We start from the raw sequence: 115,343 nt of genomic DNA on the forward strand, positions 1-115,343 counted from the left end.
GGTTTCTGGCATCAAATATTCGAGATGATTTGCTTGTAAAAAGGCTGCCAGTAAATGTTTATACTCTAATGTTTCGCAAATCAGCGGTGAAAACTGGAGCCATTCTTCATTGACTGACGCCAACGCAGAAAACATACTTGATTTCCACCCCTCATCTTTTAAAAAACGAGCTAAATTTGTATGAGTTGGCGTTTTGTCTTTTGTTAAGTGAAATTTCTTCATAACCTTACTATTAATTTTTCAATTCTGTATTTCATAAACAAGTATAGCCTCCATTAAATGAGTTCGTACACGCATCCCCTTTGATGACAGAACAAATAGCCTATATAATCTCTGTTACAAAATTCAAATCAATGGTTAGGCAAATGCTCAACCATAGCTAAGTCAAAGGATTACCAATGTTTCAATCAGCATTAATAATTGCACTAATGACTTTTAGTATCATCACTCAAGCAGCCCTGCCAGCTGATCCAATTCAGCGCTGTTTAGATGTTAGAAGGCTTGTAGACTTTACCTCAAAACAGAAAATGGCAGCTAAAGAGCCGGGCGTGTTGCGCTTTAGATTTCATAAAATTTCAGCATCAGAGCTACCATTAGATACCCCTGCTGGCAGTATGGATGAAGTGATTAAGGCACTAAATAATCAGATTGAAAACTGCAATAAAAATCGTGGTGAGTTTCAAACAGTAACTATTGCTGGTCGTAAGCTCAAGCGTCAAGAGTGGTGCTTAAATACCAACCAAAAAATGCTTGCTCTTGCCAAAGCCGCCCATGGCGATTTTCAAAAATATTTATCAAGCATCAAAAGCGAATTTGATTGGTATAAAAGCGATGGCTGGCCTGAAAATCATGCAGGATTTAAAAAGGGCGAGTTTCAATTTACTGCCTATTACGCACCAGCCGCTGTTGAAGCACGTACCAAGCGTGGCGGCGCATTTTTATATCCTCTCTATAGTAACCCAGGTGTTGTCAATGCAGCTGCGGAAAGTAAACGACTTAATTTGAAAGCACCTTTGTGCGGCATTGATCCGGTGACCAAAATAGCACGCGGATTTTGTCTGAAAAATGCTAATGGTACATACTCTATGGTTCCAGACCGAGCTGAAATTAATCAGGGGGCTTTAAATCCAAAATATATCATTGGCTATGTTAAAGACCCAAATGATCCCGCTTTTTTAATGCTTCAAGGCTCTGGTTCATTAATTCTTGATGGCAAAGAATTTCATATCAATTACGATGGCGCTAACGGTAGACCCCGCACCATGCTTGGTCGAATAGTCCAATGCGCACAAGACCCAACCTGTGGTGGTAACTTAGATACAATGGAACGTTGTGCTAAAGATCCTAAATGTCATAATGAAGCAAAATTACGCTGTAACCTGTCTAAAGAAGTGAAACTAAGCGGCGCATCAGAAAAGCTAATCCGTCAATATCTAGATAACCCTCTTAATCGTAATAAAGCCGCCGACTTACGTAATCGCGATCAAAGCTATGTATTTTTTGCTAAAGAAGATGGTGGTCCTTATGGTTCAGAAAATATTTCGCTAACACCACATGCATCATGCGCAACAGATCACCGGGTAATTCCTGTAGGAATGAGTTTTATCTACAGTTGCAAAAAATCTACTTCGTGGTGTGTGGCCCAAGACGCAGGCGGCGCCATTGTAGGAGCCCACGTTGATGTCTATAAGGGTGAGGGGAATCAAGCGGGTATAGAAGCAAATGGGATAAATCATTCTGGCTCATTATTTGTGGCACTGCCAAAAAGCTCCGGCAACCGCATCTAAATTACTGTCCTAATAAATACGTAGCCTGGCTGCTTGCAGCCGGGATCTAATAGTCGCAAATCCTGGTTGCAAGCAACCAGGCTACGTCTTGTAGCTTAATCACAATCCTCCATAGAATATCAGCCAAACAAAAGAACTATAATTAGAACAGAATAAAAAACAATGCTTAGTTTTTTAATTGAATATGAGCATAGAATGTGTATTGTCAGTATGCCAGTATATAGCAGCATCTTACATTCCCACTCTTGACTTTTTTATGTCCATGGAACACCCAATGCAATATCTTGCACAATCAAAAGAGAGCAATGAAGTTAATCAATACCAATTTTTAAGAAATAATCAATTTTATTGGTTATCAAATTTAGATATGGTAATTGGCAAAGGCATAAAATCCGGTTTTTTTAATCAAGAGGAACTAATTGCGGAATCCCTTAAATTAAATAATGAAGTTAAAAAAAGAAATCTTAAAGATAATTTGTTTACAATTTGGGATTTATTCCATAATAGCTTTGATGATAACGAAGAAGAAGTTATTACTGCCCTTTATAAAGGATTTCAAGATTATATAGACATAATATCTACAACAGACGTTCATGCTATAGTTACCTTATTAAGATCTCTAAAAAAAGAGCAATTAGCCAATGATCTCGTGGACAAGCATATTTCTTTTCTGGAAAAGGAAAATATTGTTTTCGATAATGATTCTTATTCATTTGATAAAATTAGTGATCCCTATTTTGTAGGAGCCTTAAAATTATTAAACGAAAAAATAAAGCCAACACCTACATTACAGAAAACAATTAATCACATAGTAAATGAACGAGGATGGAATCCTATACATGAAAATGTTTTATTAGAAGCTTCTTCTGATGAATATTACCAATTATTTTACAGTTTAAAAGGAGAAGAGCTTCGAAAGTCAATTAAGAGGATGCTAAATCTTTTTAATGATAATTCACCAAACTCAAACCATAAAATTATAAGCTCTAAAATTAAAGAGGCTATAAAAATGATTGGAAAAACATCTAACTTAAATGCTCAAAGAGTATTTTATAAATTTGGTATTTCAATTTAATTTTAATGTACCACTTCTAAATCAATACAAGACACAGAAGTTCAACTTTTACAAATTATTAATCAGTTTATTAAAACCGGTTTTTTTAAACTTAAAATTATCTATATTGAAATATTTGTATAAAAAAGGATAGTGCGAGTTAAACTAGATGGATAAAGATGTAGAATTTCCTTAATGTGGAACTAGTCTATATAATTACTGAAAATGAACTTTATTTTATAAAACATCTTGGCGTTCCCAAAGCTCCGCTCGTAAACATAATCCTCAGTTCAATTTACTCCTAGCATGATGTTTAAATGGACAATAATTTATTGAACCAGTATTCTAAATTAATAAAAACTCACAAAGTTTCAATTTTCAAACACAAATAAAGAGAGGGATTCCTGAAGAAAGAGTAGCTACCTATTCACCCTATCAAGCATTACATGGCTCAACATGGGGATTTCATATTGAAACTGCCGAACATGTTTTGCGCATAATGCTATCAGGACTTTTTGATAGGTATCCAAATCTTAAAATTATCATTGGACACATGGGGGAAATGCTTGCATTTTGGGCTTGGCGACTTGATCATCGGCTAAAAGAAGAAGGTTGGCATGAAAAATTAGAATGTAAAAAAACAATTACAGAGTATCTCAATACTAATATATTCCTAACAACAAGTGGTTTTTTTGATACTCCATCTTTGATGCATGCAATTTCTACAGTGAGCACAGATAGAATCATGTTTTCAGTTGACTACCCTTACGAAGATAACCTAAAAGCAAGCCAATGGTTGGATTCTGTGCCATTGGCTGCTGAAGATAAATTGAAAATAAGCTACTTAAATGCTGCTAACTTACTCAATATCTAAATCCTGCCGTTTTGATAACAGCCTCTTTGTCGCCTTTCCACCTAGAGAACCAGGTCTTAAATTGTGAATTATCAATTAGAAGTTGATGAATCTATTGACGATCCGAATCAAAATGAGGGGATTCACGTTGCGTCCAGTGTGGGTAAAATCACCCATTTTTTCTTTCTTTAACGTAAATTACCTTATCTTCCTGGCTACTCTGATTTTTCATACCAATCCAAGTCATTCAGCAAGGAGAAATAAGTGCTTTCCGTACAATTTTTTAAAAATGAAGAAACTTCAACTTCTTTTGAAATACCCCTCCCCAAATTATTTTGGGAGTATGGTATTGTCCTTGATTGTCAAAGTAATCCTCCCATTGCTTCCGAGTTAATTAAACAGCTAGAGGATAAATTTATCCCCGAAATAAGGGATATCGTATGGCCAAAGAAAGGAGCCCCCTTAATTGAAACTGTCCTTAGACTCGTAAAGAAAGAGTTTAACAATAATCACCCCACTGTATCGTTACAGTTAAATCCACAAGCCAGTTCAATGAGTCACCCTTTTTTAATGTGTATTAGTGATTTTGTAGTCCTTCCTCCCCAAAAACCAGCTTATTCACTTGAAGCCTTTGTCTATAGAGTCACTGTATTATTAATGATGCGATATACAGTAGACCATTGTCAGAAACTAGAGCAGACAAGCCCCTTAATAGAAAAATACCAATTAGAGGGTAAAGGAGTCACAAACCGCTTATTCCCCTTTGCTCTGGTTCAATATGCTTATGAAAAAAATGGGCGCATCGAAGAATTAAAAGCAAGGGTACAAGAAGCTATCACACCTGCAGTAAAGCGTGCGTGGGAAATCATCAGTACAGAAGGAAGTGAATTTATAAAAGAGATACAAGACCATGAGTTTTTTATACAAAACAGCGTAACAACAGCTGAGTTCAACTAATAATAGATGCCCCATATTTTGTTTAAAATTTATGGGGATTGGTCTATTTAGGACTGGGATTCACGTTGCGTATAAAAGCGGACAATTTCTTCAAAAGAAAATTGGGGTCTATTTGGGCAGGCATTGGGTAGTTCAGGGTTGCTCAGATTGATGTGATAGATAATGTAAAAATCCAACTAATAAGACCAGTCTTATGGAGCGGGATTATTAAGCCTCGTTGAGCTCTTTAGGCTAAAGACCAAATGCTGTAGCAGCACTTAAGGCTTGATGGGTATCATACTCAATAAAATCATCATATTCTTCAATGATTGGGTCTGGCTCATCATTACTCAGCTGACTATTTTTACTAAACCGCTCTATAAACTCCCTTAACTGTGCTCTTTTAGTAAGTGGGTCGCCAGTTGGGATACCTTCAAGTTTTGCATAGCTCGAGAATAATGCTTCTAGTTGATCCTCTGCACACAGTTTGCTAAATCCAGGGTTAGCTATTATTTCTTGCAAGACCTTGGTCATAGGGAGGGTAACCGGAGTATGGGTAATGTTGTCTACCAACTTGTTGACATTATTTTTCTGAAAGACTTCTTTGCCCTTTCCAAGGGTTGTTTTCTTTAGATATTCATCAACTTTTAGTAGCGCAGCGTCTAAGTTATCCATATCTAATGATTTAAGAAAGATACTAAGAGAACTGCCGCCACCTACTTTTTTTATTTTGGATAAGCTTTGCTTGTAATCGGCATGAGCTCGCTGAATAAGATACAATTTTTGCTGGGGATCAATCCTCTTATCATGTAACTGAGTTAAAATAGGCTCTAAGTAAGAAGCGAAATCTTCTGAACTTCTATTTTCTTTAGGTCTACTATCTAGATAATTTTCTACAACTTGAGTCAATTTAGTAGTTAATCTTTCTATTTTGCTGTCAGAACCAAATGGAACTTGCAACTCAATGTTAAATAAATCCTGCAGGCTATATTCTTCCTCATTGGTTTTATTAAAAAACTCAACTATGCTGTCTTTAAATGGCTTTTGTGCTGTTTCAATTTTGACGGCTTGTTTCTCTATATTCTTTTTATGAATTTTAAGAAGAATACCTGCTATCACGCTGCCAATGACAATACCAATCGCAATCGTAGGTAAAATTGGGGCAGCCGCTATTGCTAGCGGAAAAGAGCAAGCAATGGTAATTGCCAGTACGGCAGCGGATGCGGCAGCAATTGTAAATGCACCAAACACTTGTATTAGTCGAGCATTATTAGTTTCCTTGAGCATGGGCTGATACATCTCATAAGCAATCATGTGCTGCTTAAAAGCAATAGCTTGAGAAATTGCAACTCGGTAATTTCCTTTATCATCGTCCGGTAAATCCGATAAAGCGCTTTCGATTTTTTTTTCTATTGCCATTTGATACACTCGCGCTGTTGGCAATAGTTTTGCTTTTTCATGAAAGCGAGCATAAGTTTGTTCATAAATCAGTTCAGAGTAGGTTTTTTCTTCACCTAATAAGTCTGATGCGACTTGAGCCCCAAGATCCTCAATGTTTTTACGTGTCGCTTTAACAGTATTCTTAAATAGAAAAGCGTAGTGATCTTTTGCATCACGCTCATCAGGAATTTCAATCTTCTTGCTAAAATCATCGTCTAAAATAGATTTCAACCATTGATAAACAGGATCAGAGATATCTGCATTATTTAAAAAGTCATTAAATTGATTTTCTAGTTTGTTTTTTATTTGATCCAGCTTATTAAGCTCTACATTTTTGGCTACGAATTTCCTTAGTTCTTTGAAGCCAGCAACAGTTGCCATGCAAACACCAGCAAAAGCAATGAAAGGACAAGTTTGACTAACTATGCCCCCGATCGCCCCACCTATGTCACTTATGCTCTTTCCTGCTTCTAAAGTAGTACCTACAAAATTAATAACATTCGCCCCTGTAGATACAATCGCTGCACCATTGGCTAGCACACCGGTGAAAATTGTACTTACTTCTGCAAATGCTGCAGCTTTTTCAGCTGAGCTGTATTTTTGATAGGTTTTCAAATAGGCTTGATGAGAGAAAACATCATCAATGTTATTTACGAAAGAGGATACAAAATTTAGAATAGGTGGCTTATCTCTTGCCCAATAGTGTTGAGTATTGAGCTTTTTACGATCAGCCTCAACCTGGCTAAGAATCTTTCCCCATTTTTTAGGCTCAGCAGTGTTTAATTTATCAACAGCTTGAAATAGCCAGTGTTGTCTTAGGGAAAATTGATCCCATTTTTTTCCTTGTTTTAATAACTCAAGGTTTAATTGCTGCATTTTAGCTAGCTTTTCAACAGAAGTTAAATTTTGAAATTTATCTGAGCTTAACAACTGATACATACTTTTAGCATAGGTACAAACCTTTGCTGAATGATGTTGTTTTTTATCTTGAGAAAGCGAGTTTGTTTTTTGCTGCGCTTCTAAATAGCCAAATGTTTGATCAGAATCCGTAACTTCGTCATCAATAGGATCAACAAACTCTTTATCAAGAATTTCTTTTAAAGTATTTATGGGGCTGTCTTCAGGGACAAAAAGTGAGTCCAGATCAAATGCATCTTCAATTTCCGTGACTAATAAACTGAAGTTATTGTTCAAGTCATCATTTAATAAACCTAGAAAAACTTGCTCGACAACCTCTTCACTTGCACTTATGTTATTTTCTAGTTTAAGAGAGAGCCTTTCCATCTTTCTTCTTGTCATAGCCAAAATGGTCGCGGTAACAGTGATCAACGCGCCGACTATGCCAACAGCAATTGGTAGAAATGGTGCCACTAAGAAACCTGACGCTAATATTGTCACTGCCGTAATGAATACCAAGGATAGAAGTATGCCTTTTAGGCTATTGCCGACAGCTAATTTGTTAATGACAGGTTTCATTACTTTGAGGTTTTCAATTTGCTGTTCAGCAATGACAATTTGTTTCATTTGATTTTTTATTTCATCATTAGAAATTCTAGCAATTCGTGATTCAATTTCGGCTTGATACACATCAGCTAATGATAAGGTGCGTTCTTTTGTGTTCATTCGGGCGATAGATTGCTCGGTTATAAGCTGTTGCAAACTTTTCTTTTTAAGTACTCGTTCAACTTCAGATATTTGTCCTTTTTTTAAAAGTTTATCTCCTCTTTTAATATAGTGAAGAGATTGTATAGACTCTGGATTCCTGTTTATATCACAAAGAGATAGACAGTCATCATACCAAGAGTTTTGATCCTTTAGACTCAGCTCTATGTTATTTAAATTTGTATAAACAGCATGTTTGACAATTGTTAACTCATCTTGTAATGCGAAAATAACATCATCGATTTCTTGGAATTTACGTTCCTGCATTCTCTGCTTTTTGAGATCTTTTAAATACAGCCCGGTTTCAGATACAAGCGCTAATGATGCGGCCATCATAGCTTCATGTCCAATGACATCGCCAAGAAATTTGTTTGCACTTTCATGTTTTATAATAGCGTTTTTTACATCGACAACCGCTATCAGTGCCATTGCTGATTTTAATACAAACTCACTCCCTTGTGATGCTATTTGACCAGCGTGCAGCAACTTATCTTCATCAGATAAATTTCCATACCGCTCTTTTATCATATTTTCTTCAAATACTAATTGTTGAATTGTAGGCATCACTCCTTTTACCTGCTCCGCTTTATCAATAGCTTGTTTACCTTTTCCTACTATTTCTTCTTTTTTTTGAAATGATTTTTTGGAAAACGACATGTCTATTTCCTTTTAACATACATCATTAAATGCTTCTAAGGCGCGTTTGGTATTGACCGCGTCAGTAATATCTTTACTAAAATCCTGATAGACGATATAACCATATTTATCAATAACAATTACTTCTCTGGCTAATAATCCGGCTAATGGTCCATCGATTATGGTTAAACCATATGCGTGGCCAAAATTATGATTCCTAAAATCAGATAACAAACGCACATTTGCAAATTTTTTTTCTTTTTCATAACGAGCTAAAGCAAAAGGTAAATCTTTAGAAATACAAAGAACCTCACCATCTTGTTTATGTGGTTGATTAAAGACTTCACAAGAACCAAAGCAAACCGGTGTGTCTATGCTCGGAAATACATTAAGGAGTAAAGCCTTATCTTTATAATCAGATAACCTTCCCAGGCTTAAGTCGCTGGCTGTAAGGATAAATTGGGGGGCTTTTTCTCCAATTGCATTCACTTCACCACTGGTATGATATGTATGGTCTTTAATAGTGAAGTCGCTCATAGCATCCCTGATTTAATTGGTAATGTTTTGAGTATAGTCCAATTTTTAATATACACTCGAGTTTCACGCGTGTATGGTAAACCCTTGATTGCGCCCTGCTCCACCAAGGCTACGTTGTTTTCAATGCGACGCACCCCCTTAAATAGCCTATGATTTGAGGATAAGACAAATAAAGCAGATCTTTTAACGTGATATAAATTTATGGCTCTAAAACAGTCGGCAATTTTTGCAGTTACTTAATGGTTCTGGGTGTGATTTGCATGATAATTTATTAAAACTGAAATTGAGAAAGTATAGAGCCGTCAATTTTTTAACCAATTTTGATTTTCAATTTTTTAACCAATTTTGATTTTCAAGATGAACGTATTCCTACTGTGCAAGACTGTATTCAAAATAATTAACCTGTTCTATTCGATGTTATTAGTGAAACAAGTTCCGGCGGTCCCCTAATAAATAAAGTCGTTAGGATCTCTCCTTGATTCCCACGCTTTTTATTTATATGAGCCAGAATTTTATCAATAACACTTTTGTCTTTGATACAAGCAATAATTCGAACATTACCCAGACAGTGCTGACAAATTGTAATATCCATATTAAATACTCGTTTTAACCGCTCGGCCCATGACATACGATAGCGTTGATTTGGGTTTATGGTTGTAGCCGATGATTCTTCAACACTTGATTTATCATAACCTGTTACAGCTTTTCGATATTTACTATTGGGTGCAAATACACCATGAAATCGAGTCAGATTCATCCAGGGTCTGGGGACTAATGCAGCAAGCCTGGCTATAAAATCTAAGGGTTCAAAGACAATATGGGTGGTGCCATTTTTATAAGGGTTCTTTAATTCATAAATCACTTTACCTGTTTCTGATAAACGTAATCGTTTTAATGAAACCGCCGGCCTTGTGATATAACGACATAATCGTTCAATCTTCTCTTTCTGGTAGGATTTTGCGCTGACACCTGCGTGAAGTGAAAATCCGCTTTCTTTAGCTAGCACTTTATTTTCTACCATGTCTTCCAATTGCGCTGGAATCGTTTGAAGCGTATAAACTTTTTTTCCTTTATTTTTGCCAACAGCCACACGATATGTAATGGAACTGCCGATTAAATCATTGATAACATCCTCATTATCGTAATCAAAAGTTAAATAGCTTTGCTCTGCATCTCGGCATAGTAAGCCTCGTTTTTCTAGCAATCGCCCTAGCCGTTCACAGATGCGATGCAATACTATTTGCATCTCCTCAAACGTGGGTTTGTTTATAGCATGAAATTCAACCAAGTCTCCATTCTCATCCAACCCATAAGCCCCATCTAAAAAAAGCATATGGAAATGAATGTTTAAATTCAGTGCACTACCAAATCGTTGAATTAAAGTCACCGCACCCGTTTTTCCTGTTTTGATAGTAAGCCCTGCTTTTTTAATCACATAGCTGCCAATAGCGCGATGAATCACTTTTAATACATCAGTTATCATTTCAGGATTATTCGCTAAAAGGAAACGTAAATCGTAAGGTAGACTTAATACCCATTGACGGATGGGTGCATCAGGGAATATTCCATCAACTAATAGTGCGGCGCTTTCTACCATCCTTTTTGTGCCACAGCTTGGACAAAACCCACGGCGCTTACAACTAAAGGCAACCAGCTTCTCATCAAAGCAGTCATCGCAGCGTACTCTTAAAAATCCATGTTTAAGCTGACCACACTTTAAATAATCTTCAAACTCTCTTTTGACATAAGAGGGCAAACCCTTCCCCACATCGGAGAGATACGTCAAAAAATCAGCGTAGTGCTTGGATATGACTTGATATAAAGTGGTATCTTCTGGGCGATGACGTTCATAAATACCAGGCGCTATAGAACGCGCCCTGGCATTAATAGAATGCGAGTGCTGCACGGTTGGACTTTTTCCTAAATTCTCCTAAGCATCAAGTTAACATGACAAATAATCTTTGTGAATCATGTGATTGATTTTTATAGGATAATTCGTTAATCTCCCCGCCTTTTTCTAAAACAGGGTTGTTAAATGACACCAGCAAAAGATTTACCGATGGTGACAGAAAAATCTCAAGAAGAGATTGAGAGAATTACTGAACTGGTAGGTGCTTCAAACCTGCCTGAGGACATAAAACCCTTTGTTATAGGCTGCATTAATCTTGCCTGCTGGATTCCAGGGGCACTGGTCGAGCATAAAATAACGGTATCAAACTTAAAGCGTCTTATTTTTGGTAAGTGTAATAAGAAGACAAAAACATCAAGTCCATCACCAGATGTTGAACCGTCTTGTAATACACCACCAGAAGAAAGCACCAAAAATAATTTGAACGAACACATTGATGAATCCCCAACCCCAAAAGGACATGGCCGCTTACCCCATACTGTCTACACGAATGCCAATCAACATGATGTAGCGCTGGAAAATTTATCATCAGGCTCCCCATGCCCGCTTGAATGTGGTGGAACGTTATATCGAAGGTCGCCTGGTATTATCGTTAATATTAAAGGACAAAACCTTGCATCGGTAGATAAATACTGGCTTGAAAAATTACGCTGTGGTTTATGCAACGAGATTTTTACAGCTGATGTACCATCGCATGTGTGTAAGGAGAAATACCATCCAAGTTTTAAAGCGATGCTCGCACTTCAAAAATACCACATGGCCATGCCATTTCACCGCCAGGAACATTTTCAATCCTTGATTGGTTTTCCTATTCCCGCATCGACTCAATGGCAACTCATGGAAGAACTGGCATCTTCGGCTCTTTTAGTCTTTCCAACCCTGGAACGACTGGCAGCCAATGGTGAGTTGATTCACAATGATGATACAGTCCTTCGCATTGTTGACCTTATCCACCACAACAGACTCAACCCAGAAGAAAAAAGAACCGGCATGTTCACCACCGGCATCCTTGCTCAAAATGGCCCTTACAAAATAGCCTTATTCTACAACAGCAAGCGCCATTCAGGTGAAAACATGGAAAGGCTTCTTGATAAACGAAACAAAAATCTGGGAAGTGTTATCCAGATGTGTGATGCACTGAGTCACAATATCCCTGCAAACCATGAAACTATTGTTTGCAATTGCCTGTCCCATGCCTTTCGTAAATTTGAAGAACTTGAACGCTTCTATCCGGAAATATGCCAAACGATGATGAGCTATTTGGCAGTTCCCTTCAAAGTGGATGAAGCATCAAAGCGATTAGAGCAAGATGACCAACAACGACTTCTCTATCATCAAGAACACAGCCAATCGGCCATGAGTGATGCCAAAGAATATATGGAAGAACTCCTGACATCCAAACAGGTAGAACCCAATGAGGCATTGGGCAAAGCCATCAACTACATGTTAAAGCGCTGGGACAAGTTCACTCAGTTTTTACGCATTCCGGGTGCCCCTATTCACAATAATGATATGGAGCGAGGATTAAAAATACCTATACGTGGACGCAACACCTGGTTATTCTACAAAACCGAATACGGTGCGATGGTCGGTGGTGTGCTGACCAGCATCATTTACACTTGTGAGCTTGCAGGCGCCAACCCATTTGATTATCTGGTGGCATTACAAGTTTACAAAGACCATATTTTTAAAGAACCAAGCCTGTGGCTTCCATGGAATTACCAACATTCAAAACAGTCACTGGAATTTGTGTTAGCAGCCTAAGCGACACTGAGCCAATCTTCCGGCAATCTGGCAAAGCTTGGATTGCCCTGAGCCAGCAATATCATTAACTCACTTGAACGAATCTTCTCTGAACCACTTGTCCCACCTGGCCACCATGCAAGACGACCTTTGCTAAAGCGCTTCTGGCAAAGCCAAAAGCCAGTCGCATCATAAACCAGTAATTTTACAGACGTCCGGGCTCTATTACTAAAAGCAAAAACTGTCCCATTGAAAGGGTTATCGCATAACTTCTGACGGCAGATTGCCTTTAAACCGTCAATTCCTTTTCTAAAATCTACCGGTTCAACTGCCAATAGCAAACGATGTTGCGGGGTTATCTGTAACATCGCTACCTCATAAATTCAGTGACAATGTGGCTTAGATGGACAGGAGACAATGAATGTATTGTAAGTTTATCTCCAGATGAGCGACAGAGCTCAATTGAACAACGATCATTATGGCTATCAAACTCAGAGGACAAATCGGCTGATACCGCAGGACTATGAACTTCTACAAATTGAAATTCATTGCTCACTTCAGAGATGTTTTCTTTTATTTGCACATGGCTGATTTTTAAGGTGCTACATATCTTTGAGAGTGGGTAGGTGCCCAATAGTACTTTTACTTGTCCCATAGATAATCAGGAATTTTACCTTGACTGGTTCTGGTTTTACGCCAGTGTTCGAATGCCTCTTTGACGGATTCAAGCTTATCAACTGCTTTATTCATAAAGATCGCCTCTTGAAAATTATCAAGGCTATAGCTTATCTAACATGGTTGGCCATAAGCACGCAGGCTTGCCGAAAGCTCAGCATAGAATTTACATCACCCATTGGAGCATTTATGACAAAAGCTTCTGTAAAAATGGATATCAAACGGAATATTTTACGATGTCTTTCAAATAGTGAAACCCTATTTGTAAACTTTGATATGCCGCTTCTTGCTTTCTGTAAATTACAGGGGAAAATAACTCACGAGATCATTCACGATGCCTTTAAAGCGTTATTGGTTCAATATCCTGTATTAGACTCCTCATTTTAGGTAAAAAAGATAATTATTATTTTGTGAAAAGAAAAACCTCCAATAACATTCCCATTCAACTTATTGAACACATCAACTCAGCTGAGAAACGTCAAGCGATTATTGAGCACGTACTCAATAGTCCTCTAAATCGAGAAGAGTCCTTATTTAAAGTTGTTTTGTTACTTCCCGACACAGCGCAAAAAATAACGGAACAAAGTCAATTTGAACTGATTATTACATTTCATCATGCGATTGTTGACGTCCATGCCTGTGTGCTACTGCTTAAAAATCTGCTTACCTCATGCAACCTACTTATTCAGGGTAGCACTATCAATAGCCCTAAGAATCCTAAAATGGAGGTAGCACCACCAATAGAAAGTTATATTCCACCAGATATTAGGCGCTTAAATAAACAAGACCTTCTTAACGAATTGCAGCAAACGGAATCTGCTTATAATCCAAGGGTCTTACCCATTCAATCGCCCGATGTGTCTCAATCCACTTTAAAATGTGACGTATTTGTTTTGGAATTATCTAGAGAACAAACCGAATTAATCATTAATAAATGCAAACAAAACGGTGCTACGGTACAAGGAGCATTGTGCGCTGGACATTTACTCACCATTCGAAGAAACCTTGATCACAGCAAGGAACAATTAATGATTGCTTGCCGCTCAGTAATTGATTTAAGAAGTTTAGTAAAGCCGCCCATTGACCCACAAACGGTATCAGCAACCACAACCGGATTTATTGGCTATTATAAAGTAAGCCCTGGGGAGTCATTATGGGATCTTGCCAAAGAGGTCGTCGCGAGCATTCAAGAAAATATCCAAACAAATACGGTGTTTAAAAATCTGCTCATACATAAAGAAACCATTGAGAAAATGGATCGCCCCGTTGCAATTACCGTATCCAATGCAGGCAAAATTGATTTGTCTCAAGCGTATGGAAATCTTAAGCTAATCAATGTCAATTTTAATACATCCATTTTTATGCCCGCACCTCATCTTGTTGTAACAACCATGGAGAATAAGATGAGTTTGAATTATCTTTTTACAAAGCCATGGTTCACTGCAGAACAAATTAAAATATTGGCTGAACAATCTATCGAGCGTATTTTATCGGTGTAGGCTCAGTTCAGATAACGGGGTATGTGCCCCTCACCCCAGCCCCTCACCCACAATTGGGGGAGGGGATCTTTTCAATCAGGTGCCCGTCAGGGCGGATGAGGGATACCTCCTATTTCAACACTACTGCATATAATCAACTGGTTGTGGAAAGCTTATGAAATTCTTGGTTAATTGCTTTTCCTTTTGTTGATTAGGGTTGGCATTCAGACACCAGTTGTCTGACTGAGGATGCTTCTCGCCATTGCTTTTGATGACAATGCATGATTGCTTATTGACGATTTCCGCTTTATTAGTCGGACATTGAGAAGGATCCATATTGTCCGTGCATGGAGCAAACTTGGTATTGACGACAAAGGTATATACATTATCATTGACGTCCGTAAAACGTACCTTGATAGGATATGAAGCGACCGTACCCACTCTAAATCCAGCGATTTGACTATTATCAGGCATAATAACGTCCTGCTTGTTTTGCTCACAACCCAAGTCAGCTGCATCTTGATTGAGTACACATACCCCATACTTCTTAATCAACGGTTTACTCACTTGCTCAACCTGAGCTTGAGGCACACCAATTGCCACTGAGAAACCATCTGCATAATTAAACTGTTGCTGATTCTCAAGGCCATTAGTTCCGCCCACAGTAAAAATCAATCCATCCCCCAATTCGCTCATGAAGCCAACCGCATCATCGACAGAGAATCCATAAGCATCCATAGAAAGATAGTTTTTATCATGAATCAATTGCACATAAGGGTTAAACAATGTCTCAGGAGTATTGTTTCCTTTATAATTATATTGTAAATCATGAATATACATAGATTGTATCTTGGCATGATCCCATCCAGAAATCTTAGTATCAGACAATGGGTTAGCCGCCGCACCACATCCCTCGTTGAAAGGCACCCAACCATAAATGTGCTTGATTGCTTCCCAGTAGTTAAATGCTACAGGATCCACGCCAGGCGTTAAATTACACTTTTTATCTGCATACATTTGCAAATATTGCTGATGATTCTGTTTGAAAAATTGTTGTAACACGCCAAATTTTTCTTTTAAATCTTGTGGACAATCAACCTTTTGGGTGACGTATTTACTTAGATCTTCATCCCAATTCACACAAGAACCCCATAGATTTTGCATACGTTGAACCGAGTCCCCAAAGTGAAGTGATTTTTTTTGCTCTTCCGTACATTCGCCTTTAATACATGGCAATACTGTCAATACCGGTGGAAACCCGTCTTTGGGTTTAACCGGTACATTGTCCTCAGGAGGTAAAGTGCCAGTGCGCTGTGCAAAAATATTGTAACCACCAGGTAATTTCAACTCACTCAAATTATAAACAGGCCAGCCTTGTCCTATATTTTTTAGAAATGAATCAAGCTGCTCTCGAAATTTGGTCAAAGACATTGCTGAGCCACTGAATCCAATATAGGGATTATTTTTAGGTCCAATAGCAACCGGCATATACACATGATCCACATATGAAATGTTATACCCAACATTTTCTGGTTTTAACAATCGCACTGATTTCTTAGGCGGAATAATTGAGTCGCCAAAAGTATACTCTGACAATTGCGCATATATATTTTCTGGAAATTGCACATCACTGGAATAAGTACTCAACTTACATTCAGTGTTTTGTCCCTCGCACGTAACACCAGCAGGCGTTGCCAATGCCTCATCTTGCTTATTGCGCAACCTATCGTTTTTATCAGCCAACACAACACGCCCACCATTCCACCAAGTAATGTAACGATCCTTCGCTAATTCGCTATATAACGGTAGTGTAATGGTTATCGAGGATTTGGGTTCTATTCCTGTACCTTCATTAACGTACAATTTATAAACAAAATTTGTGGGGTAAGGCTCCGTAGTACCAAAGCATCCTTGAATCCACTCATTTACCGAGTTTTTACTGGTTGCTATGATGGGATAAATTGTTGTTTCAGAATTGTTATAAATAGTTATAGTCTTTGGTTTGATCGTGATTTTATTTCCATTGTAATCTTTGCACTCAATGTTCTCAGCAACAGAGACATTTGTTAACAAAAGCAATGTAACGGTTCCTAAAATAGTAATTCGTGTTTTCAGCATAACTCACATTTCCTTTCATCATTGATGCTCGAATATATCACAAGCAGTGTTTTTTATTGATTTACACAAACAAATTTAGCAATTTTTTAACAATGTAATCAGGTTATTAAGGTATGTATTGTTTTTAGCAATACGTGGAAGGACACATTGGAAAATGATGAATCAGTCGATTAATTTCTAAATCCTACACGGAATTTGACAGACTATAAACAGACTTATCCACAGAAAATGTGAATAACTCAAATGGAATTATTGGTGATTTAAAATGAAATGAAGCAAGCCCCGTAAGGACATTTTATAAAGCTGTTGATTGCTGACTCACAACTGGGTTGAAATAAATATCCACAGACCTGTGGTACTTGAAATGAACTTAGACGTAGCTATCTTATACAAATAAAAAATAAAAAAACAGTCTTGACTCAAACTATTTCTTTTTTATTTTTAACATGAGCTAAATTTAGCTCAGTTCATCAGAAACAAAATTTGTCACTTAATAATCATTAGCCCCTGTGAATGATGCGGAGCAGATAGTTAACAAATCTTCAGGTTGTTTCGCGAGATAAGTGGGTTGGTGCTTTAATAAAGCTTGCTCTGAATTGTAACCCCAAGTTACAGCAATTGACTGAATGTTGTTTCTCTTTGCTGCCTCAATATCCCGCGTTTCATCCCCTATATAAAACACTTTGCTTTTATCAATTTTATAGTTCCTGAGCGTTTTTTTTAGTAAATGGCGTTTAGAAAAACAATTCGATTCATCATGGATAAAACTAAAAAAATGATGAATTTGATGTATGTCGAGCCATACAAGAACATTCTCAACTGAATTGGAAGTCAAAATACCTAAGGAGTATCCAGACTTATAAAAGGTCTCTAATATGGAAGGAATATTAGCAACCGGCTGCATATTTACCATTTGCTCGTGTAAGAGATGTCTAATTTGTCGTATTAACGAAGGTATTTTGTAAAAAGGGATTCTTAAAAAATTGATTAGCTCTCTTGATGAGAGATTACGGAGATGTTCGATTTCATGCTCCTTAATCTTTCTGAAGTTGAATTGTTCAGCCAATAAATTGGTTTTTTCAATGACACAGTCATAGCTATCTACTAGCGTACCATCAAAATCAAAAAGTAAATGCATGCGTTAATGTCCTGAGTCCGGGAACTAATGAATTCTAAGCTTAATTTGTATCATAGATCTAATCATACCCCTTAAGCAAACTTAGATATCTCTCTAGAATGACAGCGAACCTAAATCAAGATATTCTAGTGAGCGCGCTGTTTTGACAATCAAAAGCAGATTGGTGTTACAAAAACGAGTTGTTGTTTCACTACAGTTTTATTTAAAAGGAATTAATATGTCGCTTAAATCAATTTTAATTGCAGCTGCTCTCATTGTTTCATCGCAAGCACATGCAGATAATATGTTTCAACTAACTAAAAAGTCAGTGACTGTAAATCAATGCCCGCTGAGGGCAACAGGAAATGTATTCGATCTTGCCTTGTTCAATCCTGGCTATTTTGTTGTATCAAGCGGTAAAAAAGACAGCGAACTCCTGTTTACTCGTTTTGGAAGCCTCTCTTTAGACGCCAATGCGTACCTGCGTACAGACTTGGGTGCCTACCTACTTGGCATGACAAAAAGAGCAGATCCCAAACACTTAAGTAAAATCAAAATTCCCACAAAAAATTTAGCACCTAAAGCAACCAGCAATGTAAAAATCGGGGCCAATCTTCCTGCTACGGCAAGCGAGGGTGATGACTATGTAACCTCATCCACTCTCTTCGACTCTATATCGAATACATATGTATTAACTGTTAAATTAGCACGAATTGGAACTGGCATATGGATAGCTCGAGTCTTTGTTGACAATGTAGCTGTAGATGAAGGTAGATTACAATTCAATGAACGCGGTATCTTAAGTAAGCAAACAGGACTACGTCATGTTCAATGGCCAACTGACTATGGTATTCAAGAGTTCAAAATTAATTTCAAAGAGAGTACTCAATACGCAACCCCATTCTCTGTATTTTTAGTAAAGCAAGATGGTTATGGGGTGGGCGTGCTGCAAACGGTTATGGTCACCCTAGATGGCGAATTTAACTTGCTCTACAGCAATGGAATATCTAGAGTATTAAAGAATCGTACCGCCATCGCTCTATTTACCAATCCAAGCTATTTAGAGAGTCTAGTAAACCATTTATATAGACCTACGGAGAAATCGGGTTCACCAAGACTTCATTGGATAAACAGTGAGCACGCCGTATTAAGTGGCTATCTTGAAGAAGAGCCCTGTCTTGCGCATTAAACTTTTGTTTGCTTCCTGACGATTGCTGTTGCAAAAGGCAGGAAGCATTTTCTGTGAGCAATGCCCCGCTGTAAAATGCTGAAGCATCATGCTCCTTCAGGAATAAAAAAATGGATCCAGTCACACATGCAGTTTTAGGAGCAGCCTGCTCGCAGGCAATTTTATATCAACACGATAAACACAATGCCTGGCTTGTAGGTGGCTTAGCAGCAATGGCACCTGATTTGGATGTATTCATTCAAGAGTCAGGCAATCCAATGCTGTTTTTCCTCTATCACCGTTACTTCACTCATTCCCTGCTTTTTATTCCAGTGGGTGCGTTAATCATTACGTTACTTTTATTACTTTTTAAACGCTTTCGCACCAGTTGGAAATTTACGTTCTTGGCTGCTTTGATTGGATATTCAACTCATGGTCTGTTAGACGCCTGCACTCATTATGGGACTGTTTTATTTTGGCCATTTTCAACAGCCAGGGTAAGTTGGGACATTGTTTCTATTATTGATCCCTTTGTAACCATTCCCTTGTTTTTGGGCGTTGTCGCAACGCTTGTCTTTGATAAAAGGCGCCCCGTTATTATTGCTTTAGTACTAGTAAGTTCATTTATGCTGTTTCATATCGTGCAACATCAACGCGCAATGAGTGCATTTCGTGGCGAACTTGCCAAATTGAGGTTAAATATAAAGAAAGTACGTGTATTTCCTAAATTACTTAGTTCAACACAATGGAGAGGTATTGCTTTAAATACAGATCGGATATATATCATTGATGCTTCAATCCCTCTTTTTAATGCATCAAAGAGTCAACTTATAGCAAGTTATCCTGCATTTTCTTACCCCAAATTACCTGGTTATATAAAAGGCTCCCCCACGTTATTAAGTGATTTTACTATTTTTAATTGGTTTACTGATAACTATCTAATTACAGTTCATAATAACCCACTGCTGCTTGCTGATGGACGTTTTTTGACAGATAACAATGCGACAATCGCATTGTGGAGTATCCAATTTTTAGCGACCCAACCACATGTGAATGAACTTAATTTTTTGCGTATAGACAATTATCAACCCAACTCTTTATGACCCTTTGATTCAGTAGCCTTGGTGAAGCATAGCGTAACTCGGGGTATTGCATGAATGAACTGCTCAATCCCGGGTTACGCTATGCTTCACCCAGGCTACAAATTCAAGTTATAATGAAAAGTGTCCTGGAATATTAGGACTTGGTTATATTTTATTAATACGATAAAACTTATGTTTCATATTGCTCTGTACCAACCCGAAATTCCTCCCAATACGGGGAACATCATTCGCTTATGCGCCAACACTGGGGCAAAATTACACTTAATACACCCTCTTGGATTTTCATTACAGGAAAAAGCATTAAGACGTGCAGGCCTGGATTATCACGAGTGGGCCTCTATTGCCCAATATGAAAATTGGGAAACATTTATTCAACAACACCATCAAAAAACTATTTACGCATGCAGCGCACGGGCTAAAAAGTGTTACTCAGAAGTTCAATATACTGCAGATGACCTGTTTTTATTTGGTCCCGAGTCCCGTGGATTACCTCAGGAAATGTTACAAAAATACATATCACTATCTATTCCTATGCGTGAGAACAATCGAAGCTTAAATCTTTCCAACGCTGTTGCAGTCATTTTATATGAAGCATGGAAACAATTAGGCTTTAATTAAATATCAATAAAGAGTGGATTGTTTTAATGACACCCTAGCAAAAAGTATTTGTAATCCAGAACTCTCTATAAGCCTGAAGAATCTTCACCCAAATCCTGTCATTCCTGCGCAGGTAGAAATCCATCTCCCCATAATTAATGGATGGATAGATGCCCTCCTACACGGGAATGACACATAAATTGAAATCATATCCATTTCCATTGACAAAAAAACTGCAGATCTGTATATTCATAAAATGAATAGTTAGTGGATTTGAATTCAAATGAATCGATTTTTAAGTTTATTTGTCCTGACAGCATGCTTTATACTATCTTCATGCAAAACAAAAGAAAACGAGAACACCCTACATTTCGCCACATCCGCTGAGTATCCACCTTTTGAATATAGCGAGCATGGAAGAATCAAGGGTTTTGATATTGATCTGGCAAAACTCGTTGCTAAAGAACTTGGAAAAAAGGCTGTTTTTGACAACATGCAATTCAGTACGGTTCTTCCAGCAATAAGTTCTGGGCAAGATGATATTGCCATAGCAACAATCACTGTTACCGATGCGAGAAAAGTCAATTTTGATTTCTCTGCCCCCTATTTCTTTGAGGGCATGGCTTCGGTATATCATTCCAATCAACCCATCACAACACCAAGCCAACTTAAGGGAAAAAAAGTAGCAGTACAACTTGGTAGTACGATGGAGATATGGTTACGAGAACATTATCCTCAGGTGGAAATCACCGCATTGGATAATAACAATCAAGCGGTTGAAGCATTACTTGCCGCTCATGTTGATGTCGTTTTAATGGATGGCTCCCAAGGTAAAATCTATAGCAAAAAACATACAGAACTATCTTACTCGGTCATTGCCAAAGCTGATTATGGATATGCATTAGCACTGAAAAAAGGCTCGTCTTTGACAACAAAAATCAATCAAGCATTGCAAAAACTTAAAGCAAATGGAGAAATTCAAAAACTAGAGAATATCTGGTTAAAGGATTCCTTAGGAATAAAATAGAAACCGTAGAAAAAATCCATGTACTGACTTAATCAAGGAGGCTCAACATGTCCCTTACCAATCCCGTTAAAAAAACGCCAATTGAAGAGACTCATTCTCAATCGATTAGCGAAGTGACAACCAACACTTTCGTGATCAATCTACAACAAGCAATTTTTGACCTTGAAGTAGGTACGTATCAAAGCAAATTACCTAACGTTGAGTCCACAGCTGAAATCAAGGCTTCCTCTACCCGAAAAAACAAACACTTTCTTACTGGAACCGAATTAAGCGCAGAAGAGTTGAAACTTGTTTTGGAGAAAGCAAAAGCACTGAAACAAACGCCCTCTTTCTACAGCCAAGCTCTAGCACAGAAAAGCCTGGCGATGATTTTTGAAAAACCTTCTTTCCGAACCCGTTTAAGTTTTGCCATGGCAATTCAAAGCATGGGTGGCATAGCGATTGAAAGTGTAAGCAACACGCGAAAACAGGAAACACCGGCGGATATGGCTAGGGTTCTCAATGGTTATGTGGATTTTATTATGGTGAGAACTCATGCTGATGAAATTTTGCAGGAGATGGCTGCTTGTGCAAAAGTTCCCATAATCAATGGCCTTTCAGCCTTACATCATCCCTGCCAGATTCTCGCTGATTTATTAAGCCTTTGGGAGCAATTTGGTTCATTAGAGGGGCTTACTGTCGCATATATCGGTGATGGAAATAATATTTTGCACAGTTTGATGCTGTTGGCGCCGCAATTAGGAGTAACCATTAATTACTGTTGCCCTGCATCCCATCAACCTAACGCGTCGATTGTCGAACAGGCACAGAGCATTAAAACCAATATGATTCATCATTTTTCCAAACCTGAAAATGCGGTTAAGAATACTCATGCAGTCTACACTGATGTTTGGACTAGTATGGGTTTTGAAGGTCAGGAACACCATGAAGCGTTTCAAGGATTCCAGGTCAATGAATCCTTAATGTCTCATGCGAAACCAGAAGCAGTATTTATGCATTGCATGCCCATGGAGCGAGGAAAAGAAGTATCCGAAACCTTACCTGATTCCCCTGCTTCAATTATCTTCACGCAAAGCGAAAACAGAATGCATATACAAAAAGCATTACTTTTATTTTTAAATTTATAAATAATAAATTTAAATCTCTCTGTTTATCACGCTTAATACACAAGACAAGTAGCCTGGTTGCAAGCAACCAGGCTACTTCGAGTATAAAGTGTGGTATTAGGGTTAATCATAATTGATTCACCACTTCCCTTCGTTTGTAAATCATTCCGACATTTTATATAGTTATAGAGGATCATCATTGATAGGCTTTACGCATTTGCTTATTTGTTTATCAAGTCAAAATTGTGCCTCTGCGCTGAAATGGCAGATATGCTCAAAATAAGTTCACATCAAATTGTCCTTTATTTGAAAATATTTATAACCAAAGCCATAAGTTAATATTCGGAGAGTTTAAATGCCTGGCCCTTATAATAACCAAATCATAGTGAATGTATTTCGCTCCATTGTTCAAGTTGTATCCCTACATCCAGAACTATTAAAAACTCCTGGGGTTTTTCGCATTGCAGGTGCCAAAGAAGAAACGGAAAAGTTACTTGAGCAACTTATTAGCGAGCAATTTAATGTGGATATTCTAAGTCACTATGTGATGGAAGATAATCAAGTACATGGTGAGCACCTCCATATCATTTTAGGAATGATCCCCGCCGTCTTAAAAAACAGTCCAATATTAGATTCTAAAGAGAGCATACTCATCGACTTCTCTAAAAATTTAAAGTTATTACTCAATGCGCAACAGAAAAAAGAAAGCACAAATATGGCCAATCAATTATTTGATGAGTTCATGCAGGCTCTTTTACTTTCAAAACGAGTGGACTATCAACGTGCAGGAGAAATTATTTATCATTACTGCTACTTAATGCATCAGGCCGGCACATTCCATGATACGAATCGTATGACCTACCTTAATCTCGCTATTATTATGGCTCCTCGGTTAACTCAAGATTTAAATCTCTTCCCTGCAACCGATCTTTTAGCACTGAGTGGTTTTTTAAGTAAGTTGACTTCTGTATTAGAACAGTACATCAACGATGTAAGCTGGGATCAAGACTTTAAAGAACGTCATGCCGATAAATTGGAACATTTAGCCAATAGCAATCACGCAATACGTGGACAACTGGAGCATATGAGAGATGCCTCCAGAACCATAGTGCTTACCTCCATGAAAAGCTTGATGATGCAAGCAACAAAGCTCGAAGGACAAATCGATGCTTTAGCAAAACAACTTGATCATTCTAATAAAAGAAGAGTGAAAAAAGCCTTAAATAAAGAACTGAAACAATTAAAAGAAGAACTAAAAGAACTCAACTTAAAAATTTCTGAATTGGCCCATAAAATTCCAACAATGAATCGTGGATATCAAAAAATACAAGAAGAACTTGATCTCATATCTCTTTCAGAGGATGTAGAAAAACCAGTAAAAAATAATCATGCAGCTAAAGATCGTGGTGCAAGTGTAACCCAATTTAGCATTTTTGAGTCTGCCAACAACCCAACTACATCTGCTTTTTTATTTGCAACTCCAGAAACAGCAGAAGAGTTTGCAGTGCACGAAGAGGCTGATGATAACCAGCAGGACAATCCTCATTTAGGGGGGCCTAGATAAACTCATCGTTATCTCTCAAGTGTTCTCGCATCACTTGAGAGAGGCTTTTGTGGTTAAAACTTTTATCACTAATTGGCTATTCTTCCATTCTGACTCGATCAGTTTATATTGTCGCACTGAGACGTTTCTAGATTATTTTTAGATGACAATTTATTCCTTAATAAATTCTTAATAAATTTGATTTACTATACATCTGCCTCTCTTGAGGTGCATGAAGGATATTGAATTATTTATATTTTTTTATCCTTCATCGCTTGCCAAATTGGCATTTTCAATATTATTTAACCAAAAGGAAATCATGTATGCGTAAATTATTGGTGTCATGTTTGTTTGTCCTGTTTACAATATCCTATGCAACTCTTGCCAACAGTTATGGGGTTCATGAAGATCATCCTTATGATTTTGTAGTGACAAAGGATGTTTATAAATTTTCAGAAGTTTATCAGATTAAGTCCCTGCAAAAAGAAACCTATCCTGGCTCAATAAAAAAGAGCGCATTTCGTATCCGTACAAACTATGATTTATCCAATAAAGATGGATGGCAAGCCACAGGTATTACACGAGTCATTTCTTTAGGCTCTTTATATCCTTGGGCCAAAGAGATTGATATTTATGATACTCGTGGTGTGCAAATTGGTTTTATTGATGGAAATTTGGCAACGCTTGAATCTGCAAAATTCACTATTTATGACTATGATGAGTCAGGAAAAGCAACTGAAATTGGCTTTGCCTATGCAAATCCCACCTTTGAGCGATTCGTGATTTTAGCCTCAACCAATAACCCACATCCAATTGCTGAACTCAATCGCAATTCTGGCAATAAAACATGGAGTGTTTCAGTTCACTATCCTGAAAAAATTGATGATCGCATCATTCGTATTTTTGCAGGTTTTGTAATTGATTACGAAGATAAGTTCTTAGCAGGCCCAGATGACTCAGACGATGATGAATTCATTAATCAGGCAGCTCATTAAAACGTAACAGAAGTAGGCTGGGCTGTTAAGCCCAGCATTTAACAATATTCCAAAGTATTTCTTTCTTATTAAAAAACGCTGGGCTTAACAGCCCAGCCTACGATACTACGCGTGCTAATCGAGCCGATAACATCGTGGGACAGCCAATGCTCCCTTTTTATTTCACTGCCTCTTTTTACCGAACTTTTCTCCAACCTCATCCGACTCATCTGTTGTAGGACGTGCGTGTTTTTTAGATTGACTTGATTCAGGTTCCTTTGTCGTGCTTTTACTCTGAAAAAAATCCATCCAACTTGAATAAGTTCCTGGTTTTTGCGGAGATGACATTTTTATACGAACACTTGGTCCCCATAGGGATCCTACATAGCGACTATCAGAGAGCATTGCAAATTCATCTAGGGTAAAAGGGCTATTACCGCCTACCTCTCCATAACTTTCAGCCATCATAGAAAAATGCTCCATAGAACGTTCATAGATTGTTTCATTCGCAATATCCAGCTGTGAATAATGAGTCTTACCTTTCGCTGCTATTTTTTCTTTAGAACGTAAAACCATTTCATAGGCCGCTTTGTAATGGCTATCCAGCAAATAGGTTTGCAGATTGGGCAATCCAAGTTCTTTGCCAAAACACAGCAACAGAGAATTTAAAACAAAAGGAGAACGACAACTAAAACTAAATTGTTTTGAATCTAAGGGGTCATTGGCGGCACGCTCAGAATCTTCTACAGTATCCAATACCATTTCCCAAAGACTCAGATTATTTTTTGTTTTTACTAAAACTAACATTTCTAGCAATTGCACAAAGTTCAGTTTTTTTCCTGACTTAAGACTTAAATCAATCCCCCCTTTTTCTATTGCATGCGCAAATGCTGCAAGTAATAATCGATGCGAATAAGAACCATGCAACAGGACACGATCAATTTGCTTATTTTCATTAAAAAGCTGGCCACTTGAGATGACTCGATCAGCAATCATGCTGCTAACAAAACCAATAAATTTAACCACATAACCATTTTTATTAAGATCACGTGTGTTTTCATGTTTTAATAATAACGTATCCAGCATTCTTGCTTTTTTTAAAGGCTGATAGTCATCTGGTGGAGCGCCAGGAATGAAGTTCCCTCTTCCAGCAATCAAATAGGCAGGATAACCTTCTTGTGATGGAATGGTTTGGCTTTCTTGCATTAATTGCCCTAACTCAGCATCTAACTCTTTGAGGTGAGCTGCCACGTCCAATGGATCATAAGCAAAACGCATTAATTGATTGGCAATGTGTACTATTTCCTCGGCAGACATGTCTTTTAATAAAAACTCCGGGATATTTAAATCTTCTACCTTTGCAGTTGGAGGTGCTGTTGTCGATGCTTGAATCGTGATTTGTTCTGGCTCTATCTTAGAATCTGGCGCTACTGCACATTTATCAAAAAAATCCGCGCTTCTATATTTAGGATCCGGAGTTAATTTTTTTACCATCCTGGTCACAGTGATACCGTTGGAACTGACATCAGACGGATCTTTCTCAAACATCATGACCTCACTTTGTATGAATTAATAATAATATTAAGTATAGGATATGGCCATTTAATGTTCAGAAACTGTCTTAAGAATAGCAACTCAATTGTTTATTTCATATTTTTGATGAAAGAAACTGCTCTTGTTGTCTCAAAAAGCCACCTTTGATTTTGTCGAGCCAAGGCTCGACCTACTTATTGTTGGGGGCCCGTCTTTGATGCAATTTCATCATAGGCATTTTGAGTCGTTTCGTCTCTTTTTCTTTGATCTTTGAAAAATGTTGGCTTAAAATTAGCCGCTCGGGTGGCAATCTGATGTATTTCTTCCATAGCGCTAACAGCCTTTGGGGGATCATCTCTGCCCTCTTTAGCTTTCATATATATTTCATAAATATGATTAGGAACCGCTTTCTTGGCTCCTGATGACATGTCAATTTCTGATGAACTTCCCCACTTCCCCAGTGTCCATTGAGTTCGCTCAATTAAATGAATTATATCGGCAAGTGATTTATGAGCCGCTGAACTCTGAACCTCACCGCGCTTCTCTGCAATATATTGTTTTTTAAATGCCTCAAAGTTCCCTTTATAGTGGAATGATTTTTCAGAAAGCGTCATTGAATAATGAAGCAACTCCTCATCTTTATTCTCAGCTTTCTTCGGAATCTTATTATTAACTTTTGTGTAATCAACTAGTGCTTTTGACTTACTCCCTATTCCAACTTCTGGCATCTGCAGATTTACTTGCCTAGCATATATTGATGAAAAATCCACAAAAGAATCTGCATTTCCTTCATGCTTGTTTCTTATTTGCTGCCTTAGAAAAAGCTTATGCCAATTAACATCATCTTGCTGTTCAATTTTTGCAACTTCTTTTTCGACATTTAATTTATATTTTTTATAAATTTGCTCAATCTGCTGTTCTACTGTCGGTGGGATATGCGTTGGAACACGTATAGTGGGTAGCTGGCTAAGAGAGCTTTGAAATTCATAGAGTTTGTCACTAATAAACTCCTTTGCTACTAAATCTTCTGCAGTGCGAATATTCTGATAGTTTACGTTGTCTAAATCAGAAAGAAGTCCCAGAATATCTTTAACCTCATTAAAGACAGTAACAAGATTAGGTTTCGCAAGAATTTTTTTAAGCCTCGTTATTTGTTGTTGCACCGCTTCGTTTTCACGATTTAATTGCTCAAGATCTTGGACCCATTCTTGAAGTTCTGCGTGTTTCATTTTGAAACCTATTTGTAGCATTTGTTTCTTATATTGTAGATCAAATGCGCAAAAAGGTTTTTTATTGATTAATTTTTTTGCCATGAACCACTTCCCAATCACTGCTTTGATTGATATCACGAGTTGCAAAATGCTCAGCGCTATTCCGGCTGAAAAAAAGTAATCGGTTCTCCTTTTCTAAAGGGATATGCAGCTCTTTTAAAAATAAATGATACGCCCGATTAAAATCATGCAAGTATATTTTTAAAGCATCAAATAAAAAATGAATGGCAGCTCCCTTAGCAAGGGTTATCGTGTTTTGTGTATTTTGCAGCACTTTAATAGTCACAACCGCGTTAAAACTTGCAGTTAATGCCGTTTCAACGTGTTGCCAATAAGTGTTTTTACAAGAGACTCTTTGTTCTGTATGAGAAAAATACGGTTTTAAATCCGCTTCTAAAGTAAATAAAGTCCGTAAAGAGCGGCTCGGTGAATACGATACAGTACGCATACCACCATTTCCATTATCACACAATTGATCTAATTGCTCCGCTTGACACAATAAAATATCCATAAAGAAATTATATTGTTTCGCTAATTGAGCACAATCAATACCATTAAAATCAAAAGCGCTGCGTTCATCTGCTGCAGAAAAGATATCGAGCCAAATATTCATTTGCTGATCAAAAAGAATAACGCTATTGATGGGTAAGCCAATGACTGTTGGCATACTTTCTATATATACAGCTTGTGGCGAACTTGAATCCGCTACAGCTCCAGGAAAGTCCTGAAGAGTTGTCATTTTTTTTAATCGAGTAGATAAAATATCCACGAAATCATGTGCAAACTGATGATTATCTTCACCAAAATTAATGTCTGCAAAGGATGCAATACCTAAGTATTGAGCTAATTCTTTCTTAGTCTTGGCATCTATTAAATCAACCGGGAGTTGTCTTAAAACACAATGCACCATTTCAACAAGTAATGATTCATTCACTCGTTTTTGTAAGAGGCTCGCCTGCTCGGCAATAGCAGGAAACAAGCCCTTGATTTTTTTGTAATTTAGAAAATATCCTTTAGTGTAGCCTTTAGGATTAAACAATCCTTGATACTCCAAAGGATGTAAAAGATTGTCATTATTTTTTTTATAACCGTAATTGCGAAAAGCAGCGCCCCAATCAATACGCGCAAATTGAATAAACAGCATTTCCACTGCGCTGGCAACATCCAAACACACAACATTGCCACTGTGTACACTGTGATCACCAAAAAGCAAAGAATACATCAAGGTAATAGCAAGCCCGTAATAGTGCTGTAATTGAGTCAGGGCTATGTAGGAATCGGGGCCATACAACATCTCTGCCAATGGATCGCGATCAGAACCATCGCTATAACCGGTACCAATAATTTTATAGAGCTCTTTAAATAGAACCATAGGCTGAATAAGCCCATAACTTCCATCTTCAAAGCGAATCAGTTGAGCGCAAATAAAAGATGGATGATATATTTTGTCAATCAACTGACGACGCATAAATTCTTGGAGCAATAAACCAGCAAACAATTCCGTGAATAATTCTTTGAGATCCTTAGGTTTTTTTATGAAATAACTCACTCCAGCGGGATCATGATAAAAACCATCTACTTCACTTTGATTTTTCCCACCGTGCTTGTCTTTAAATTTAATTAATACTTCATCCTTGTAAATTATCATAGCTGACTCAAACACGTCGTCCTTTACACACTATTTTTAACATTGATTAAACGTTTGAGAAAGTTTTATAGCACTATGCTATTAAATTAAAATCGATATACATCAAGGCTAAAGAATATTAACCATGGCATAGGTTAATTTTTATGATGATTTCCAAAATTGATCTAAGATAATAGAAAAAAGAAAACATCACTTAAAATAATATTTACAATTAAAAAGTACTTATATGATTAATAAAGAAAAATGGGATAAGTTAGCCGAATTAATGATGAAACTGCAAATCAATGAGACCGATTTCATCGAAAAATTTATCATAGGCAGTGGCAAAGGCGGTCAGAAATTACATAAAACGGCCTCAACAGTTTATTTGAAGCATATACCTTCAGGCTTGGAAGTAAAATGTCAGGAATCAAGAAGCCGTGAAGACAATCGATATTTTGCAAGAATACGACTTTGTGACAAATTGCATGCACTATTGAGTGATGAGCAAACCAAAGAACAGCAAAAAATTGAACAATTAAAACGACAAAAGAAAAGACGTTCAAGGCGCGCGAAACAAAAAATTCTGGATGCAAAATCCAGACAAGGCGAACTCAAAATGCTAAGAAAAAAACCTGATTCCCATGAATAAAATGATTGCTGTACGTCCTAAAGAATTACCATTTTATCCCATAATGTTCGCCTTCAACGATCTGAGTTGTAGGCCTTTCTTTTTTCTTTAAAATCTCTTGATTCTTAATCAAAAACTTCAGATTCTCATCAATTACTCGATGTTTTTTCTCAAAATCCTCACTTTGCCCCTGATAGCTATCGAGTAGTAATTTGAGTTTAGCGTCATAGAGCTCCTTTAATACGGATAAAACCAGCTCATGAGATCTGCTATCCTCTGATTTTCCTTTAAAAAAGGATAAGCCTCCCTGTGGTGCAAAATCTTTAGGAGTCTTGATATGATTCTTTTTAATTTGTATGTATAAATCATTCAGTTGCGCCATTGCAATTAAAGGATTTTTATCTAGCATTTTCCCCAATTTCTTTTTAAATGTTTTAGGATGCTCTGAAATAGAGTTTGTTGTAGCCCCTTCAAGAAATTCTGCGACAGAGGCAATGCTAGTCTGGGCCCCTCCCTTCATCAACTTGACACACAAATGATAATGATTTTTCGATAAAGCGACGTCTAATACGGTCTTCCCTTTCACATCTTTTGTATTTAAATCCACTTTCTCTTTTAAAAGATAATCACATAACTGAAGAAATTTGGCTTCTTCCTTTTTTGAGTAATGCGATAATTCAGAGAGTGCATGATGAAATGGATTTCTGCCAGCCTGATTTCTTTTGTGAAGTAAGGTACTATCACAAGATAAAATTTCTTGTATCATCGATATATTAGGAGTTCCAATAAAAGCAATGTGTAATGCATTATTGCCATCTGCATCTTCGAAATCTATTTTAGCTCCATGTGCCAATAAGAGACGCATCATGTTGAAATCTTTTAAGGAAACCGCACTATATAAAGGTGGGCGCCCTACTTTATTGGGTATATTAATCAATCCGGGGTCTTTCTTAAGTATCTTACTTGTTAACTCCTCTCTATGCTCTGCCTTCGTATAGTAAACATGATGTAACAACGTACCTCCATGAATATCAAGTATTCTTGTATCGGCTCCTTTTCTTAATAAATAGCCAGCTAATTTTATGTTTCCAGTATTAGTAGCCAACACTAATGCTGTTCCACCTTCTTTAGTTATTGGGATATTAATATCCATTCCCGCATGCAAAAACTGCTTCACTAAACTGGTGCTTCCTATATAAAGTGCAATTTCAAAAACTTCTTTACTTAAAAGTAGTTGTTTATTTTTAGCAAGAATTTTTACCAATGCATCTTTATCCTTCCGATCCATTACTTCCTTTAAAAGAGCTGGACTGATCTCCGCGCCAGAAGCTAATAATTTCTCAAACACATCTAATTTATAATTTTTATACGCTAGAGTTATGGCTGAAGAACCTTTGTTATCTGGTTCATTGATTTGAATTACATCCGTGGATGTTAAAGCACCTATTAACTCCGGGCTGCCATACTCCGCAGCGTAATGGAATGCAGTTTTTCCCTCATTGTCTTTGATGTTCAATATGGTCAGCGCATCGTCTCGGGAGAGTATCGCGGTTAATACTTTCCCCATTATCTGCATATTTCCTGACTCAGCTGCGTGATGCAGCGCCGTTTTGCCATCATAATCTTGAATTGATAAATCCGCTTTTTTAGCAATAAGCTCATCGACCATCACAATATTGCGCATCATCGCGGCTAAATGGATGGGAGTTTTACCTACATAAATTGGCGGTGCACCTTGCTCTATACGTTGATTAATTTGAGATGCATAAGCAGATACCAACTCTTTCACGCCATGCGGCTCACTAAGATAAATTGCGCCTCGATGAAGAGGATAGGCCTCATCTAATGAAGCAAGACACTTCTGTGTCTCCCTATGCATGCTTTCAACATCCAAACGAGAGACATCAAGTTCTCGAATTTCATGGTAAGAAGGACTATCGAGCATACCTATGAACTGTTTGTTATCTTCCATCGTTGCACTATATCCATATAAAGGAACACCTTTTTTATTCTGTTCAATAATCTCTAAGGTATTAAAAATTGCTTCCTTAATCACCACTGCCAGCTCTTCAGTACTATATAAGTCAAAAACATTGGGTTCATAAAAAGTTGCTGGAGGTAACCCTTGCTGCATCAAAAGAATATTTAACAAATTGTTTACAAAGGTTCTACCATTGGCATCCTTAAAAGGATGTAATACTTCATATTGGCGAATATGCTTGGCAATAACTAGAAGTTTGTCATCAAGGGTATTAGCGGCTTTAATTTCTTTGTTATAAGATTGAGTAATTGCTTCTAAATAAACGCCAACATTTGCCCTAACTGCAAGATAGAAATGGTTTGTATTATTATGGCCGTACGCACACATGTCTTCATATATTTTTTTAGCAAGCTCGGGTATTTTCTCAACGGTTAAACCTTTTAAATAGTCTATATCAAATTTTGGACCAAATGAGCCGGCTATCCCAGGCCCGAACGATGCGCCACCTTCGATTAGAAAAAACAGTCGGAGAAATTCTTCTATTCCTTTAATTGAGGCTCGACTCGCTGGAATACCAAATGATACTGGCTCATCGGTTCTGATTTCACCTGGACTTTTCTCTTCTAGCTCCTCTACCTTCCTGCCACATCTTTTATGAATATCCTTTATTAAATCAACATTTAACTCAAACTTCTCGCCAGCTTTATCAACGTATAATGCCATAGAGCATAAACTCTCTAAAGCAGCATTAATCGAGCCTTTTTCTCTTGATTCATAACCATGCCAGCCATTTTCTTTTGACCAAAAACGCCCATCAACAAACAGTCTCCATATTTGCTCTGGCGGGTAGGCTTGCAAAAAAACTAGACCCGGTAAAGTTGGCATAAAATCACTCAAAAAGTGCAATATTATTTATAATAATAGCTCAGTGTGATTGAAATATATTCAAATAATCCTTGCTTTATGGCATAATAGCTGGCTTTATTTGCTCAGTTTCTTTAAGGATTTAGAAGCTAGACGTAGGTTGGGAAACTGCCAAATGCAGTATAAAGACTTTAGCAATACAAAATTTTCTGAAATAAGATGAACTAGTGATAATATCCCGAAGAGGTTTTTTATGATGATTTTCGCCAGCAATCTTGATTTATATTGGGTAATACGATGAGAGATAAAGTTATCACCAACAAAAAAATTATTTTTTCCCATTCGGTTGCAAAAGATCACTCCAAAAAACTACCCGTATTTTTATCAGAAAGATTTTATTCTGTAAATCAAAGTCATAACAGTGCGATTCTAATCGGCTCAAGTCTAGCCCACCAGGATCATGATATAAAGCATGATCGGATACTTGATAGCTCAGGAGCATTCGTTACTACAGATGAGGCTGGTGTTATTCATGGTGCACGCATTGCAGTGACCGACGGTTTGGGTGGAGGAGCCGGTGACCCAAAGGAGGATAAGGAGATATATAGAGTATCGCATGCAAGCTGTGATGCCTTTTTGGATAGCGATGAAGACATAGATACAGCACTAATCTCCATTGGCCACTTGACCTCTACGAGGACCGACGCGCACGCCTCCATGGCAGCTTTTACCTATAAATTTAAACAAGGAAAAAGATATTCGGGCGAATTTGCAAATATTGGCGATGGCTTAATTGTTGTTTTAGACAAGCACCATAAAATCAAACAGACCCTATGTGCACGCCATGTTTATCGAGGATTTGGTACATGGACTCCATCATCGGTACAAATGTATGCAAAAACTTCTAATAAAGACAATGTACTTGTCCGGAAAACACTTGAATTGGCGGAAGGAGACATTGTCGTTTCAATGACAGATGGCATATGGGGAGAATTGGCATCCAATTTAATTTCTGAAACAGAAAAACAACGGGATATAGATATTGATCCCCAATCATTCGAAGCTTTATTTGACAAATTAGGTGATGTCCCATACCCCTCTTCATTTGATATAGCCCAAATCATTGCGAGCCACGCAATGGCCCAAAGCTTGCGACGCCGGCAGACATTAGTAGAATTAATTTTTGAACTAGAACAACAAGACTTTCAAGAAAAATCAATAAAAACCATCAATGAGGCGCTAAATTACCTAGATAAAACAGGTATGCAAAAAACAGCAACTACTTTAAGGGCCATTCTGTTTCAGCAAGCCTTAAATGATGGGATAATTTACTTTGACAATGTGGAGATTCCACTTGATATAGTGATGCGGGATTTAAAAAGTCGCACTGTTGGAGATTGTTCGACAATTAACGTCACGCGAATTCCTTATCATTTAGATGAGCTCATACGGTGCTTTATCGCTTATCCTGAGAGACGCCAGGTCTTATTGCCACAACTCGATATGACGATTCATTCTGAAGCTGACTTAAAAGCGGCTTTTAGGCGCCTTTCTTTTGAGGTAATGCAATCTGAAGTTGATTCCAAGCTTTCTGACGTGCATTTTGAACCAACATTTAAAAAAGAAACGCTTGATAAGATCCATACCCTCTTAATACACTATTTTCGACTATCCCATCTCTTAAACGGAAAAATGGATTATCAGAAATTGTTAGATCATTTAAATAGCTACCTAACTCAAGAAAAATCTCTAGAAAAAAATGATATTACCTTATTACTATCCATGTTAAACGACAAGATTAAACCCAAAAAAGGATTTTTTCATACATTACTTGGGGAAAATCAAAACAAATTATATAAATCATTTTATAAACAACTCGAGTCTCACTTTTTAAGTGACAAAACAGATAATCAATATCAACCCAATTAGGCTTATCAAGGTCAGTTCAAGATAACGAGTTCGTGAACGCTTACGCAGCATAAGCTATACTTGCACATTATACGAATCGATTTTAATAACCTATTTTTTATGCTTCGAAAAATAATTCATATTGATATGGATTGCTTTTATGCCGCCATTGAAATCAGGGACAATCCCTTATTAGATAATAAGCCTGTTGCAGTCGGAGGATCAGCAAATCAACGAGGTGTGTTATGCACCTGTAATTACGTTGCGCGCCAATATGGAGTACATTCCGCCATGCCCACATCGATGGCACAACGCTTATGCCCTGATCTCATCGTGCTACCGGTAAACATGTCTAAATATAAAGCAGTATCACAGTCAATAAATAGCATCTTTCGACGATTCTCTGACCTAGTAGAACCATTATCCCTTGATGAAGCGTTTCTGGATGTCACACATTCTGCGCATTGCCAAGGCAGTGCCACATTTATGGCACAAGCAATTCGAGAAGCAATTTTTAAAGAGCACCAACTTACAGCTTCAGCTGGTGTCGCCCCTAACAAATTTTTAGCAAAAATAGCAAGTGCCTGGAATAAACCTAATGGGATATTTGTCATTACGCCTGAACAAGTAGCGCACTTTATTAAAAAGCTTCCTATAAACAAATTATTTGGGGTCGGTAAAGTCACCGCAGCGAAATTAAATCAATTAAACATATTTACCTGCAATGATTTGCATCAGTATTCATTGGAGTTTTTAATAAAACATTTTGGGAAATTTGGTCAACAATTGCACTATCAAGCCCAAGGAGTTGATAATCGTCCCGTTCAACCTCATCGCCTACGTAAATCATTAAGCGTAGAAAAAACCCTACAATATGATATTCATGATCCACATAAAGCCATTAAAATAATTGATGAACTTTATAAATCATTAATTGTACGAATACAGGAAAATGCGGCTGATTTGTTAATAAAAAATCAGTTTATTAAAATAAAAATGAGTGACTTTAAATTAGTTTCGGCTGAAATCAAAAGTACGCAAGTTAACTTAGAGTGTTACAAGGAATTATTTCAAAAAATTATTCGCAATGAATCTAAACCGATTCGACTCCTGGGGATAGGAGTTCACTTTGCTCTTCCTACGGAAGATAAGAGTTATCATCAACCGTCCTTATTCGGAATTGAAGAATAAAAAGAGTTATAGACTACTCTCACGAAGATACTTGTAACCTGGGAAACAAAATGAAACCCGGGTTTCAGTCCTTCGGATCTTCACCCAGGCTACCCTTAAGTTGATGCTACTGTCTGCTCAGGGAATATGTTTGAATCTTAGTTTCGGTGCATGAGGCATGAATACAGACGCTTCATTTACGCGACATAAGTCAGGTTAAACATCACCCCATTCGTGTAGAAGTGGTTTTGACCTAAGCCCTCTCCCATCGTTTGTTCCTCTGCGCGCCCCAGCTGGTTTTTACCCCAATCAGCAAATTCATAACCCACACCTATTTGCCAATTCTGATTCAATGCTTTTTGTACCCCAGCACCTACAGTGTAGGTAAATGCGGTTTGCGTATGAGATGAGAAGTTAGGATTTTTAATAGCCTCAAAAATCTTAGGCGTATTATCATAAGAATGAGAATCGTTGAAACCCACACCAATGCTACCACTTACCCACGGCATGACGAGCAGTCCCATATCTGCCAATAATTTTCCTTTTAAGGCAACATGAGTATGCTGGATTTTATAGCTGTAAGTGTAGTTATTAAATTCTGGATCGGCATCATCCCAAATGTCACCTGAAAGACGAGCATTGGTAGTTGCAGCAACTGCCACACCTAATTGCCCCAAGAGAGTTGGAGTTAATGAGCGTTGCACACCTAAAAATACCTCAAAATCTGCAAGAGCGTTGCTGGTGCTATTTGCAGCATAAGTTTTCTCAATATCAGGCGTTAAATAAAAAGTCTGGCTATCAGCACCAGTTGGCCATACTGGGCCAATACTTAATGCCGCAAGGTAATTAAAACGTGAAACAGGTTCACCCATGGTGCCCGCTATAACATTGCTACTTAAAACACTCGCTAATAATCCAAATAAATAAAACTGTTTTCTCATCTTAACTCCCTGCATATGAACTATGAATGTAATAATGTTTGAGGCATCTAAACATAGAGTTTTATAAATATCAATAAACTAATATGCCTTTCTTTGTTGACGAATAACTCCAAAACCTGTAGAAAAATGAGCATTAGAGTAAGGAGCCACGTTAATGGCTTTTTTTGCTACTGTGTTTACTACTAAAAAGGATATTAGAGTGAAAATAATTCCATTCCAATTAGCACGTGTTACTTTATTTTTAATGATGGGTCAGGCTTTTGCGGGTAATCCCATTCTTCATTCTTTAGACAGGGCATTTCCAACACAAAGCACTACACTAGGTGGAAGTGTCACTTCGACATATACTTTTACAAATAATCTTCCTTTTGCCTTTAAAAAACCATTTCGCGTGACACCAATACTTTGTCCTGCTGCGAATCAAGAATGTACTGCTCATGAAGCCGAATTTAAATACACCGATCAATGTACTGGTAAAAAATTACAACCTAAAGAAAGTTGCACCTACAGCATTACCCTAACACCTAATAGTGTTGGACGAAAAACTGTTATGGTAGCGTACAGTGGCTATGACAATAATGTAGTGAATGTTCAACCACCACTCACAACTATTGCAACAACAAACCCTGCTGGCCTTTTTGGTACGGCACGCTTCCCTTCAGCACAACCTTTACCAAGCCAAGGATTTGCGAATACAAACTATACAGTGGCATTTACGTTTACAAATTATGATGCATCTACAGTCAGTTTTACGCAGAGCATTACTCAAAATAACAATCCGAACCATCCCAACCTTTTAATTACTAGTAACAGCTGCATTCCATCAGGAACAACCGGAACATTAGCAAGTGGTGCACAATGCACTATTACCGGCATTTTCAACTCACCTACTAATGGCTCCTTTAACTTATCAGCCCAATTAATTGGCAACCTAAGTTCTAACACCCTCACTACATCAACCACCGTACAGTCCGTTTCATTCAATCAACTCATCGGTGTTGATTACAATCCCAATCACTATACCAATAACTATCCCTTTAATTTTCACGATGTTTTTTATACGGGAACACCCAATAATCCCGCTGCAACTAATGTTTATGCAGAATTGCAACAATTACAAAATGCAGGATTTACCACCGTTCGTTCCTATCAAACAGAACCGTATAGTTGGATAGATATTATTAACCAAGCCAACGCATTGGGAATGAAAGTAGTTTATGAAGCAGTGATTCCACAACTTCCAAGTGATACTAATTATCCTGGATGTCCGCTAGGTGCTCAAGATTATATTCCTTGTGCCCAAGCCACATTAAATGCTGTAATTCAAGCAGTCACTCCTGCGGTGTTCAATAAGACAGTCATCCTTGTTTTTGCAGGGCATGAAAATTATTGTAATGCGGGGAATACAATTCCTCCATGTACAGGAGCCTCAAATGTTACTTATTTAACGAGCGCAGTGTCAGCCTTGCAAGCAACACTTACTGCCCAAGGGATGACAACTCCTGTAGGTTCCGCACTCATCAGTGGAAATTTAGTCACCCCGACCCCTGCAATTTCTGCGGATATGCAAACATTAATTAACTCTTATTCGCCTACCGCTCCATTAGCCTTCGACCCTTACCCTTTTCAATGGGGTGTATCTCCAGCAACAGCCGCGGTATGGACTCCTCCATTAAGTTCAACAACCCAACAAACTAATTCACTTGCATGGGATTACATCCAAGTTGTAGGTTCAACAACACCTCCCGCCTTACCAACGGCTAATCCGCAGCCATTTTACACAGCAGGTCGTGTTTTATTAACCGCAGAAACAGGATGGGCAACCGCAGGAACCACTACCGGATATGCATGCAACTCCCCTGGCCCATGTGCTCCATCCGTTGCAAATGCTACCTCCTACTTTCAAACGCTTTATCAACTAGGCACAAGTAATTTTGTACAAACATCTGGATATAATATAGGTGTACTCGCATTTGAAGCTTATGATGAACCCGCAAAACCTGGACCCACTGCAGAACAAAATTATGGCCTTTTTGACTCAGGCTGTACGCAAAAAGGAGCAGGATTGGTTCCCAATAACACAATGGTATCCGCTACTGGATGTCAAGGATTTACCAACGGTACCCTTTTAACCATATTTGGAACTACCCCTCCGACTCAACCCTCATTTATAGTGCAAATTACTTATCCATCGGGGCAGCATCCGAACATTAAAGCGACGATACCTGCTAATTCTGGCACAGCTCCGGATATAAGTTCAGTAACGCCTTGGCCTCAATTCTTAATTTATCAAGGAGCACAAATTACTGTTTCTTCAACTACAAGTACACAATCATGTACTACTACGGCTATCTCAGTAACTGCCATCCCATCTGCAATTACTTTTGGGCCAGTGAGTTGCACAAATCCACCACCCAGTAGCATGGGATGTTTTGGTCTGGGCTGCCAGTTGTCGAATCCTTTTTAGTTAAATAATTAAGGTTTGTCGGGCCAAGGCCCGACCTACGCCATTCATTGATTTAATCCAAACAAAAAGAACGAATAAAAAACGACATGATCAAATATTTGACAAAATAATGCTCTTCAATGTAAAATACCGCCACTTTGATCAATTAACACACACTTGTAGGCGAGATAGCATTATGAAAGCAAAAAAAGAACCAGCGAAGGTAAGATTTTATCAACCACAACCTTTTCCCAAAACGAGCCAGGAAGCTTTTGATATATTAAGCTACAACCAGGATTTATCGGAAATAAAGGATATTTTATTTAATTTTAAACAATTAGTTGATATTAAGAAAAGTGTTCTAACCTCCCACACTCTTCCCGACTCCAAAATACCTAATAATCAAGCATTCATCGACAATTTGGAGACACGCATTAATAGACTGGAAGCAGCTGTGGACAAAGATGAAGCTTATCCTTCTTTTTACGGCGACGTTTGTAAGGTAAAAGAGGATCTTCAAGTAATTTTGGGATATTATCAATCGCAGATAAAACAAGGCCAACCCATTGTGAAAAGCTATATGAGACAAGCTCAAAGTAGCGCTAGTGAACTTACGGCTTTAGCATCTGAACTTGCAAGCGAGCAGCACCCTATTCTAGATAACAAGGATTCAAGGATGCTCACCAAATACACAATTAATTATTGTGCAACGGATATTATGCAAGAAGATGTAGCAACGATCGAATATATTGTTCAAAAACCTTATTTACTTGATCACAGTGATGATCCACAGTTTTCCTACCTCAAGTAATATTTTCAATAAAGAAAGAAGTATCAAAATTTCTTTGGTACTTCTTAAAAAGGAACTCTTTTGCAAAACGAATAAGGAGTAAATCAAACATGTGTAAAAAATGTTTCATCGTTCTTTTTTGTTTGACACTACTTTTTTTTCCCTCGAAATTTGGCCATACAAGTTCATCAATAACACAACAAAAAATTAATCATGCGGTAACTGTTTTTATGCACAATAACCATGTCCCTGGATTAGCATTGGCAGTACTCAAAGACGGCAAGCCCCTACTCATAAAGGGATATGGTTATGCCAATATTGCAACAAAAGATCCAGTAAATACTAGGACTTTGTTTGGAATTGGTTCTGTTTCCAAAGTGCTCACTACTTTTGCCCTGATGACTTTAGTACAAAATGGGAAAGTGAATATCAATCATTCGGTCCTGGATTATGTACCTAAAGCGCCTCAGAAATGGCGACTGGTCACTATTCAACAATTACTGTCACACTCTAGTGGTATTCCTCAGCACCGAGGTCCCCACCTCCCCTGGATTAAAGTGTGGAACGCTCTGGCTAAAAAACCCTTGCAGTTTCAACCCGGTACCGCAATTGCTTATAATAATTTTGGCTTTGCTGTATTAGGACGTGTTATTGAAAATGCCAGCCATCAAACATTACTCAATTACTTAACATATGCTGTTTTTAACCCATTAGGGATGCACGATACAGGTTTACCTGACACCCTCTTTCCTGCAAATTTAGCAACAGGATATCAATCACAAGCAGGAAAAATTACTCCAAATCCGAATCAACGACCATGGCAACAAATGGGCGGCTCAGGCGGGATCGTATCCAACATCGATGATATGGCCAAATGGGATAAAGCGATGTCTGCTGGAGCAATATTAACTCCTGCAGCGTATCGTCAAATGTGGACGCCGGTTTTTTTAAAAAATGGCAAACCAGCAGGCTATAAAAATTGGGCTTGGGCTTTAGGCTGGCAAATTTCATCCATTGGTGGCAAACGCATTGCGTTTAAAAATGGGGCGATAAGAGGCTACAGCAGTTGGATGGAACGCCACCTTGATGACAAAGTAAGTATCATTATTCTCACCAATACCAATCATGTACCATTAAGACGCCTTGCGAAGCGCATTTTCAATCAAGTCATGAATGCACCAGCAAACTAAAGTTTGCTGGTAATTCGTCCCCTAGAGCACTTAAAAATGTATTTTTGAGACATTACTCTCATACTGTCACGCAATAGACGCGTCGTAGTCATTGTTCAAATGAGTAAAGGAATTTGTAGGCTCTCCGGTCACTCGAGATCAACTAAAAAGTTTTGCCTCCGAATCCATAGTAAATATTAGGCGTTTTATTCTCACTTATTTTTTTCAATTCAGTGAGTTGTTGAATTGCCTGTGTTCTTTGTTCACTATAATCAATCATTGTATATAGTAGTTGATTTGCTGCTCCTACCTGCAATAATTGAGCATCACAAAAACTTAAATTCTCTATAATGTCCCCAACAAGCATGATTTTTTTATCGACAAATGCCTTGCTCAATTGCTCCTCTGCGCTTTCTCTGTTGCATTTAATGGCGCAAATAATGGAACAAGGCAACACCTGATAAGCTAATACTTCATAAGCATGAAGTGGCCAACCGGCGCTAAGAGTCATTGAAGATTTAAAAAACTCATTAATATTTCTTGTCTGCACTGTTTGTAGTTCATTGAAATCAACCACAATTTCTTTGTTGTCAGTAGGAGTATCTTGTGCTCGTAACAAACGCACTTGTCCCTCAGAGCCGACATATTCAATGTGCGTAAAATCTGGAAGTGCAATGGCATATATATAGGTATCTTCTTCATTGAGTGGAAAAATAGCCGCGCTTTCAACTTTTGTACTCATGCAAATGCATACAGCAGGATCAGCATCCACAGCTCTATCATCAAGGCCTCGATCATTAATATATCCTCGAGACTTAATTGCCTCTTTCCACCAATCGTTACCAAAAGCTTTAATTTTTGGAAAAAAACCTGTTTTAAAAATCAGCTCAGGTGGCCTGGTGTCCGAACGAAAATAAATTCGTCCTTGTACTTTAGGCAGGGTATTTTCTTTATTAGGCATCAAAGAACTCCAATATTCAGCGAATCCTAGTTGCTTACAATCAGGATTTCCTTAGAATAGATCTCAATAGTTCCTGGTTGCAAGCGTCCAGCCTACCTTTTTTCTTGTGTGCAGTAGATCGGGGAACGATCGAAGAATGGGATTATGCGTTTTGGCTGTAGGCGATTACTTTATCTTTACCTGACAGTTTTGCGGCATAAAGCGCATGGTCAGCCGCCTTGATAATTTCCTCAATAGAAGCACCGTCTTTGAGTGCTTCTGCTACACCAATTGAAATGGTGACATTATTCAATAAAGTACCTTTAAAATATATTGTTATATTTTTTATCTTTTCACGAAGTTCTTCCATTTTCTTCACGGCATTATTTAACGCAGTATTCAACAATACAACAACAAACTCCTCCCCTCCGAAACGAACGGGAATATCGCTTTCACGAAAACTGTCTTTTAATAGTTTTCCTATCGACTTGAGTAACTCATCTCCCGCTAAGTGGCTGTACGTGTCATTAAACTGTTTGAAATTATCGATATCCAACATCGCAACACATAATGTTTTTTTTTCTCGAGCAACTCGATTTAATTCCCGCGACAAAATGTCATTTAAATAACGTCGATTATATAAATCAGTTAAGGGATCATGTAATGACAACTCACTTAATGACACACGCAAATTTATATTAGCAATAGCAAGTTTAACAATATTTCCAAAAGAGTGGGCCATGTCTTGTTGGTGTTGTGTTAACTTCTTGTCTTTTGGCGCTAACAGATGAATCACACCAATCAATTCATTTTGTACCATCAGAGGTAACGCCATATATCCTCCTTGAGGAGGAGTCTGAAAATGGGAACAAGGCACTGATTTAGTGGGATCATCAACTACATTAGTGGTCGCTTCACGAATTGAAAAGCAGTCTATAGGAAGAAATATAGTGGGTAATAACTGTTCCTTTCCCCACTGGGTTACTGTTTCCATTTGATTGATTGCTTTATTATAAATTGATAAACCGCCACTTAAGTCAGGAAATAAATCTTGGGCAATTAAATGGATTCGTGGGTACGCTTCTTCGGTTGTAATACAAATTTGTAGTGAACGATTTAGTTTATTTAATAAACTTTCGCCATGTTCTAATAACTTTAATTCATTTAAAGTTTCCATCGTTTTTTCATTCAACTGCCGCATTTTTTCATCATTCTGGACACGATCACTGATGTCCTTCATTTGTATAATGAAATTAATCGGCTCCCCATACTCATCACGTATTAAACTCGAACTAACCATCCCCCAGATAATACTACCGTCTTTGCGAATGTATCGTTTTTCCATGTGTGAAATTCGCAATTCACCTTGCAGCAGCTTATTCATGGCGTCTCGAGTCATAGACACGTCATCGGGATAAGTAATTTCCAGTATATTTTTGTCATGTAACTCTTCGTCACTGTAACCCAGAATTTCTTGTAGTGTACGATTGGCATGAGTACATCTTCCCTCAGGCGACACAATGGCCATGCCGATTGGTGCATTTTCAATAGTATTGCGAAAGTTTTCTTCACTGCGCCTTAAATTGGACAATAGATTTGAACTGTATATTTCCAGATAAATTGATTTCATTAAAAATTGACTTGCTTGTTTGGTGACATAGAGCATGATAGTTACATAAAACAATGTTGCTATCAGTAAAATAAATGACAGCAAGGGTGTCAAAGACAAAGATAAAAAAATCAAGAGCAACCCAACTGGTATGACAAAAGCAATGTATGCATTATGGATTGTTAGCAATAGAGCTGCAGGGGCTCCAAGAAGACCAATAAGATAAACAAAAATTACCATACGATACAGCGGATCATTTATATAGATAAAGAGTGCTCCTCCTAAGGCCCATAAAACACCTGACAGGAGATTATTCACTATAAAATATTTTTTCCAAAAAGATAGATGAAATAAACCATCCTGTTTTTTTCGACGAGAATAATGAACTAAAAATAAACCTCTTAGCACATGGTTGAAAAGAAACATCCCCACAATCCATATAACGATTAGAAGTTTATTATTCACTTGGTGCCAAATAATTGTGGCAAAAAAAAGCATCGCCAAAAAATCGGCAATAATTAAAATATAAAATTTTTTATATGACTCGGCTATGAGCTTATTTTCTATTTGTTCGCTCTTAATACCTGGAAAGTCCATATGATCCTTAAAAGTTTATCATCTATTAAAATAATAGTATTGATTCATGGAATATCCAAAATTAAGCTTAAAACTACTTTACAGTTTCGTTATAAAACAAACGATTATGCAACAATTGCTATGCCTTAATGCTATCGAACTAAAAAATACCAAAAAAGATTCTGCTAAATATCTATTTATTTTACAAAATAAAATTTTTAGGCTACATAATATTGAAAGGAAATTTAATAATAAGAATACTCATCATGAAAAAATGGACCGGCTTCTTTGTATTTTTGGTGGTACTTATTCTTGTAGCTTTTTATGCCATTGGTTTTACAATTAAAAGTACCTTAAATAAAAATATAAATTCAATACCTAAAACCTCCGCATTTAATGTTCGTCTTCATAAATACCATTGCGGCTGGTTTTCATCTCAAGCAGTCATCTCTGTTAAGATGCATATTCCTTCGCAAACGATTACAGATAAAAATAATGTCACTAAAACAGAACCACCAGTTGATCTGGATATCGACATCCCCATTCTGATCAAGCATGGACCTTTTATAGTAACAAATGATGGCATACGCTTTGGGATGGGGTTAATCACTACTCAACCTGAAACACATTATGAAGCATTTATTAATTACCTAAATAGAACCATATTTAGGTACAGACTCCCCTCTTTAGCCATAGAAGGAAAAATTGGACAAAATGAAGGAGATTTTCAATTAGCGTGGCAAGGCTTAACTTCATTACTTAGTGTTTCTTCTAATCTTGATCATATTGATGGTAACTTCCAACTATTAGGGCTAAATGGAGCCGCCAGTAACCCTGCTAACGCAGGAAGTAATCTCAGTTTTAAAATTGGTGAAATTGCCTATGATTTTAAACTGAAACGATATCAAGACTGGTTATGGTTAGGGCAGTCTCGCTTTGATATACCTACTATAGCAATAAATCTAGCAGGCAATCAGGTATTTGAACTCACTGGATTTAACTTCCTAGCGAGTTCTGATGTGCATAATGAAATATTGGACGTTGACCTTAAACTGTCCCTAGAAAAACTATTCGCTAATAACCAAAACTATGGACCAGGAGTGTTACATTTGAGTTTAAGAAACCTTGATCCGGTCATCATGGCAAAAATCAATCAACAAGAATTCAGCATGATGCAAAATAATAGTGATCCCAATATGATCGTACTTGCATTTGCCAACGAATTACCTCAACTCCTCGCTAAAGGAGCTGTATTGGAACTTTCTGAAATGACCTTGAATTTACCCGATGGAAAAATTGTAGGGAATTTTAAAGTAGCACTACCCAAAAATGATAATAATGATTTATCACAGGTCATGCAAAAGTTACAAGGTGAAGGATCATTTAAAGCACCCATGGTAACAGTAAAAACACTTTTGGCCGCATCGCTTAAAAATGAATCGTCCGATAATACTCAATCTAATCCAGAAAACACATCAGAGCCTTCTGCTAGCCCAACACAAGTTCTAGCAAACCCTAATAATGATAATGATGTGGATAAAAAAGCAGATAAAATATTACAAGACTTAGTCAGTAAAGGCTTTTTAAAGATTGAGGGTAATGATTACGTTTTCACTTTTAAACTTGAAAACCAAAAAATTATGGTGAACGGACAGGTTTTTAATCCTGACATGCTGAAATAATTTGAGTTACTTCGTTCTTATTGAACATAACTCATTTATTCTTTGAGATAGAAAGCCCATATGACCTATTGATATGGGCTAATTTTTTCTATTCGAGACGTGCCCTTGGACGATCCTCAGGACTCAGACGATGATCAAGATGAGGATTTATAATATGAGGGTTCATAATGTGATGCTCTAAAAAGTTGTCAACAATTTCTGTCAATATTGCAACTTTCTCTGAAGCAGGTAGATCTGCTGCCAAAACTCCTTGAGTAATACCCGCAAACACTTGAGCCAGAGGAGACTCTGTAAGTTGCATTCCGGCTCTTCTGCCCCTCGATAACAGGGCATCCTCCTGCAAAGCTCTGCCAATCCCAGTAACTACTGAAGATGCCATCTCTTGTTTCGTCATACTCTGAACAGTTTTTTCTTTTTCAACTCCTCTAGTCACAAGATCCGTCACAACAGGTTCATCACTTTGAGTACCCGATAATGTAGATACCGTCCCAGCAAAAGCTTTCTTTCTTGACCTAGGAGAGAAAAAAGAAAGTAGCGCATTACTCAACTTATCTGTATTAGCTACGACAATTTGTTGTCCGCCTTCATCATTCAATTCGCCCTCAGTCTTTTCTTTCTCGATATGCTCTTCTTCTTGCTCGATATGTTCTTCTTCTTTAACTCGTTTCGTTTTTTCAGCTTCTGCAACTTTCCCTGCCTTAGGAGCATTCTGAGGAGCTTTCGCTCCATTTGTAGCTAAATTCTCATGACTTCTTTTAAAATTCACTTCCAACCAATTGACGAGTAGAGAAGGCTTATCAACATGAATGCTATGTTTATCATGATGACATGGTTCTACAATATTCCGACCTTTCTCAATGTGTGGCACATGTTTTTCAACAACAAAGTATTCTTTTGTTGCAACAAATGGAGGCAGTATACTACCTGGGTAAATAATAAAATTATAACCAAGAGATGCTGCCAACAACATGATAGAAGGACTTTCTTGGGTCAGATAGTTACGAGAACGGTCACGCCAGAGGTTAATACCACCTTCTTCCTGAGCATGACGTCTAGCAAACTCATCGACTGATTTATCAATGGACAACTTAAGGCCTTCTACTGAGGTATAAAGAGGCATTATTTCGGAGGATGTTTTCTCAAAACCGTTTTGAGATACCCATGTATGCCAACGAACAATCTCAAAATTCTTTCCTTTGTCTACAGCTAATTGATTGATAATTGCAATTTTTTCATCCATCGATTTATTGTGGCATGTGTCATTAAATACTTCAGGAGTAAGGCCCAAAGGCGCTAAGAAAGCACTTAGATTTTTTTCAAAATAGGACTCACCCAGCTCTAGGGCTTGCTGCTTAAGAACAGCCTCTGCATCCTCAGGTGTTTTCTTGAGATTATGCCAATAAATTTCATCAGCAATTAAAAACGTTGTTTTACCTTTAACATCAGGACTATCAGAAGTAGTTTGATGCGTAGCTACCGCTTGTTGCACAATAGCTTCTAAATATTCGCCGGCACAATACTCATTTCCTTTTATGCTCAAAAGAACTAAATCTTTTGTAGTCTTTAATGAGGGAAAACGACTTTTACTATTATCTTTTTTATCTTTTGAATCAAAACTAGCGGTAATATACTTACCATTTTTTGGACCTATAACTTTTGGCATCTCTAATCTTTCCTTTAACGCTTATTGCTATTTTCAATACGCTAGCAATTTTCTTTCTTTCACCTGAAATCTATTTAAATCAGGATGATACATAGTTAAAATTAATATTGGCTTTCAAAAATATAGCCATAGTATAATTCATTTTGAAAAAAAAATAACCACTTTTTCCTGCAAATAGTATATAATAATCTCATTAACATTTTATTAAGAACAGATTATTGAGATGAATTTATTAAGCGAGTAAATCCATTAAATTAGGTCTGTGCAGCTTAAGGTAAACAAAAATTTTACTTAATAACCCTTCGTTATTAAGTTCATTGTACACGGTGAAAAATGGATTCTGAAAAAATACAAGAATTACAAAACATTATTAATCAAAAGAATGAAGAAATTGCGCGATTAAATCATGCTCTAGAAGAAGAGCAATTAAAATTTAAAAATGAATTGCAGGCAGCTCATGATTATTATGAAAATATCATTGCCTTAATGCCAGGACATGTTTATTGGTTGGATAAGAATAATGTATTTTTAGGTTGCAACGATTTACAAGCCGCAAGCGCACGTTTGCAGTCACGCAAGGACATTGTTGGGAAAACCAATTACGATATGCCATGGAAAGATCAGGCAGAAGAATTAAATAAGCTTAATACATTAGTCATGGAAACGGGCATACCTCATACTGCGGAAGAATATGCAGTCATGGCAAATGGAATGGGAATTTACTATTCTCAAAAAGTTCCATTACGTAATCAACACAATGAAACTATTGGTGTATTAGGTATTTCACTAGACATTACAGAACACAAAAAAATGGAAGCCGCTTTGCGTCGCGCTAAAGAAAACGCAGAAGTAGCAACCCAGGCTAAAACCGAATTTATCGAAAATATGAGTCATGACATTCATACCCCATTAAGCGGGATTGTCGGAATGTCGAGACTTTTAGAAGAAAAAGCAGAGGATCCTGAAAGAAAACAATATGCACGTTGGATCCATGAAAGCGGTGAGAAATTATTGGACTTACTTAATGGGGTTATGGAAATCGTTACAGCAGATAATCTTCGTGAAAATGATGTCAACGAAGAGTTATTTGAATTACGCAAAAACATCAAAGATATTGCCCATCTCGTCCAACCAACCTTGGAAATGAAAAAGATTCAGCTGAATATCGACATCGATGAAACTGTACCCAATACCGTTATTACTGATGGAACGAAATTGCATCGAGTTTTGTTAAATCTTGTTGGCAATGCAATTCGATTTACTGACGCAGGTACAGTCACCATTAAAGTAGAAACACTCGCTCATGAAAATAGTTACACACAACTGCGATTTAGTGTGATCGATACTGGAATCGGCATACCTCATGAGCTACAACGCAAGATCTTTGATCGGTTCTTTCGTGCAATCCCCTCTTATAAGAGCCAGCATAGTGGTTATGGTGTTGGTCTTCATGTGGCACAAAAATACTTGAGTCTACTGGGTGGAGAAATACACTTAGAAAGTGAAGTTGGAAAAGGCTCTACTTTTTATTTCTGCCTTAGCACGAAAGTGGGATACAACGAGTTCGCTTCGTCACATGATGTGACGCAAACTAATGCACTACAAACAACTGCCGCTGCGTCACCACTCATTCTTCTCGTAGAAGATAATATTATTTCTCTTCATATGATTGAAAATGTTGTAGAACAAGGAGGCTATCAATTTTACTCCGCTATCGATGGCGAGCATGCGATGGAGTTATTGGAAACAAATGATTTTGACCTGATCATTACTGACGTAGGGATATCCAATAGCGCGGATAAGAATCTTGTTCAGTCTATACGCGATCTGGAAAAACAAGCTCAGAAAAACCCCATACCGATTATTGGCTTAACAACCAGCACTTCAGGTGACGCATCAAAACATTTAAGCTTAGGAATGACTAAAGTATTAACCAAACCCATTCATTTAAAAGCACTACAAGAAGTAGTTAATGGACTCAATTTATCCGCCAAAGAAAAATGATGTGAGCAAATGCAATGAAGCGAGACCTGGGATTCAAATACTCTTTTTTCTCGCTTCACCGCACCTACTTTATAGAATAATTTTATGGGGTTTCAAAATAATTCGTATCAAACGGATAACAAACCCAGGTCAAGGTTGACCCATTGTAATTCACTTCAAGTGTTGAAGCATTTAAAGAAGTTAAAGTAGGTTGTTTCTCTATATAACAAACACGTTTTCCCCCTTCTACAGTCACATAGTAATAAGATGTGGTTGCTTTATAATCAGTAGGAAGATAGTAGACCGTGCCTTGTTTTTCCAAAATAACAGGTTGCCCAGTAATCAAAATTTTGTCTGCATAAGACACTGTACTGAGTATCGTCAATGAAAAAAAAGCTAATAGTAGTTTTTTCATAATAATTCACTCCCTGAAATGTGCACGATATGCTTAAGTATAGAACAATAATGCGACTCCTACGTAGCTCCATCTGCAATAGCGTTTCGAAAGAGTCTATTGCATCATTATCACTGCACGAAAGCGTACCTTATTTGTCATCATATCTTCAAAAGCTTTTTCCGTCTGTGCAAGCGGGTACTGCTGAATCATTGGACGAATCCCCGTTAGTGCACAAAACTGCAACGTTTCTTCTACATCGATTGCGCTTCCAGAAGCCCAGCCTTTAATCGAGCGATTAGCAGAAATAAGCTGAGTCGATATCACTTCAATTGGATCATGAGATGCCCCTACAATAACCAACTCTCCTTTATTGGCAAGCGCGTCAATTAAAGGTGAAATCGATTTTCCGCTAGGTGCTGTGGCTAAAATTACCTGGGCACCACCCAATTTTTTTAATTCAAGAGCCACATCTTTGTCAGCAGAATCGATATAAACATGAGCTCCTAACTTTTTAGCGAGCGCTTCTTTATCAGCGCCCTTAGACAAAGCGACGGTTTTAAATCCCATTTTATTTGCAAATTGAATTGCTAAATGGCCCAATCCCCCTACCCCCTGTATTGCAACTAAGTCCCCTGCCCGAGCAACACTATGCCTTAATGCATTAAAAGTAGTAATGCCCGCACACATTAATGGCGCTGCCTCAGCAAAAGAGAGTTCATCCGGGATTGCAGCAAGCGCTTCAACGGGTGCGATCATGTATTGGGCATAGCCACCGTCGTAATCTAAACCAGTAATCTGATGATTTTCGCATAAAATAAAATCCCCATGGCGACATGGAAGACATTGGCCACAACGTGCCCCAGCCCAGCCGACACCAACACGTTGGCCCACTTTCCATTTGCTCACATTAGGCCCAAGCTCATCAATGATGCCTGCGATTTCATGGCCTGGAACTCGTGGGAATTGGAGATTAGGCCATAAATTTTCCTTCACAAATACATCAGAATGACAAACACCGCATGCAGCAACTTTAATACGTACTTGATTTGCTGTGGGCATCACCATATCTCGTTCAACAGCCTCCCAATCTCCTGACTTATTGACCTGTACGACGTTCATCTTCTTCATTGCTCATTTCCTTATGCAAGCCACTACAAATAGAATTATGATTCAAAATCCTTATTCTGAAGTGTAGACAATCCCCACAAAATTTCATGAATCGTTACACCTCTTTCGAAATGCGTAAGAACGATTATAATGGTTGAAAAGCGCTAGAATTTACCTATGGCATATGAAGCATCACTTCATTCGAAAGGAATATTATGAATACCCTGGATTGGTTAACAAAACTTATCGAGTTTGATACAACCTCACGTAATTCCAATTTATCACTCATCGAAGCGCTAGCTAATGCATTGAATGATTACCAAATTAATCCCATTTTAATTCATGATAGCAAAGGCCTTAAAGCAAATTTGCTTGCATCTATTCCTGATCGTAATGGTCGATTCGATGGCGGACTTATTTTATCTGGCCATACAGATGTAGTACCTGTTGATGGACAAATTTGGGATAGCGATCCATTTCGCGCAACAGTTAAAGATGAAAAAGTGTATGGCCGAGGGGCTTGTGATATGAAAGGTTTTATTGCGGTAGTCATGAATCTCATTCCACAATTAAAAAAGCTTCATCTTGAATTCCCTCTGCATTTTGCTTTTTCATATGATGAAGAAATTGGTTGCCTTGGGGCGCCAGGCCTTATTGAGAAAATGACCCAGTTAAATTACAAACCCAAAGCATGTATTGTAGGCGAACCAACTTCAATGCAACCAGTAATCGGACATAAAGGAATACACTGTTATCGCTGTCAAATTCATGGCGTAGCAGCCCACTCATCATTAACCCCACAAGGTTGTAATGCTATAGAGCATGCTGCATCACTCATTACTTATCTTCGCAATATGGCACAGCAATTTAAATCTCAAGGGCATCAGGATGGGGCTTATGACGTACCTTATACAACAATATCTACTAATCTCATCCAGGGTGGAAATGCATATAATACGATCCCTAGTTTGTGTGAGTTTATTTTTGAAATTAGAAACTTAGTCGCCGATAATCCTGAAAAGCTCCAGCAACAAATTGATGATTATATAGGAACACAGCTGCTTCCCACACTACAGAAGGAACAATTGAACACCAAAATAATTTTGGAAAATCTCGCTCAGGTCCCTGGATTAGAGACAGCACCTTCAGAACCAATCGTTCGTGCCGCCCAACTAATTTGTCACAATGAAAAGCAATTAAAAGTTGCTTATGCTACGGAAGCAGGCTTATTTCAACAAGCAAAAATACCCACTATTGTTTGTGGCCCAGGTAGCATTGAACAAGCGCATCGTGCTAATGAGTTTGTAGCTCTTGAACAATTGCATCGTTGTGAACAATTTATTATGGAGTTCTTGAAATCACCATTCCTGACTGGTCCAAAATGAACAAATAGTTGTCTAAAAGTTATTAAATAACTCCATTTTCATTTGAATAGCACGTTCACCTAAGGCTTGCTATTTGCGGTGAAAGCAGGCAAAAATAAATAGAGTGTTATCTCTTTCGTTAATTTAAATAATTCGCGCCAAAATGAGAGAAAAGCATGATCATCTTATACATTCCATTCTGTGAAGAAAATGATCTAATAGCTAAAGCAATTGATTGGAAAAGCGAACTCAGCAATCAAGACATACTCATCATCCAACATGGTAAAAAAATTAATTATCAACCATTGCTACATGAGCCTCTCACAATCTACGTGCTCGCACACGGTATTGATAATTTATTAGAGCGCTTACATCTGGCGGGCAATTGCCCTGTTACACAGCGCACAACACTCCTGAGCATAGATAAAATAGCCGAACGTTTTAACTCTGATTTTCTCTATCTGCATCAAAGGGTTAGAAATATCAAACTTTATTTTTGTAATACTAAGGGAAATCAGAAGTCCATAGCAGAACAATTTCATCGGAATTTAATCTTATTTGATGCCTTTGTTGATTATTATGCAGGGACCCTTTTTGGCCCTTCAAAAGACAAAAGAAAGTACTCCTGTCGTGATGGTCAATGGTCTGTCACCTCCAAAGTACGTCAAACATTATATAAAAAAATAGATGCGGATTCGAATGAACCAATAGGCATCAAACAACTGAGCCTCCTCAATTTCTTTGAAGACGCGAAACAAAAACGCCTTGCGTTCGTGCATGAACGACAAAAAAAAGCACGTCATGAATTACTAATGAGAAAAAGAAAAGAACATCTAGAGCATCAGAAAATACATGGTGACGACATAAATACCGATGGGCATACCAACAATCATCAGGCATAAGCTAAAGAATATAAATCGCTCGCTGAATATGCATTAGACATGTCCTATGTGCATTCATTGTATCGCAAACACAGTACTCCTATTTAAAACCTAATACTTTAATTGCAAAAAAAACCTAACTTTGTTAATAAAAACTTAATAAATCTTTATTACAATGTGTCAATATAAAATCCAGCCATAGGTTCATTATGCCAACCATTCGCTTCAGAGAAACCCCTTTAATCCGTGAAATCTTAACAATTTATAAAGACTTACGAACGAAAGTCATGGACGACGTGCACAGTAGTGTCATTGAAGTTCCTGTAGAAAAACAAGGCTGGGGATACACGTTTGGTCTGACTTATAAAGAAGGGATTATAGAGGGATTAGAATATCCTCAGCCTGGTGGGTTATCAAGCTTGGCCAGGAAAATACAAGAGCAAGGTCATTCAATAGAAACCAAAAGAAACTGTGACTATTTCAACTTTGTATACAATACGTGTTATCAGTATATCGCGGATAATCAAAACCGTTATTTTGGGCGTGCTAATTTAAATGATATGTCACATGGTAAAGTTATAGCCATGGTCTTATTAGCTCACCTTTGTCGTCAAGCCTTGGAAAGGCCTATTGAAGAGCAAGAAAAATACAAAGAAAGAATTCAGCGCTTCACGGTTGAACTACTGAAACATAAAGATATTCAGAGTACAAGCAGCCAAGATGACAAGCTCCTTTCCTGTAAGTCCACTCTTGATCGCATATTTTCCGCTTCGCACCAAGACAACTCCTCTGAGCAAGAAAATAAAATTGATGCTTATTATCAGCATATTGAAGACACAACCCGAAAGTTAAATGAATTGCTTATAGGCGTTGATAACTACATGTTGCCGCTATTTAGCGGGCAAAATCAAATTGATGTGACACATTTGCAGGAGCTGTTTAAAAGAGAACATCAAGCTACTTTTACTACTACAGAACAAAGAGTAACTCATGATCCCTTTATCGGAGAATTATTTGGCCGACCTATAGCTGCCTTACAAACCGATAACTATCTAGAACTTTATCATGGACTCGATTATCAATTACCCAAAGAAGGTAACTTTTTATGGGGGCGGTTTAGCAGTGAGCAGCAAGAAAACTTTATCAAATTGTTAAAGTTGAGAGATAAATTACACGTTTTGCAAAATGAACTTAAAAAACTTCATCAGTTTACAAGTGGCAACAAAATCGGTTACTTCAATGATTTTATTAAATTGTCCGAACCTTACTTGAAAGACATTCATCATGTCAAAAGTGAATTAAATGTTTGCTTAGAAAAATTTGAAGCAGATTGCGGTATAGTTTATCGAGAGCGAAGTAAAGCCCAAAGCCCAGCACGAAGCATATGGGAATCTTTTTATTTGAATAAACTCCCATTAGTTGAAGTACGAAATCATTTTGTTGCTGCATCACGACAAATTAGTGCCGCATTTGCAAGCATTCCATTTGATTGCTTTAACGCACTCAAGGAATTCAGTCAGGAAGCTTATGAGATTTTAAAACGAGGGTGTGCACTATTTGGTGACCAATTTGATGTGATAGGTAGCGATTTTCAATCGGATATATCACGAGCACAAGCAAAAGAGTTGAGCCGACAAGCTGAGCTTATTTTAGTAAAACAAAAAAATATTTTAGCTGAGTATGACGAACTACTTCTACAAGCACGACAATCTTCTGATGAAACCACAGTGAAACTGGTTGAAATTCTGGAACGCCGTCGAGCTATTATTGCGCAAATTATTCAAGCCATTGAATTACAAACCAGTGATATTGCTGAAGAAGAAGGATTTGTCCTTGTTGAGAGCAGTAACTTTGAAACTAAAATACTGGAAGAAGAACATCAAGCTACTGGTTTTCTACATATTATCAGAAACTACTTATCGCGCCCATCAGTGAGTACGCTTGAATTTACTGCTTTAAAAGCAGAGTTAGAAAAACTAGGCATTGAATTAAGCGATGCTCAAAAAGCAAATGTAAGCTTGCAACAAGACAATGGAAAGAAAGATGAATTGCTTTTGCAAAAAGATGCATTGCTTTTACAAAAAGACAATAGAATTCATGAGCTTAATGATGAACTGCAAGGGAGAGACAAGCAATTGGAGCTTGTCGCACGAGTTGTAAACACCTCCATACTCACAGTACATAATTCTCATTTATTATTTGAGCGCATTACAAACAACCAAACTGCACAAGTAAAAGAATTATTAACTGTAGTAAAAAATTTTGAGGACATACTCCGGCAAGGAACAAATTATGAAAAGGCCTATGAAACAAGAGCAAACAAATACGACAACTCATTATTTTTTAGCCATAATGGTAATGGTAAAAAGCACGCACGCATGGTTATGACTGAATGGACGAGTCATCTGCATTCAATGATGAACCAAGCAATCACAGAAATACTAAAAAATAAACAACCTATAGATGCAAAGACACTAGCTGTACTTACAAAATCGCTTTCTGATGCCTTAGTAGTTTCAATGAATGATTTGATAATTAATGAAAATTACAGCAGTTATAAACAACATTCATTTCGAAATTATCTACGCCATTTTCATCAACAGTTAATAGTTGACGGGCAGTTACACGAAACATTAACTGACGAAAAAGGTCCAATAAAAGGCGTTAATGCAATTTTTGCAACAGTGAATAGTTCATTCGATCAAACAGAATTAGAAGAATTCGAGATATCCATACAAGATAAACAGCATAAGTTGTCTCTATGTTAACACTGATTTAATTGATAGGCCGTATAGGGTTCGAACCTATGACCAAGAGATTAAGAGTCTCCTGCTCTACCAACTGAGCTAACGGCCCATTTCTAAACGACGTCACAACATATTGATTACAAATAAGATAGTAGCTGATAAAGATAAATTTTGCTACGTTCAAACCCAATCAGAAAAAACCCTAGACTCGACAGCATTATCAAGCTAGGGTTGTTTTTAACTTGGGGATTCTACAGGATAAAGTTTTATCGTTCCAAATCGCTCTCGATATGCCAGAACCAGAAAACCGATAACGCCCATTGCCAGTGTGACAGGAATCACCCCTACTCCATAAACAAAAGCATTCACTTCACGAATACCGCCATTTGCATTGACGATATAACCAATCACTGAGTGAAAGGCATAACCAAAAATCATGATGATCATGTTGGCAATCGCCGTCGTCAGACCAGCAAGGTGTTCCGGTACAAAAGTAGAAACTTTATAAATTGCCAAGATCTGATAAGCACAACATATGCCGACCAATATAAAGCTTACTGTAATACTGGATACAGTTAACATACCCGCAATAAGCATGGTAAAGACAACACACATGGCTATTCCAGCTGCAATGATTGTTCCCAGATAATATCCAGTTTTTTCAGCAACTAAACTTAAAATCGGGGATCCAAAACACATTCCTATGAAAATCATTGATGGCAAAGAATTTGCGATTGATGCATTCAAACCATATACCTGTTTTAAAAAGCCCGAGCCCCATACATCAGAAAAACCTTCCAGAGGGCCTAACATCAATCCGGCAAAACAACAAAACAAAATGACTTTTCTGTTGGTAAAAACCGTTTTGATATTGGCAAGAACTGATGTGTGATAAGTAGGCTTTTCATCAGGTACAATAAAATAAGTCATGCACGCAAGCATCAGACCAATAGCAATAAATACTTCAATGACTACTTTATAACCAACCGCATGACACAAATAACTAACAGGGCCGCCGCCATACACAGCACCGATTAATCCTATCATCACTGAAAAACTAAGCATCCTAGAAAAATGTTGTTCTTTGAATGACATACGTATTATTTTAAATGTTCCCAAAATTGCAGCTGAAGACCCAATACCAATAAGCGCTCTTCCAACAAGAGGATAGCCCCAATGATCTGCAAAAATAAGTGGTAGTAATCCAATAACAGGCAGCAAAATACAAATAGTCATCACTTTTCTTGGGCCAAAACGATCCAACATAATCCCGATTGGTAAATGCATCAACGAATAACCAAGATAATAAACACCAGAAAATTGCCCAAATACCGTCGCATCAATATGAAATTGCGATGTAATATCATCCATCATAATATTGGGCATTACTCTTAAAACATACTGATATGCGTAAAATATCGACGCGATGATCCATACAAACCAGGCAACAACTCGTGATGTAGACATAAAAATCCTCGAAAAAACAAGCAGCTAATAGATGCACAATGGCTATAACCTGTGCATCAATATATTCTAATTCATTTTCCTTGAAATTTTATTGCAAATATAGGCTCTTATTGAGTTATTTTAAATTTAAATTTCATTATATTGCCTTTTTTTGAAATAAAATGCTAACATATAAAATATTTATGTAACTTTTTAAAGAATATGGATCGTACAGATAAAAAAATTCTTGATATTTTGCAGTCAAATTGTCAAATTAATAACCAAGAGCTCGCAGGCATGGTCGCATTATCCCCTTCCCCATGCCTGCGCCGTGTTAAGTTATTAGAAGATAATGGCTATATAAAGAAAAAGGTTGCTCTTCTCGACCCCGAAAAAATAGGTTTAAAATTATCCGTGATTGTTTTAGTTGGGTTAAACAGCCACCAACCTGCTGTCATGAATCAGTTTGAGGAAACCGTTCGTTTTCTTCCTGAAGTGGTTCAGTGTTATTTAATCACAGGGCAATCTGCAGATTACGTGTTGAAAGTCATTGTACCTGACCTTAATGCATATCAATCTTTTTTATTGGATAAACTAACACGTATCAATGGAGTAACCAGCGTACAATCCAGTTTTATATTAAGAACTATTTGTGAAACGACCACTCTCCCCTTGGATCACCTTGATTAAACTGTCCCTTTTTTATTCTTATTAATCCTAAAATGAGCATCTAGCTTATTGATTTTTAATAAAATTATATTGAATTAATCCAAGAAAAAAAGTAATGTAATGCGTCATTTAACAAGGAGTAGAGATCATGACATTGAAGTTTTTACCTCTAGTTTTAGCAGGAATTTGTGTTGCAGGTACGGCATCTTCAGCTGCCCCTCTTCCCAAATACATTGACAAAGATGGCCCTGTTTGTAGCAGCATGCTCTGTGCCTTTAAAAGCCCGGGGGGTCTTTATGTAAGTGGTACCGGCTATTATGTGCAACCTAGTGAAACAGGCCTGGGGTTAGTCACGGACAGCTGGTTATTCACTGTTCCTGGCGGCACTCAAGCAGAAAGCAAACCCGTTGATCCCGATTATCAATGGGCAGGAAGTGTTGCTCTTGGTTATGATATTCCAATGTCTGCAAACAATATTGAAGTCAACTACCTGTATTTAAAAAACAGAACTCATGCCGTCAATAGTTTTGCTAATGGCTCCTTTCTATTTGCAAGTGTTTTATTCCCTGATGCCTCTATTCCTGAAGCGGCTTTGCCAAACTTCGTTAGCGATGCTTATTTAACATATAGGGTGGACCAAGCAGATATTCGAGTAGGCAGAAAATATAGCGATACTTCCGGGGTGTTTAAAATACGCCCTTCTCTTGGGGTTCGTTACGCACAAATAACACATAATCTTTCTTTTGCAGCCCCCGGAGTGGTTACAAGCAAATTCAGTGGTGCCGGTCCTTTAATCAGCTTGGATGGTCATTATGACTTAGCCTACGGTTTTGGTTTGCTGGGTTATTTCGATTATGCGCTCATGGCAGGTTCCATGCAGTCTTTCTCAGAGGTTTTCCTTGGCTCCAACTTCAGTTTCAACTGGCCTAAACGCAATCGTATTGTTAATAACGTCACCGGGAAGATAGGTTTGGACTATACTCATGCACTTACGAATACAGCAACATGGACTGCTGCAGTCGGATATGAAATCAATGAGTATCTGAGCTCCATGGATACACTGAGAGGATTTACTGGGGTAGGCGGTTTAGGGCCTCAACGCATTGCTGGTAATGAGACAAACAACTTCTCATTCCAAGGATTATTTTTAAGCCTTACACTTCACGCCTAAAAATCATTATCAATGCTGCCTTTAAAAATACCCATTGCTTTTTATTTTCAAGGGGTGTACATAAGGGCAGTATTTTTAATATTGATTTTTCCCTATCTAACTACTTGAAAATAAAAATTTTCCTCGAATTTGCTTTCTTTACATTCCCAAGGTATACAATTTAAGGTAATACTTACATACATGTCATTGAATAAAAGGATATAAGAGATGACAAAGACAGTTGATTTTTTACTCATTGGTGGAGGACTTTCCAGTGCATTTAGTGCTGATACTTTGAGAAAAGAAGGTGCTACCGGCAGCATCACCATTCTCGCAGAAGAACGTTTTCTTCCCTACTACCGTCCTCAGCTCCCCACAGGTTTTTTACTTGGAACAGTTAAAAAGGAACGGTTGATTATATTCAATGAAAACTATTATAAAAAAAATGATATTGAAGTACTGCTCAAAACAAAAGCACTATCTGTTGATCCAGAAAACAAACTTGTGACCACAGATCACGCCGGGGATTTTTATTACAAGCAGCTGCTTATTGCTACCGGTTGCAGCCCTCAAAGCATCAACCTGCCAGGAAGTAAGTTAAACAAAATCTACTACCTTAAAACAATTCTCGATGCACAACCAATTATGGATGAAATGGACAATGCCAAAAAAGTCGTCATTTTGGGAGGAAGTTTTATTGGTGTAGAGCTCGCATCATTATTAATGAAAAAAAAGATAAAAGTCACCATCATTACTGAAGAATTTCATTTGTTCAATGTCAGTTCTTCTACTGAGATTGCCGCTTTTATATCCCATCAAGGTGTTGAAGTACTCCTTAACGAAAAAGTAAAAAAATTTCATGGTAAAAATTATGTGCACTCGGTCGAAACCAACACAGGAAAAACCATAGCATGTGACTTTGTAATCATCGCCGATAAATATGTCCCAGCTATTGATTTTCTACAAGGCAGTGGGATCGCAGTCGATGATGGTATTCTTGTCGATCAATACCTACAAACAAATAAAAAAGATATCTACGCATCAGGTGACGTCGCTAATTTTTTTGATCCTCTGTTTAGAAGATACCATCGAAATGGAGGAGTAGATAACGCAATCAAGCAAGGAAAAATTGCTGCATCAAATATGGTGGGAATGAGAAAAAGTTACAACAGTGCATCCTATTTCAACCTTCATGCATTTGATACTTATATCGTCATTATTGGTGATACAACCGATGCTACAGAACGAATTGTAAGAGGCTCTATTGAGAAAAAGAACTGTACCTTATTTTATTTAAAAGATGGACTCTTGCAGGGTGCCTTTTTTTCTGGACGCCCCATAGAGGAAATTAAAGCGGCAGAATCACTCATTATCAATCGAGTCAATATAGAGGCCCATAAAGAAAAACTTTTTGATATTAATTTTCCATTAGAAGAAATTGCGGTTCAAACAATTCTTACCCTACAAGGTGGTGGTGCGCTGGGTGCTTTTGAATGCGGCGTTGTTAAGGCAATGGAAGAGCATGGAATTTATCCAGATATTGTTTCAGGGATTTCTATAGGCGCTTTTAATTCCGCAATTATTGCAGGAAATCCAAAACATGCTACTGAGGCTTTAGAAGGTTTTTGGAATGATCTTGCCATCGATACGTTAAGTGTCTCTGATGAACAAACACGACGTCTTCTCTCTTCTTGGCATGCTATGATTTGGGGCTCTCCCAACTTCTTTCATCCAAGATGGGAAATGCCAATGTACAGTCCAGATCAATTGCCAACACACTGGACCAGTTTTTATGATACCTCTTATGTTAAGAATCTTTTGCGCAAATACATCGATTTTGATAAATTGAAAGACAGTCCTGTGCGCCTGCTTGTGATGGCAGTCAATGTTGAAACATCTGAATTTGAAACATTTGATAGTTATACCAATAACATCACCCCTGACCATATTCTTGCCAGTGGCAGTTTACCTCCTGGCTTTCCATGGACAACAATTAATAATAAACATTACTGGGACGGAGGGATCATAACCAATACTCCAATTGATTCAACCCTGGATATCTGTGGCCAATCGAACAAAAAAATTTATATCGTTGAACTCTATTCACGAAATCGATCCCTGCCACAAAATATGATCGAAGTTCTTGCAAGAAAAGATGAAATCTTATTCTCGGAAAAGATAAGAAAAGACATACGCAATGCAGATCTCATCAACAGTTACAAAAAGCTGATTGAACAAATTTTGCGTTTTTGTGAGCCTACAGTGGCTGAAGAAATCAGACAATTGCCTGTTTACATTCAAATAATGGGCGATTCCGCCATACAATCCATTACTCGGATCATCCGCGAAGTGGGAAAAAATGAACCCTATTCATGGGACTCTGACTTCTCAAAAGAAACCATAGAGCAGCATAAGAAAAATGGTTACAAAACGGCCAACAGAATCTTGAAAAAAGAATCTTTAATAAAACCTAAATCTGGCAGTTGAATTTAGGATTATTTGACTGAGATTCGTGTTATATCCGTAATCTGTTTCTCAGTATGAAAAGGACCATCATGCTCTGGGTGCTGATTTCTCTATTTTTCTTCTGGCTCGTTTATCGAGAACTCACTGGGAATATGCCCATATCCAAAGGATACCTCCTCGTAGTGTTCAGCTTGGCTTTGTTATGTGCATGGCCTCCATATCATCACTGGCACTTTGAGCGTTTACTAACATCAATAGCAGGCGAACTTGCCGAAAATCACCCAGCCAAAGTACATTGTAATACTTTATTTGACACACTTTTTGATGAAGAGCCCAGGGTTTATGGTCATGCCGATCCCCAAACAGGATATATTGTCATTCAATATCCGAGATGCTCTATCTTGATGGATTACGTTCGCCATCCTGCACTCGCAAACATGCAAGAGCTTATCAGTTTGGATATCCTAACCCATGAAAGTATGCATGCACGTGGTGAATACAATGAAGCAAAAACTGAATGCGAAGCCGTACAAAGAAACTACCGGACAGCAAAACTGCTCGGTGTTCCAGATAATATCGCGAAGCAAAACGCCCTCGACTACTACAATCGCTATTACCTACAACGTAACGATGGCTATTTCTCAAAAGAATGCGCTCCAGGCAAAGCACTAGACGAGCATTTAAGTGATTCAACTTGGGATGAATAAAAGAGTCATGATAGTTGACTAAACCCAACCATTTCAAGGAATATAGCTAATGATATAAAACCAGTTCAATTACAATGGCAAACACGCTTCTACTCCATACGATGATCGATTTATGTTAAAGAAAATAATGTCCTTAATATTACTAGTAGTAGGGTTGTTAAGCTGCAATAAACGAGTTGAACAGCAAATATCCTCAGCACCTAAAAATTTTCCTTCGCGTACAAAGGATTATAAACGTGTAGCGAATTTGCCTTACGTTGCTTGGTGGCAACAATTCCATGATGTAGAATTAAATCAATTAATTGAGGCTGGCTTGAATAATAATATGGACATTCATATTGCCATGGGAAATTTACAACAAGCGCAAGGTGAGTTACAGCAAATCAAGCTCAGTTGGATCCCCATAGTACAAATATTTGCAGGTTATTCCACAAACCCCGCCCTAGGAGCACCCGGTACATTTTTTGGCGTATGGCCTTATTATTTTTTGAATATTATGAAACTTTATACGCAGCAGAAACAAGCGACGTATAATGTTCAATATCGTCTTGCTGCAATTGAAGGAATGCGCCTGACATTAATTGGTCAAGTAGCATCAGCTTACTTCACATTAATCGCTCAATTAGAACAATTACGTTTATTACAACAATTAGATAATGACTTAAAATCTTTAATTAAATTGAGCAAAGGGGAAATCAAGATAGGCTTAGAAAATGAAATTAGTCTGGCCCAATTGCAATCTGATGAGCAACTTATTGCCGCACAAATAAAACCTATTTTGCATAATATTGTATTTAGTGAAAACGCTCTTCGTTATTTGATCAATGCAGATCCCGGAGCAATTAAGAATAAAAATAATTTCGCCAAAATAGATTTTTCTCGCGTTAAACCTGGCAGTTTACCGGCTACGGTATTAAACAATCGCCCTGATTTGAAAATGGCGCAATATGCATTAAAAGCTTCTCGTGAAGGAATCAAAGTGGCCTTTAGCGATTTTTTTCCTGGATTGCAACTCGATGATTTTCTAGGTGAAGTACAGTTACCACACAGCACTTTTGCCCAAACAACAGATGCCTACGCGCTTTGGATCATTTCACCAAGCTCTCTGGGTAAAATTGCAGCAAATAAAGGTGCCTATAATGCGCGAATTTCTGAATTCAATAAAACAGTAAGACGGATTTTGAAAGAAGTTGATAGTGATTATTCTGCCAATAAACGCATGAATGAAAAATTTATGGCTTACTTAGGTGCCGAAAAAGAATATCTCCGTAAATATAAATTGCAACAAGGATTGCTAAAAACAGGGCTACTTTCTTACAAAGAATTATTACAAAGCAAAATCTATTTAGATAATTTGGCACTCTCAACAAATCAAGCTAAATTGGAGCTTGCCATGTCATTGGTTATTTTGTATCAAGACTTAGCTGGTGGATATGCTTACAATGGGAATAAGATGTAGCCTGGGTGCAGCAGCACAAAGCCCAGGTTACATTTAATATAATTTAAACGATGAACTTATATTTATGACAAAATTTACTCGCATTCGTATGCACATTAAAAGAGGTTTTACTCGATTCAAGCGCCAAGCCACAATAGCCAATGTCATCATTTTTATTGGCCTTTTAACAACAATTATTTATCTTTTTTCTTTTTTATTCCCTTTCACTGATAATGCCTTTGTTGTCAATAATGTGCGCCCCGTCGCGGCTCTTGCAAATGGCTATATTACCGGCCTTTACGTAAACAATGGGGATACGGTGAAAAAAGGGCAAAAGCTCTTCACCGTCTTTCAAAAACCCTACATCTATGCCCTAGAACAACTCACTGCAGATTTAGCTGGCGCTGAGGCAAAACTTGCTGCTTTGAAAGCAACCTATGAGCGCAATCGCAAACTCAGTGATAACGAACAAAAAAATTACATTAAACTCAAATTGGATGACCAAAAATTTCAAAAAGGTTATTTATTAAAATCAGTCTCGCTGATTACCTTACAAAACTCCCAGCAAGAAACCAAAGCAGCCCAATACAGATGGGAGGCAGCTTTAAAACAATTAGAAATTGATCAGCATCAAATCAAAGCACAAGAAAATGAAATTAAATCTATCCATGCACGTCTAAAAAATGCTAAGGTCAATTTAGAGCAGACGGACGTTTATGCCCAAAATAATGGGATTATTCAAAACCTGTTTTTTAGCGTTGGGACACCAGTAAATATCAATCAACCTCTTTTTTCTTTAGTTGACATGGATGATATTTACATCCAAGCAAATTTTAATGAAACCGATTTAGGTAACGTGCGTAAAGGATCAAAAGTATTAATATTCCCGAGAATGTATCTGGGAAGAAAAATGTTTCATGGCGTCATTGATTCGGATTATTGGTCGGCCAATAGACAATTGGTAGATAACCGCACTCAGCTACAAAATGTCATTAATGAAAATCAATGGATCTTATTACCACAAAGACTTCCGGTGATTATTCGAATCACAGACCCAGATCCTGATTACCCACTACGTCTTGGAACAAGTGCTTATGTCTATATCAAAGTTTAAGCAATGGCTTGATGAGGTCGATCCGTATGCATTACAAAGGATCACTCTTTATAAGTGTCTTGTCATTGCGACTGTAGAAGTATATGTTTACTGGTTATTTCAACCGGTTAGTTTTCTGGCTTTTTTCTCCCCTTTTCTTTTGTTGTCCCTTTATGAAGCTCCCGTGCTTTCTACCTTTAAAGAAAAAGAATGGTTACTGATTTTTATCGCAATTGCAGTGATACTCATCAGTGTATCTTATTATCTTGTTTACCCATTTTATGGTACCTTTTTCTTTTTTTCAGTATTTGTATTCGGTGTAACCTATTTTTGTGTATTAAAATACTTTTACGCGTTAAAGAGCTTAACCATGCTGCTCATCGCAACTGGAGCAGTTGTTCTAAGCACCGAACCACCTGCTAATCTTGAAGTTGCGTACGGCTTTATTTCATCCACAGCATTATCAATTACCACTGTCTTAATCTGTTTGAGATTTTTACCCAATATGTATTTGATCATCTGGAACAGGGCACTACAAAAGTATATAGAATGTCTCGAAAAAGATATTGATTCATCCATGAGTCAAGATCATAAGAGCCCTATAGGAGAAGAAATTCTTCATTTTGGAATGGTTCGAAATTATCGACGAATGATTCCCAAGAAATATGTCATGCAAACTTATCGTGTCTCGGTAAACATACGCAATATTCAACATGCTTTAGACAATTTGTATTATGAGAAGAAAAATGAACTATTTTGGCATGATGTCAAAGTTAATCTCTATAGGCTTAGGCTCAATATGAAAACGTATGCTCCATGTGGAACTCCTACCCTGTCTATAGAGCCCGAAACCCAATTACAACATTATATTACGCACTGTTTACAACAAGCCTTTATCCGTTGGAATAAATTATGCTCTCTGCGGCGCAACTAAAAAAGAAGCTTGATTATGCACGCTTTACCCAATTGGCAATTATGTTTATGGTTGCTATGTGGATTTATTTATTTACAACGATTCCCCATAAATGGTGGGTATTGCTCACAGTAATTATGGTCAGCGCAGGAATTGAACCAGGGCTAATTATTAGAAGATCAATTCATCGTATTGGTGGTACTTTTGCTGCTTTATTGATTTTAATTCCTTTAATTTATCTAATGCAGTTTAATTATCGACTAGTCTCTGTCGTATTTATCATCGCGATTATTGGATTAGGGGTTACTGCACTCAATACAAAACGGTACGATATCAGTGTTTTTTTCATTACCCTGGTCGTTTTTTTGCTATTAGCCCAAACAACTGATGCCAACTCACCCGAAGGGCCATTTGAAATGGTCTTAAATCGCGCCATCTGTACATTGATTGGCGTTTTTATTGTGTTGGTAGGCGATTACTTTTTATTTCAAGCCTATCGTTACTCACAAAAGCTTTATTTATTTCATCAGATGATGGTCTACAATTTTTTTCACGATACCATGCAGCAAATAATCAAATGTCGCGCTGAAAAAGTTAACTCCTTTATCTTTGTTGAACAAATGCGAGGTCAAGTCATTAAACATTGTGCGCCTATTGCAATTAGTTCCGAAAACATGAAGCTTGAAGTAAAGATCAGTCCCGAAACCAAAAAACGGGTTGATGTTTTTCAAGAAACAATTTGGGACATCCGCAGGGTTATATTTGCATTATGCATTTCGGAATTTGTGTTACATTCGACAGCAACATCTGATAAACATTTACAACAATTTAAGCTATTGCTACAGAAAGCAAGAGACAATTTTATATATCCTGAGGAGGTTTTAAAATAGGAGGTTCAAATCAAGAGAACCGTCATCGTAAACTCCTTAGGATTGTATGTGTTAGGTAATTCGTTGACAAGAATAGCTCAATAACCGTAGGCTGGGCTGTTAAGCCCTGCATTTAACGACGTCAATATATTTCTTTCTTAATGAATACCTTGGATAAGTTACTTTGTGCTTATAGTGAGGGCTTCATGATAAACATTTTGGAGCGTAAAAACTAATTCAGGAAACGCTGGACTTATCAGCCCAGCCTACATCCATGCCTGAACAGTCCGCAAAAAAAAGCTTATGATATGCTTGGTTGAGCAGTTTGACTTGCATCAGCTAGATATTGTCTTTTCTCTTCAATAACACTATTTAAAGTCCTTAATTCCGAAACAGCACGTCGTTTCTTTTGCTCTAAATCGGTTGAGGTTTCGATTAACTGTTCAATTTTGTTCGATACTCTTGAAATTTCGGTTTCTATATTAAATAATTCGAAATCATACGTTTCCATTGGCGAAGCACTTAGAGCTTTTCTGGCAAGAAATCGGCCAGTTCGACTTGAGTCATCAAGTACACTCGCTAAAACTTTTTGATATTCTGCTTCACGAAGTTCTACTGCCTCTAAAGTTTGCTCATAAGCTTGTTTGCGTTGTGTAAGCGCAATCAAACGTGCATTTACGGATATCAAACCCACAGTGCACTGGCTAATTCGATCATCCAACCTGTAAAAATGCGGTTCATAAGAGCGATTAATTTCGATTAATTGAGTTAAGGTCAATTGGTTAAAATATTGTCGCAGTTCATAAGCAGTTTTATTTGGAAATTTCATAATTGATTCTTCAGCATGAAAAAAATCAAATAATATACTTTTTTTAATCAAATAAAAAGTTTCCGCCATTTTGGTTTATTGTTGTCCTTTTGTCGAAAACTGAAGCGTTTTAGGCATAATTTCAAGTAAACACTAGTGATTCACTGGTTTGATAATAAAATCGATTGCTCTCCCATAAAGTATCCTGGGTGAAAGACCAAAACCCGGGTTTCACTTCATTTCACCCAGGTTAAAAGTGCATTATGAATGTTTAGTATACTTAAAGCTTAAGATATCTTCGACTGCGCTGTTTGGGTTTCCTCGAATGCGTATCGCTTCTTTTCGTCACGAACAGATTCTAAAATTCTGAATTCAGAAATAGCCCCCTTTTTCTTTTGATTTAAAGCGTCAAGAGTTGCGTTGAACTCTTGAATGTCCTCAGATGCAATCGAAATGTCAGCATCCAAGTGTGCTAACTCAAGCTTAAACAGCACCATCGGCGAATCTCCCATAGCTTGTCTGCCAAGAAATCGGTTAGTTCGGCTTGAATCAGCAAGCACACTCGCTAAAATTTTTTGATATTCTGCTTCACGAATTTCTACTGCCTCATAAGTTTGTTGCGCATCTTTTCTTTCTTGGATAAGCCGAGCCAAACGAGCCTTTTTGTCTGTTAAATTACTATTGCAGCATTCAATTCGCTCTTCCAACCGTTCAAAATGAGGCCCATAAGAAATGTTGATTACGGTTAATTGAGCCAAGCTCAATTGGCTAAAATATTGACGCAATTCAAAAGCAGTTTTATTTGGAAATTTCATTGATTTATTCTCTAGCGTGCAAAAAAAATCAGATAATATACTTTTTTTTGTCCAAATAAAAAAGATATTTTGCCATTTTGAGTATTTATAAATCTTTTCTCTGGCGACAAAAATTATTGAACCACTTAATGACTTTTAGAGGAGTTAAAAAACAACCAATCAGTTTATGGCATTTCGCCGTCTAAATAATTAGAATTATCTACACCAAGAGTGTAAATTAAATTAATTTTAATGAGTTCCGCTAAAGTCTTAGCCTCCATTTTCCGCATCACGCTTGCCCGATGAACTTCTACAGTAGATATAGATATATCAAGTTCATGAGCAATTTGCTTGTTCAATTTTCCTTCAATAACTAAATCCATCACTTGTCGCTCACGTTTGGTTAAACGCTCAAGACGCTCAAAAAAATCAGATTGAGGGTGAGGGACAGTATAATGGTACGTTTTTTTAAGACATTTTTGCGTAATTTCGAGTAAATGTTGATGATTCACTGGTTTAAGAATAAAATCGGCTGCCCCGGCCTTCATAGCACGCACGGCCATTGCAATGTCACCATACCCCGTGATCATAATCACTGAAAGTTGGGTTCTTGATGTACTAAGATGTTGCTCCAGTAACTCCAGACCACTCATAACCGGCATACGTACATCAATAATCAAACAGCCCTTTTGTTTAAAATCATAACTTTCAAGAAAGTCCTGAGCATCTTTATAGGTGTGCACAGTGACATTTACTGATTCAAATAACCAACGAAGTGCTTGGCAAACCTCAGGATCGTCATCCACGATAAAAACAGCTGCGTCGGAGAAATCCATGTCTATTTCCTTAGTGAGGGAGTACTAAGTTGAAAACAAGTAATTCATACAACTGGATATTGCTATCCCCATACAGGACCAAATTACAATTGGTTCGTTTTCTTGATAACTCCGGTTCCTTCATCACAAAAATCACTCTTAAATATAATTTTAGCAGTTTTTTTTATCTATTGTGACTCACTGGTTTTTTTGAGTTTTATTAAGGTTTACCTCAGTAGGTAATCTTAATCAGTCGTATTACGATAAGGTCTTGAATAATATCAAAACAATTTAATTTAGCATACAGAAAAAAATATCCAATTAGCCGGAGATTTATTCATGGAGAGAAGAATAGCAGTTGTGACAGGAGGCACTGGAGGAATAGGCATGGCAATCTGCAGACGTCTCGCAACCAATTATAAAGTAGTGGCATGTTACTTTAAAAATGGCAAGCATGATGAAGTATTACAATGGCAAACCATGCAAAAAAAGGCAGGTTATGATATTGAAATCCTCTTTGCAAATCTGGTCAATTTTTCTGATTGTGAAACAATCACAAATTCAATCATGGAGCGCTTCGGTCATATTGATATTTTGGTAAATAACGCCGGAGCTACCTGCGATGTCACTTTAAAGAAAATGGAGCCCCATCATTGGCAACAAGTCATTGACGCGAATTTAACAAGTACTTTTAATATTACACGTAACATCATTCCTTTTATGATTGACAAAAGCTTCGGACGCATCGTTAACATTTCATCCATTAATGGCCGGAAAGGACAATTGGGTCAATGCAATTATGCGGCTACAAAATCTGCTTTATTTGGATTTACCAAGAGTTTAGCGTTGGAAGTTGCAAATAAAGGGATCACCGTGAATACAATTTCTCCTGGTTATATTGAAACCTCGATGTTGACTGCTATGAAAAAAGAGGTCATTGATAAGATTACTAAGAGCATTCCTATAGGACGGCTTGGAAAACCCGAAGAGATTGCCAATGCGGTATCATTTTTAGTAAGCGAAGATGCAGGATTTATTACAGGTTCTAACCTGGATATCAATGGAGGCCAATATATGTAGTGTACTTCGTTACGCTTTTTTGCATTTCCTATCGATATTAGGGTCTGTGCCATACACCATGATAATACTTCACTTACAATTGATGGGGATATTCTATTTATTATCACTCCCAGAATTGGGTAAAACCTTGAGAAATCCTGTACTCAATTGCAATTTGCTATTTTAGAATTTTATGTGTATTACTGTAGTATCGTGATGCGCCATCCCAGTGCATTGTTATAAAATATGCGAGGCACGTATATGCTTTTTAATCCCCTTGATAATCGTTATCTTTATAATATCTATGATTTTAATATGCGTTTGCTGCAACCTTACTCAGATTATTTTGACAATATGTCAAAGCGCCTGCGCAGAGTTTCTGACAATATTAATTTGCCCGTTAACGTTCCTTATATGTCGGATGAAGGACAAAATGCACTGAAGGGCCTATTGGAAACAAGTTCAAGTCATTTTCGTCGGCTTTCAGGTTATTCTTATATATTTCATATAATTAGCAATGTGTACGACAAACCCCAATTTGATATTAATGAAGTAAAAATCCAAGATGAATATTACGATGTTCAAGAAGAACTAATAGACAAAAAAAGCTTTTGCAATCTTATTCGTTTTAAAAAAGTAAATGCCGAACATCTAAACTTACCCAAATTACTCGTCGTCGCACCCATGTCCGGACACTATGCAACTTTGTTGCGAGATACTGTAAAAAACTTACTTCCCTTATACGATGTGTATATTACTGACTGGAAAAATGCTCGTGATGTCCCCTTAATTGAGGGCTCATTTGATTTAGATGATTTCATTGAGTACATCATTTCTTATTTTAATTTACTCGCACCCAATTTAAATGTTATGGCGGTTTGTCAACCGACTGTGCCTGTTTTAGCAGCTATAGCGCTAATGTCTACTAATAATTCTCCCAATCTACCACGCTCAGCGATATTGCTAGGCGGACCAATAGATACAAATCAATCACCTACATCGGTAAACGAATTAGCAGCCTCAAGGGGAGATGATTGGTTTCAACAAAATGTCATCTCAATTGTTCCCTCTCGTTTTCCAGGTGCCATGAGGCTTGTATACCCTGGATTTATGCAACTTGCGGGTTTTATGAGTATGAATTTCCAGCGCCACGTGGAATCACTACAAAAAGCCGTTGATCGATACGCAGACAACCAAAAAGAAGCTGCCTTCAAAATAATCAAGTTTTACCTTGAATATTTTTCAACCATGGATCTGACGGCTGAGTTTTACATGCAAACAATAAATACGGTATTTCAAGAAAAACTCTTAACTACAGGTCGCTATAAATCTCGTGGTCATAATGTACGCTTACAAGATATAAAGAACACCTCTATTTTGGCAATTGAAGGGGAACACGATGACATTACTGGGGTGGGGCAAACAAAGTCCGTACTCAGTTTATGTAAAAACTTGCCTGATTCCATGAAAAAATACTTCCTTGCAGAAGGAGTCGGCCATTATGGATTGTTCAATGGCACGAAATTCCGCAACATTATTATTCCGGAAATTCATGGTTTTACCCAAGTACATGCTGATTCTTAATAGATACGATTAAATTATCTTTTAGAATAAAGCCTATTTGCCCACACCAACATTAAAAATAAGCTATATTAAAGTGAGACAATCAAAAGGAACTGATATGGCTACTACACATAATGTTGTTCATCATCCTGAAGCAAAACCATTGAAACATCGACGAGGATGGCTCTTTGGTTTTGGCGTGCTCCTATTAATCTTAGGGTTTATTGGTTTAGGAATGGAGATCGCATTAACCATAGTAAGCATGTATTTTTTTGCAGCGCTGCTCATGCTCTCCGGACTATCACACATTGCTGATTCATTTAGATATAAAAGATGGAGTACAACTATTTGGGAAATCGGCATTGCCATATTGTACCTCATTGGAGCGGGTATCATCTTATATGATCCTTTATTAGCCTCTACAATTATTACCGCCCTACTGGCTTGGACACTTATCATTATTGGTGTGACACGTATTACCATGTCTATGTCCTTACGAGATACCAAAGGCTGGGGCTGGATCTTTTTTGCTGGGTTGACCTCCTTAATACTTGGCATCCTTATTTTATTACATTGGCCAATGAGTGGATTATGGGTCATTGGAATGTTTATTGCGATTGATATGATAGTCAGTGGCTGGACCTATATTCTCATTGCAATTTCTCTACGTGCTGCTAAAAAATAACCCTGCTGATAGTGTGCGTTGGGTCAAAATGGCCCAACCTCCCCATTGTCACATCCAACAGACTTTTTGCCACGCATTTTGTGTTCAGGCTCAAAAACATATGCTAATCACGCCTATATTAAATATTAGTGCTTCATATTAGAATATTTAGAATCTTGTAATGTATCTACATAGGAACGACCTAATTCTAGCTTGCATTTTTCTAAAACTTTAAATGAATGAATGTTCAGTCCAGAGCTATTTATGTAAAAAAAATCTAGAATTATAGGAAATAGGAGAGAGATATGGACAAAACATCCCCCCACGGTTTTATTTTTTCGATCCGTACTCGATTGATTATTGGCTTTATGACGCTTTGTTTGCCTGTATTGATATTAGTTGCGCTATTGCTGCCCAAAATAAATTATATCATGGAGTTAAGCCAAACAATTAGTCGTGAAAGTTTACCTCAACTTCTTGATGTCCAAATTTATGAAACCCAAGATATTCTTGAACATTGGGCAATGACTGGAGAGCCCAAGGATAAAGAATATTTTGCACGTCTATGGAAAGACATTAATGAAGACCGAAATATATGGGATCAAAGAATGCACTCCAAGGAGTTGGATAATACAGAATTACAGAAAAAATGGGACAAACTTCAAGAAATGTATGGTCCTCTTTATGAAACTCAAGCAAAAATAATCAATGCTTATAGAGACCCTAATAATCAAAATAATACTGAAGACAGTAGAAATGCGACACACGACCTTATAAGTAAAATGATTGATCTTATTGATGGTCAGTACTCTGATAAGGCAGGAAGAAGAGTCGGAGGGCTTTTCAACAATATCTCAAACGAAATTGCGAAAAACTCATATAAAATAAATACAAACTTAGATTCTTTAAAACAAACGGCTTATTGGCTACTTAGCTTAGCCATTGCTTTAACTATTATTGTGCCTTATGTAACACAGAAATCGATATTAGATGCTGTAGATTATGCCATTAATATTGCAGAACGAATTGCACATGGTGAGCGTAATGTGCCAGTTTTACTACGCTCAACAGGTAGACTGGGAAAACTGTTTATATCACTTAGGGCCATGCAAGAGGCGATTGCAGCAAATGATGCAGCGCTGCGTAAAAAAGAAGAAGAATCTCGAGCGTTATATGAACAATTAGTCAACTCATCAAAAAAATTTAGCGAATACAGCAGCAAAGTTGCTGCAGGAGATCTCCGTGAACGTCTTGAACTGGATAAAGAAGAAATATTACGAGATCTAGGCCAAGATTTAAATTCAATGACAGATGGCTTGGCATCAATTACTCACAATATTACCACCGTCAGTAATAACATAGTCTCTATGGTTAAAACGGTTATTACTTCGGCTGATGAGCAGGCAGAAAGTATTACCTCACAAGCATCAGCTATTAATGAAATCAGTGCTTCACTGGAAGAAATAGATAAGAGCTCGAAGCAAACCATGGAAAAAGCACAAACGCTACGGGAGGTCGCTAAAAATACTTATGAGCAAGGGAAACTAGGTACACAATCCGTGGAACAAAGTATTCATGGTATTAAAGCTTCAGAAGAAAAAATGAAGCTCATTACCCAAACCATACTAGATTTAAATAATCGCACCCAGCAAATCGGTGATATTACTGCCGTGGTCAATACTTTGGCGCAACAATCAAAGATGCTGGCTTTGAATGCAGCAATTGAAGCATCAAAAGCGGGAGAGTCTGGAAAAGGTTTTGCAGCAGTAGCCAAAGAGGTAAGAAGTCTTGCCGAACAATCAGAACAATCGACCGTGCAAGTACAAAAAATTCTTGAAGACATTCGACGTGCTACTGAAAAAGCAGTTATTGTTACCGAAGAAGGTACGAAAACGTTGGATTCAGGTGCAAAATTGATTGAAAAAGCAGGTACAGTCATTCAAACACTGAGCAAAATGATTAATGATGCCTCGATTGCAAGCCAGCACATTGAGGTGGCCATTCGTCAAGAAGCCGTTGGCATTGAGCAAATTGTTGAGAGCATGAATGAAATTAATCGTACGACTTCCACTTTTTCCATCGGCATCAAAGAAATGATGACATTCATTCATCATTTAGATGAGATTGCCAAACAGCTTAAGAACGATGTGGATGTATATAAAGTTTAGAAGGTTGGATCAACATGCCCCCAACCTTCCTTGCGATGATTATCTATGCCAGGTACTACCATATCGCGTGGTACCACAATGGCCGTTAACACAACCTTTGTTAACACTCGTGTGGTGACAGGTTCCCCCTCGACAAACAGTATAGTTTCTATGGTAGCCCCAAGCTGCAAAAGAATTAGAAATGAAGCCACTCATAGCGATGACCAGTATAATTTTTTTAGCATTTTTTGATAACATATAACACTCCTTGTAATTATTTGATCAATTCGTTCATTAAAATTACATTTATGCATGGTTAGTATAGTTTAATTTGCTATATTTTGTTAATTTTTGGTTAATGTTTTTACAACAAAGCGTCGTGGCATTTGCTAAGATAACTTTTTCTGGCACGCAAAATGTATCAATCGTTATAAAAATATTCCATTTCCTTCATATTGAGCTAAAGTACATTTAAGGGGCTTATTGATGTAAAGGACTATATGAATCATATTCTTATTGTTTATGCACAACAAATTGAAGAGTACAAAAAGCATTTTATTAGTATGCTCGAGGATTTTTTAACACAGCGAAACTACGTGCTCACGGTATGCACATCATTAAAAGATGCCTATGATGTGAGCAGCTTAAACCCACGAATTGTTGCTATTCTTTATGATTGGGATAATTTTGGATTCGATGATTTACATCATTTTTCGAATCACAATAAATTGTTGCCCATTTTTGCAATGACCAATAAGCACGCCTCCATTGACATTAATCTAAGTGACTTTGATCTCACTCTGGATTTTTTGCAATATGATGCCAACTTAGCACATGATGATTTTAAACGCATGGTACTTGCCATAGACAAATACCAACAAGAGATTTTACCTCCTTTTACCAAAGCTCTGATGCGTTATGTGCATGAATTGAATTACGCATTTTGCACACCAGGTCATTTAGGCGGAACAGCCTTTCAGAAAAGCCCTACCAGTGCCGCATTTTATGACTTTTTCGGTAAAAATATTTTTCATGCGGATCTTTCAATTTCAATTGAAGAACTTGGAAGTTTGCTGGACCATTCTGGGCCTCAACGTGATGCAGAGCAGTTTATAGCCAATATCTTTAAAAGTGATCGTTCCTTAATTGTAACTAATGGTACATCAACATCAAATAAAATAGTGGGCATGTATTCGGCAACTGCAGGCGATACCGTGGTGATTGATCGTAATTGTCATAAATCAATCGCTCATTTTTTGATGATGGTTGATGTAGTTCCTATTTATCTAAAACCTACACGAAATACTTATGGAATTCTCGGGGGGATCCCTAAATCGGAGTACTCAGAAAAAGCAATCCAAGATAAAATTCTTGAACATCCAGAGGCCACTGCTTGGCCTACTTATGCAGTTATCACTAACTCAACATATGATGGCATACTTTATAAAGTAGAACATTTGCAAAATGAGCTCAAGGTACAGCATTTGCATTTTGATAGTGCCTGGGTCCCCTATACCAATTTTCATCCCATTTACGCTGAAAAATTTGGACTCAGTCTAACGCCAAAAAAGGATCAAGTGATCTTTGAAACACAATCAACTCACAAATTATTAGCAGCCTTCAGTCAATCATCTATGATCCATGTTAAAGGTTCTTTTGATAAAGACATACTGAATGCCAATTACATGATGCATATGAGTACGTCTCCTTTTTATCCTCTTGTTGCCAGTTGTGAAGTCTCTGCTGCAATGATGGCCGGTAATCATGGGTATGACTTAATCAATGAGGCGATTGAGTTAGCATTAGATTTTCGCATGGAAGTAAAACGCTTAAAAAAACAAAGCTCTGATTGGTATTTTGACGTGTGGCAACCCACATTAGAAAAAAAATTATCCTGTTTCCCTTTAAAACCCAATGAAAAATGGCATGGTTTTCATCACGTCGATGAGGATCATTTATTTTTAGACCCGGTCAAAGTAACGGTACTTTTACCTGGGATCAAGAATGAAGAATTAGATGATTGGGGTATTCCTGCGGTAATAGTAGAAAAATTTCTTGCGTCGCATGGAGTCATTGTTGAAAAAACAGGCCCCTATTCGATGTTGTTTTTATTTAGTTTAGGAATTACTCGTGCAAAATCCATGTCTTTATTGGCTGCTTTAAATAAATTTAAACAGCTTTATGATGAAAATGTACCAGTTAAAATCATACTCCCTCAATTGTATCAAGAGCATCCCGAATTTTATGAAAAAATGTCCATTCAAACTCTGGCTAAAACCATCCATGGTTTAATGCTTAAACATAATTTACCCCAAGTGATGTATCACGCTTTTGATACACTGCCTCAAGTCATTATGACACCTCATCAGGCATACCAAAAACTTATTAGGCAAGAAACGCAACTTATCCCCCTATCGCAATTAAAAGATCATATTTCTGCTGCAATGATTCTGCCCTACCCACCAGGTATTCCCTTGGTTATGCCGGGAGAACAAATTACTGATGAGAGTCAATCAATTCTTGATTTTTTACTCATGCTAGATGATATAGGAGAAGCATTACCGGGTTTTGCAACTGAAATTCACGGCGTTGTCGCGGGGGAAGATGGAACCAGCTATGTACAGATAATCAAGAAAGCCTAAGGCTATTAACAAATTTTTTTTGAGCCATTTATCAAGTTCAACGCCCATATGATATACCCAAGCAAACAGGACATAGAACAAAATGTATTATCCTTGTTAAGAATAAAAAAGATACGATTTTTATAGCATTTGTTTTACTATTGTTATTGAAAACCAATTCTCCGTACACGATTTAGAATAATGGGGCTTCTAGATATTTTGTATAATACGGGCTCAATGAATGAAATTCATGCATAAAAAATTATATATATTACTTGTACTGCTTATTGGGACTTACCTTATTCTTTTGCAGTCTCTTGCTGCCTGGCCTTTTGTTATTGATGATGTTTATATTCCATTACGTTATGCAAAACATTGGGTAAGTGGCAATGGATTATTGTGGAATATTGGAGAAGCACCAGTAGAAGGATATTCCAGTTTTAGTTTTCTTCTTCTTTCTTCTGCAGCCATCGCTTTAAATTTAGATCCTCTCTTTTTATTAAAAGTGGCAGGTTTTTTAGGATTAGTATTTACAGCTTGGGCAGTATATTGTTTGTCCAGATTATTTTGCTCAGTCTGGTTTGCATTTATTCCTTGCTTTTGGCTGTTAGTGTACCGGGATCAAATTTTCTGGGCTGTGAGCGGCATGGAGACAGCGGTTTATCAAGCATTTATTTGCTTTGCCTTGTTTTTTTTATTGCGCGGAATAGGTTATAACTTATTCCCTGTAAAACGCACAGCGTCAAAGCCCTTGTTCTTGATGTTTGCTGGCGTACTTTTTGCATTTACTGCATTCACACGTCCTGAAGCCCCAGCACTCGCTCTTTTACTTTATGCATTAGCACTTTGGGATCGCCCATCTTTTTCGCAAGCATACTACAGGCCTCTTTTTGCAAGCGGGCTAGTATTCGCTGCCGTTTTTTTGCCCTATTTTCTATGGCGGTGGCATTATTTTGGTCGGATATTCCCCAACCCTATTTATTGTAAAGGGTTTAGCAATGAATTTAACTTTGTACTAGATTGGTCCTATTTACGTTTTGCCTGGCCATTTTTACTGCTTGCGGCAGTGGCAAGTTATAAGTCAAAAGATAAGCGGCATTATTTTTTTTGGTTGCCAACACTTCTTTACTTGCTGCTCTTATGGAAAGCAGAGCTTGTTTCAGCATTCTTCAATCGTTTATTTCTAGCTACTTTTGCATTAATTCTCCCTCTTTCTTTGCAGGGGTTAATGAGTTTTCTTGACCGCTTGATACCCGAAAGGAAGGAAGTTTATGTGTTTGCTTTATATATTATTTCAGGAAATATCGCATTTTTTTTCATTCCAGTCATGAGCCTAAAAGCGTATCGTACGTATACTCTTAATCCTCAACAAGGAATCGTATTAAGAGAACAAGTTGCAGATTGGCTGGACCGTTCTGTACCTGCAGGCTCATGGGTATCATTAGGTGATGTTGGTCTCATTAGTTACCGAAGTAATTTGAATTTTTTAGATTCGTATTGTCTAAACAATAAGGCAATGAGCGCACAGCAAGATATGTATCACTGGCAATGTGGCGAAGTGATAAAAATAAAGCCTGAAGTAATTATTCTTCAGTCCGCATATGACAAAAGTGGGCCGCCATATTATACTTATGCACCAACAGATGCTTGCATACGGAAAGAACTGAAAACCCATCCTGAGTACCACTATAAAACCAGCTTTGAATTTTGCGAGTCTCATGTAGGTTGCACACGTTATAAAATATATTCAAAAGATTGGCGCGCGCATTGAGAGAGCTGAATCATTATTAAACTCACCAACAAAATCCTTTAGAATTTCTATTATTTCAGAATGAATGGCGTCTTTGACTTGTGGATCGATATTCTTAATATACTGCTCAGGGTGATGTAAAAGAGAGTTTAAAATAATAATCTCTGCTGAAGGTAAAGAATTATCGCACTGTTCTCCTTCAAGAATAAGGCTAATCGCCGGCACTATATGAGTAGCATTATTTTGTTTTCTTAAACGATTGAGTATCGCTTGAGCATGAACCTTAATTGTGTTGATTTGTATAAAAAATTTATGATTTTTAGCTTCACGCATAATGTATCTTTCGTTGATTATAATTCTTGCAACAACTAACAAAAAGTTGCAATATCGTATAACAATATAAAATTTTCTTCCATTTTCATGCAAAGCAAATTTGCTTTTTTCCCTTCTCATCAACATTTTTCAATCGATAGTTTTGATAACGCCTTTCGAAGGCTGGTATTGTCTGCCTTTATGAGACGTTTTAATAGCGTAGCAGATGCTCGTCTGTATTTAGCAATATGCGGAATAGACATAGAGCTCACAATTAAAATCTTCTTATCCATGGAAAAAACTGGAATACTCGATACACCCATATCTGAAGCTATATTCGCGCCCGTGGGATGCGGTGATATTGCAAACGCATTGTGTCGATTGATAACCGGCGATGAAATGATAACAGTAAAAAATGAGGCACAATCAATTATCGAGCTAAGTAAAGCACTCCAAGAAAATTTGCCACAAATAATTCGCATTGATATACCAGGACACTCCTACGTCATGCTGGCTTATGAAAAAACATCTGAAGGAATTTGGGGATACATTTATCAATCCAATGTAGCTTATGGCATGGAAGATAATACTTTTTCTCTGGCGGCTTGGCTCATGGATGCAAAATCATGTAAAACAAATCTTTCGGAACATCTACAAAAATTAGCCCAACTGATGGAGCCCACTGTTTCTAATTCAGTGAAAGAAATCATCTATCTTGAGTTATATTGTGCCAGACCTATCATCGATGTAAAAACTCCCGCAAACACACAACAAATTATCTCATACATGAATGAGAATCTTAGTCTTAAATATAAAATCAGAGCAGTGCGTGCAAAAGATATGTTGCTTGTTGCAGAACGCATACAGAGAATAATAAGCCAACATCCCGAAGAACAGCAACAATCGCTGGATAGTTACATTTCTAAAATAAGAACTGAACTGGAAGAGTCCAATGAGTCAGAATTTTATCCTGCAGCAGAGCACATGTAAGGCTCAAATATCTCATTGTCGTAAACGCCTGAGGATTGTATGTGATAGTTCATTGACAAAGCTATTTCTTACTTATGACCAATTATGTTACAATGTGCACAACAATAGATAGGAAGTAGCACGTGCCCTCTTCAGTATCTCCAAAGAATTATCAATGGATAGCCAGTCTCTATTTTTTTCAAAGTATTCCCTATGTGGTCGTCACTTTGATCGCAACCATCATGTATCAACAATTTGGGATGGCCAATACACATGCCGCGTTTTTAACCAGTTTATTTATGCTGCCTTGGACAATTAAGCCTCTGTTCACTCCTTTTTTAGAGGATCGTGCTACGAAGAAAAAACTAATCCTTTATGGTCAAGCCACGATCAGCTTACTTTTTATGATCATGGCATTTTGTGTCGATACTCCCTATTTTCTTATCATCAGTACCTTGGGTTTTGTAAGCCTTGCCTTTATTTCGTCGCTCCATGATATTGTTTCTGATGGTATTTATTTACTTAATTTAAATAATAAAGAACAGAAAAGATATGTCGCTTGGCGCAGCTTTTTTTATCAAATGGGAAGATTGTTCATTAAAGGAGGGTTATTGGCCTTGATGAGCAGCCTTGCTTTGCATTATGAATTGAATGTGTGGCGAATGTTTTTTCTCAGTTTATTTGTTATAGGATTTGTACTCACCTGTTATCATATAACTAAAATCCCAGAAAACAACGCACCAACAGAATCGATTAATTCGAACTATCACCGAGTTTTTAAAACACTATTCTTTAATAAAAAAATCTATCCCATATTACTCTTCATTTTTTTATACAATTTTTCCGAAGCACAGATGCAAAAAATTATCCCTTTATTTTTGTTGGATCGCGAAGGATTGGCGCTCAATTTATATCAGGTTGGACAGCTCTATGGGATTTTTGGCAGTACATTTTTGATGTTGGGTATTTTTATCTCAGGCTGGCTTATTACGCACTATAAACTGGAACATTGCGTCAAAAACGTAACGGTCCTCTTGCTTTTTGGTCATCTTCTTTATCTTTTATTCCCTCTTTTTGATACAAACCATCCCCTGCTGTATCTTGTTATTTTATTGAATCAATTCACAGTAGGTTTAGCCAATGGGACTTATATGGGATATCTTTTGGGAGTAGCCAACAAAAGTGATTATCCCATGTCAATGTATACTGTTTGTACCTCTATTATGGCCTTAAGTTATGTATTTTTTGGTGCGTTTAGTGGCTGGATAGAACAACAACTTGGTTATTCTGTTTTTTTTCTTTATATTTTTGCCGCAAATATCATGCTGGTCATGATAACTTTCAGAGTGATGAATCAGTATGATTGACTTACTCACAACCTTAGAAAATGAATTGGTACAAGCACGCTCACTTGCTGAGTGTGATCTCACCTTGAGTGATTATTTAAGTAAAAGAGGGATTACAACATTTTCATTTACTTATTATGCATATCATCCAAACTCAGCCAATCATTTAAAATATGACATGTGTTCTGCCAATTTCAAATCATGGCATCAACATTACCTGGAAGAACAATACCAAAATATCGATAGCACGCTGAGTTTTGTTTATAACAATCATTTGCCGATTTATTGGAATTTAAAACAACAGTTAGCACAAGCCACCAGTGAATCAGAACGTGCCATGCGTAAAGACTCCATTGCCTTTGGTTCAGAAGCAGGTTTATCAATCCCTATTCATGGACCACATAATAATTTTGCAATTTTGTTATTGGTGCAAATGCAAAATCAGCAATGTAATTTACAAGACACCTCTGCGCAGTATGAATTTTTTGTTGCAGCACATCTCTATTACCATTACATCCAAACCCATCTTTTAGAGCAAGTCAGCGAAAAAGAGGCTTTTCATTTGACCCAGCGTGAAATTCAATGTTTGCTATTGATTGCAGAGCAACATTCTGTCAAAGAGATATCCCAACGGCTTGAAATCAGTGAGCGAACAGTTAATTTTCACATCCAAAAAATCAATAAAAAATTAGGTACCAAAAATAAATATCAATCTTTAGCTAAGGCATTAGAGTATCAATTATTAATCTTATGAGCCCCTGTCATAAATGACAGTAGTTACCTGCCAATCAATAGAATTAAAATTCAACTTCTTGTTCATTGGAGATTCATAATGACCTTTTTAAAGAAAATTATTCGCTTAACCATGCTGACTACAGCTCTGATTCCTGTAGTAGCCAATGCAACATTAACTTTATATACGACCAATTGGTCTATGTATGGTCAAAATCCTTATGAATATGATGGTGCTTATAAAATAGGTCGACCTTACGGACAATTAGCGTATGTTTATAATCCGGAAATGGTCGCTCAATTCAATAAAGCAGATGTCATAGCCTGGAGTTTTTTACAAGTATGGAATAGTAAAGATCCCAATCAAGCTCAGTATCAAATTCCCTCTAGTTGGGATGGTTTAATGCATTTTGCAGATCTTTGGGGTGAGTTGCCTTTAGAAGGCTCCTGGATCTCACCTTTACCTCCAGAAACCAAAGACTTCCTTGATTTTTGTACTGCAAATCAAGGCGCGTGTACTTCGGTGCAAATCAATGGCAACACAGGACAAAAAGAATTATTTACTTACACCGACCAAAAAGGTGTAGGACAACTCAACAGTTTTGGCGCCTTTATTCATTCCAACAAATATACTGCAAAGCGCATTATTGCGGTTGGTGGGGCAAATACAACAGAAAATAAAGGAATCAGCACCGCTACTTTTGCAGCCATTTTCGCCAATCAAGATAAATTTTTAAAGCAATTTAAATCCTGGATGAACCATTTCAAAAATTTAAAGGGAGTTGATTATGATTTTGAACCGCCTATTGATCTACAAACTGGCGGGCAATTACCTCCTGATGCAAACACTCTGACAGACTACAAACATCTTTTTGATTTAGTCAAAGCCAGTCGACAAACCTTAGGAAAAGATGCCTATATCTCGGTAACCATCACGGTGAATAAAGATTACCTAGAAAAAATTAATGACTCGGTAGATGGCGGTTGGTTTAAACAAATCGCAAATTATGCCGATAGCGTTAATTTAATGACTTATGATTTACATGGCCCTTGGTCGCAAAGCAGTGATCCCTATACAGCCGCTCATGCCTATTTAAAGCAACCAGACACCAATCACAAAGATGAATTTGCCATTAACTATGCAACGGACTCCATTACAGAACAGGTTCTTGCATATGGAATGCCTAAAGAAAAATTACAAGTTGGCTTAGCAGCCTATGGTCGAGGATTTTCTGGTGTCGAGCCTGGTGAAAACCTTGCTCTTCCTGGTTTTGAACAACCGTGGACTGCTGCAAGCCATTTTACTTCTGAATATTCGATACAAGATGGTCTACTACCTTATAAAGCTGTAGATAAATTGATAAATCAACTCAATTATAAGGTCTACCACATCCAAGCCTTTGATGAGAGCAATAATCCATTTATTACTGGATCTTATCTTTACAATGCCTCAGCAAAACAATTTGTTGGCTACCAATCTCCAGAAGTGATTAAGGAGGTCTGCCAATTTATCAAGAGCAAGCAACTCAAAGGTGCTATTATGTGGAGTGCTGATACCGACTTACCTGTTTCTAATCCCAACAGTTTGGTTGCTACTTATAAAAATTTATGCAACTAATTGTGTAGCCTGGGTGTCGCGCAGCGAAACCCGGGTTTCAATGACCAATGTTCCTGGGTTTCGCTGCGCGACACCCAGGCTACAAAACACATGGAAAAACAATTTTAACTCCGGTTGTGCATTTATTGAGCCCGCTTAACTATAATATATATAGGGACAACAAAATTGGAGGTATTGGATATGAACTCGTTCAGCCCCAAAGATCTTTATGAAGCACGAATTAAAATTGAGAATAAAGTGATCTCTACAACCACTGGAAAAAATATCGACACTTTAAAAATACATTTAAGTGAACGATGTGATTTAGAACCTTCTGGAACCGAAGGAGAAATCATTGAGCTTGCTACAGGTAAAATTATATACCGATGTAATAAACAAACTATAATCGACAAATAATACTATATACTTCTCGCAAGTATATCTCCTCGATGTATCCCTGTTCATTTTGCAACTTAAACTTAATATCCAAAATGCATTTCGTCCTTTGCTTCAACTATACTTACATTATTCCTCATTTCTTTAATTTATTTGAGTTAGTGGAACATGGCGAAATCCTTAAAATGCGAAGCTAGGAGTTAATCAATTAGGAAGGAACCAGCATGAAAATATATCTCGTCCAGCATGGAGAAAGTTTAGGAAAAGAAATTGATCCCCAGCAATCACTGACTCAAAAGGGAACAACTGAGATTGAGCATTTAAGCCATTTTCTTAGTCATAAAAAAATAGGAATTGCTCGTCTACTCCACAGCGGCAAACGCAGAGCGGAACAAACTGCATCCATACTGGCAACCAATTTAGCCTTTTCCGAGCAGATAGAATTTCATCAAGGTCTGGAGCCTTTAGATGATGTTAATCCGATTGTAACGGAAATCAATCAGCAACAACACAACATGATGTTGGTGGGGCACATGCCTTTTATAGGCAAATTGATTGGTAAACTTGTCATGCTTGATGAAGACACCCCCCTTGTTGCCTTTGTCCCGGGAACTATCGTCTGTCTTGAACGCACGAATGAAGGAAAATGGCTTATCAATTGGATTAAACGTCCTGATATATAGAATGGAAATGTATTGTTGCAAGCAGGCAAAACTAGGTATTATTGATAAATAATTTAATTGGCAAGGAAGTCTCATCTATGTACAAAAAAATTTTGGTAGCAGTGGATGATACTAAAGCATCCTCTTTAGCGTTAAAAGAAGCGATTAAACTTGCAAAGAGTCAAAACTCCACGCTCCATGTGATTCATATAATTGATACCCTCTATGAAGGTGATGTCGATCGCGACACATTTGTTGAATTAGCTAGAGAACAAGGCCAGGGTATTTTAAATGCAATGAAGAAAATACTTAGTCGTTCGAAAGTAGAATTTGAAATGAAACTTTCTGAGTTAATCCCTTCTAAACCCCAAATTGCGGAAAAACTTATTGATGAAGCAACAGCCATGTCTGCTAACTTAATTGTTATAGGTACCCATGGTCGGCGCGGAATTCATCATCTCCTTACAGGAAGTGTAGCCGAAGAAGTCATTCGCATCTCCAAAACCCCGGTATTGCTAGTTAGAGGCTAGCAATTACATCAGAGCACGCTATGTATGTGTGCCGGTGAGCGTCCCTAAAGTCATTGAGTTTGATAAGCCAACTTTATTCTGCTTCACTTAATATATTTCGAATTCATTCCTCACACTATTTTGGAGAGCAGCTGCGTCTTCATCGCGAGTTATTAGGGTTCCAATTAATAAAATCTTAATAATGCTATGCTATAAACCATAGAACATTAGTTATACATGTTGGCGATAATATGCATAAATTATACTCTAAGCAGCGTATAAATTTCGACTCGTTGGTTGATGCAGATCTGCCTCGGTATGAATTTCATCGCACTTTGCGTCAGGCAATTGCCCTCTCTGCTAGCAGCTACTCACAACAACAAGCGAGTGATGGCGTTATTTACCGATGGGATAACATCGCTCCAGAAATTGCTCTCGTTATTCTTCAAGATGCACAAAAACAGAAAGTTGATATTCAAGATGAAGTAATTCAGAGCATGGGTATAGAGGCATTTAATGAGGCTCGCTTGCAGCGAGTAATAGAGAAATTACAAAGCAATCCACGCTACTCTTTATTTCTTCAAAAATTGGCATTACATCTTGGTGTGCACAAATCTGTAGAACTCACCGTAGAACATTTAAAAGCAGCGGGAATTGTCAGTCTTGAACAATTTGATGCCGTATTTACCCAATTTTTATATACACAAAAAAAATTATCCAAGAGCTTTCCCAATTTCAAAAAAATAACAGACGAGGATGACTATTATCAATTCATTACATTTATGGCAAATGAACCATTATATGAATCATTCCTTTTATCATTTACCCAATATCTTACCGCTGAATTTAATCAAAACAGAATAAAAAGTAATCAAGTAGAGATTCCAAAAGAAATTAATAGTCAAACACTATTAAATTTTTACCAAGCTATTAGTTATAATTTGAGTTTTCAATTTCCAAAGTCAAGACCACTAAATAACAATACCTTGTATGTTGAGTTGCTCGATAACGCACTGAAATATACAGTTATTGATCTCTCCGGAAACGAAATCAGCGCAACAATCAATTTCAGCGAATTGGATTTTACCCTAGACTCAAATACCACCGAAGAAGAGTTAAAGAGTCATTTGCCAAATCTTTTGAAAATTACATCACAACGAGGTCATACCGGAGATCTTGCTCTTAATAATACTGCAGCATTAAGAGATAAAGGCATTGCTTTTTTGGAAAGTGACGTGGGTACAAGCTTATTTTTATCCCATTTACCAGCGGTTGATCTGGTTAAAGATGAAGGATATCAATTTAATCTTTATCAGTGGTTAAGTCAGGGAAATTTGGAGCGCTTACAAGATCAATTGGTTTTAGGAGCCTGCCAACGCTATAACCATGAGCTTGATGCCTGGTTAAAACAAATGAAAACGCCAACAGAACTAAGTGAGGAATGTCAAAAAGAGATCGATGCGGTCGGCGATTTAATGAAAAAAATTACAGCGATAATCGCAGCCCTTGATGACAATTCCCATGAAAAAGACAACGAATTAGATGAGAAAATAACGCAACTGATCATTCATTTAAAAGTACTTAAAGAATTCTACAGACAAACCCCGCTTTTAAAGCCTGGAGATGCGTTTCCTACAACAGCAGATAATTTTGAACATTTTATCAAAAGAATTCTTTTTAACTCATCTAGCGATAAATTAATTCAATATGTGCCAGATAGTGTTGAGCAAGACAAAATTTGGAAATTAAATTTGGTGCATCTAGTGAATGGATTAGTGAACGATAGAAACTATGTTTCAGTTCGCGATGCACAGGGTAAAAGCGAGCATACATTTTTAACAGATCCGTCAGGACTTGTTTTAAGCCCTTTTGTTGTTTTTAGAGAGCAGCTTAAAAAGAACCTTACAGCGTATCTTAAAAATGATGTTCATCATTATCATACGGTACAGGGCTATCAAAATGATAAATTAAGTATGAGTCCGGCACCTGTTGTCTTTAGAGGAGGCCATTTAACTGACTCTTTAAATGAAACCGTAGTTTTTGCTAAGAAAATGACGCGTACTGGTGAATATTCCGCTGACGGTCATTTATTGGCTGGACAAGAAAATAATGTTAAAAAACATGAAATTCGCGCCGGAACCGCTTCTACCTTGGCAGCTACTGGTGTCGATGGAACACGTTCTGTTACAGATAAATTTGATGTTGCAATCAAATTTGGTGGAATGAATGATGTAAAAATTCTCTATATTGTTCGCGGTAAAACATCATTCCATTCGCAACCTTTTGCAGAACTTGTAGGTAAAACGAAGTTAGGTGAAATTGCTTACACGCACGTGAATCCTCATGATTATGTGATGACAATCCTTTATGATCGCAATAATGAAATACTTGATGTAATCCCGGGTAATTTAGACGGAGAAATTCAAGGCGTCAGCGCATTTACTAAAGAGGTAATTGCTTCAGGTATTGAGTTTTATAATAAAAAGCACGACAAGTCCTTAACTTCCAAACCAGTAGTGAAACTCCCTGTTCGCGGGCAAGAACAGATGGCAACTCGTTTGTCCCTCAACAAACCATTGCTTGATATTCTTCATTCTCATAAAGCAGTGTCAGCTCCAGCAATAGAGACACCACCAGCCCCCAAACAAGCAGACAGCATCAGGCTCAGACGCTCTATGCATGCGGGTCATAAAATACTGTCATTAGAAACCTTACGTCCGCAAGTAGAGGTCATTAAACCAACTAGTGAAAAATCAGATCTTCCAGAAGGAACATTCAAATTAGTCCATGGAAGATTAAACGAAGTAAGAGAAGCAGCAGTGACTCATTTCAATATGAGGCATGTTTTGACACTGAAAGATTTTAATCGATGGAGCATTCGAGAGAGAAAACTACAGGAATCTTATAATCGTATATTACAACCTAATTTTATGGAAGGTGACATCCAAGAGCAATTGACACATGCGAACGTAGCTCATGAAGAATGGTTAACCGATGTTCTGGTACCCCGATTGCCAACGGCTTTGCTGCTGCATATTGCGACACGCTTAATTACCGACTATCGAGTGGATACTGAAGAGGTAAATCAACTGGCACAACAATTATTCCATAGCATTATGGAATCACAGGAGCACTGCTTAGAACTAATGGCAATTTGGCCAGGAACTCAGGAATATCAAGCAGACAGTTATCAACATTGTGTGCAAAGAGCTCATGAGCGAATGGCACAATTATACCCATCCGTGAGTAAAAGCAGCACCGAATATGAATCTAAATTTGCATCCTGTTTGGTCATGGAAAGGAATAAAGTTCAAAAACAAGTAGTAAACAAAACGATGTCCATGTTTTTAGATGACCATCTGGATGCTTTAGCTCAAAAACATAAACTGGAGAAAAAAACGGTTTATCCGTTAACGGATAACCATGACTTTGTTTTTTTAGGTCCTGCGGGAAGTGGAAAGAGTACCATTTCCAGTCAATATATTAAAAAAGAAGACCGAAAAGATTATGTCTCATTAGCTACCGATGATTATCGAGGCATTTGTCTGCCATTTACAGAAGAATTTGAAAAACAGGAAACCGATCAAGCCTTTATCCGCACTCAAGACAGTGCTTATTTGATTAGTGAACTTGTTGAAGAGCGTATGCATGCCCAGAAAGATAAAAGACCGAATGTACTCATTGATGGAGTGACCTATAAATCATCACAAAAAGCTTTAGTGGAAAAAAATAACAATTCCATCGTAGTCTGTGCCTGTTTGGATGACATGTCTCAAGTGGTTAAACGTTGTTATGATAGAGCAAAACAAGAAGAAAGTGGTTCTGCTGATAAAGGTCGATATGTCAATACATCCAGCTTGCTCCATATGCATAAAACAGCAAGTCTCAATCTATTAGTTTATTGTGCGCCTAATATAACCATAGATTTTTACAATACGAATGTGGCACGAGGAGTAACTCCTCCTTTAATTGCCACCGTCGATACCCATGGAGAAAAAACACTCACAATTAATCATAATAAAGGTTCCTTGCTGTATTTAGCCTCTTTTTTCAATAAAGCTCGAGTTAATGTAGGTGCTAAAAGTGATCAACAACTTTTTTTAGATAAATTAAAACACCCCGAATTCCAGATTGATTCATTATTTGCAGTAATGGATTACGGATTTAAAATTGTATTGCAAGGTGAAAATAGCATGCCCTGTTTAACTGTTGAAAAGAGCAATAACGGAATTGTCATGAAAATTCTCGATCCAAAACAGGTAAAAAATAAAATTGAAGAAAATAAAACTGAGACGCCCCTATTGCACATGCTTTTATTGTATGGTCATCTCGGTAATTTGAAAGCGGTTCAGAAGGAATGTTTGATGCACGAGGATATTGATTTAATCGTCGAACAAATAATTGATGCTCAATCTCAAACAAAAACGGTATGTAATGATCAGATGTTTTTTTAAAATCAGTTTTATGGAGCATGCAATTGATACGATATAATGCATTTTTAAATCAGAGAGGGCCTACAATGAATGAACGTCTACTCAAAAAAATCGAGCTCGAGAAAAATAAGATAAAAGAGTTTATTGATTCCATGCGCTGTATTTTTTCGGAAACTGCTAATGAAGCTGAAAAAATAAACCGCCTTGAGGTATTAGATACTTTATTGCTGTTGGCAACCTATGCTCAACCTGACGAACTTGAAAATGAATTTCTAAGTGTGCTGCCAAACAATGAACGAGGAGATACACTCAATTATTTATGTCAGCAACTTCGAGAAATCAATGGCTTTTGTCTCGGTTCTTTTAGCGATGAACATGAAGTATATCAAGATTTATTCTCTAATATAGAACTGTCTACCGCAGAAAAAAAACAAGCGGTACGCGATCTTTTAAGTAAAAATATTACTGAATTAATTTTTACAGAAACACAGACAATGTCACATCGTTTGGGGTCATAAAATGGTACTTCATCCCATATTTTCCTCTTAAAACCAGTTATTTCAAATAGAAAACAATACTCTTGAATACAGAGGCCAAATAAGTAGCGTCATAATAAAAAATGGAATAAGATGGCGCTCTGTTGTTTCTCAGGAGAGTTATTCTGACTACCTTTTTCAGTGCAACATCGACTGCAGCCTCCGCAATTTATGCTGAGTTCAAATTCTATCCTTACTATAATTTCGGTTTTCATCTCGATGCCATTACAAGCTTTTTCTGCCATATATTACGTGCCCTCTATGATTTAACTGCATTTTTATTACGCGTATTGATTACACCTTTTTGTCTTTTAAATCCTTTGTCTTGGCCTAGTTTACCTGGACACACTATAAATCTTATTGACGATTTGGTGGGTTTTGCACTCAGTGCAGTCAGTGTGGTCATTCACCCTTTTATTGTTGTTATCCGTACATTGAGCTCGATGATTCGCGGTTATGATGAAGGAACAGATTATGATTGGGGTACAAAAACCGAAGAAGAAGATTTAGAAATGGCAATGGCCATTTGGTAGCCTTCAAGTCCCAATACAATAAATCAAATTAAATGGTAGGCCGGGTGAAGGCAAAGCCATAACCCAGGTTTCGCTACGCATCCAGGCTACAATTTTTTAGAATTACCGCTCTGCCACCTGTGCAAACGTTCCTGTTTTTAGAAAGCTCATAATTAATTGTCTGGTTGTTGTATTATTCATAATAAAGGTATGATTGGAGTTAACAACTACTGGTTCATTTTGTCCTTGCAAGCGAGCCGAATCAGGAGGAACTTTCGCATCATAGCGCCCGGCTATAATCCCAATTTTAATGTTTGGTACAGGCACGTGATGTACATACGATGTTTGCTCAGAACTCAATTCAGCCAATGGCTTTATTGGGAAAGTAAACATAGGGAGCATTTCGGTAGACAGTTTCGCCAGTTTTGAGCCCTGATTGGGTGGGGCAAGCATGATGAGGCAACCTATTTTTTTTAATTGTTTTGGTGACCAGGTTGATAATGCCTGCCGGGTAATAATACCTCCAAGACTGTGAGTTATAAAACTAACTCGAGCACCTGGATTTTTTTCTAATAAATTTTTAATAAACTGATTTAAGAAACGCCCATGCTCTTGAATACTGTACTTGTGCGATGGATAACTGTAAGAGTAAACTTCATACCCTTGTCTTTTCAAATAATTTTTTAATGGCCACATACTGAGGGATGTACGCATCAAACCATGGATTAACACGATGATTTCTCGATTATGTTCAGGTTTAACTTGCACGTGAGACGGCATCGTATGGATTTGCTTGCTGGCATTGGGTAAAAATGCATAAGCATGAGCCATACTAATCACGCCAATAATCATCAGGATAAATCGAGTAAATTGGTTTCTTTTAAGAATGGTTTTGCTAGCCATTATTTCCCTTGTATTTAATTTTTATATTTTGGTTTTTTTTAAACCATGGATTTAACAACCCAGCCTGCTTTGTCATTTTTTACTTAATATAGCAGTTTCAAAAAACTTTCCAATTAGAGTAAGTACTTATTCATTTTCCCGACTGGTTATTAATGGTTAACTTGCTAAGTTTATGGATTTATTGATCATTATGTGGTAAATCAGTGTATTCATTAGGAAGTGATGAGTCTTCTAAAGATGTCGATTGAGCCGCATCATTGTTAGATCCAAATAAACCCAAACCGATGAGGAATTATTATGTTGAAAAAAGCGCTTGTAGCCACATTATCTATTATCAGTTGCTCTGTTTTTCTTCCTGTGTATGCCAATGAAGATCTGAGCTGCAAAGTAGAAGTTGCCGTTGCTACCCCACCAGTGCAATTTGATCAAAATGTTGCATTTAATGTGACTAATGAATTTGGGTTTGCTAGATCGCTTACCATGCTTGGTGGAAAAGCACCTCAATCCATAGATAAAATACCTTGTTCTCCAGCGCCTCTAACCATCAGCGCAACTTTATATACAACACCGCTACATTCTATGTTCCAGGGACCAATTATTGGTCAATGTGTCTTAAAAGCAGGGCCAGTCATTTTAAATGGTCCAGATAATAGTGTTTCAGTGGTATTTCCTAATGATTTTAACTGCAATTAATCTGGAAATTTTTGCCTACATTCCGAATAATGTAGGCAAAAGCGGTTGCGTCTAATTCCATTTATAATGGGTCATCATCTCTTTGACAACGCATTCCCCAACTTGCCCCAACGCACGTGAAGATAGCGCCTAAGAAAAATAGCGTGAACATGATGAATGCCCCAGAAGTAAGATTACTAGGTGTTACATTAACTTCGACTACTGCCTCATTCTGGCCATTTTTCATTGCAGAAGAAATTTTGGTAGTACCTACTGGAGTTGAAATTTGATTTACTGTGACTGGCATCGCCACTACAGTACGAGAAATCGAATTAGTATAGGTTGCTACAGATTGGCTCAAAAGCCCTATCAATATAGCTCCTAAAATTAATGCAATGACCCAGGTAATAAAACCGTACATGACGCCTAAATTACGTTCAGGACAATACAAACGTCCTAAATAGCCAGCAGTATATCCTGCAACAAGCGAAGAAATTACCACCCCTATAATTATTCCTAGCATACCAGCTATTGCTGCTAGCATGGAGCCATTGCTCATGGTTTTAAAAGCACTAAGTCCTATTGCAACCCCGAAAAGATTCAACAAGAAACTAAGACCCAATGCGGTTAATGCACCAGCTAAAACAGCTGTCCAAGAAATGCGTTTATTTGGATGTATGTAGCAATGTTCTCCAACAGATGTGTTTTCACTTACCATTTGAATCTCCTTATCTCATGATGGATCTGCAGCCTTAATGATTATACATGCAGTTTACCTTTTTGCTGATGCCGCCAAACTTATACGAATCAAAAATTAACCTAAGTATTGATATTTTTCAAGAGCATACAAGACTACCCTCTCAGAAACACAACATACTAAATTCTTAACTTTATCTAGGATTCAGCTATTTGATCTATATTTCTAACAATATTTTTTGCAATAATATTTAAGGGTAAATCGTTATCCTCTTTACCAAAAGGTTCCTCCAGATCTTCAGATAATATTTCCAAACCCAATAAAATATATACAATCATGACCATCATTGGGATAACCAGAAATCCAAATGTATCTACCCAACCAAAAGGGAACATGATGGTATAAAACAGTAACGCTTGTTTTACAAAAAAGGCAAAAGCAGGTGGCACATGGGTATTCGCGATTCGCTCACAGCCCCCAGTCATATCAATCAAATTGGCCATATGCGTGTCTAAAGCCAAGTATTGCTCTAGCTGTAACTTATCTTCTTGACGTAGTTGATTGAGCAGGCAATACATTTTTTGAGTTACTAAAAGAACCGGGTGCTTGCCCTCAAATTCATGAATACATAAAGAGAGCAGCTCAGTTTGAATCTCTTTACTGTCTTTTCGTAAATGAGCCTTGATAATAACCGGTAATTTTTTTAACAACTCATAAAAATCAGGATGTTCTTGCAAACCAATAAAAGCATCAAATTTTAAACCTAAATTTCGACAATTATTAACAATTGATCCCCATAAAATTCTTCCCTCCCACCAACGAGCATAACTAGCATTTACCCTAAAACCAATAACTATGGTTAGGATAAAGCTAAAAATCAAATGAAATTGCCCCAGATTATGGCGAGTAGCATTTTCAAAAAAACAAGCAATGATCACTGCGTAAATGGTGACAACGATTGTGATAGGTAATAATTTTCGAAATACCTTTTCTTTATAAAACAAGAAAAGATGAGGAATCCAAGTTAAAAGATTATGTGTTCTTAGTTTCATCTCTGCTGATTACCCCATACTAAAAAATACAGTGTAACGTGACTACTATTCCGAAGCAAAGCCTCAAAGCGTACAGATCATTAATGGACACTCGATTCAAATATAAGGATGTCATCTTCATGCGGCGATAGCTACACCTGCGCTCCCTTTTTATGAGGTAACGCGCTCAAGATTAAGATTTTTTTGCCGGTACGCAACAAGAACCCAAAGCAGATGCACAAGAAGAGAAGCGACAGGAGATGGTTCTATAACTTTTGTTAAGAGAGAAGCATACTAGCAGGTACCTTCTCCCAGTAATAGGAGAAGGTCTGCGATACATTATGCCCATTGTCTGATTTGATTTTTCACTTCCAACGATAATGCGCGATGAGCCATATCAGTAGGATGAACAGAATCAGCAAAAAGGAAATTATTTGAAGTTTGTTGACATAAAATAGCCAATGGAGCAGAACAAACAGGACTTGTAACATTGTCAAATAAAAAAGATTGCCCACTGACAACCGTAGGTTCCCCTGCTTCTGCATTAAGGATTAGGTTATCCAATGCCATATAAGTATCAAAATATAAAATTTTAACATCATGACGCTTATAACGCTTTGCAATAGCACCCAGTTTTTGGTTGAGCAGTGAGTCAAACATAAAACTGAGATTTTTTATATTTGCAGGAAGCGTTGGATCCCCTATTGTTACAGCCAATCCGCTTATGAATGGAGTAACTCCGATATTAGGCAAAGACAAGACTACAATTCTTTTAGCACCTCGTGCACTAAGCGCTTCAACTTGCTGGACAATTTGAGTTGTGGTCTGGTCGATCAACTGCATGAACTCAATTGGATTAAGTTGTGACTGAATTCCAAAAAGCATGTCATTCGCACCGGACCAAATGAAGTACATTGCTTTAGGATCCAGTGTTTTTGGTGCAGTAGTTAAGTAGTTGGCAACTTGTCGTTGCACAGATGGTGCCCAATAGAAAGTGATGCCAGGCTCTGCTGCAGTTCTAGCACCTCCGCATGCATAATTAAACCCATGAAGTGGCACAACTGGTGGTGCTGGAGGACGAGTTGGATCAACAAAAATAGGAGTCGTATTGTTGGTCATCATATCCTGAAGTGATGGAAATAAAGTGCCAGGGGGTAGCAGAGGCACACCTAAGATATCATTCGCAAGATACTGAGCCCAGGTATAGCCATTAAACGTTGTAAACGTAGGCGCTTTATCAGGTATTCCATTACCGAGCGTAAACGTATTATTAAAACCACTATCCGTTAAACTATCACCAAAGAATATCACTTGGCTAATTTCACTAAATGGAACTGCTTGAGCAGTATTGGACAGCACACAACCTAAAGAAAACACGCCAACTAACACTGTCAATTGTGTTTTGGCATGTAATATCCTTTTTCTCATTTTGGCTAACATTAAATTATCTCCTTATAATGACTTAACAGCTGTAGCGTAAGCCTACTGATACTATATTGTTTGTCCCTTTGTAGTCAGCACTAACCTGATTCGCTTCTAAAGGAGCTACTAATCCGGGCACTCCTTCATTGACTTGGTTGATGCTTACAGATTGCTTATGAATGAAAATATGTGAATAAGCCCCATCAATAGAGAAATGGCTGTTTACTGCGTAAGTCAATCCTAAATTTAACCAATATTGATCTGAATCAGGAATCAGAGGAGTACGATTTTGAGCGTTTATTGGCGATTGATCCCAGGCTAATCCTCCACGTACAGTCAACGAAGAGTTGTAACGATAATCAGCACCTAAAGAACCAAAGAAGGTATTGTGCCATTTCATTGGAACAACATAAACGGTCTCAAAAGCATCTGGGGTAGAAACAACAAGATCACCCAAATAATCCCAGAAGTTCACTTGTGCTGTTGCTTTAAGAGTCCACTGATTAATATCACGAGCCAGTCCAATAGTTAGCACCCCAGGCGTTCTCAGAGTATTGCTCACCGAGGTTTCAGTATTGAACAAAAAAGTAGTTGCAGGTGAAGGAACTATATCACCAATAATCGTATATTGTTCACCATGACCACTAAGTTTGGTAGAGATTTCTGAACGATAACTCACCCCTATACGTGTCAATTGATCCAGTTGATACAGAGCACCGACCGTATAGCCATAACCCCAGCCATCACTCTTCAAATGAGTTGGTTCTGTTGCTGCAATCAATGCATCAATAGGAGGAACCCCAGTGTTGATTCCATCAAAGTGAGAAAAAATTGTTTTTAAATATTGGGCTTGAAAACCAGCACCTACAGACAGTTTTTCATTCACTTGGTAGGCAAGTGAAGGATTAATATCAACCGAATTAATCTCGGTCTTTACAGACGCATAGCGTAAAACGGAGTCTTCTGAATATTTATTATATAAGTAGAATGGCTCAACAACTGCTAGCCCCAATGTTAACTTATCAAGAGGAGTACGCCACCCAACATAACCTTGCGGAATGAACACCGCATTACTTATGTTATGTTCTGATGAATCTCCTTGTACACCGCCAGAAATGGTTGATGGTGGCGTGCCTGGTACATTAAACGTATGGGTAGCTGCTCCATCAAACATACTGATTTGTGGGATAAACTCACTTGCTCCAACATATATCTGGTTTTGTAGCAAAGTAGATAATGTTGCCGGATTGTTAAATAATGCGGAAACATCATTATTCGCTGCTGCAGCACCAGCCATTGCGGAACCTTGCAAGCTTGGGCTGGTCTCATTTAACTGAAAACCACCTGCAAATGCTGGTAAACCAACAACAAATTGAGCCATTACAACAGCAACTGCCAATTCCTTATTTATTAAACGTGAATTACTCACCTTAGACTCCTTTCTCATTTCAGTGCTTCATTTTTAAAACGCCGCAATTACCATGTCAGATTTATGAGAAAAGTTCAAATTTATTTTTATTTTCTTGTTAAAAATTAAAAGGTTTTAGAGTCTGCTTACCGTTCGCTCGATTAACCCTAGATTGCTCCCTATCTTTGGACCGGTTAAGATAGATCAAATTTAAAAATCTAAGGGAATAGATTGATGAGTGACTTTTTTCAAACGCCCCCACGTTTAGGTAATCAATATGATGATGATCGGGTTCTAAAAACGTATCTGGAGTGGAAGCTCCCTTCTTCCATGCTCAGTGAAATTCAACCTGAACTATATCATCTCGGCCAACGAACAATTGAAGACATCTATAAATTAGGGCAAGAAGCTGAAGCCTATCCACCGCAACACATCCCCTATGATCCCTGGGGTAAACGCATTGACCGTATTGAAGTATCTCATGCGTGGAAAGAACTCGACAAAATCTCTGCAGAGGAAAAATTAATTGCTATAGGTTATGAACGCAAGCATGGTGCATTATCACGTATACATCAATTTGCTAAATTGTATTTATTTCATCCTTCATCGGCAATTTACTCATGCCCTCTCGCGATGACTGATGGTGCTGCGCGAGCATTGGAGCTTTATGCAGATGAATCCTTAAAAAAACATGCGTTTCCCCATTTAACCTCTGCAGATCCCAGCTATTTTTGGACCTCTGGTCAATGGATGACTGAACGCACGGGTGGCTCTGATGTCAGTGGCACATCAACAATTGCGAGGCCAGATGGCTCCCATTTTCGTCTCAGTGGCGTTAAATGGTTTACATCTGCCACAACATCCCAAATTGCCATGACTCTTGCTCGTATCGAGGGCGCCCCCGAAGGCAGTAAAGGCTTAAGTTTGTTTTATCTAGAACTTAGAGATCAAATGGGCAAGCTGAATGGAATTAGGATTAATCGTCTAAAAGACAAGTTAGGTACTCGTGCTCTACCTACAGCAGAATTAACTCTGGAAAATGCCCCTGCGCTACTCGTTGGCGAAGCAGGTGATGGAGTTAAAAAGATTTCATCTCTATTTAATATCACACGCATCTACAATGCCTGTTGTGCTGTTGGTTATATGCGCCGCGCGATCGCACTTGCTCGTGATTATGCAACAAAGCGTGTCGCATTTGGTCACACTTTGTCAAAACATGTGCTCCATCTGGAAACATTGGCAAGCATGCAAGTAGAATTTACTGCAGCATTCCATCTGGTTTTTCATGCGATTGAACTATTGGGCAAAGATGAACTAGGTGAAGCAACAGAAGCGGAACAGGCAATATTGAGACTATTGACCCCTCTAGTAAAACTTTATACAGCAAAACAAGCAATTGCCCTGGTAAGTGAAGCTTTAGAAGCTTTTGGTGGAGCGGGTTATATTGAAGATACTGGCCTTCCACAATTATTAAGAAATGCTCAAGTGCTCTCCATATGGGAAGGAACAACTAACATTCTCAGTCTTGATGCCTTGCGCGCGATTCATAAAGAAAATGCGGCGGTATTTTTTCTCGACGACATACAGAAACGGCTGAACCACATCAACCAAAAGGAGCTCATTCATTCTAAAGTGAACACCCAACACGCAATGCACGAACTAAAAACCTACATTCTCTCTATACCTCAAATGAGTATTGAGGAGCAACAAACTGGTGCACGGCAACTTGCGTATGCATTGGCTCGCACCTATGCAGCCAGCCTCTTGTTAGAACATGCTCAATGGTCTGTGCAAAAAAATAAGGATACGTTACCCACAATTACTGCAATTCGCTGGTGTGAAAAAAATCTATCTGAACTGATCTCATTTTCGGAAAACTATGGCAAAGAATCACAATTACTGGCTATGGATTATAATGGGTTTCATAAGTAATGATTAAAAAATATGTGCAGCAGATACGAATGAACAATGACTGACGATACATTTTAGTTAATTCAATACAGGGAGTAATAATATGAATTTTTTGCATTCACGCTTTTTATCTTTTTTCTTTTTATTGTTTTTATTACCTTTGTCTGCAAAAGCCGCTGTAGATAACTCAATCAGTGTTGTTGGGAATCAAGGTTATGATCTTGTATCCTATCAACAAAAAAGTGGCCCCGTGCATGGGAATGGGAACCATGTAGCAATGTATCATGGCATTGCTTACATTTTTGCAACGACGGAAAATAAAAAAGCATTTGCGGCAAATCCAGAAAAATATCTACCTGAGTATGGCGGTTACTGTGCTTACGGTGTTGCTTCGGGTCATAAAGTCATCAGCGATCCCTTAGCATGGAAAATTGTTGATGAACGACTTTATCTTAATCTGAATAAACAAATTCAGGATATTTGGGCAAAAGATATTCCAGGCAACATTAAAAAAGCGGATGCGCAATGGCCACAAATCAAAGATAAAGATGCTTCTATTTAAAGTTTTTTAGGCATAATTCAATGAGAAAAGCATGGCTCTAGCTGTGCTTTTTGTTATGAAAAATTCCTTGCATTAAACCCTAAAGCTCTTTATTGTTAATGCCCCCAATCTCTAATCTAATGAAAATTAAGGGAATTTATGAAAAAAATAGGACTATTAGTCGGTTGCATGTTTTTCTTAAATGATGGCTTTGCCAAAACACCAATTGTTGCCCCGCAACCCACTGCGTGTATCGCAGGCAGTTTCAGCGCAACAGGTACAAGTAGCTGGAAAACCGTTTCGTTGAAACTAACCAACAATTGCAATCAAAGCGTAGATTTTCAAAATTCAACGATAACTTTTTCCAATAGCAGTAATCTGGAGACAACTTTTTGGGGAAATTTTTCACCTTTGTCTTATCCAGTCAATACCTTACAAATTACATCACAACCTCAAAGTGGAGGCACCTATTTAGCCGCACTCCCCTTACAATTTCCTACCTATCCTGGAGCCAATAGTAAACTTCCTGTAGGAAGTTCATTTACTATTATTTATGGCGAGCCTGCTGCAGATTATATCGCCAATAGTGTCTTAGTTTATTTAAACTCCCCGGTATCTACTGGCAACATCAATTTAATAAATGCTTCAGCGAAGCCTGCGAATGTAACCCAAACTTATGCGGTGGTTAATTTAACTTTAAATGGGCAAACAGTGAATGTTCAGGTTCCCTGGTCTGGACAACAACAGATATCTGGACTGGCGGCCGGAACTTATACCGTTTCACCAACTAATGTAACGGATAGTAACGGTGTCGTGTATCAAGGCGTAGCAAACCCTGCAAGCCTCACAGTTGCAGCAGGCAGTACTGTTTCCTCTACAATTAACTATACAGCAATGCAAACCGCAGCGAATATCAATCTCGCCTTAGGCGCATTACCCTCTCAATTATCTGGTTATACGGGTAATCCAGTCGTGACCTTAACTCGTCTAGACACTCAAAGTGCAACCAATGCCCAAGTGAATTGGAGCACAACTAACGTGATTAGTCAGTTAGCAAATGGAGTCAGCTATGCCTTTTCTACACCAGTAATCGCATATAATGGATACAACTGTACTCCAACGTTTACTCCAACCTCAGCTGTTGCAGCCCCTACCGCACCAACAGTGCAACTCACTTATAATTGCGTACAGGTAGCTCAAGACAGTATTCCCGTTACCATAACAGGAGCGCCCTCTTCTCTTTCTTCCATTAATGTAACCTTTACGCCAAGCAATAACAGCACACCGGTCAATGAAACCATTTCCCTAAGCAATGGAACAGGAACAACTCATGTGAGCTTAACGGATGGAATGATCTATACAGTGAGCGCAACATCAGTAAATGGTTATACAACAAGCTATTCTCCTCAACCTTTAACTGTATCCTCCTCTGCTACTGAAACCATTACGTATACCCAAAATACAAGCACTGGCGGCAGAATTATAGGTTACTTGCCCGGTTGGGATACGCCACCATCTGCAACTGATTTGGCTAATGCTGGCTATACCCATATCCTCGTGGCATTTGGAGTCTTTAGCACCACAAACCCCGGTCAAATTACTTCCGCATTCGATACCGTATCAGCAAGCTACATTCAGTCACTGCATAACGCAGGCATTAAAGTATTGCTCTCCTTAGGTGGCGCATCATCAAGCATTGCTAATACTACGGTAAATTTTCATCAAGTAGTATCAGCAGCCTCTTCACCGACTGCATTTGAACAAAAATTTCTTAGTTCATTAGAAAGCTTAGTCACTCAATATAATTTTGATGGGTTTGATTTTGATATTGAAAGTGGGCTGAATGCAGGTGGAACTTTTAGCAATCCTACAGGTGATATCGCTGTTTTAGCCAACATCATCAATACAATGCATACGAATCATCCTAATTTGCTTCTTACTTTAGCACCACAAACTGCGAATGTTGCCGCTACCTCAGGGTTTGATGCAACATGGGGAAATTATGCTTCTTTGGTGATGCAAACACATCAATCTTTAGCATGGGTCGGCATTCAAATGTATAACGCAGGGTGTACGTATGGAATAGACCTCGTTTGTTATGACCCCAACAATACAAGTAGTCCTAATGCGTCAGTAGCTATGGCTACCGATTTACTGGAAAATTGGCCTGCAACCACCCGTTCAGGACAGCAAACTGGGTTCCAACCTTATATCAGTTATTTAACCCCATCGCAGGTTGTCTTGGGTTATCCCGCACCTAACGCTTCAGGACAAAGTGATGGCTCACCCGCCGCAGTGATTGGTACAATCAAACGCGCCATACAATGCTTACGCACCGGAATCGCCAGCGCATCAAGTTGTGATACCTACATTCCCCCACGAACTTATCCAGGGTTTGGAGGCGTTTTCGACTGGGAAATTATTCATGATGAAAACAATAATTATCACTTTGCAAGCAGCCTGGTGAACTGTGTTATTCAAGGGAATTGTAATTAGGATGTAACATTGCAAGGCAATGTGTAGGCTGGGCTGATAAGCCTGAGGGATCCTCAGGCTTATCAGCCCAGCCTACTTTTTTTGTCAACGAATTACCCAAACACATATAGGGAAGGCATCACCTTGCGAACATGCTTTAGTGTTTTGTTTTTTCCTTAGTTGCATCGCCAAATAACCAGTCCGTGCTCACTTCAAGCTCATCGGCAATTCTTTGCATGGTATTGTCATCTAATGCAACAACCCCATGGAGTAAAGCTTCAATTTTAAATTTAGGTAATTGAAACATCTTTGAACACGCTTGCACGCGCTCTGTCATTAATGCAGGAACACCAAGCTCATCAAGCTCATAGTGCAAACGTTCAGTTAATTTTTTGTTTGACATGATAGTCTCCTCTTTTTTATCAGTGTAAAACAAATAAGCTTAAGGATTGATTAACAACAAAAAATTTTTATAGGGTCTGTAAACACCTATTACAGAAAATAGTTAATCAGCGGCAGACGCGTCTGTAGGCTGGTTGTTAAGCCCAGCATTTGCAAAGTTAATTCTTACTCTCCAATGTCTATCATTGCCCTCATATAAGCCCAATTAACAAGTGCTTATCCATTGGTTTTAGGAACGAAGTATATTGGCATTTTACATGCTGGGCTTAATAGCCCAGCCTTCGCTTATTTAGCGTTAACAATGAATTAACTAACATATACACGGCAGTCTATCTCAGAAGATGACTAATCAGCGGCAAAAGCAATACATTGAGGAGGCCTACTAAAATCATCGCCAAACTCGCAATGGTTCCTTCGGTATTTCCTATTTTACGAGCCTGAGCAGTTCCTGCGGCATGAGCCCCAACGCCTAAAAATGCACCGCGAGCAAGAGACGAATTAAAAGATAAGTACATGAGTATTAGCTCACCAATAACAGCTCCCAATATCCCTGTAAGAATAACGAAAATGGCAGTCAGATCTGGGGTGCCGCCAATAGCACGCGAAACTTCCATGGCAAATGGGGTGCTAATTGAGCGAGGCAACAAGCTCAAGCGTAAATTGTCATCAAGACCTAAAAGAACAGCTAATACCCAACTTGAGAGTATTGCAGTGAAACTTCCGGCAAATACGCCAATTAAAAGTACCAACCAATGTTTACGAATGAGCGCGCGCTGTTCATAAATAGGAATTGCGAAAGCGACAGTCACTGGCCCAAGTAATAAGACCAGCCATTTGGTACCGCGAAAATAATCCTGATAACTGACATGCAATACATGAATCATGGCCGCAACAAGGATAGGGGTAAGAATAAGCGGCATAAGCCACCAAAATGACCACCGACGATGCAGCTGTTTGACAATAAAGTACAGACCTATCGTGATAAAGGACCAAAACACTGTTTGTGTTGCTGATTTAACCAGCATGAGACTTAACATATTCCGAACTCCAACGATAACAGTAATCCACAACAAGCGCAGTAACCAACATCACCAAGAGCGTGCTTAATACAATAATGAACAGAATTTTAAGACCTAAGATACTCAGAAACTCATGATGTTCGAGTATGGCAAGTACTGCCGGAATAAAAAACAACAGCATATCTCCAAGGAGTAATTCAGTACCCCGTTTTATACTGTCTAATCGGATGCGTTTGGTCATTAAAAGAAGTAATACCACCCCTAGGCCAAGAATGCCGCCAGGCAAAGGAAATTTGACAAAGTGCACGACAAGGTCACTTGTTAACCAAAATAAACAAACCAATCCAACTTGGAATAATGGGTTTTTCTGAAATTTTAATGACATATATTAAATCTTTGTGATCATTATTTTTTCATTAAAGTGTACATCTTTATTTATTATGAATAAAATGAATTTATAGACTTATAATCATTCTATTATGGAATAGTTTATGGAATTTAAACCGCTGCGCGCATTCATCGAAGTCGTACGTCAAGGTAGTTTTTCCAAAGCCGCAGAAATTCTTTTTGCGACCCAGTCTACGGTGAGTAAAGCAATCAAACAACTTGAAGATGAATTGGGTGTTCCTCTCATTGAACGCTTTAAGAAACGCAATGTACCGACGAAAGCAGGTGAAATTGTGTATCACCGAGGCCTTAAACTACTTGCTGAGCGTGATGATCTTCTTAAAGAGCTTGATGAGATACGTGGTTTAAAGCAAGGACGATTACGCCTAGGTATTTCTCCTGTAGGAAGTAGTACTCTATTTGCCCCCCTTTTTGCGCGTTACAATCAGCTCTATCCAGGTATCGAGGTAGAACTCATTGAACATGGAAGTGACAAGCTTGCTGAATGTTTGCGGGCAGGTGATATAGACTTCGCAGGAACCTTACTTCCTATTCCTGAAGAGTTTGATTGTCAACCGATCCGCTCTGAACCTTTGGTTGCACTTTTAGCGTCTAATCACTCATTAGCAACAAAGCACTCTATTTCCTTATTGGAACTTAAAGAGATCCCTTTCATTCTTTTTGGTAGTGGTTTTGCTTTACATCGTATGATTATCGATGCGTGCCAACGAGCAGGTTTTGAGCCTAAAATAGTTGCTCAAAGCAGCCAAATTGATTTTATGTTAGAGCTTGTTTCAGCAGGTCTTGGTGTTACATTTTTGCCACAAATGATCGCCATGCAAAGGCAAAACAAGCAAATTCATTCTCTGTTACTTAAAGAAGATAAGCTGCAATGGAATATGGCAATGACTTGGCGTAGGAACTCCTACCTTTCTGAGGCCGCGAAAGCATGGCTCGCTTTAGTACGTGAAGTGCATGTTCACGGTTAGAACCGATGAGAGATACTCTTAAGACGAAGATTTCTTTACTGTACTTTGTTAAACTACTGGGAAGAAATACACAGATACATATTAAGTCAGGTATAAAACCATAGGGGTGGATCTTTATTATGAAAATAAACTTAAAGACTTATCTGCAAACGTTAAAAATGGAACCTTTACCTGGCAATGCTTCAAGTGATGAAAAAATCAATTTTTTAAAAGCCCTCTATTTTGCTCATGTACAGACGTTCCCATATTCAAATTTTGAATTAAGAAAAATTGCCAAGCAGCACCCAGTCCAAAGAAACTCACTATCTTTCTTTAGCTATAAGAATTTACTTACTGCAGAACATGGTGGATATTGCTTTCAAACAGCCGCCTTATTAGCAGATGCATTAACACAAATGGGATATACCGTTTCATTCTGTGCTGCACGCGTTTTGATGGGTGCTACAGTCAATTCATCCGAAATACTAAAGCTACCTCCATCGCATCTCGTATTAAAAGTGCAAATTGATGAGAAACATTTTTTCTTAGATCCTGGACTCGGCTCCTCTGCCCCTCGCTTTCCAATACTGATTACAGGTAAAGATGAGCCAATTACGCAAAATGGAGATGTATTCAAGTTTTATTCTGTTGATAATACTTATGTTCTAGAGAAAAAAACACGGCAGGGATGGCTGCGCTTAGCGCAGACCGATTTGCAAGCCATAAGCAAAGAAAAGGCCGCAATGAATTTACTCAAACTAGAGCGCTATCCAGAGCTAATTGGCATACGCGATTCTAAAGTTGTCATTGGGAGCATTACCGAACATGGCCGTAAATCATTGGCCTGGGATGTCCAATCAAAACAATTGAAGTTTTCAAAAAGTGAAGGTGATGAGAATACCCAAAAAACATTAGCCAGTTTTGAAGAGGGTTATCAAATACTTGCTGATGAATTCGGCATCGACCATGTTTCAGCTGAAACATTAGAGGCTTACTGTACAGAAACCACCTTGCCAAAGCCAATAAAACCTTGGACTGTTGATTTTCCTCTAGATCAATCAGAATTGAAAAAAATGGAACAGAACTTAAGACCGTAGACTCAGCCGTTAATGCAAAAATATGCTATACTTAACCGCAAATGTTATACAAATTGATTGATTTTTTTACAAAAAAGAGGAGAAAATTTAACTCCTAGGGAAGGAGTTTACCAGTTCAAGGAGAGTAGCCATGGACGATAGAAATCATGATGAAGTACGCCAACGCATTATTGCTATAAATGGCAAACCCTTTTCACAAAGTATTGCTGCAAAAGGAATGGATTATATTGAGCAAGAACTCCAAAAGAAACTCGACCTGCGTGAATCGATTAATACAGAAAAATTAAAGCACTATACCTCCGTTTTTAATCCCTTAGCAAAGCTCATTTATGAAGATAAAGACGCACAAAAAAGCCTTAGAGAATTACGAAGATTATCCGAACACTCAAAGACTAAATTGGCGCTACCAACCTATCCGAAGATAAAACCCAAAATAAAAAGCGGGTCATTGCTCATTGTGACAGCTCCTCCTTATGATTTTGATTGGACATTTGATTCTTTAGTTCATGATAATACCGGGGGTCAAGCAGAGGCATCTAAAACAGATGGACGCTTTATAGCAGACTATAGCGTTTTTAGTGGTGGTTCTGCATTAGGAGCTTCAGGTATAGGCATATTTTTTAGACCTATTGCAGAGAGCACCTGGGTTCGTTTTTCGCCGTTTATAAAATATAGTTTTGCATGGCACGATTGGTCCAACTTAGGACCGACAGCACATAGTGATGGTTATCTTGCAATTCGAGTCATTAGTTTTGATTTTAGTGGCAATGATGTTCGCATCGAACAAGACCCACGGTTTCAACTATGGAGTGACGGCACAGGTTGGTCTGAAGATCACTCAAACTCAGACAATGACGAATTATTCCCCGTTGGGCAAAGTACACTTTTTTTTCAAGCAACAAGTGATCGTTTGTATAATTTGTGGGTATGGGGATACTCTGATGGCGATGGAACTGATGGTGATATTTTCTGGAGTAATTCCTGGGGAAGTCTGAAAATATTTGTGCCGTTCGCGGCGATTGAGCAATGGAGTTAAGCTTCTCATATGCTTACCTCAACTTGATAATTGCTAAGGATTTTATGAACGGTGATTTTTCGTCTCAACGCAGCCTATGTTTTGTTGCAGTTAATATTAAGGGCGCAGAATGTGGGAATTGTATGTATTTGGACAATTTTTATTCTATTACGTCATTATACTTTAAGTTTGAGACATTTCTTACATGAATATGAGATAAAAAAGCGATGATTATTTAGAACATTTTGCTATGCTTAATTCAACGAGGAATGACAGTGGATGTCTTAAAGGGAATTTATAGCATCATGGAAGACGCTATACCACAAGGATGTGGTTACTCTCCTCGTCTTATTCTGCAAATAGGTCTGATTATGCTGATTGATCAGGCTTAATTTTTTTTATCCTAGATTCGTCTTCACATCAATTTTTTTGAACTTCTTATTTAGATATTCTATTGAGTAGAAATTCCTCATTGCGACAATCTATCCGTGATTTAGCAAATGGGCTATCACCCCTGCCCTCTCACACAAATGGGAAAGGAAGTCCATTGTGCTCAACCAATCAGAAACCACCTTCTCCCCAAAGGGGAGAAGGGGCTCTTCAGAGCGGATGAGCGATTAGTCCAATTAAAAAACCATTAGACACTTTCAAGATCAAATCGTCTATTTTTGGAGATCACTGCGATTTAACAGACTTTTGGCTCAAATTAAGGGCTTAGAGTTCAAATAACACCTTGACTCAAGATCATTTATAGTACATCTTATGTCAACTTTACCCTTAAGAGCCAAAAGATGATCATTAGTGAGCTATTTCACTGGCTTCACGTCAATGAAGAAGCACTTCCAAGTTCCAATCCTCCCCTATCCAGAGATCTACTCCAAACAGAACAAGAGCAGGCAAAGATTACAAACCGAAAGCTTGTGGCAAAGATACGTCTTGCCAAATTAAGTGGCCAAGAGACAGAACATTTCATAAACGAATTAGACCAGCATAATGTGTTTATGAATTATCTTGAGTTTTGCCAGCTACAATTGGCTGAAGGTGTGGACGGCTCTTTATTTTTAATTACATTTCAATACTTGTTATCTAAATCTCAACAAGAGGTACCGTATCTAGGCAGCAAATGGAATGAACTATTTTTTGCTTTATTGCAGGTAGATAAAAATAAAGCACTTTCTTTATATCAAGACAATGAAGCCTTATTTAAAAATCATCCTGAAATTCAGAAACAAGTTGCGCTTGAGCTGGAGATACAAAAACGCGATGAAGAAAGGAAACGCGTCGAACACCATTTAAGCCATTTAAGCGAACAACTCTCTGCACAAAAAAATCCCCTAGGAGTCATTGGCTTATGTAGAGAATGGATTGGCGATACCGAGTTGTTTGCTGCACTAATCCTCTGGCTTGTACGACGCAACGTCAGTGAGCAACATATTCTCCACACGTACTTGCTACATGATTTCCTGAAATACCATCTATTTACTTTGTACTCAGAAGACAATGAAGTGTTTCGCTTATATGCTCTGCTTAACTGCTTTCCTGAAGCGAAGCAACTCATAGACACCGCACAACAAATAAGTAGTGATGAAGAAGCATTTCGGCAATATGCGCTCGATGGAACTCTGAGCAAAGGCGAATTAGAGAATATCGCGCGAACAGTAAATCCCTTACAATTTTCTTTAACGCCAAGCAATTTTTTGGCCTTACACCAACTCTTTGGCCAACAATTTCTCATCGCAGCAATCACTGCAGTAGAAGAAAAAAATGCACCATGGTTGCACATACTAGGCCATACCTTAAATCAACCACCAACGATTGTGCAGGGCTTATCTACCATTATTAATGTTATTGCGCGAGAGACGTCCCCTAGAGCTTTAGAATATCTGGCTCATTTAATCAAGGATGATACCGCCCAACAACTTCTAGCTCATAATGAGGGCGCTGTATTTTATCTATTACCTTATAAACCGAATCTTTTTGAGCATATCAATGAAGAGAATGTCGCTCACTTTATTCAACACATTACGGTGGGACATACTGCTGAGCCCGATATTATTTTCCAATTGATGGCATTATTCTCGATGCTATCGAAGAAAAACAGTCCTCTGACCCAACTCGTATTTGAGGCAATTCTTGATAACCTCGCGCTTCATCCCATGCTGCTAGACGATGACAAATTGGTACGTCAGTTAAGAAAATATCCTGATTGCGAGACAATCATTAAGCGGAAAAGTGAACAAGCCAAGCAACAGCTTAATCAGTGCATTATTGAGCAAACCAGTGAACCGGCGTTGAGTAGCCACAACCATCATCTTATCGAAGATACTTGGCTTGATACAACAAGAAAACTTGCGGTATTTGATTTAATCAAGCCGCAAGCAAAGTTCCTTCTCGATAATAAATATGCACTACGAGCAAAAACAGCTGAAATTGCGTTCCGTTGTCATGGAGTACATTTTGATTTAAATACTTTTATCGAGGCGCTATCGTTGCCTCCTGTAGTTACCGATGAAGTCAGTGAATACGAACGCGTGTTGGTTGAACTTCTTGCAGTCATCGACAATGGCCCCATCAGAAAACAGATCATTCAACGATTAGAAGATGCTCCAGTACAACGACTTAATTGGGCAGAAAAAGAATATGAAGGCAAAACAATTTTTATTAAAGCCGCACAACATGGCAATCTTGGCTTAATTACTCTGTTGGCAGAGCAAATTGCCCCAGAAGCATGGAGCAAAGCAATAAGAGCAGCGACAAAAGCAAATCAATGGCCTGCAGTAGATTATCTTTGTCGACATAACAAAGTACAGCTAAGCTCTGATGGTCTCGTAAAAATCATTTTTCTCGCAGCTGGGCAAGGTCAACTACACATTATAAAATATCTTTTAAAGACTTATGATTATGCCCCATCCTCAACTGAACTGCTTAAAATTCTTAATGAGGCCATTACTAACAATCAGCTGCACATTATTCAGTTTTTTTATAATTCTGCGGAGAATATGCCGCGTCAATCAGAGCTTAATAAACAGTTTCATACAGCGGTTGCACTAGGACATTGGGATATCGCGCTATTCATGGCTCATTCAGAACAGCATCCCCCCTCAATTGTCGCAATTGAAAAAGCATTTCACCAAGCAGTAAATACGCTGCAACTGGAAGCAATCAGCAAACTGTACCATGCAACGAATCCACCGCGAGCGTCGCTCATTCAGCGAGTTTTTGTAAAAGCCTGTGAAGATGGGCATTTACCTCTGGTTCGATGCCTACATAAGTTACCTGTAAAACTACCTCCAGATATTCTTGGGGAAGCATTAGCACAGGCGAGTATCAATGAGCATATGGACATCATTAGCTATTTATGTAATTCATCAATTAACGCTCCCAACCAAAATTCAGTAAATCAAGGACTTATAGCTGCAGCAAAATCAGGAAAGCAAGCACCAATAGAATTTTTTTGCTCCATGAGCACCCAAAATAAACCGTCTAAACACAGTATAATTCGTGCAGTACAAGAGACTGTTAAAAATAACCAGTTAGAAACATTTATTGCCCTATGTCACATACCCCAGAATCTTCCAGGTAGATTGGCGATGATAAGAGATGGATTTCTCCTTGCAGCTAGAGTGGGAAGGCTGAATATCATTGAATATGTAGGTACGTATGAAATGGATGTGCTCAATCAACAAGTTGTTGGGAAGGCATTAATCGCGGCAGTAAAAAATAATAAGCCAGAAATTGTTCGCTATTTATGTGAACTGCCAATCAATACACTAGAAAAAAAATCGCTAAGAGTCGCGATTAAAAAAGCAGTTGCAAGCGGCCAAACTGACGTTGCTGACTACTTAAGTGAGCGACTGCACGGCAAAGCAATTCAGAAAAAAACAGACGCTGAATTCGATAGTCCAGCGACTGATAATGATTCAGAACTCGGTAGCGTTTTAGAACTTGATAATGACTCAGAAATCGATGTAGGCATTACGAGCGATTCACCTGTAGATAATCAAGTAGAAACTGATAAGCGCTTAGCCATTGATAACAACCAAGAAATTGAACCTGAAGTTGTGTCGCGTCAAAACAACGAAGCTGGGGTCTCATTACAAAAACATGGGCTTTTTAAAACGAAAAGACAGCAAAATATCCGCGCCACACCTGCTGATTTAATTGGCACGCATGTTTTGCGCTGATGTTTGCGCTTAAATGAGCGCGTTGGTAGAAAAACCCCGGGTCCCGGGGTTTAATCCCTCGTCGTTATCCTGCTTCTGTGCCACCACCGCTTGAGCTACCGGTCCTTGTTGCCCAAATGTAGCCATTAAAGACTTAGCATCCCGTTCTAATGTTGCAACATTAGCTTCCAAAATGTTCTTATGCGCTTTTAATTTTTCGGGATTGCCTACCTCATCTTCTCGTTGCTGCATGTTGGTTTTTGCCAAAGATAAATCATCTTTTAGCGTTTTATTTTCTGCTTCTAGTGCAGCAACTGCGCTCATTAATTGATTACGTTCTGCATGACGCGCACAAATTGTTTGTGCGGTGCGGATTTCTGTTAGGTCAGATAAAAAATGGATGATTAAACTTTTTACAAAACCAGGGTTTGCATCCGCGATAAAAGTGATCCAAAATCCTGGTTCAGAGCGCCGGGGATTTTTATTTAATTCATTGAGCTTATCTTGTTTATCAAGTATTTCTTGAGCCTTAGCAGTTATTTTACCGGCTAGAGTAACCATTTCTCTTTTTGCCCGCGCCATTGCATCTATTGTTTCAGAAACATTGAGCAGCGCTTTTTTAAATTCATAGATAATAGCTATCAAATCTTCATCGGTAAGCACATCTAAAATACAATAGTCTTCATCACTGTATTTAGCACCGTGTTGCGCTTGTTTTTCGGCCTTGCTTAATCTTGCAAAAGCATCCTTACACTGACTAGCAATCGCTTCCTCCTCTAATCTTAGAATATTGCTTATCGCCTCGAGCATGCTCGCATGTGTTTTTTGATTATCATTATGAAGAATAGAAATAGTATGACTCATTGGGAACCTAAAAACACCAACCAAGGGTGATCAATTTTAACACAAAAAGACCGATTATTGATATCCTGGGATTTCTGAAATCAATGTTGTCCTGACTAAAGATAGAAAATCGAATGACTCTAGTCTGGCGACTCGCAGCGGAGTCTCATCTGGGTAGTCAGAAAATCCTGGTTACAAGCAACCAGGCTACTTTTGCATGGTGCATTGGCTTTTGTTACCCACCTGCTTTGGGAGTAATCTGCGATCCTATATTTTCCTGCTGTGTTTCAAATTTTGTTTTCTCGTTAAATAATGTCCACTTAAAATCATGAAAATCTTGGAATTTTCCCTGAACAGCTGCCACAACATAGCCTATCCCTGTATATCGGGCCACAACATTACCTATAGATGCCATTTTGTCGGCAAAACTGCGATTTTCTTTTAAAATATTATTAGAAGAATGGTTTAAAATTCCGCTTATATTACTTTTAAAACTATCTAAAGAGGAATGAGCAAAACGACTTTGGCTTCTGAATTGAGAACATGCATTATCAAGATTTATTGCTGTAGCTAAAGCTGCGTCTGCTTGTTGATATGAAATTGTTTCTTTGGCTTTCTCATCCCTATCTAATGAACTAAAGGCCTTCGTTATCGCTTTATTGAGTTCCACATCCGCAAAAGATTTACCCTCTTTATACGATTTAAGTGCCTTTGAAAGTTCTTGTTTTGCTGGATTGTGCGTTACTTTCAGAAGCTCTTCCACACCTAGGATACGCAATTGTTTTGTTTCTGCTTGAATTGATTTTAAATATTCGTCCTTTTGCTCACTTACTAAATCTTTATAAAATCTAAAAGCCGTTAAACTCATACATCGAACCATATTCATATCATAAACGTAGGTGTTTTGACCATCCTGATAATCTATAGCCAATGGTTTTAATTGTTGTTTTCCTAAATAGTGTTTTAAATCTTCTTTCTTGTGTACTTCTCCATATCGCTCAATAATTGCATTTGCAACATCTAATTGTTGTGCTCTGATTGCCTTGTCAAACAATTGCTCATCTTTTAAATAGCCTAAGGAAGCATTTTCTAAATCCTCAGCATCTAAAGTCTGAATTTGTTTTATTGCTTCCAAAGGATTATCAGCAATCAGTTTAAAAATCTGTTCTAGTTTCTTTTTATCAGATGCCATTACAGCTCCAAAAAATAAACCTACCTATTTAATGTATAGTACAAAAAATTAACAAATAGTTATTTTTTATTGAGCTAAACGAGTTCTAGCGCTTTAGTCATTACTTTAGCCAGGCTGCTTGCAGCTGGTGGCTCAACGGTTCATGCTAGTAAATCCTGGTTGCAAGCAACCAGGCTACCTGCGGGTGCAGGCGCATAGGGTGGTTGTTAATTAGTTTTGAAAATAGGAGCTGTATTTACTCATAACCGAAAGGCTGTCTTGGAATGTCAAAATCCAACTCACGATCGATAGCCATATCTTTTTCTGCCTGCTGTTGTTTTTCCGTGGATATCAAAGATTTGGCACTTTCGACTAATATTGGAACATTGTCTTCCAAAGTTTGTTGCTGTTCTTTTAATTCACGGAGATTTCCTTCCTTTTGCCCAATATCTGCCTTTACCGAAGATAAATTTTTTTCTAGCCCTGCTTTTTCTGATTCTAGCGAAGCGATTGTCTCATTTAACTCCTGACGCGCCCTCGCTGGTTCTGTATGATAATTACGTATTATTTGTGCGGCATGTATATCTTTTTCGGATACAAAAAGTAAGAGGAACCTTTTACCAGGACCAGGTTTCATATCGCCTATAGAAGCCACAAAATTAGTCCACAAATTAGCCCAATATCCTGGTTCAGGAGGAGGAGGTAGCAATTCACGTAAATTAGCCTGCTTTCCAAGTATTGTTTGTTTCTTAGCACTTATTTTGTTTTCCAGAGTAGCACTTTCCTCTTTTAAGCGACTAAGCTCCCCGCCATCCTTTTCCAGTGCTTCTATATTCTTAGAAACTGCACTTTGTATTCCTTTAAATACCTCAATAATTTCTAATAAATCATCATCGGTAAGAAATTCTAAAATGGATTTTTCTTGTGTATGAGCGAGATAGTCGAGCTCTTTTAGCCTCTTAAACCATGTATTTTTTTTAATGTGTTCATCTTCTAAAAGGAGAATTTGTTTTATAGCACCTTCAATAGACTTCCTGTCTTCCTCATCTGCAAGCGTAGAAAGCGTAGCGCCCATGATGATCTCGCCAAAATTAACCACTTAGATTAATTTTAGCACACAAATAATTAAGTATTTATGACGCGGCTGTTAACAGAATAGCTCTCCACCAAATAGCGAATAGAGTCCTATACTCAAGATGTTAGGGCATGCAAACAATGAGAAATTGAGAAGCGCAACATGGATGGAGATGGAGTTAACTGGAGATGGTTATGACAGAATATTGCATTCAAGCCGCTATGTTTCGTTTACCAATCCCTTATTTTGATCGTTTTGTGCATGACTTTTGGATTTTAAGAGAACTGGAACGAAATACAGTCATTGCGCAATTGCACGGACTTGCTACCTCAAGAAGCAATGGACATATAGTCCCTATTGGCTACAGTAGGGATCATAGTTTAAAGGCATACTGTATTGCCTATGATCCTCTGTTTGCCAATCA

General features: G+C 37.9%; 92 protein-coding genes and 1 tRNA gene (2 of these 93 running past the window's edge). 58 read left to right on the forward strand and 35 right to left on the reverse strand.

Annotated features, from left to right (window positions below; genetic code table 11):
• Positions 1–222, reverse strand: partial view of an ATP-grasp domain-containing protein gene (locus tag Lste_RS11225; RefSeq protein ID WP_058511018.1) — the 5' portion only. It extends 729 nt beyond the left edge of the window; 222 of the gene's 951 nt are visible here — the first part of the coding sequence; it begins with the start codon at positions 220–222; its stop codon lies off the left edge, out of view.
• Positions 223–398: 176 nt separating this feature from the next.
• Between Lste_RS11225 and Lste_RS11230 the strand changes: the two genes are divergently transcribed.
• The 4 genes from Lste_RS11230 (at position 399) to Lste_RS11245 (ending at position 4,651) form a co-directional block, all read left to right on the forward strand.
• Entirely contained in the window at positions 399–1,787 is a 1,389-nt protein-coding gene (locus Lste_RS11230) for an MltA domain-containing protein (RefSeq protein ID WP_058511019.1), read from the forward strand.
• A 274-nt stretch (positions 1,788–2,061) separates the two neighbouring features.
• Positions 2,062–2,862 (forward strand): hypothetical protein, encoded by an 801-nt coding sequence (locus Lste_RS11235; RefSeq protein WP_058511020.1) that lies wholly within the window; start codon positions 2,062–2,064, stop codon positions 2,860–2,862.
• 379 nt (positions 2,863–3,241) lie between these two features.
• Positions 3,242–3,715 (forward strand): amidohydrolase family protein, encoded by a 474-nt coding sequence (locus Lste_RS11240; RefSeq protein WP_420324190.1) that lies wholly within the window; start codon positions 3,242–3,244, stop codon positions 3,713–3,715.
• Positions 3,716–3,958: 243 nt separating this feature from the next.
• On the forward strand, positions 3,959–4,651 hold the full coding sequence (locus Lste_RS11245) for a hypothetical protein (RefSeq protein ID WP_058511021.1): 693 nt from the start codon (positions 3,959–3,961) through the stop codon (positions 4,649–4,651).
• Between the two features lie 231 nt (positions 4,652–4,882).
• Here Lste_RS11245 and Lste_RS11250 read toward each other — a convergent pair whose 3' ends face one another.
• From Lste_RS11250 to Lste_RS11260, 3 genes are all read right to left on the reverse strand, one after another.
• A complete protein-coding gene (locus Lste_RS11250; protein WP_058511022.1) occupies positions 4,883–8,389 on the reverse strand; it encodes an AAA family ATPase in 3,507 nt (1,168 codons plus the stop codon).
• Positions 8,390–8,401: 12 nt separating this feature from the next.
• The gene (tpx, locus tag Lste_RS11255; RefSeq protein WP_058511023.1) at positions 8,402–8,905 is read right to left on the reverse strand and encodes a thiol peroxidase; all 504 of its coding nucleotides are present in this window, start codon (positions 8,903–8,905) and stop codon (positions 8,402–8,404) included.
• A 397-nt stretch (positions 8,906–9,302) separates the two neighbouring features.
• The gene (locus Lste_RS11260; RefSeq protein WP_237760472.1) at positions 9,303–10,811 is read right to left on the reverse strand and encodes a transposase; all 1,509 of its coding nucleotides are present in this window, start codon (positions 10,809–10,811) and stop codon (positions 9,303–9,305) included.
• Positions 10,812–10,940: 129 nt separating this feature from the next.
• On the opposite strand from Lste_RS11260, the gene Lste_RS18875 reads away from it, so the two are divergent.
• Entirely contained in the window at positions 10,941–12,578 is a 1,638-nt protein-coding gene (locus tag Lste_RS18875) for an IS66 family transposase (RefSeq protein ID WP_058511024.1), read from the forward strand.
• On the opposite strand, the gene tnpB is transcribed toward Lste_RS18875, so the two are convergent.
• On the reverse strand, positions 12,575–12,925 hold the full coding sequence (tnpB, locus tag Lste_RS11270; RefSeq protein ID WP_058511025.1) for an IS66 family insertion sequence element accessory protein TnpB: 351 nt from the start codon (positions 12,923–12,925) through the stop codon (positions 12,575–12,577). The genes Lste_RS18875 and tnpB overlap by 4 nt on opposite strands.
• A gap of 496 nt (positions 12,926–13,421) precedes the next feature.
• On the opposite strand from tnpB, the gene Lste_RS11280 reads away from it, so the two are divergent.
• Entirely contained in the window at positions 13,422–13,619 is a 198-nt protein-coding gene (locus Lste_RS11280) for a hypothetical protein (protein ID WP_058511027.1), read from the forward strand.
• Between the two features lie 23 nt (positions 13,620–13,642).
• Positions 13,643–14,731 carry a phthiocerol/phthiodiolone dimycocerosyl transferase family protein gene (locus Lste_RS11285; RefSeq protein ID WP_058511028.1) on the forward strand — a complete coding sequence of 363 codons (1,089 nt, stop codon included), beginning with the start codon at positions 13,643–13,645 and terminating at the stop codon, positions 14,729–14,731.
• 120 nt (positions 14,732–14,851) lie between these two features.
• On the opposite strand, the gene Lste_RS11290 is transcribed toward Lste_RS11285, so the two are convergent.
• Both Lste_RS11290 and Lste_RS11295 read right to left on the reverse strand, forming a co-directional pair.
• A complete protein-coding gene (locus tag Lste_RS11290) occupies positions 14,852–16,828 on the reverse strand; it encodes a hypothetical protein (protein ID WP_058511029.1) in 1,977 nt (658 codons plus the stop codon).
• 490 nt (positions 16,829–17,318) lie between these two features.
• Entirely contained in the window at positions 17,319–17,966 is a 648-nt protein-coding gene (locus Lste_RS11295) for an HAD hydrolase-like protein (RefSeq protein WP_058511030.1), read from the reverse strand.
• Between the two features lie 217 nt (positions 17,967–18,183).
• Between Lste_RS11295 and Lste_RS11300 the strand changes: the two genes are divergently transcribed.
• The 7 genes from Lste_RS11300 (at position 18,184) to Lste_RS11330 (ending at position 25,484) form a co-directional block, all read left to right on the forward strand.
• Entirely contained in the window at positions 18,184–19,134 is a 951-nt protein-coding gene (locus Lste_RS11300; RefSeq protein WP_058511031.1) for a flagellar hook-basal body complex protein, read from the forward strand.
• A 110-nt stretch (positions 19,135–19,244) separates the two neighbouring features.
• Positions 19,245–20,216: a metal-dependent hydrolase gene (locus Lste_RS11305; RefSeq protein WP_058511032.1), complete on the forward strand. Its 972-nt coding sequence runs from the start codon at positions 19,245–19,247 to the stop codon at positions 20,214–20,216.
• A 171-nt stretch (positions 20,217–20,387) separates the two neighbouring features.
• A complete protein-coding gene (locus Lste_RS11310) occupies positions 20,388–20,834 on the forward strand; it encodes a tRNA (cytidine(34)-2'-O)-methyltransferase (RefSeq protein WP_058511033.1) in 447 nt (148 codons plus the stop codon).
• 262 nt (positions 20,835–21,096) lie between these two features.
• Complete coding sequence (locus tag Lste_RS11315; RefSeq protein WP_058511034.1) at positions 21,097–21,840, forward strand: substrate-binding periplasmic protein; 744 nt, start codon at positions 21,097–21,099, stop codon at positions 21,838–21,840.
• 47 nt (positions 21,841–21,887) lie between these two features.
• Positions 21,888–22,967 carry an ornithine carbamoyltransferase gene (gene argF, locus Lste_RS11320; protein ID WP_058511035.1) on the forward strand — a complete coding sequence of 360 codons (1,080 nt, stop codon included), beginning with the start codon at positions 21,888–21,890 and terminating at the stop codon, positions 22,965–22,967.
• A gap of 334 nt (positions 22,968–23,301) precedes the next feature.
• Complete coding sequence (locus tag Lste_RS11325) at positions 23,302–24,510, forward strand: Rho GTPase-activating protein (protein ID WP_058511036.1); 1,209 nt, start codon at positions 23,302–23,304, stop codon at positions 24,508–24,510.
• 302 nt (positions 24,511–24,812) lie between these two features.
• Positions 24,813–25,484 carry a hypothetical protein gene (locus tag Lste_RS11330; RefSeq protein WP_058511037.1) on the forward strand — a complete coding sequence of 224 codons (672 nt, stop codon included), beginning with the start codon at positions 24,813–24,815 and terminating at the stop codon, positions 25,482–25,484.
• A 162-nt stretch (positions 25,485–25,646) separates the two neighbouring features.
• Here the strand turns inward: Lste_RS11330 and Lste_RS11335 are convergent, their stop codons facing one another.
• The 3 genes from Lste_RS11335 to Lste_RS11345 all read right to left on the reverse strand — a co-directional run bounded on the left by Lste_RS11335 (position 25,647) and on the right by Lste_RS11345 (position 29,915).
• Positions 25,647–27,014 carry a hypothetical protein gene (locus Lste_RS11335; RefSeq protein ID WP_157070730.1) on the reverse strand — a complete coding sequence of 456 codons (1,368 nt, stop codon included), beginning with the start codon at positions 27,012–27,014 and terminating at the stop codon, positions 25,647–25,649.
• A gap of 176 nt (positions 27,015–27,190) precedes the next feature.
• Positions 27,191–28,309 (reverse strand): hypothetical protein, encoded by a 1,119-nt coding sequence (locus Lste_RS11340; protein ID WP_058511039.1) that lies wholly within the window; start codon positions 28,307–28,309, stop codon positions 27,191–27,193.
• Positions 28,287–29,915: a hypothetical protein gene (locus tag Lste_RS11345; RefSeq protein WP_058511040.1), complete on the reverse strand. Its 1,629-nt coding sequence runs from the start codon at positions 29,913–29,915 to the stop codon at positions 28,287–28,289. The genes Lste_RS11340 and Lste_RS11345 overlap by 23 nt, the downstream gene beginning before the upstream one ends.
• Positions 29,916–30,141: 226 nt before the next feature.
• Between Lste_RS11345 and Lste_RS11350 the strand changes: the two genes are divergently transcribed.
• Positions 30,142–30,546 carry a peptide chain release factor family protein gene (locus tag Lste_RS11350; protein WP_058511041.1) on the forward strand — a complete coding sequence of 135 codons (405 nt, stop codon included), beginning with the start codon at positions 30,142–30,144 and terminating at the stop codon, positions 30,544–30,546.
• A 25-nt stretch (positions 30,547–30,571) separates the two neighbouring features.
• On the opposite strand, the gene ankX is transcribed toward Lste_RS11350, so the two are convergent.
• Complete coding sequence (gene ankX, locus Lste_RS11355; RefSeq protein ID WP_058511042.1) at positions 30,572–33,391, reverse strand: Dot/Icm T4SS effector AnkN/AnkX/LegA8; 2,820 nt, start codon at positions 33,389–33,391, stop codon at positions 30,572–30,574.
• A 276-nt stretch (positions 33,392–33,667) separates the two neighbouring features.
• Between ankX and Lste_RS11360 the strand changes: the two genes are divergently transcribed.
• A complete protein-coding gene (locus Lste_RS11360; protein ID WP_058511043.1) occupies positions 33,668–35,299 on the forward strand; it encodes a hypothetical protein in 1,632 nt (543 codons plus the stop codon).
• 99 nt (positions 35,300–35,398) lie between these two features.
• Positions 35,399–36,469 (forward strand): DNA polymerase IV, encoded by a 1,071-nt coding sequence (gene dinB / locus Lste_RS11365; RefSeq protein ID WP_058511044.1) that lies wholly within the window; start codon positions 35,399–35,401, stop codon positions 36,467–36,469.
• 176 nt (positions 36,470–36,645) lie between these two features.
• Here dinB and Lste_RS11370 read toward each other — a convergent pair whose 3' ends face one another.
• Positions 36,646–37,389, reverse strand: coding sequence for an outer membrane protein (locus Lste_RS11370; RefSeq protein ID WP_058511045.1), 744 nt, complete (start codon positions 37,387–37,389; stop codon positions 36,646–36,648).
• Positions 37,390–37,543: 154 nt separating this feature from the next.
• On the opposite strand from Lste_RS11370, the gene Lste_RS11375 reads away from it, so the two are divergent.
• The 3 genes from Lste_RS11375 to Lste_RS11385 all read left to right on the forward strand — a co-directional run bounded on the left by Lste_RS11375 (position 37,544) and on the right by Lste_RS11385 (position 41,815).
• The gene (locus Lste_RS11375) at positions 37,544–39,856 is read left to right on the forward strand and encodes a glycosyl hydrolase family 17 protein (protein WP_058511046.1); all 2,313 of its coding nucleotides are present in this window, start codon (positions 37,544–37,546) and stop codon (positions 39,854–39,856) included.
• 175 nt (positions 39,857–40,031) lie between these two features.
• Positions 40,032–40,646, forward strand: a complete 615-nt coding sequence (locus Lste_RS11380; protein ID WP_058511047.1) for a hypothetical protein — start codon at positions 40,032–40,034, stop codon at positions 40,644–40,646.
• 89 nt (positions 40,647–40,735) lie between these two features.
• Positions 40,736–41,815 (forward strand): serine hydrolase domain-containing protein, encoded by a 1,080-nt coding sequence (locus Lste_RS11385; protein WP_058511048.1) that lies wholly within the window; start codon positions 40,736–40,738, stop codon positions 41,813–41,815.
• A gap of 142 nt (positions 41,816–41,957) precedes the next feature.
• On the opposite strand, the gene Lste_RS11390 is transcribed toward Lste_RS11385, so the two are convergent.
• Positions 41,958–42,755 (reverse strand): hypothetical protein, encoded by a 798-nt coding sequence (locus Lste_RS11390; RefSeq protein ID WP_058511049.1) that lies wholly within the window; start codon positions 42,753–42,755, stop codon positions 41,958–41,960.
• A 142-nt stretch (positions 42,756–42,897) separates the two neighbouring features.
• A complete protein-coding gene (locus Lste_RS11395; protein ID WP_058511050.1) occupies positions 42,898–44,940 on the reverse strand; it encodes a GGDEF domain-containing protein in 2,043 nt (680 codons plus the stop codon).
• A gap of 245 nt (positions 44,941–45,185) precedes the next feature.
• Between Lste_RS11395 and Lste_RS11400 the strand changes: the two genes are divergently transcribed.
• A complete protein-coding gene (locus Lste_RS11400; RefSeq protein WP_058511051.1) occupies positions 45,186–46,601 on the forward strand; it encodes a YdgA family protein in 1,416 nt (471 codons plus the stop codon).
• 88 nt (positions 46,602–46,689) lie between these two features.
• Here Lste_RS11400 and Lste_RS11405 read toward each other — a convergent pair whose 3' ends face one another.
• Positions 46,690–48,264, reverse strand: a complete 1,575-nt coding sequence (locus Lste_RS11405; protein ID WP_058511052.1) for a hypothetical protein — start codon at positions 48,262–48,264, stop codon at positions 46,690–46,692.
• Between the two features lie 333 nt (positions 48,265–48,597).
• On the opposite strand from Lste_RS11405, the gene Lste_RS11410 reads away from it, so the two are divergent.
• Positions 48,598–50,268, forward strand: coding sequence for an ATP-binding protein (locus Lste_RS11410; RefSeq protein ID WP_058511053.1), 1,671 nt, complete (start codon positions 48,598–48,600; stop codon positions 50,266–50,268).
• Positions 50,269–50,350: 82 nt separating this feature from the next.
• Here Lste_RS11410 and Lste_RS11415 read toward each other — a convergent pair whose 3' ends face one another.
• A complete protein-coding gene (locus Lste_RS11415) occupies positions 50,351–50,662 on the reverse strand; it encodes a hypothetical protein (RefSeq protein ID WP_058511054.1) in 312 nt (103 codons plus the stop codon).
• A 96-nt stretch (positions 50,663–50,758) separates the two neighbouring features.
• A complete protein-coding gene (locus Lste_RS11420) occupies positions 50,759–51,772 on the reverse strand; it encodes an alcohol dehydrogenase (protein WP_058511055.1) in 1,014 nt (337 codons plus the stop codon).
• A 194-nt stretch (positions 51,773–51,966) separates the two neighbouring features.
• Here Lste_RS11420 and argE point away from each other — a divergent pair, with 194 nt between their 5' ends.
• The 3 genes from argE to Lste_RS11435 all read left to right on the forward strand — a co-directional run bounded on the left by argE (position 51,967) and on the right by Lste_RS11435 (position 56,764).
• A complete protein-coding gene (gene argE, locus Lste_RS11425) occupies positions 51,967–53,136 on the forward strand; it encodes an acetylornithine deacetylase (protein ID WP_058511056.1) in 1,170 nt (389 codons plus the stop codon).
• A 155-nt stretch (positions 53,137–53,291) separates the two neighbouring features.
• Positions 53,292–54,017 (forward strand): hypothetical protein, encoded by a 726-nt coding sequence (locus Lste_RS11430; protein ID WP_058511057.1) that lies wholly within the window; start codon positions 53,292–53,294, stop codon positions 54,015–54,017.
• A 188-nt stretch (positions 54,018–54,205) separates the two neighbouring features.
• The gene (locus tag Lste_RS11435) at positions 54,206–56,764 is read left to right on the forward strand and encodes a hypothetical protein (RefSeq protein ID WP_058511058.1); all 2,559 of its coding nucleotides are present in this window, start codon (positions 54,206–54,208) and stop codon (positions 56,762–56,764) included.
• 15 nt (positions 56,765–56,779) lie between these two features.
• Here the strand turns inward: Lste_RS11435 and Lste_RS11440 are convergent.
• Positions 56,780–56,852: transfer RNA gene (locus Lste_RS11440), tRNA-Lys, on the reverse strand.
• 128 nt (positions 56,853–56,980) lie between these two features.
• Positions 56,981–58,210 (reverse strand): MFS transporter, encoded by a 1,230-nt coding sequence (locus Lste_RS11445; RefSeq protein WP_058511059.1) that lies wholly within the window; start codon positions 58,208–58,210, stop codon positions 56,981–56,983.
• Positions 58,211–58,411: 201 nt separating this feature from the next.
• Between Lste_RS11445 and Lste_RS11450 the strand changes: the two genes are divergently transcribed.
• From Lste_RS11450 to Lste_RS11485, 8 genes are all read left to right on the forward strand, one after another.
• Positions 58,412–58,879 carry an Lrp/AsnC family transcriptional regulator gene (locus tag Lste_RS11450; protein WP_058511060.1) on the forward strand — a complete coding sequence of 156 codons (468 nt, stop codon included), beginning with the start codon at positions 58,412–58,414 and terminating at the stop codon, positions 58,877–58,879.
• Between the two features lie 127 nt (positions 58,880–59,006).
• Complete coding sequence (locus Lste_RS11455) at positions 59,007–60,029, forward strand: Lpg1974 family pore-forming outer membrane protein (protein WP_058511061.1); 1,023 nt, start codon at positions 59,007–59,009, stop codon at positions 60,027–60,029.
• A 207-nt stretch (positions 60,030–60,236) separates the two neighbouring features.
• Positions 60,237–62,495, forward strand: coding sequence for an FAD-dependent oxidoreductase (locus Lste_RS11460; RefSeq protein WP_058511062.1), 2,259 nt, complete (start codon positions 60,237–60,239; stop codon positions 62,493–62,495).
• Between the two features lie 68 nt (positions 62,496–62,563).
• Positions 62,564–63,181 carry a hypothetical protein gene (locus tag Lste_RS11465; protein ID WP_058511063.1) on the forward strand — a complete coding sequence of 206 codons (618 nt, stop codon included), beginning with the start codon at positions 62,564–62,566 and terminating at the stop codon, positions 63,179–63,181.
• 112 nt (positions 63,182–63,293) lie between these two features.
• Complete coding sequence (locus Lste_RS11470; RefSeq protein ID WP_058511064.1) at positions 63,294–64,640, forward strand: TolC family protein; 1,347 nt, start codon at positions 63,294–63,296, stop codon at positions 64,638–64,640.
• A gap of 64 nt (positions 64,641–64,704) precedes the next feature.
• A complete protein-coding gene (locus tag Lste_RS11475; RefSeq protein WP_058511065.1) occupies positions 64,705–65,733 on the forward strand; it encodes an HlyD family secretion protein in 1,029 nt (342 codons plus the stop codon).
• On the forward strand, positions 65,714–66,646 hold the full coding sequence (locus Lste_RS11480) for a hypothetical protein (RefSeq protein WP_058511066.1): 933 nt from the start codon (positions 65,714–65,716) through the stop codon (positions 66,644–66,646). The genes Lste_RS11475 and Lste_RS11480 overlap by 20 nt, the downstream gene beginning before the upstream one ends.
• Positions 66,625–67,515 (forward strand): FUSC family protein, encoded by an 891-nt coding sequence (locus Lste_RS11485; protein WP_058511067.1) that lies wholly within the window; start codon positions 66,625–66,627, stop codon positions 67,513–67,515. The genes Lste_RS11480 and Lste_RS11485 overlap by 22 nt, the downstream gene beginning before the upstream one ends.
• 280 nt (positions 67,516–67,795) lie before the next feature.
• Here the strand turns inward: Lste_RS11485 and Lste_RS11490 are convergent, their stop codons facing one another.
• From Lste_RS11490 to Lste_RS11500, 3 genes are all read right to left on the reverse strand, one after another.
• Positions 67,796–68,323: a hypothetical protein gene (locus Lste_RS11490; protein ID WP_157070731.1), complete on the reverse strand. Its 528-nt coding sequence runs from the start codon at positions 68,321–68,323 to the stop codon at positions 67,796–67,798.
• Positions 68,324–68,589: 266 nt separating this feature from the next.
• Complete coding sequence (locus tag Lste_RS11495) at positions 68,590–69,117, reverse strand: hypothetical protein (RefSeq protein WP_058511069.1); 528 nt, start codon at positions 69,115–69,117, stop codon at positions 68,590–68,592.
• A gap of 164 nt (positions 69,118–69,281) precedes the next feature.
• Entirely contained in the window at positions 69,282–69,932 is a 651-nt protein-coding gene (locus Lste_RS11500; RefSeq protein WP_058511070.1) for a response regulator transcription factor, read from the reverse strand.
• 318 nt (positions 69,933–70,250) lie between these two features.
• Between Lste_RS11500 and phbB the strand changes: the two genes are divergently transcribed.
• The 4 genes from phbB (at position 70,251) to Lste_RS11520 (ending at position 75,365) form a co-directional block, all read left to right on the forward strand.
• The gene (gene phbB, locus Lste_RS11505; RefSeq protein ID WP_058511071.1) at positions 70,251–70,991 is read left to right on the forward strand and encodes an acetoacetyl-CoA reductase; all 741 of its coding nucleotides are present in this window, start codon (positions 70,251–70,253) and stop codon (positions 70,989–70,991) included.
• 240 nt (positions 70,992–71,231) lie between these two features.
• Complete coding sequence (gene phaZ, locus Lste_RS11510; protein ID WP_058511072.1) at positions 71,232–72,554, forward strand: polyhydroxyalkanoate depolymerase; 1,323 nt, start codon at positions 71,232–71,234, stop codon at positions 72,552–72,554.
• 97 nt (positions 72,555–72,651) lie between these two features.
• Positions 72,652–73,218 carry an HdeD family acid-resistance protein gene (locus tag Lste_RS11515; protein ID WP_058511073.1) on the forward strand — a complete coding sequence of 189 codons (567 nt, stop codon included), beginning with the start codon at positions 72,652–72,654 and terminating at the stop codon, positions 73,216–73,218.
• 284 nt (positions 73,219–73,502) lie between these two features.
• The gene (locus tag Lste_RS11520) at positions 73,503–75,365 is read left to right on the forward strand and encodes a methyl-accepting chemotaxis protein (protein ID WP_058511074.1); all 1,863 of its coding nucleotides are present in this window, start codon (positions 73,503–73,505) and stop codon (positions 75,363–75,365) included.
• 39 nt (positions 75,366–75,404) lie between these two features.
• Here the strand turns inward: Lste_RS11520 and Lste_RS11525 are convergent, their stop codons facing one another.
• Positions 75,405–75,602 carry a hypothetical protein gene (locus Lste_RS11525; protein WP_083503948.1) on the reverse strand — a complete coding sequence of 66 codons (198 nt, stop codon included), beginning with the start codon at positions 75,600–75,602 and terminating at the stop codon, positions 75,405–75,407.
• 242 nt (positions 75,603–75,844) lie between these two features.
• Here Lste_RS11525 and ldcC point away from each other — a divergent pair, with 242 nt between their 5' ends.
• Both ldcC and Lste_RS11535 read left to right on the forward strand, forming a co-directional pair.
• A complete protein-coding gene (gene ldcC, locus Lste_RS11530; protein ID WP_058511076.1) occupies positions 75,845–77,986 on the forward strand; it encodes a lysine decarboxylase LdcC in 2,142 nt (713 codons plus the stop codon).
• A 229-nt stretch (positions 77,987–78,215) separates the two neighbouring features.
• Positions 78,216–79,736 (forward strand): hypothetical protein, encoded by a 1,521-nt coding sequence (locus tag Lste_RS11535; protein WP_058511077.1) that lies wholly within the window; start codon positions 78,216–78,218, stop codon positions 79,734–79,736.
• Here the strand turns inward: Lste_RS11535 and Lste_RS11540 are convergent.
• Positions 79,713–80,048 (reverse strand): hypothetical protein, encoded by a 336-nt coding sequence (locus Lste_RS11540; protein ID WP_058511722.1) that lies wholly within the window; start codon positions 80,046–80,048, stop codon positions 79,713–79,715. The two genes, Lste_RS11535 and Lste_RS11540, sit on opposite strands and share 24 nt — an antisense overlap.
• Before the next feature lie 180 nt (positions 80,049–80,228).
• Between Lste_RS11540 and Lste_RS11545 the strand changes: the two genes are divergently transcribed.
• The 10 genes from Lste_RS11545 (at position 80,229) to Lste_RS11590 (ending at position 91,740) form a co-directional block, all read left to right on the forward strand.
• Positions 80,229–81,017, forward strand: a complete 789-nt coding sequence (locus tag Lste_RS11545) for a hypothetical protein (RefSeq protein ID WP_237760473.1) — start codon at positions 80,229–80,231, stop codon at positions 81,015–81,017.
• A gap of 122 nt (positions 81,018–81,139) precedes the next feature.
• The gene (locus Lste_RS11550; RefSeq protein ID WP_058511079.1) at positions 81,140–82,363 is read left to right on the forward strand and encodes an MFS transporter; all 1,224 of its coding nucleotides are present in this window, start codon (positions 81,140–81,142) and stop codon (positions 82,361–82,363) included.
• A complete protein-coding gene (locus Lste_RS11555; RefSeq protein ID WP_058511080.1) occupies positions 82,356–83,096 on the forward strand; it encodes a helix-turn-helix transcriptional regulator in 741 nt (246 codons plus the stop codon). The genes Lste_RS11550 and Lste_RS11555 overlap by 8 nt, the downstream gene beginning before the upstream one ends.
• 78 nt (positions 83,097–83,174) lie before the next feature.
• Complete coding sequence (locus Lste_RS11560) at positions 83,175–84,692, forward strand: glycosyl hydrolase family 18 protein (RefSeq protein ID WP_058511081.1); 1,518 nt, start codon at positions 83,175–83,177, stop codon at positions 84,690–84,692.
• A gap of 180 nt (positions 84,693–84,872) precedes the next feature.
• Entirely contained in the window at positions 84,873–85,088 is a 216-nt protein-coding gene (locus Lste_RS11565; protein WP_058511082.1) for a hypothetical protein, read from the forward strand.
• A 203-nt stretch (positions 85,089–85,291) separates the two neighbouring features.
• The gene (gene sixA / locus Lste_RS11570) at positions 85,292–85,750 is read left to right on the forward strand and encodes a phosphohistidine phosphatase SixA (protein ID WP_058511083.1); all 459 of its coding nucleotides are present in this window, start codon (positions 85,292–85,294) and stop codon (positions 85,748–85,750) included.
• A gap of 77 nt (positions 85,751–85,827) precedes the next feature.
• Positions 85,828–86,259 (forward strand): universal stress protein, encoded by a 432-nt coding sequence (locus Lste_RS11575; protein ID WP_058511084.1) that lies wholly within the window; start codon positions 85,828–85,830, stop codon positions 86,257–86,259.
• A 230-nt stretch (positions 86,260–86,489) separates the two neighbouring features.
• Positions 86,490–90,692, forward strand: coding sequence for a DEAD/DEAH box helicase family protein (locus Lste_RS11580; protein WP_058511085.1), 4,203 nt, complete (start codon positions 86,490–86,492; stop codon positions 90,690–90,692).
• 17 nt (positions 90,693–90,709) lie between these two features.
• Complete coding sequence (locus tag Lste_RS11585) at positions 90,710–91,189, forward strand: hypothetical protein (RefSeq protein ID WP_237760474.1); 480 nt, start codon at positions 90,710–90,712, stop codon at positions 91,187–91,189.
• A 122-nt stretch (positions 91,190–91,311) separates the two neighbouring features.
• Positions 91,312–91,740 (forward strand): hypothetical protein, encoded by a 429-nt coding sequence (locus tag Lste_RS11590; RefSeq protein WP_237760475.1) that lies wholly within the window; start codon positions 91,312–91,314, stop codon positions 91,738–91,740.
• A gap of 102 nt (positions 91,741–91,842) precedes the next feature.
• Here the strand turns inward: Lste_RS11590 and Lste_RS11595 are convergent, their stop codons facing one another.
• A complete protein-coding gene (locus tag Lste_RS11595) occupies positions 91,843–92,622 on the reverse strand; it encodes an esterase/lipase family protein (protein ID WP_058511086.1) in 780 nt (259 codons plus the stop codon).
• Between the two features lie 297 nt (positions 92,623–92,919).
• On the opposite strand from Lste_RS11595, the gene Lste_RS11600 reads away from it, so the two are divergent.
• Entirely contained in the window at positions 92,920–93,315 is a 396-nt protein-coding gene (locus Lste_RS11600; protein WP_058511087.1) for a hypothetical protein, read from the forward strand.
• A gap of 61 nt (positions 93,316–93,376) precedes the next feature.
• Here Lste_RS11600 and Lste_RS11605 read toward each other — a convergent pair whose 3' ends face one another.
• The 4 genes from Lste_RS11605 to Lste_RS11620 all read right to left on the reverse strand — a co-directional run bounded on the left by Lste_RS11605 (position 93,377) and on the right by Lste_RS11620 (position 97,873).
• Positions 93,377–94,012, reverse strand: coding sequence for a hypothetical protein (locus Lste_RS11605; RefSeq protein WP_058511088.1), 636 nt, complete (start codon positions 94,010–94,012; stop codon positions 93,377–93,379).
• 176 nt (positions 94,013–94,188) lie between these two features.
• Positions 94,189–95,043, reverse strand: a complete 855-nt coding sequence (locus tag Lste_RS11610; protein WP_058511089.1) for a bestrophin family protein — start codon at positions 95,041–95,043, stop codon at positions 94,189–94,191.
• Between the two features lie 318 nt (positions 95,044–95,361).
• A complete protein-coding gene (locus Lste_RS11615; RefSeq protein ID WP_058511090.1) occupies positions 95,362–96,462 on the reverse strand; it encodes an SGNH/GDSL hydrolase family protein in 1,101 nt (366 codons plus the stop codon).
• Between the two features lie 22 nt (positions 96,463–96,484).
• Positions 96,485–97,873, reverse strand: coding sequence for an OmpP1/FadL family transporter (locus Lste_RS11620; protein ID WP_058511091.1), 1,389 nt, complete (start codon positions 97,871–97,873; stop codon positions 96,485–96,487).
• 213 nt (positions 97,874–98,086) lie between these two features.
• On the opposite strand from Lste_RS11620, the gene Lste_RS11625 reads away from it, so the two are divergent.
• The 3 genes from Lste_RS11625 to Lste_RS11635 all read left to right on the forward strand — a co-directional run bounded on the left by Lste_RS11625 (position 98,087) and on the right by Lste_RS11635 (position 102,800).
• Positions 98,087–99,784 (forward strand): acyl-CoA dehydrogenase family protein, encoded by a 1,698-nt coding sequence (locus tag Lste_RS11625; RefSeq protein ID WP_058511092.1) that lies wholly within the window; start codon positions 98,087–98,089, stop codon positions 99,782–99,784.
• A gap of 82 nt (positions 99,785–99,866) precedes the next feature.
• Positions 99,867–100,325 carry a YHS domain-containing (seleno)protein gene (locus tag Lste_RS11630; RefSeq protein WP_058511093.1) on the forward strand — a complete coding sequence of 153 codons (459 nt, stop codon included), beginning with the start codon at positions 99,867–99,869 and terminating at the stop codon, positions 100,323–100,325.
• 138 nt (positions 100,326–100,463) lie between these two features.
• A complete protein-coding gene (locus Lste_RS11635) occupies positions 100,464–102,800 on the forward strand; it encodes a glycosyl hydrolase family 18 protein (protein ID WP_058511094.1) in 2,337 nt (778 codons plus the stop codon).
• A 136-nt stretch (positions 102,801–102,936) separates the two neighbouring features.
• Here Lste_RS11635 and Lste_RS11640 read toward each other — a convergent pair whose 3' ends face one another.
• The 3 genes from Lste_RS11640 to Lste_RS11650 all read right to left on the reverse strand — a co-directional run bounded on the left by Lste_RS11640 (position 102,937) and on the right by Lste_RS11650 (position 104,585).
• Positions 102,937–103,182: a hypothetical protein gene (locus Lste_RS11640; protein ID WP_058511095.1), complete on the reverse strand. Its 246-nt coding sequence runs from the start codon at positions 103,180–103,182 to the stop codon at positions 102,937–102,939.
• A gap of 328 nt (positions 103,183–103,510) precedes the next feature.
• Entirely contained in the window at positions 103,511–104,218 is a 708-nt protein-coding gene (locus Lste_RS11645) for an LrgB family protein (RefSeq protein WP_058511096.1), read from the reverse strand.
• The gene (locus tag Lste_RS11650; RefSeq protein WP_058511097.1) at positions 104,196–104,585 is read right to left on the reverse strand and encodes a CidA/LrgA family protein; all 390 of its coding nucleotides are present in this window, start codon (positions 104,583–104,585) and stop codon (positions 104,196–104,198) included. Before Lste_RS11650 ends, Lste_RS11645 begins: the two co-directional genes overlap by 23 nt.
• A 106-nt stretch (positions 104,586–104,691) precedes the next feature.
• On the opposite strand from Lste_RS11650, the gene Lste_RS11655 reads away from it, so the two are divergent.
• The 4 genes from Lste_RS11655 (at position 104,692) to Lste_RS11670 (ending at position 111,851) form a co-directional block, all read left to right on the forward strand.
• On the forward strand, positions 104,692–105,576 hold the full coding sequence (locus Lste_RS11655) for a LysR family transcriptional regulator (protein ID WP_058511098.1): 885 nt from the start codon (positions 104,692–104,694) through the stop codon (positions 105,574–105,576).
• 119 nt (positions 105,577–105,695) lie between these two features.
• Entirely contained in the window at positions 105,696–106,652 is a 957-nt protein-coding gene (locus Lste_RS11660; RefSeq protein ID WP_058511099.1) for an arylamine N-acetyltransferase family protein, read from the forward strand.
• Positions 106,653–106,782: 130 nt separating this feature from the next.
• Positions 106,783–107,688, forward strand: a complete 906-nt coding sequence (locus Lste_RS11665; RefSeq protein WP_058511100.1) for a hypothetical protein — start codon at positions 106,783–106,785, stop codon at positions 107,686–107,688.
• Positions 107,689–108,458: 770 nt separating this feature from the next.
• Positions 108,459–111,851 (forward strand): ankyrin repeat domain-containing protein, encoded by a 3,393-nt coding sequence (locus Lste_RS11670; protein WP_058511101.1) that lies wholly within the window; start codon positions 108,459–108,461, stop codon positions 111,849–111,851.
• Positions 111,852–111,860: 9 nt separating this feature from the next.
• On the opposite strand, the gene Lste_RS11675 is transcribed toward Lste_RS11670, so the two are convergent.
• From Lste_RS11675 to Lste_RS11685, 3 genes are all read right to left on the reverse strand, one after another.
• A complete protein-coding gene (locus Lste_RS11675; RefSeq protein WP_058511102.1) occupies positions 111,861–112,694 on the reverse strand; it encodes a hypothetical protein in 834 nt (277 codons plus the stop codon).
• 214 nt (positions 112,695–112,908) lie between these two features.
• Positions 112,909–113,808 carry a hypothetical protein gene (locus Lste_RS11680; protein ID WP_157070733.1) on the reverse strand — a complete coding sequence of 300 codons (900 nt, stop codon included), beginning with the start codon at positions 113,806–113,808 and terminating at the stop codon, positions 112,909–112,911.
• A 292-nt stretch (positions 113,809–114,100) separates the two neighbouring features.
• On the reverse strand, positions 114,101–114,919 hold the full coding sequence (locus Lste_RS11685; protein ID WP_058511104.1) for a hypothetical protein: 819 nt from the start codon (positions 114,917–114,919) through the stop codon (positions 114,101–114,103).
• 194 nt (positions 114,920–115,113) lie between these two features.
• On the opposite strand from Lste_RS11685, the gene Lste_RS11690 reads away from it, so the two are divergent.
• A protein-coding gene (locus Lste_RS11690) for a hypothetical protein (RefSeq protein WP_058511105.1) crosses the window boundary here: on the forward strand, positions 115,114–115,343 show its start. It continues 298 nt past the right edge of the window; only the first 230 of its 528 coding nucleotides appear in the window; the start codon lies at positions 115,114–115,116; its stop codon lies off the right edge, out of view.

Source organism: Legionella steelei, assembly GCF_001468005.1.
Lineage (GTDB): Bacteria > Pseudomonadota > Gammaproteobacteria > Legionellales > Legionellaceae > Legionella > Legionella steelei.

Bases quoted from the DNA above. Each gene is read 5' to 3' on its own strand.
- Lste_RS11230 (WP_058511019.1), top strand. From the start codon at position 399: ATGTTTCAATCAGCATTAATAATTGCACTAATGACTTTTAGTATCATC.
- Lste_RS11235 (WP_058511020.1), top strand. From the start codon at position 2,062: ATGCAATATCTTGCACAATCAAAAGAGAGCAATGAAGTTAATCAATAC.
- Lste_RS11250 (WP_058511022.1), bottom strand. From the start codon at position 8,389: ATGTCGTTTTCCAAAAAATCATTTCAAAAAAAAGAAGAAATAGTAGGA.
- tpx (WP_058511023.1), bottom strand. From the start codon at position 8,905: ATGAGCGACTTCACTATTAAAGACCATACATATCATACCAGTGGTGAA.
- Lste_RS18875 (WP_058511024.1), top strand. From the start codon at position 10,941: ATGACACCAGCAAAAGATTTACCGATGGTGACAGAAAAATCTCAAGAA.
- tnpB (WP_058511025.1), bottom strand. From the start codon at position 12,925: ATGTTACAGATAACCCCGCAACATCGTTTGCTATTGGCAGTTGAACCG.
- Lste_RS11280 (WP_058511027.1), top strand. From the start codon at position 13,422: ATGACAAAAGCTTCTGTAAAAATGGATATCAAACGGAATATTTTACGA.
- Lste_RS11290 (WP_058511029.1), bottom strand. From the start codon at position 16,828: ATGCTGAAAACACGAATTACTATTTTAGGAACCGTTACATTGCTTTTG.
- Lste_RS11295 (WP_058511030.1), bottom strand. From the start codon at position 17,966: ATGCATTTACTTTTTGATTTTGATGGTACGCTAGTAGATAGCTATGAC.
- Lste_RS11300 (WP_058511031.1), top strand. From the start codon at position 18,184: ATGTCGCTTAAATCAATTTTAATTGCAGCTGCTCTCATTGTTTCATCG.
- Lste_RS11305 (WP_058511032.1), top strand. From the start codon at position 19,245: ATGGATCCAGTCACACATGCAGTTTTAGGAGCAGCCTGCTCGCAGGCA.
- Lste_RS11310 (WP_058511033.1), top strand. From the start codon at position 20,388: ATGTTTCATATTGCTCTGTACCAACCCGAAATTCCTCCCAATACGGGG.
- Lste_RS11315 (WP_058511034.1), top strand. From the start codon at position 21,097: ATGAATCGATTTTTAAGTTTATTTGTCCTGACAGCATGCTTTATACTA.
- argF (WP_058511035.1), top strand. From the start codon at position 21,888: ATGTCCCTTACCAATCCCGTTAAAAAAACGCCAATTGAAGAGACTCAT.
- Lste_RS11325 (WP_058511036.1), top strand. From the start codon at position 23,302: ATGCCTGGCCCTTATAATAACCAAATCATAGTGAATGTATTTCGCTCC.
- Lste_RS11330 (WP_058511037.1), top strand. From the start codon at position 24,813: ATGCGTAAATTATTGGTGTCATGTTTGTTTGTCCTGTTTACAATATCC.
- Lste_RS11335 (WP_157070730.1), bottom strand. From the start codon at position 27,014: ATGATGTTTGAGAAAGATCCGTCTGATGTCAGTTCCAACGGTATCACT.
- Lste_RS11340 (WP_058511039.1), bottom strand. From the start codon at position 28,309: ATGGCAAAAAAATTAATCAATAAAAAACCTTTTTGCGCATTTGATCTA.
- Lste_RS11345 (WP_058511040.1), bottom strand. From the start codon at position 29,915: ATGATAATTTACAAGGATGAAGTATTAATTAAATTTAAAGACAAGCAC.
- Lste_RS11350 (WP_058511041.1), top strand. From the start codon at position 30,142: ATGATTAATAAAGAAAAATGGGATAAGTTAGCCGAATTAATGATGAAA.
- ankX (WP_058511042.1), bottom strand. From the start codon at position 33,391: ATGCCAACTTTACCGGGTCTAGTTTTTTTGCAAGCCTACCCGCCAGAG.
- Lste_RS11360 (WP_058511043.1), top strand. From the start codon at position 33,668: ATGAGAGATAAAGTTATCACCAACAAAAAAATTATTTTTTCCCATTCG.
- dinB (WP_058511044.1), top strand. From the start codon at position 35,399: ATGCTTCGAAAAATAATTCATATTGATATGGATTGCTTTTATGCCGCC.
- Lste_RS11370 (WP_058511045.1), bottom strand. From the start codon at position 37,389: ATGAGAAAACAGTTTTATTTATTTGGATTATTAGCGAGTGTTTTAAGT.
- Lste_RS11375 (WP_058511046.1), top strand. From the start codon at position 37,544: ATGGCTTTTTTTGCTACTGTGTTTACTACTAAAAAGGATATTAGAGTG.
- Lste_RS11380 (WP_058511047.1), top strand. From the start codon at position 40,032: ATGAAAGCAAAAAAAGAACCAGCGAAGGTAAGATTTTATCAACCACAA.
- Lste_RS11385 (WP_058511048.1), top strand. From the start codon at position 40,736: ATGTGTAAAAAATGTTTCATCGTTCTTTTTTGTTTGACACTACTTTTT.
- Lste_RS11390 (WP_058511049.1), bottom strand. From the start codon at position 42,755: ATGCCTAATAAAGAAAATACCCTGCCTAAAGTACAAGGACGAATTTAT.
- Lste_RS11395 (WP_058511050.1), bottom strand. From the start codon at position 44,940: ATGGACTTTCCAGGTATTAAGAGCGAACAAATAGAAAATAAGCTCATA.
- Lste_RS11400 (WP_058511051.1), top strand. From the start codon at position 45,186: ATGAAAAAATGGACCGGCTTCTTTGTATTTTTGGTGGTACTTATTCTT.
- Lste_RS11405 (WP_058511052.1), bottom strand. From the start codon at position 48,264: ATGCCAAAAGTTATAGGTCCAAAAAATGGTAAGTATATTACCGCTAGT.
- Lste_RS11410 (WP_058511053.1), top strand. From the start codon at position 48,598: ATGGATTCTGAAAAAATACAAGAATTACAAAACATTATTAATCAAAAG.
- Lste_RS11415 (WP_058511054.1), bottom strand. From the start codon at position 50,662: ATGAAAAAACTACTATTAGCTTTTTTTTCATTGACGATACTCAGTACA.
- Lste_RS11420 (WP_058511055.1), bottom strand. From the start codon at position 51,772: ATGAAGAAGATGAACGTCGTACAGGTCAATAAGTCAGGAGATTGGGAG.
- argE (WP_058511056.1), top strand. From the start codon at position 51,967: ATGAATACCCTGGATTGGTTAACAAAACTTATCGAGTTTGATACAACC.
- Lste_RS11430 (WP_058511057.1), top strand. From the start codon at position 53,292: ATGATCATCTTATACATTCCATTCTGTGAAGAAAATGATCTAATAGCT.
- Lste_RS11435 (WP_058511058.1), top strand. From the start codon at position 54,206: ATGCCAACCATTCGCTTCAGAGAAACCCCTTTAATCCGTGAAATCTTA.
- Lste_RS11445 (WP_058511059.1), bottom strand. From the start codon at position 58,210: ATGTCTACATCACGAGTTGTTGCCTGGTTTGTATGGATCATCGCGTCG.
- Lste_RS11450 (WP_058511060.1), top strand. From the start codon at position 58,412: ATGGATCGTACAGATAAAAAAATTCTTGATATTTTGCAGTCAAATTGT.
- Lste_RS11455 (WP_058511061.1), top strand. From the start codon at position 59,007: ATGACATTGAAGTTTTTACCTCTAGTTTTAGCAGGAATTTGTGTTGCA.
- Lste_RS11460 (WP_058511062.1), top strand. From the start codon at position 60,237: ATGACAAAGACAGTTGATTTTTTACTCATTGGTGGAGGACTTTCCAGT.
- Lste_RS11465 (WP_058511063.1), top strand. From the start codon at position 62,564: ATGCTCTGGGTGCTGATTTCTCTATTTTTCTTCTGGCTCGTTTATCGA.
- Lste_RS11470 (WP_058511064.1), top strand. From the start codon at position 63,294: ATGTTAAAGAAAATAATGTCCTTAATATTACTAGTAGTAGGGTTGTTA.
- Lste_RS11475 (WP_058511065.1), top strand. From the start codon at position 64,705: ATGACAAAATTTACTCGCATTCGTATGCACATTAAAAGAGGTTTTACT.
- Lste_RS11480 (WP_058511066.1), top strand. From the start codon at position 65,714: ATGTCTATATCAAAGTTTAAGCAATGGCTTGATGAGGTCGATCCGTAT.
- Lste_RS11485 (WP_058511067.1), top strand. From the start codon at position 66,625: ATGCTCTCTGCGGCGCAACTAAAAAAGAAGCTTGATTATGCACGCTTT.
- Lste_RS11490 (WP_157070731.1), bottom strand. From the start codon at position 68,323: ATGAAATTTCCAAATAAAACTGCTTATGAACTGCGACAATATTTTAAC.
- Lste_RS11495 (WP_058511069.1), bottom strand. From the start codon at position 69,117: ATGAAATTTCCAAATAAAACTGCTTTTGAATTGCGTCAATATTTTAGC.
- Lste_RS11500 (WP_058511070.1), bottom strand. From the start codon at position 69,932: ATGGATTTCTCCGACGCAGCTGTTTTTATCGTGGATGACGATCCTGAG.
- phbB (WP_058511071.1), top strand. From the start codon at position 70,251: ATGGAGAGAAGAATAGCAGTTGTGACAGGAGGCACTGGAGGAATAGGC.
- phaZ (WP_058511072.1), top strand. From the start codon at position 71,232: ATGCTTTTTAATCCCCTTGATAATCGTTATCTTTATAATATCTATGAT.
- Lste_RS11515 (WP_058511073.1), top strand. From the start codon at position 72,652: ATGGCTACTACACATAATGTTGTTCATCATCCTGAAGCAAAACCATTG.
- Lste_RS11520 (WP_058511074.1), top strand. From the start codon at position 73,503: ATGGACAAAACATCCCCCCACGGTTTTATTTTTTCGATCCGTACTCGA.
- Lste_RS11525 (WP_083503948.1), bottom strand. From the start codon at position 75,602: ATGTTATCAAAAAATGCTAAAAAAATTATACTGGTCATCGCTATGAGT.
- ldcC (WP_058511076.1), top strand. From the start codon at position 75,845: ATGAATCATATTCTTATTGTTTATGCACAACAAATTGAAGAGTACAAA.
- Lste_RS11535 (WP_058511077.1), top strand. From the start codon at position 78,216: ATGCATAAAAAATTATATATATTACTTGTACTGCTTATTGGGACTTAC.
- Lste_RS11540 (WP_058511722.1), bottom strand. From the start codon at position 80,048: ATGCGTGAAGCTAAAAATCATAAATTTTTTATACAAATCAACACAATT.
- Lste_RS11545 (WP_237760473.1), top strand. From the start codon at position 80,229: ATGAGACGTTTTAATAGCGTAGCAGATGCTCGTCTGTATTTAGCAATA.
- Lste_RS11555 (WP_058511080.1), top strand. From the start codon at position 82,356: ATGATTGACTTACTCACAACCTTAGAAAATGAATTGGTACAAGCACGC.
- Lste_RS11560 (WP_058511081.1), top strand. From the start codon at position 83,175: ATGACCTTTTTAAAGAAAATTATTCGCTTAACCATGCTGACTACAGCT.
- Lste_RS11565 (WP_058511082.1), top strand. From the start codon at position 84,873: ATGAACTCGTTCAGCCCCAAAGATCTTTATGAAGCACGAATTAAAATT.
- sixA (WP_058511083.1), top strand. From the start codon at position 85,292: ATGAAAATATATCTCGTCCAGCATGGAGAAAGTTTAGGAAAAGAAATT.
- Lste_RS11575 (WP_058511084.1), top strand. From the start codon at position 85,828: ATGTACAAAAAAATTTTGGTAGCAGTGGATGATACTAAAGCATCCTCT.
- Lste_RS11580 (WP_058511085.1), top strand. From the start codon at position 86,490: ATGCATAAATTATACTCTAAGCAGCGTATAAATTTCGACTCGTTGGTT.
- Lste_RS11585 (WP_237760474.1), top strand. From the start codon at position 90,710: ATGCAATTGATACGATATAATGCATTTTTAAATCAGAGAGGGCCTACA.
- Lste_RS11595 (WP_058511086.1), bottom strand. From the start codon at position 92,622: ATGGCTAGCAAAACCATTCTTAAAAGAAACCAATTTACTCGATTTATC.
- Lste_RS11600 (WP_058511087.1), top strand. From the start codon at position 92,920: ATGTTGAAAAAAGCGCTTGTAGCCACATTATCTATTATCAGTTGCTCT.
- Lste_RS11605 (WP_058511088.1), bottom strand. From the start codon at position 94,012: ATGGTAAGTGAAAACACATCTGTTGGAGAACATTGCTACATACATCCA.
- Lste_RS11610 (WP_058511089.1), bottom strand. From the start codon at position 95,043: ATGAAACTAAGAACACATAATCTTTTAACTTGGATTCCTCATCTTTTC.
- Lste_RS11615 (WP_058511090.1), bottom strand. From the start codon at position 96,462: ATGTTAGCCAAAATGAGAAAAAGGATATTACATGCCAAAACACAATTG.
- Lste_RS11625 (WP_058511092.1), top strand. From the start codon at position 98,087: ATGAGTGACTTTTTTCAAACGCCCCCACGTTTAGGTAATCAATATGAT.
- Lste_RS11630 (WP_058511093.1), top strand. From the start codon at position 99,867: ATGAATTTTTTGCATTCACGCTTTTTATCTTTTTTCTTTTTATTGTTT.
- Lste_RS11635 (WP_058511094.1), top strand. From the start codon at position 100,464: ATGAAAAAAATAGGACTATTAGTCGGTTGCATGTTTTTCTTAAATGAT.
- Lste_RS11640 (WP_058511095.1), bottom strand. From the start codon at position 103,182: ATGTCAAACAAAAAATTAACTGAACGTTTGCACTATGAGCTTGATGAG.
- Lste_RS11645 (WP_058511096.1), bottom strand. From the start codon at position 104,218: ATGTTAAGTCTCATGCTGGTTAAATCAGCAACACAAACAGTGTTTTGG.
- Lste_RS11650 (WP_058511097.1), bottom strand. From the start codon at position 104,585: ATGTCATTAAAATTTCAGAAAAACCCATTATTCCAAGTTGGATTGGTT.
- Lste_RS11655 (WP_058511098.1), top strand. From the start codon at position 104,692: ATGGAATTTAAACCGCTGCGCGCATTCATCGAAGTCGTACGTCAAGGT.
- Lste_RS11660 (WP_058511099.1), top strand. From the start codon at position 105,696: ATGAAAATAAACTTAAAGACTTATCTGCAAACGTTAAAAATGGAACCT.
- Lste_RS11665 (WP_058511100.1), top strand. From the start codon at position 106,783: ATGGACGATAGAAATCATGATGAAGTACGCCAACGCATTATTGCTATA.
- Lste_RS11670 (WP_058511101.1), top strand. From the start codon at position 108,459: ATGATCATTAGTGAGCTATTTCACTGGCTTCACGTCAATGAAGAAGCA.
- Lste_RS11675 (WP_058511102.1), bottom strand. From the start codon at position 112,694: ATGAGTCATACTATTTCTATTCTTCATAATGATAATCAAAAAACACAT.
- Lste_RS11685 (WP_058511104.1), bottom strand. From the start codon at position 114,919: ATGGGCGCTACGCTTTCTACGCTTGCAGATGAGGAAGACAGGAAGTCT.